Below are 115343 nucleotides of genomic sequence, written 5' to 3'. Positions count from 1 at the left end.
CCGATGGCCATCAGGGGCGCGTCCCGGTAGAGGCGTTCGAGGACGAACTCCTGCGAGTAGCCGTAGCCGCCGTGGATCCGCATCGCCTCCGTGGTGGCGCGCAGCGCGACCTCGGAGGCGAAGTACTTGGCCATCGCGGCCTCGGAGTTCACCGCGCCGCTCTCGGAGCGGACCGCCGCCCAGTAGGTCAGCAGCCGGGCCGCCTGGATGTCGGTGGCCATGTCGGCGAGCTTGAGCTGGATGGCCTGGAAGTCCGCGATGGGCCGCCCGAAGGCGTGGCGCTCGCGCGAGTAGCTCAGCGCGGCGTCGTAGGCGCACTGGGACAGGCCGACCGCGCGGGCGGCGATGTTGATCCGGCCGAGCTCCAGGGCCGACAGGGCCTGCTGCATGCCCCGCCCCTCGGTCCCGCCGAGCAGCGCCGACACCGGGACGCGCACGTCCTGCAGCACGATCTCACAGGTCTCGGGGCCCTTGTAACCGAGCTTGGGCAGGTCGCGGCTGACGGTGTACCCGGGGGTTCCTGCCTCGACCAGGAGCAGGGACATGCCGCGGTGCGCGGGGTCGGTGACGGAGGTCTTGACCAGGACGGGCATCGGGTCGGCGTGCCTGGCGTTGGTGATCCACGTCTTGGTGCCGTTGATCACGTAGTGGTCGCCGTCGCGGACGGCCCGCGTCTGGATGCCCTGCAGGTCGGTGCCCGCCGCGGGCTCGGTCAGCGCGATGCCGGTACGGCGGGCGCCGGTGGCCAGGTCCGGCAGGTAGGCGTCCTTCTGCTCCCCGGTGCCGTACCTGGCGATCATCCAGGCGGCCAGGGAGTGCGAGCCGAGCACCCCGGCCACGCCCATCCATCCGCGGGCGATCTCCTCGAAGACCAGGGCGAACGACACCCGGTCCAGGGCGAGCCCGCCGTACTCCTCGGGGATCGTGATCCCGAACAGCCCCATCTCCTTGAAGCCCTCGACGATCTCCGTGGGGTAGCGGCCGGCCCGCTCCCACTCGGAGGCGACCGGCACGATCTCCTTGTCGACGAACTCCCGCAGGGTCCGGCGGAACAGCTGCTGCTCCTCGTCGAGCTCGAAGTCCATCACGGGGTCCTTTCCGCGAAGCGGCCGTCAGGGGGTGAGCGGACCGGTCCTGGCCCGCGGGAAGTAGTTCTTGTCCTGCGGCGCGTCGCGGCGGTAGACCATCACCGCGCGGCGCCAGGACATGACCTCGTCGCCGTCCTGGTTGAGGCCGCGGGTCTTGCAGGTGACGATCCCGGCGTAGGGCCGCGACCGCGACTCCCGCTTGTCCAGCACGATCGACTCCGCGTACAGGGTGTCGCCCAGGAAGACCGGGTGGGTCAGCCTGATCTCGTCCCAGCCGAGGTTCATCAGGGCGGTCTGGCTGACGTCGATCACCGAGATGCCGAGCACGATCGCCACGGACAGACCGGAGTTGACGATGATCTTCCCGACCGGGGCGCGCTCGGCGAAGTGGGCGTTGAAGTGATTCTGGTTGGTGTTCATCGTCAGCAGGGTGAACCAGGTGTTGTCGGCCTCGCTGATCGTGCGGCCGAGCGGGTGCTGGTAGACGTCGCCGACGACGAAGTCCTCGTAGTACCGGCCGAGGCCGGGTTCGTGCACGGTCACGGTCTCTCCCCTGGACGCCGGGACCTCGACGCTAATCGTCCGGTGTTTCGGCGGTCAATGACCTGCTCCGTGCCGGTTTCCGGGTAGGCCGATACGGCCGGTCGGCGAGGCCGCCCCGGTCACCCGGCGATCGCGGGGGAACGCCGCCGTCAGGGCAGGCGCCCGCGGAGGAACGCCGAGGCGACCTCCACCACCCGCCGGGCCTGGAAGTCCATCGCCTCCAGCTGCACGTCGCCGGGCGGGATGGTGCCGTTGTCGGAGGTGTGGCTGGTGCCGTAGGGGTTGCCGGCCCGGAACTGGACGGGGTCCGCGTAGCCGGGCGGCACGATGATCGCCCCCCAGTGGTAGAAGGTGTTGTTCATCGCGAGGATCGTGCTCTCCTGCCCGCCGTGGGCCGTCGAGCTCGCGGTGAACGACGAGACGATCTTGTTGACCAGCAGGCCCTGGGCCCACAGCCGGCCGGTGGTGTCGATGAACTGCCTCATCTGGGCGGTGGGGTTGCCGTAGCGGGTGGGCGTGCCGAACAGGAGCACGTCGGCCCACTCCAGGTCCTCCAGCGAGGCCTCCACGACGTACTGGGTGGCCGCGGCGTGGGCGGCCCAGCCCTCGCTGGACGCGATGGCCTCGGCCGGCGCGAGCTCCCTGACCTTGCGCAGGCGGACCTCGGCACCGGCCTTCTCCGCCGCGACGGCGGCCGCCTTGGCCAGCGCGAAGACCGTACCCGTGGCCGAGTAGTAGATGACGGCGGCGTTGACGACCGGTTCGGTCAGGACCTCTTCGATCGCCGCGTCCCCGGTCAGGGCCTCTTCGGTCACGGCCTCACATCCCTCCGGGTGCCCTTTCGGGATCGTCCTGCCGGAACGTGCCCGACCATCCCCTGAAGAACCCGTCCTGCCCTGCAAAGACTCCTTGACCTGGGTGATCGCGGAATGCGCGGGACCGCCGCGCGCCGGGCCCCGCGGGGCTAGCATTCACGCTGATCGAGATGCCGAGATCGCGAGAAGAGGCCCCGTGGAGCAGATCCCCTACGACGAGTGGCGCGCGAGTGCCGTCGATCCCGCCTTCAGCGAGTGGATGCGCTCGCTGAGCGAGCCGGAGTGGACGGCGGTGGTGAGCCACCCGTTCGCCGCCGCGATCACCCGGGGTGACGTCCCCGACGACGACATGCGCCGCTACCTGGTCCAGGACTTCCAGTTCGTCGACTCCTTCACCGCCCTGCTCGGGGCGGCCGTGGCCTGCGCGGACAGCTTCGAGTCGCGGGTGCCGTTCGGCCAGTTCCTGGGCGAGATCGCCACCACCGAGGAGCTGACGTACTTCCACCGGGCCCTCGCCGCCCTCGGCGCCACCCCCGCCGAGATGACCTCCCCGGAGCTGGAGCCGGTCACGGTGGACTTCCGCGCCCTGATGGACGAGGCCAGGACCAGCCTGGACTACCCGCTCGTCCTGGCGGTGCTGTGCGTGGCCGAATGGTCCTATCTCGGCTGGGCCTCCCGCGCCGAGGAGCCGCTTCCTGACAACTTCGTGCACCGCGAGTGGATCGAGCTGCACGAGGGCCCGGCCTTCCGCGCCTGGGTGCACTTCCTGCGCGACGAGCTGGACCGGCTGGGCCCCGGGCTGGACGAGGAGGGACGGCTGCGCGTGCTCGACTTCTTCCGCCGCGCCGTACGGCTGGAGCTGCGCTTCTTCGACATGGCCGCCGGTTCCTGACCCCTCGCCCCCGGACCGGGCACGTCGGACGGCCGCCCGCTTCCACCTCCGGGACGGGACCTCTCAGTCCCGGTCCCCCTCGGGGGCGGGAGCGGGGGCCTGGCCCTGATAGACGCCTCCGGCGCCCACCTGGGCGGCGTGGACCTCCTCGTCCGGGGCGTACAGGCGGATCTGGACGCCGTCGGGGTCGGCGAAGCCCATCGCGTGGCCCGCGGAGGCCCGGAAGACCGGGCTGTGCGGGACGCCGAGACCGTCGAGACGGGCGACCCAGTCGTCGAGCCCCTCGCGGGTGACCTGGAGCGCGAAGGGGTCGGCGTCGAAGAGCACCCTGGCCAGGTCGGGGTTCTCACGCAGCGCGATCTGGAAGGCCGCGCCGGGGACCGTGAAGCTCATGCCCCTGATCACGCCGTCCTCGTCCTGGAAGCTGGTGTGGTGCTCCAGCCCCAGGACCCGTTCGTACCAGGAACGGCTCCGCTCCAGGTCGCTCACCCAGATCTTGAGGTGGTGCACACCGGTCAGTACGGCGTTCAACTCGTCTCCTCAGGGTGCCTGCGTCGTCGTGACGGTCGTGGTGAAACGGTGCTCGCAGAATCTCTCCCGCGCCTGCGCCCGGCTGAAACCGCGCTCGGACTCCTCCCTGTCGAGTCCTTCGAAGCTGTCGAAGCCGAGCCTGGCCGCGGCCTTGGCCTCGGTGCCGGGCGCGAGGCGGGTCGTGAAGACGATCCGCCCCCGGTGCGGGACGTGGCTTCCGGCGGCACACCAGACGCCGTCGGAGCGCTCGCGGCAGCGCAGGACGGAGCTCCGCCCGCCGGCGCCGTCGAGCAGCACCGCCCGGACGCCTCCCCGCGCGCCCTCGGGGAAGCGGCCCCCCACCCAGAAGGCGCCCCAGTAGGGGGCGAAGGAGGGGGTCCAGGTCATGGAGTAGTCGAGGGTGTAGGAGACCCGGCCCTGCGAATCGGGGCGCGGTGCGGCCCCGGCCGTCAGCTCGATGCCGATCAGCGGCTCGCCCTGGCACTTCCTGGCGGCGGTGACGCAGCTGGCCTGGGCCTGCGGCAGCGGGGACAGGGCGGCCGCGATGAGGGCGAGGCCCGCGGCGACCCCGAGAGCACGGCGCATGAGATCTCCTGTGTCCTGCCCCGAGAATCGTGTCCTGCCCCGAGAACATCGTGTCCTGCCCGAGAACGCTACATGCGCACGCCTCCGCGCGCGTCCGAGATCAGCATAGTTCGCCCTTCCGGGCCGCAAACGGGTACCCGGCGGGGACATCGGTCACGGGAAGGTCCGGGTGGGCGGAGAGGAGGGGGTCCGCCGCCCACCCGGAAACGGTCAGATTACCCCGACAGACATGAGTTTGGCTCGCTTGCACGCACAGGCATCGGCCGGATCTCCGGTGACCTCCCCGTTCCACCGGCACCCGGTCAGCCTTCGCCGGGACCGGGAAGGGGGCCGTCCTCCTCCTCCGCCTCGTCCCTGGGCTCGGCGTACGGCTCGCTCTCGGGCGGATGGCCTCCGGCGATCTGGCGTTCCCGCATGAGTTCGGCGTCGAACTCGGCGCCCAGCAGGATCGCCATGTTGGACAGCCACAGCCAGATCAGGAACACCGCGACGGCGCCGAGCGTGCCGTAGGTCTTGTCGTAGGAGCCGAAGTTGGCGACGTAGGCCGCGAACCCGGCGGAGACGACGACCCAGAGCAGCACCGCCAGCAGCCCGCCGGGGCTGATCCAGCGGAATCCCGGCTGGCGGACGTTGGGCGCCGCCCAGTAGAGCAGCATCACCAGGCCCGCGGCGATCAGCACCAGGACCGGCCACTTGGCGTACCCCCAGACGGTGACCGCGGTCTGCCCGACTCCCAGGGCCTCGCCCGCCAGCTCGGCGAGCCTTCCCGTGAAGGTGACGGCCACCGCCGCGGCGGCCATCAGGACGACGACCACCAGCGTCAGCCCGACCCTGAGCGGGGTCAGCTTCCACAGGGGGCGTCCCTCCCGGATGTCGTAAATCGCGTTTCCGGCCCTGATGAAGGCGGCGATGTAGCCGGAGGCCGACCAGAGGGCGACCAGCAGGCCGACGATCGCCAGGAGGCCCCTCGTGCCGCCACTGCCCCGCACCTGTTCGACCTGGTCCCTCACCAGTTGCGTGACGTCGCCGGGGGCGAGCGCCGCGACCTGGGCCAGGATCGTGGAGATCACGTCCTGGCCGACCAGGCCGAGCACGGACACCAGCACGATCAGGCCGGGGAAGATCGACAGCACCGCGTAGTAGGTGAGGGCCGCGGCCCAGTCGGGCAGGCCGTCCCGCTGGAACTCCAGGACGGTCCGTTTGAGGACCCCCCACCATGCCCCCCGGGGCAGTTCCGAGGGAGTCTCGGGGACAAGGGCGAGCCGCCCCCGCGAATCGCCGGGGGCGGCCCTGCCGGTGCTGCCGGTCATCTACTTCTTCTTGCCTCGCCGCAGCACGCGGAAGACGACCAGGACGAGCGCGGCGACCGCCGCGATCGTCACCACCGGGCGCTTGCCCGCCTCGGTCGTGACCCTGTTCGCCGCGTCCTTGATCTCGACGGGAGTCACTTCCTTGACCCGGCCGACGACCTCGGGGGCCGCCTCCCTCACCCGCCCGACCATCTCGGGAGCCGCCACCTTGACCCGCTCCACCATCTCGGTGGCCGTGGTGGCGGTCGCCGCCCCCGCCTTGCGCAGGTCGTCGCCCACCTGAGCGGCGGTCTCCTGGAAACGGCCCTTGACGTCGGTCTTGTGCACCAGTGCCTCCACTGTTTCGCCCAGTTCGCGGCGGGCGTCCTCGATGTCCCGCCGCACGCTCTCCGTGTCGTTCCCGTCGTCTCCGACGGTCTTGCCGTCCCCCCTCACGCCGCCGGTGGCACCGGTGTCGGCGTACGGGGTGGTCGTCGCCGCAGTGTCCGGGGCGGCGGCGAGCGCCGCGCCCTCCGGGAGCCGGGGCGTGCCGTCACGCTCGGACCCGGTGACGCCGAGGTCCTCGCGGGGCGTGCCGTCCGGCTGGTTCGGCGGGATGTTCAGCGATCCGCTCTCGTCCGGCGTTATCGGCTCGTCGACGCCCTTCCTGCGGGATCCGGTGGTTCCGGCCACGGCCTGGGGCCGCTCGGGTCCGCCCGGGTCTGTCTCAGTCATCGGTGCGCCCTCTCTTTCACCGCGTCGATGTCGTCCTTGACGCTCTCGATGGTCCGTTCGGGGGTCGGCGGGGCGGCCTCGGCGACCTGGCGCTTGCCGAAGAACCCGAGCGCGCCGGCCATGACCAGCAGCACCCCGCCCACGAGCGCGGCCGCCGCCCACGGGGGCATGACCTGCGCGAGAAGCAGGATCACCGCGGCGACCAGGGCACCGGCCCCGAACAGGGCCACCACTCCCGCCCCGCCGAACAACCCCGCGCCGATTCCCGCGTGCTTGCCCTTCTCCGTCAGCTCGGCCTTGGCCAGGCGCAGCTCGTCCCTGACGAGACGCGAGACCTGCTCCGACATCTGCCGGATCAGCTCGGACGTCGGCAGTGATTCCTTGGTGTTGGTCATGGGCTGCCTCCTCCCCTACAGGAAAGGACGTCTACCCTCTCCTCCCCCGGCAAACATGGGCCTCGCTGCGATGATCACAGGGGGATGCGGGGACGACACCGTGCCGTGTCGCGCGGCGAACCACTCCCCGGCCCGCGTTTCGCACACCTTCGGGCCCGGGGGCTCACGACCGGCCGCCGGCCGTGCCGCGGCCCCCGTTACCGTTTCACCGACCGTTCGCGAGACGACCATGACGAACAGCGTGCTCACCGGCGGCACCCGGGGCATCGGCCTCGGCACGGCACGGCAGGGGCGTTCCTGGAGCGTGGGACACGTCGATCACGCCTCGCGGCCGGGACTACGCCATGATCATAGGGAGGCCCGCGTGTCCCAGTGGTGGAAAAGTAGAGGTACGGGCGAAGATGAGCCTCTTGGGATGGTGCGTGGCACGATGAGCGCGATCAGAAAGGCGGCACGCTAGAGATGGCACAGATCGTCGGCGGCGGAAGCCCGGTCAACGACGCCGAGCGACGGGTCATCGCGCATCTGCGAGACAACGCCCCGGACGACTGGCTGCTGCTGCACAACATCGAGGTGCCCCGCGGGGACGACACCTTCGAGGTGGACGTGATCGTCCTGACCGGTCACTCGCTCTGCGTCATCGACGTCAAGGGCACCCGCGGCCGGATCGAGGTCGCGGGAACCCGCTGGTTCCCGCAGCGGCGGGAGGCGTTCGGCTCTCCCGTCGCCAAGCTGCGCGGCAACGGGCGCGCGCTCAAGGGCCTGCTCACCCAGGAGCGCCGCGAGCTGGACCGGGTCTACGTCGACAGCCTCGTGGTGCTCACCGGGACCGACGCGGAGCTGGTCGACCCCGCCGGCCGCGACTCGCGGCACGTCACCGACCTCGCCGGGCTGATCGGCACGCTGGGCGACGCCTCCCGCGTCAGGCGCGGCCACACCACGGACACCGCGCCGTACGGCACCGCGATCATCGAGGCGCTCAACGGGAGCGTGCGGCGCTCCACGGCGCCGCCGCGCTTCGGCAGCTGGGTGGTGGAGGAGCAGCTGGGCGGCGACAACCGGGTCACCGAGTACCGCGCGATCAACGCGACGGTCCCGGGCAGCGAGACGGTCCTGCTGCGCGTCTACCGGGCCGACCCGCTGGCCGAGGAGGAACCGAGGGCGGCCGAGCGACGGCTGATCACCAACGCCTACCAGGCCCTCACCAGGATTCCCCCGCACCCGTGCGTGGTGCGGGCCCGTGACTTCTTCGCCATCGACGACGAGAGCCGGTTCGTGCTGGTCCTCGACGACGTGCACGGACAGGCGCTGCACCTTCACCTCACCGCCTCCCCGTCCACCCTCTCCACCGCCGCCCGGCTGGACGTGGTGGAGGACATGCTGCTGGGCCTGGCCCACGTGCACGCCAACAACGTGATCCACCGGGCGCTCAGCCCCGCGTGCGTGCTGGTGACCGAGGAGGGCCGGGCCATGCTCACCGGGTTCGACTACGCCAAGCCGGGCCCCCGCGCGCACACCGTGGCCAGCGAGCTGCCCAACGTCCTCGACACCCATTACGCGGCTCCCGAGTGCCAGGCCATGCCGGAGCGGATGACGGCCGCCTCCGACGTGTACGCGGCCGGGGTGATCGCCTTCCGGCTGCTGACCGGGAGGCTTCCCCCGATCACCCCCGACGCCGAGCCCGCCTCCGGCGAGGCGCCCGTGGAGGTCCCCGTGGAGGTCATGGACCTGCTGCGGCGGATGCGCGACCACGCGACGAACAAGCGTCCCGGCGCGGCCGAGGCCCTGGCCGACCTGCGGCGGATACGGCGGCCCCGCCCGCCGGAGCCCGCCGTGCCGGACCTTCGTCCCCAGGACCTCCGGCCGCGGCACCTCGGCCACCCGCAGGTTCCGGCCATTCGGGAGGTCGTCCCCGAGTTCCCCGGCGTCCCCGAGATCCCTGAGATCCCTGAGATCCCCGCCACGGAGGGCGCCGGCGTGGCGGACACCGGGCGGCCGGAGGATCGCGGGCCGGAACACCACCCGCGGGACGCCGGCCCGCGGGCACCCGCGCGGCACGAGGACGAGCACCACGAGGGCCTGCCGGCGCCGGAGCCGCTGCTCGACAGGCTCCGGACGAGATTCCGGCGTATCACTGGAAAACAGCCGTAAAGATTTACCAGAAAGTAGACGCGAACCGGCCGCCCGCCCGGCCGACGGCCGTGCGGGGGCCGGGCCCGGGCTCTCGGCCGGGGCCCTGGCGCGCCGCCGGGCGGCGGGGTCAGTGGCGGGTGTGGCCGCCCCGGAAGCGGGCAAGGAGCCCGCGCAGCTTCTGCTGGTTGCGCGGGTCGCGGGCCATCGTCTTGGCCTTCTCCATGTGCCGCTGTCCCTGCGGGGTGCGCAGATAGTTTCGAATCCGATCCATCAGCGATGCCATGGTGTCCTCCATCTGTCGGAAACCTCCGACTACCCGCTGAGACCGGTTCCAATCACCGCCGCACCCGGCTCCCCGGGGCCGCACCGGGCTCAGGAGTCGACGAAATCGTCCGGGACCATCACCCGCAGGCCGTTGGGAACGGTGCGGATCATGATGGGGGTCATCAGGCGGACCTCACCGTCGACGTCGGCGGCCATCGGCGGGTCGGTCTCCAGGTACATCTCGCGCCCCACCACGAAGGGGCCTCCCGCCAGGCTGCGCCAGCGGCCGCTGCCGGCGCGGACCATGGTCTCCAGCAGCAGGCGCAGGCGCTTGCCCGAGCCGAGCTGGTACGCGACCAGGCGGCCGTTGTCGATGCTGATGTCCCTGGCGACCTGCCAGCCGCCGTGGAAGCGGCCGTTGGCGATGTTGAGCTGGTGGGTGAGCAGCTCGTGGCGGCGTCCGTCCACGGTGAGGAAGGCCCGGAACGGCTGGTGGCGCGGGAGGATCGTCAGGGCCGTGAGCGGGTAGGCCGCGCGGCCGAGCAGACGCTTCACCCCGTGCCGCACCTTGCCCGCCACCTCCACGGAGACCCCGAAACTGGCCAGGTTGGCGAACTCGCGGTCTCCGGCGACGCCCAGGTCGATGTCGGCGACCTTCCCGGTGCGCAGGACCCGGATGGCTCCGGCGAGGTCGAGGGGGACGCCGAGGCTGCGGACGAAGTTGTTGGTGGTGCCCAGGGGCAGCACGCCCAGGGCGACGTCGCGGTGGGCGACGTGCTTGACGGCGGCGCTGAGCGTGCCGTCGCCGCCGCCCACGACGAGCAGGTCGGGCTCGTCGGCCAGGGCCTCCTCCAGGGTGGCGCGCAGGCGCTTGGTGTCGACCACCGGCAGGAAGCGGATCGAGCCGAACCCCTCGGCCCGCAGCGCGCGGACCACGGCGGAATAGTGGCGCCGGCCGCGGCGCGAGCGCGTGTTGACGACCACGCAGACCCTGCCCTTGGTCCGGATGGCCTCGGTGTGCTCGGCCTTGCTTCGAAGCTCTCCCACGCTGCCCCTATCCGATCGGGTGGTTGCCCGTTCAAATGGTAGGGCCCCGCCGTCGGTGACGGCGGGGCCCCGGGGCCCGTGGGCCCTCATCCGCCCGCTGGGCGGGGTGATCTACTCCTTGGGCGGGGTGACCTGCACGATCGCGCCGAGATCGCCCGGGAACGGGGTGACCAGCTTGAGCTTCACGCCCAGCGCCTTGCCCTCGTCACCGGGGTTGCCGGAGCCGAGGACGTGGCCGTTGCCCATGTCGGTCCCGTACAGCTCGGTGGCCGGGGTGCCGTCGGCGTTGACGACCCGGGTGCTGTAGGGCTGGTCGCCCTTGGAGGGGACGACCGTGGAGGCGTCGAAGTCGCGGTAGAACAGGCTGGTGCCGCGCGCCTCGAACCCGGGGTACCAGGTCTTGGCGTCGGTGAACTCGGAGACGCCCTTCTGCGCGGCCACCTTGGTGCAGTACTCGCTGAAGGGCTCGCCCGGCCCCTCGAAGCACTCGGTGAAGGGGTAGGTCTTGGAGAAGGAGAAGGCGGCGTTCGAGGTCTGCACGCGGCCGTTCATGTTCTTGAGCGTGGTGGGGTCCTTCTCGGCCGCCGCGCCGGTCCGCCGCAGCGGGTCGAAGTGGGAGTCGACGAGGAGCAGGCTGCCCTTGGAACCGATGCTCGGCGCCAGTTCGAGGTTGTTGGCCAGCGAGTTGTTGGTGTAGTTCGAGTCGCGGAACCACACGAGCAGGCCGGGGGCGTTGTACTTGACCTTCTCCACCTTCCACGCGCCCTCACGCGAGTAGTTGGTGGTGTAGGTGTACTGCAGGCCCTTGTCGAACCCGTCGAAGTTGCGCCACTCGGCCAGGTAGAACCGGGAGACCTCGCGCTTGCCGTCGTTGACGACCCAGCCCGCGCCGGTGGTGCCGTTGAAGGTGCCGCGGCCGGCCGTCCAGCCGGTGGCGCCGCTCTCCAGGTCGTCGCTCCAGACGGTCTCGGCGCCGTTGGTGAGCGCGAAGTCGTCGACGTGCCAGCCGCGCGGGGTGAAGGCGGCGTCGGTGTTGTAGGTCAGGCGCAGCTTGACGGTCGTGCCGGCGAACGGGGCCAGGTCGACGTAGTCGTGCCGCCAGCCGTCGGTGTTGCCGGTGAGGCCGTACTTCTTGCCGCCGAACGCCGCGAGGTTCTTGTTGGGGTCGGTGTAGCCGTCGTCGGTGGAGACCAGGGCGCCGCCCTCGGTGTAGACCTTCTGCTGGGCCCAGGTGGTGCCGCCGTCAGTGGAGATCTCGACGAAGCCGTAGTCCCAGTCCTCCTCGATCTCGTAGTTGTTCCACATCCAGAACTTCAGGTCGGTCCCGGCGGGCACCTGGACGTCACGGCCGATCTTGACGTTGGCCCACTCCTGGTCGAAGTTCGACCAGAACGTCTTGGTGCCGCTGTGCGGCTCGACCATCGTGACCGGGGCACTGGTCAGGTTCACCCTGACGCCGTCCTGGGTGAGCTTGGGCGTGCGCGAGGCCTGGCCGATCGTCACGAGGCCGGCGCGGTCGCCGGGGTTGAAGACCTTGGGGTTGGCCCAGCCGAGGATCCACTTGCTCCAGATGCTCATGTGGGAGGGCATCGACTGGAAGATCGGGCCGCTGTGCGAGCCGCTGGACATGAGGTCCCAGAAGTCGACGGCCGAGGAGGCCTGGCCGCTGGTGTCGTAGAGGTCCGGCAGGCCCAGGTCGTGGCCGTACTCGTGCGCGAAGACGCCGACGCCGGAGTCCTCGGGCTGCACGATGTAGTTGGAGATCTTCACGTTCTTACCGGGCACCTGGTAGCCGCCGGCCACCGCGCTGGAGTGCGCCCAGATCGCGTAGGTGCCCTCGGCGCCGCCGTCGGAGGACTTGTCCTTGCCCGCGTGGACCAGGACCAGGTGGTCGACCACGCCGTCGGGCTCGGCGAAGTTGCCGTCGCCGTCGGCGTCACCGACGTCCTCGATGTCGTAGTCGGCCCAGGGGAAGTCCGGGTCGGTGGCGACCAGGGTGTTGACCGCGTCGATGGCGAGCTGGCCGGCCCCGAGCGGGTTGTCCGGGTGGCCGCTCATGTCCTGCACCGGCTGGCCGCAGGCGCGCGCGCCGTAGTAGGCCTCGGAGTGCGGGACCTTGATCCACGGGCTGGCCTGCCCGGTGACCGTGTAGGCGCCCTTGGACATCTCCTCGTACATGTTCTTCATGGTGTGGCCGGAGATGTCGATGCCCTTGCGGCCGTCCCGGGGGTCGGTCAGGTCGGTGCGGACGCGCTGGGTGATGCCCTGCTTGGTGTAGAGCATCTTGTTGAAGTGGTCGGGGCTGAAGTCGGGCACCCAGAAGCTGTTGTTGTCCTTGTGGGACAGCGTGGCCGGGTTGGGGATCTTGTTGTGCAGCGGGCCGTTGAGCAGCGTGCCCGCCGGCTCGGTGACGCACTCGGCCGGGTCCTCGCTGTTCACGTCGGCCGGGCGGGAGAAGCCGGAGAAGTCGTCGTCGGCCTTGTCGTTGAACTCCACCAGCAGCGTGAGGAGCTTGGCCGTCTTGACGGTCTTCGACTTCTTGAAGAGGAAGTCCGCCGGGTTGGTCCCCGTCCTGATCGCCTGGGCCTCACGGGCCGCCAGCACCCGCGCGGCGACGGGGTTGCCCGCGGAGTACTTCTCGGCGATCTTCTTGGACGGGCTGACCTTGCGCGCCTTCGCCGACGGCACGGCCGGGTCGTCGACCTCCGGCTCGTCCCTGGGGGGCGCGTAGTTGATGTAGTAGTCGGCCGCGGTCGGCTGGTACCGCGCGACCGAGGTGTCGCTCTCGGCCGACGCACCGCCCACGGCCAGTCCCGTGACGGCCAGGCCGAGCACGGGGACTATCGCGAGGAAACGCCTGCCGGCGCCTCCTCTGCTGACTCTGCCGGACAACGTGTCCCCTTCCCTGCGCCCGGGTTGGCCGGACGCGTCCCACTCACCGGCCCGCCGTATGAGCGCGCCGAACCGGGAGATTAGACGAGAAGGTAAAGTTAGAGTCAAGAGCCCAAATGATGTTGTGAAACTGCAATAAAGCATGTTTTGTCCGGAGAAGGCATGTTGGGACAGGCCGTACAGTCCAACGTGTGACCGCTATCTCCGAACTCGTCGCAGCGCTCGCACCGGAGAAGGTGCTGACCGATCCCGACGTCACCGACTCCTACGCGCGGGACCGCACCTTCCTGGAGCCGGGGAGACCCCTCGCCGTGGTGCTGGCGCACACCAGGGACGACGTCGTCGCCGTGATGAGGTGGGCCACCGAGCACCGGGTGCCGGTGGTGCCCAGGGGTGCCGGGACCGGCCTGGCGGGCGGGGCGACCGCCGTCGAGGGATGCGTCGTGCTGGCGCTGCACAAGATGGCGGCCATCAGGGAGCTGTCCCCCGCCGACGAGACGGCCGTGGTCGAGCCGGGCGTCATCACCGCCGACCTGGACCGGGCCGCCCGCGAGCACGGGCTGATGTACGCCCCCGACCCCTCCTCGTACGAGATCTCCACCATCGGCGGCAACCTGGCCACCAACGCGGGCGGGCTGCGGTGCGTGAAGTACGGCGTGACCCGTGACTCGGCGATGGGCCTGGAGGTCGTGCTCGCGGACGGGCGGGTGATCAACACCGGCCGGCGCACCGTGAAGGGCGTGACGGGGTACGACCTGACCGGGCTGTTCGTCGGCTCCGAGGGGACGCTCGGGGTCATCACCGCGGCGACGGTACGGCTGCGCAGGGCCCCGTCGGTCTACCCGGCGACGATCGCGGCCGAGTTCACCTCCCTCAGGGACGCCGCCGCCGCCGTCTCGGCGATCATCGCGGCCGGCTGCCAGCCGTCGCTGATGGAGATGCTCGACCGCAACACGCTCAAGGCCATCGACGACTGGCGCAACATCGGGCTGGAGGAGTCGACCCGGGCGATGCTGATCGCGCAGTCGGACGCGGTGGACGGCCCCGCGGTCTCCGAGCGCATGGCCGAGCTCTGCACCGCCAACGGCGCGGCCTTCGTGGCGGTGTCGTCGTCGGCGCAGGAGGCCGAGGAGCTGATCGGGGTCCGGCGGATGGCCTACCAGGCCAAGGAGCGGCTGGGAAAGTGCCTGGTGGAGGACGTGTGCGTGCCGCGTTCCCTGCTGCCGCAGATGATCGAGAAGATCGAGGCGATCGCGGTCAGGCACGACGTGCTGATCACCACGGTCGCCCACGCGGGCGACGGCAACCTGCACCCGGTCTTCATCTTCGACCACGCCCTGACCGAGCCGCCGCCGCAGGTGTGGGCTGCGGCCGACGAGCTCTTCAGGGAGACCCTGGAGATGGGCGGCACGCTCACCGGCGAGCACGGCGTCGGGCTGCTGAAACGGCGCTGGCTGGCGCTGGAGACCGGGCCGGTCACCGAGGAGATCCATCACGGGATCAAGAAGGTCTTCGACCCGCTCGGCATCCTCAACCCCGGCAAGGCCATCTGAGCGGGTTTCCGCGCCGCGGCAGATCTCTATCGGCACTCACGCTGGTAGCGTTCTGCCTCACATAAAACAATTTTTCGGGATTTGTTCGGGGTTCGTTTCGGGGGAACACATGACAGAGCCGCTCACCGGGGAGGATCCACCGCGGCTGGGCTCGTTCGAGCTGATCGGACGGCTCGGCGAGGGTGGCCAGGGGGTCGTCTACCTCGGGCGGGGGCCCGGGGGCGAGCAGGTCGCCGTCAAGCTCCTGCACCACGGGCTGACCGGCGATCCCGAGGCCAGGGCCCGCTTCCTGCGCGAGGTGTCGGTCGCGCAGCGGGTGGCCCGGTTCTGCACCGCGGCCGTGCTGCACGCCGACCTCGCCGGCAGCCGCCCGTACATCGTGAGCGAGTACGTCCCGGGACCGTCCCTGCGCCTGCTGGTCGACCGGGAGGGGCCCCGGCGCGGCGCCTCCCTGGAGCGCCTCGCCGTCAGTACGGCCACCGCGCTGTCGGCGATCCACCGCGCGGGCATCCTGCACCGCGACTTCAAGCCCGCCAACGTGCTGATGGGCCCCGAGGGCCCGGTGGTGATCGACTTCGGCATCGCCAGGGCGCTGGACTCGCCGGGGATGACGGCGACCGGGGTGGCGATGGGGACCCCGTCCTACCTCGCGCCCGAGCAGCTCGGCCCCGGCGAGGTGACGCCCGCGGCCGACGTGTTCGCCTGGGGCGTCACGATGGTCTTCGCCGCGACCGGCACGCCCGCGTTCGGCCAGGACTCCATCGCCGTCGTGATCAACCGGATCCTGAACGCGCAGCCCGAACTGGGCCCGCTGGAGGGGCCGCTGCGTGACCTGGTCGCGGCCTGCCTGTCCAAGGACCCGGCCCGGCGCCCCACCGCCGAGCAGCTCGTCAGCCACCTGATGGGCTCGGGTCCCACCACCCCGGTCCCGCGCCCGGCCGCCTTCCCCCTCCCCGCTACCGGTTCCGCGCCCGGCCCCGCTATCGGCCCCGGACCGGAGCAGAGCGGATCACGACGGAACAGCCGGGAGCCCGGCGGGAGGAAGGCGCCCCGGCCGGTGGGGCTCCTGCTCGCCGGGGTGGCGGTGGTGGCCGCGCTCGGCGTGGCCGCCGGGACCGTGGCGCTCCTCCAGGACGACGGTAAGGCCGCGGCGGCGCGACCGGTGGCGACCTCCGCCGTGTCGGAGGCCGCGGATCAGGAGCCGACGCTCATCCCCGACGTCGTGGAGGAATCTCCCCAGCCCTCGGAGCCGGCCCCGGAGGAGGAGACCGAGACGGTCGCCGCGATCACGCCCCATCCGTCCCGGCGCACCTCCCAGCCGGCCGGGGATCCGTACCCCGCCACGGGGAAGCCGACGCCGAAGCCGAGCGGATCCCCCTCGCCGACCCCCAGGCCGACGGCCACCACCGCCAAGCCGACCCCGTCCGCGAAGCCGACGACCACGCCGCGGCCGAGCGGCACCCCCAAGCCCTCGTCGTCTCCGAGTCCGACCTCCAAGCCCACCACCGCGAAACCGACGGTGCAGCCCACCGCCACCCCGAGCCAGAGGCCCAACCCCTACACGGCCACCGGCGTCTGCGGGAGCGGCTACAAGGTGGTCGCCTCCAGGGCCCTGGGCCGCGCGGCGACCGTCCATCTCCTCTACAACACCGCCCAGGGCAGGAACTGCGTCGTCACCATGTCCAGGTACGTGTTCCCCTCCAAGATCGCGATGAACGCGATCCTCCAGGTGAAGGGCGGCTCCACCGCGAGCAACTCCGGCAGGTTCACCGTCTACGCGGGCCCCGTACGGCTTCCCGCCGCCGGGAAGTGCGTCATCTGGGGCGGCTCGCACGGGTCACTGTCGTGGAAGAGCGGCTGGAGCCACTGCGGCTGAGCACGGGCGAGTGTCGCACGTTTCATCGCTTCTCATTGCCTGTCATGTCTTCCAGAGCATGTCGGAACAGATGCGGTGCTTGGCTGAGAAACGGATAGATCCTCAGGAATCCGAGCATGCGGCGGAATGCATCGCCTGCAGTTCGAGTAGGAGATCACTTCCGATGCCGGACCCTTCCCACAATGCTGTCAATGTCATGCGAGCCGTCTCCATATCGTCACCGGTAAGTCTTGTTCCGCGCCAGATCGCGTAGTCGTAGAGCGTGTACAGGTCCAGGTACCGCCGCTGTGGCGCGATGGCCTGATAGGAGGGAGCAGTCATAAGAGAGATCGACCGCTCGCGTGTACGCCCCCAGGGTCGACGGGGATCGGTATCGACAAAGGGCGGGTCCTCACGCCGGTCGATGTCGCCGTAGTAGTACATGAGGTAGCCACGGTTCCACGCGCGCCATTGGGCAGAGGCCCTCGACTCGGCCACGAACCGTTCGAGTCCCTGCCCGTCCCCCAGATGGCACAATCCCCAGAGCAGTGACTGTTGGAGAAACATGTCCTCCTCGCCGGCCACCAGGCGGCGAAGTGACGCTCGCGCGTCGGAGGCGACTCGAGACAACAGGTAGGCGATGAGATTGCCGACGGTCCGGGTCCGCGCCGACCTCCGACCGAACTGCTTGCTCTCTTGATAAGCACTTTCCAGCGCCCGACTGAGATCTGGAATATTCGCCAGGCGTAGCTCGTCGACCAAGAAGTGACGGATCTCAGGTGTGAGGTCGAAGCTGAGGCTTTGCGCGAGGTGCGTAGCCGAACCTTTCATGACCGACTGGGAAACCTCGTCCAGGTAGTGACAGGCGACGAGATACTCGAAGAATGAGTAGTGGACGAATCTTCCCCAAACCCGGCCAGCCACCCGCCATTCATCGCAGATGTGGCCGAGTGCCCGCGCGACGCAGCGAGGCTGGGCACCGAGTTCGGTGGCCACAAGGGCAGTAACCGCGCCCACGCTGAACCGCTCCTCGGACAGCAGTGCTTTGGAGAAGATTACCCAGGCGGCTTCGGTCCAGATCTCCTTCGGTTGCGATGACTGGCGACATCCTGCGGCGGCAAGCGCGATTTCGCTAGTCGTTCCAAGTTTGTCGATATATTCGGCGTAAAGCGTGGAGACGGTTGTGACCGTATCCATACCCGATTGCCCCAGGAACGTGAGCATTCTGGCAAATAGTGGGCGATTAACCATCTGAGTAAGAACGGGAGACTCTCTGATCTCGCCGAGTATCGCGTTCGAGTCGAGAAATCTGGCGATTACCAGCCGGTTGACAAAATCGGCGAACTGTCGATCCAATGTCCACGCGTCGATGGAGAAAATAGAGTCGAATGTGTCGCTCTCCATCGTCTTCGCCAGATTGTCCTCAAACTCTCTGCGCCGACACGTAATGACCAGCGTAAAAGCTTCTCTGAGCCGATTCAGCAGCATGAAGAAGTCGGCTGAAGAGTCGAACTCCGAAAGCGTCTCATCGAGTCCGTCTATGAGCAGAATTGGTCGACCTGTGTACTCGTCCAGAGCACCCCCCAGCGCGAGGGCGAGGTCCGTCCGTGCCGCTTTCCCATCAACGGCGTCGGGAAGCTCTGAGACCCTTATCGCGATTGCGGGGACCCGTTCCCGCAATCGTTGAAGAAGGGCGTACGCCGCGACGCTCTTGCCGCTGCCCGGCTCGCCGAGGATAAGGACCGATCGCTGCGCCGTGATCTCTCCCACTAAATGGTCGACCCCGACGCCGGCCAGATCGCGTGCCTGATCGGTGAACGATGCCGGGACGTAGACACCGCGACCATGCAACTGGGCGATGCTTAAGTCCAAAGGGTAGGCCGTGCGCCGAGCGCCCAAGCGACGAGCCGACCGTTCCGATGCTCGCCACAGCAGTTGCTCCGCCGATGCCTCAGGCGTTTGAAATGCAGACTGCGATCCGCTCTGCCCATGACTTGGCCTCGGTGGATCCGCGCGCTCTCTAATTACATGGTCGGCGAATATCTGCCCGTCGGGAACAACCGCGATGTCCGTCCTGAAATCCGCGTTATGTGGTGTCCAGCGCCTCGGCCATATCCGTAGCCCGATGCGCTGATCAGCACCGACGAATATTGAGCCGACGGAATACCCATAACTGTTCGTGCCTGCCCGGCCCGCGCTGTCGTACTCGTGTACGGCACCCGCCACGACGCGGATGAGTGCGCTGCCACCACCGCCGCTTCCCCGCTCGGAGTTGCCATCGTGAACGTGACCGTAAAGATGGATGTCGACCGACCGGCGAATACGTGCCGCGATCGGGTCACGGTCCCGCAACCAGTCGACAGGATGATGTGTCACGAGGATTAGCACGTCATGCTGGTCCGAAGCGCCTTTCAGGGTTCCGAACTGTGTCAGGCCGAGCTGTAGCCGCTGGAAGTCGTCGTCATCCTGGGAGAGCAGGGCACTGTTGGCGCCGGAAATGCGTACCCTCAGATCATCTCTCGCCTCGATCAGGGTGGTCCAGTAGCCCAGACCAACGGACTCTCCTGTGCCAACGCACTCGCCAAAGTTCTGTGCGAACGCCAAGTAGTTCGACATGCGAGCGCTGAAACGGAGGCGATCATGGCCGCGATCACTGGCGAGAGCATCATCTATCGGCCGATGTGGGGAGCGTAGTTCATCGAGCCAACGCCGGACGTCGTCGTCGCGCGCTATGCTGCGATTGATGTCGTGGTTTCCAGGAACCACTAGAATCGCATCGTTGGCTAGACCAAGTAGGGCTCCCAGCTTGGTGAGGAAGGCGGTCGCTTCATCATACTCTCCGGTGCTCAACGAGCCACCCGAGAATGCTATGTCTCCGCTGACTATTATTTGGTCAACGGGGGGAACTCTGTCGCGCATCCGTCGGATATCGTCCACCAGTGCGTCCAACACATCGTTGCGCTCGGCCGCCCCATGTCCGCCACCGGCCCCGAAATGAATGTCGGACAGATGTATCCAGGTGAGCTTGAACTCGTTGCGGGAAAGCTGAATGCTATTCACTATAGTCGAACTCTCGAAGGCGTCGGCGTACCTCGATACTAAAAAAGCATTGGGTAATGAGGTCGCGGTGTTTGATTCCGGTTTCGGTCAGTGTGACAAGATCATCATTGATGTGGCATAAACCCAGTGATGCCAGCGTTGAGAACTCTCTTTCGAACACAGACAAGGGATCGACACCGAAAAGATCGGCAAACCAGCGACGGTCCAGGGACTGAACATTGAGTGCCACCGCTTTCTGCATCCGCTCTTCGTCGGACATGAGGTAACCATCGGTTACAGGCCACCTGCCGGTGCTGACGGCATCCGCGTACAGATCGAGCGCCCCACGCCTGTCGCGTACCGAATATCCGTTCCGGAAGTCGAGTTCCCATAGATAGCTGCGTGCGCCCGCCCCGAATCCGAGGATGTTCTGCATACCCCAGTGATTGACCTTCTGCAAATATCCGCCGCCACCCTTGACCCACCTCACATGTGTTTCCCGGCGGTAGCCGGCATCTCGCAGAATCTGGTCGGCCATGTCGAAGCGCCGATGGAGGACCCGGCCGTCGATCTGATCGTAACCGCGTCGCTGATAGCCGGTAAACGGGCGCAGCGTAAGGGCGTACGCGCAGATCGTCGGTGGCCCCACACCGACGATCTGCCGGACGGAAGCACACCAGTTTTCATCGGTCTGGTGCTGTAGGCCGTAGATGAGGTCGACGCAGACATTAGAGAAGCCGACAGCGAGAGCTTCCTCAAGTAATCGAAGACCAGCCGCTTCGCCACGTCTGCGCCCGATGTGGATCACTTCTCGCTCAACCATCGACTGATAACCCAAATTAATCCTATTAATGCCCGCGGACTGTAATTCATGGAGCTTCCCGGCGTCAACAGTCGACGGATCAACCTCAAGTGCGGCTTCTGGGGGGATCTGGCCGGGCGTGCTGGAGAAGTGTTCAAGAAGCGTAGTGATGAGCTGCTCGATCTGTTTGGCTGTCAATATGGACGGCGTGCCACCCCCCAGATAGAGCGTCTGTATCCGCTTCTTGCCGGACAGAGGTATATACTTCTCCGCTTCCATCAGCACAGCGTCGACATACCCTTGGAGATCGCGCCGGAGGTCGTTGGTCGTGTAGAGATTGCAGAAGCTGCAGATCTGACGACAGAAAGGCACGTGAACGTACAGGTTCAGATCGTCGAATCGAGCCAGAGACGCCTCGACCAGTCCACTGAATGAGCCGATGGTATCTGACTCGAACGGACGGTAGGTCTGGCGCGGCGGATACATGTATAGGTAATCAGCGTGCGTCTCGGCGTTGATGAGCCGAGTCAGATCTTCGATGGTTGCCTGTTCCAAAAAGACTCGCACTATGCCGAACCTCCGCCCATCCGGTTAAAATACGGTATTAGATATATATCCGTCCCGATGTAACCTCCTCGAGAAAGTTGTGGGTGTTCGGCGAGAGCTCGTCGGCTATCTGGCTGAGTTGCGTCAAGCTCAGATACTCGCAGCGGTCGTGCGTGGCGGGTTCCTGCACCGCAGGGGTGCCGTCAATGATCTGGGCGAGAAACCATGTATAGACCATCATGTAGCCGTCTTCGTCAAAAGATCGGGTTCCGAGTTCCCTAAGAATCTCGACTTCGACGCCCATCTCTTCGCGAACCTCGCGTATAGCCGTCTTGACCGCGTCCTCATTTAGGTCCAGCTTTCCGCCCGGAATCTCCCACTGCTGTCGCTTAACGGTGTTTCGGTGCAGGAATAGGATCTCGCCGTCGGCGTTGGGGATCACGCATCCTGCGAGCTGCAGCTGGTCCATATGCTTCCTTTCAATTGGATATTTTCATTGCTCCGGGACCCCCGAACGGCCCCATCGCATATTGTCAGCGTTTCCCATGATGCGTGTCGCCGGGGAGGCGCTCCAACACGCTGGCCATTAGCGACCGGTGGAACGTGGAGATCCCCTGCCGTGCGGACTCGATCGTTGGCTCCGCAATCAGGTCCGAATTGTCAACGATAAGATCAAAAACTGATCGGTCGGACCGGATGTCCACCTCCAGCAGGGGCTGGAAACGCCGTGCGGTCGACGCATCTTTGTCATCGATCAGCCTTCGGCAGTCGTCCAGCGAGAGGAAAGGGCCGTACGGCTCTTGGGAGACGCGCGCCTTCATCGCGCGAGACTCTTGGCTTGACTCGATCCACACCCGCAGACAGGAAACGCTACCGGTCAGCCAGGGAAGCGACCATGAGTCGAACACCGTGTTGGTGCGTGTCCGAAATGCACTGACCAGCAACTTGTTGACATCGCTGTCGACGGGTTGGCGGTCGCGCCGGTCCTCGATCTCCTGCATTCGAGTCACCCACAGGCTGTTGTCGGGATCATGCTCGATCTCGAGTTGTGCCAGCATCAGCCGACTGGCGGAAACATAGTCGAAACTGAGCCGCCGCGCCAACAGTAAGGCGTGCGTCGTCTTGCCTGCCGCCGTCAAGCCTGAAACGACTATGTTCACCATGACTCAGCCTCCTGCGGCTACCTTGGCAGCCGGTCGGCGAATGAAGACGGGACGTCCCGTTGAGTTTCTGTCCCCTCAAGGTGGCCACAGGTCATCGCAACCTCGGGCCGCGTCCAAGATCCGACGGATGAGAAGACCATCTCGAGATAATCTCCTATTTAAGCAGAAATCGCATCTTTGCAATAGAAGCGTCATCCATTCCTGTTTGGATGCAGCTTTTCGGCGGACGACGAAGATCCCCAACCCATGAAGCGGCGTTGTTCGATCCCTTCGTCGTCTGCTCGATCAACACCGCGTCGGCCAGGCGGCAGGCCATGGGAGATACCAGCGAGACCAGCCCCTGTCAGATGAACAGCCCAGGGTTCGATGGAGACTCTGATGCACCCCGGCTTCTGTGGAGTTGATTTGATTGACTCACATGCACAAGATCCGTATGTCTCCACGCGGGACGTCGACGCGCCGCGCCTATGTCCTGCAGCACCCGGGTCGCTCTGACGGGGCGTTGATCACCGACGACACCCGAGCGATCAAACGGAGCGGCGAGGACCTGTTCGGCCTGACCCGATGACCACGTCCGCAAACGGATGCCCCGGCACCGGCGCGTGACCACAGCCATAATCGCCCTGGCCTTCCTGTGCTTCCATCCGAGCCGGCCTGCCCATCGACCTCGCAACCGCCCCTGCGCCTCTATAGCGCCTCAGAGCACTCTGATCATAACTTTTCAGACACCCCCGAAAACTCCGTCATAAAGACCAAAATCACCTTTAATCACATATATACAGATAGGTCCTAAAACGTCTTTATTGCATGCAAAATTCCACACTCTCAGACCGTGTTCGTCGAACACATTTCGAGAACGTTTTCGAATCCTTCGTGGAAGATTAACAGTTCGAAAATGTCGGAGGTTCATCTACCGTAAGCGGATACCCTTCGGCGAGTGGCGACTTGTGCTGATCACACAAGATGGGTAGGACATGGAGCTGGATGACGCGAAGGATTTTCCGGCGGAGGCACGAGCGCGACTGGACCTTTATCGGTATGCGACCGCCGACAAGCACGCCCATGAGTACGTGGCGCTGATGCGGCTCTTCACCAACACCTTGCTCACGGATTTGTCAGCCACGGAGGCCGCCACGCTGCTGGAGGAGGCCGGGATCACGCTGTCGGCGGACGACGTCGAAGACCGATGCCGGCGACTCGAGTCATGGGGAAATCTGGTCCGGTCGGTGCGCGACGCCCGGGTGGCGACCGTCTCGGAGTGGCTGCGCTCCCGTTCCCGATATCAGGTCTCGAAACTCGGCGGCAGGGCACACCGGCAGGTCGAGGAGCTGCTATCCGCGACCGACGGAGCGCGAGAAGTGGCCCGTGAGCTGCTCGGGAGCACAGCCGAGATCCTCGACCACATCCTGGCGCGACTCTCGGACGGCCGGCGGATGGACGCCGAAGCGCTGGCCGCCGATGTGACCACCGTCTTCAACAACCAGCGATTTTTCACCGAAAGCGTGCGAGATTTCTACGCTTATCTTCATCAAGTCATGTCCCGATATGACCTGGCGGGAGCCGAGTACGCGGCGTTCAAGACCCTGCTCCTCGAATACGTCGACCTCATATCAGCCGATGTCGCCCGGCACGCGCCCGCGGTCGCCGACCGGCTGGACAGAATACTTCCCGATCTTGACCGGCTTCTCGCGGTGCTCGCCGCGCTTCCTGGACTAACCGGTCCTGATGGTAGCCCGGCCGAGCGCTCGCCTGGCCGGACTGCCGCCGAGTGGACCGAGCTGGCCGCGTGGTACGGCAGGGACGGCCGCTCGGGGCCCGCCCAGCTGCGCGCGGCAGCGGAGCAGGCACTCGGCCAGCTCCTCGCGAACGCGAAGCGCATGCTGGCCGCCGCGGGCACCGGAGTGTCCAGACGTGCCGATCTCCTTCGTCTCGCGACATGGTTCGCCGAGGCCGACACCGAGGAGGCGCACCGTATCTTCGCGGCGGCGTTCGGCGCCTACCCCTCCCGGCACCTGCTCATGGGCCCTGACGAGGTCGGCGGCCGGGCCACGGCGAGCACCTCGTGGTGGGACGCCGACCCGGTCGACGTACCGGTATCGCTGCGGGAACGCGGCGACCGCACGGCACGGGGGCGCACGGCACGCGTTCCCGACCCGGGTCTCGACCGTGAGCGGCTGCTGGCGGAAGCGGACGAGGAGGTCGCCCGCAAGGCCGGGGCGGCGGCCGAGCTCATCGCCGTGGGAGACCTGAGCGAGGCCAGGATCACCCGTGCGGCCTGCGAGCTGTTGCTGGACAAGCTCTCCGATCTGCTGGCCGTCACACCGGATCTGACCGGTTCGGTCACGTCCGTGGACACAGACCTGGACCTGGCTCTGGTCGTCGTACCCCGCCCAGGAGGCGTAACCCGCGTGTACTCCGATGACGGCCGGCTCACCGTCCATGATCTGGGCCTGAGCGTCACCTCGCTCACCGACGTCGCCATGTCCGACGACGACCAGACGGGAACCGAGGGATGACGATCGCAGCCCATGACGCCGACGAGCGACGCGTCGCCGCCCGTGCTCTTCTCGCCGACCCCGTGCTCACCGCGCATCGGCACCCCGAACAGCTCGCCCTCGTACGCAAGCACTCCGGCGCGCTCAAGTCGACCTTCGCCAGGTTGCTGGGCTATGCCCTGGTGGTCGAGACCGGTTTCGCCCGGCTGGTCAAGGCGCCGCTGTCGCCCGACGCCCCGGTCCGCCCCGCTCGCCGCCACTCCGGCGGTGAGTTCACGCCACGGACCTACGCCTATCTCGCCCTGGTCTGTGCCGGTCTGCTGGCGTCGGATGTGGGGGAACAGGTCCTGGTGTCGCAGCTCGTGGAGCAGATCCGGGCGGACGCCGCCACCACGGGCATCACGATCGACGACACACTCGCCGAACGACGCGACCTCGTCGCCGCGATCGACTTCCTGCTCGCCTGGGGCGTGCTGACGGAGACGGACGGAAGCGTGGTGGCATGGGGTGAGCGCCGCGAGGAGGCGTTGCTGACCGTCAACCGGAGCCTGCTGCCACACCTGGTCGCGCGCCCCCTCTACCCGCTCGCGCGCCCCGAACTCCTGTGGGCCGACGATCCGAACGTGCCCGACCAGCCCCGTCGTTCCCTCCGTCGCAAGCTGGTGGAGAACCCGGTGGTGCATCGCGGGGATCTCAGTGAGGCGGAGCGCGACGTGCTGAGCAGGGAGCGCACCGAGCTCACCCGCGTTCTGGACGAGAGTTTCGGCCTGGGGCTCGAAGTCAGGGCGGAGGGCGCTCTCGCGTACGACGCGGACGAACGACTCACCGATGTCGCCTTCCCCGGTACCGGAACCGTGCGGCAGGCCGCGCTGCTCCTCCTCGACGCGCTCATCGAGGTTCTCGAACCGAAGGCCGCCGGGCAGGTGATCCTCGACGGCCGGACCATGACAGGCGTGCTCGCGCCGTGGCCGGTCGTCGACGACAGGCTGGGCGAGCTCGCGCTCCGCCACGCCAAAGCGTGGCGGAGCGACATCGTGAACGATCCGATCCGCTTCCGGGACGAGGTCGTTCACCTGCTGGCGTCCGTGGGCCTGGCCACCGTCGTGACCGAGGGAGTGGTCGTCCATCCGGCCGCCGCCCGTTACCGGCCCAGCGTACGAGACGTGTCGGCCACGACACGCGCCAGGCGGCGGCTCGGCGCCGACCCGCGGGAAATGCAGGACCCGTTGTTCACGGACGAGACCGGAGAGACGGCATGACCACCATGGATCGTACGAGTCCGATCTCCGTGATCGACAGGTCCGCAGGCCTTGAGCAGACCCCGCCACAACACCATCCGCATCGGTGGCGCCTGCATCGGGCAGGAATGATCAACGTCTGGCACTACTACGAGACCGAGTTTTCCTTCTCCGGCGGACGCCTGGTGCTGCGAGGCACCAACGGTTCGGGGAAGTCCAGGGCCCTGGAAATGCTCCTGCCCTTCCTCCTCGACGGTGACCGCCGCAGGATGGACGCGACCGGATCCGGCCGCGTGCGCCTCGAAGACCTGATGCGCGCCGGTGGGCAGGAGCAGCCCAACCGGCTCGGCTACCTCTGGCTGGAACTCGTCCGCCACGGAGAAGGCGGGAAAACCTCGGACGGGACGACAGAGCCGGAGTACATCACGCTGGGCTCACTTGTCCGGTTCGCGAGATCCACCGGTGAGGCGAAAGCGTGGTATTTCACCACACCATGTCGAGTCGGACACGATCTGATCCTGCTCGGCGACGACCGTACCCCGCTGTCGCGTGAGGGGCTGGCCGAGGCGATAGGCGCGGATCGCATCGCCGACTCACCGGATGTCCATCGTGAACGCGTCCGCGCCACGGTCTTCGGGCTGACGGGCGATTCGGGCAAGGAGCGTTTCGCCGGTCTGCTCCAGTTGCTGCGGACACTTCGGGCGCCGGATGTCGGTAATCGGATCGACGAGGGCAGGCTGCCGCAGATTCTGGCCGACGCGTTGCCGCCGCCCGGTGAGGCCGCGCTGTCGCGAGCGGGCGAGCAGCTCGACGGTCTTTCGGAGACGCGCGCCGCTCAGCAGAGGCTGGAGACGGCGTACCGGGCGGTCTCCGGATTCCTCGACATCTACCGGCGGTACGCCGTGGGTGTCCTGAGCGAGACCGCCGAGGCCGCCCAGGCAGCCGCCACCGCCGTCCGGAAGGTCGAACGGCGTGCTGAAAAGCTGCGCGGCGAGCATGTGCTGCTGACCGAGCAGCACACGCAGGCGGAGGCCAAGACAGCGGAGCTGGCGACCGACGAGGAGGAGTTGCGCAGGAGCGTCGAGGGCATCCGCGCCTCGAAGGCGTACGGCGCCGTCCGTGATCTCGACGAGCGGGAGCGCAGGGTCCAGGCGCTCGGGGGTACCGCCGAGTTGGCGATCCAGATGGCGATCGCCGCCCGGATCGACGAGGCGGGCAAGGTGGCGGGAGCCGACGAGCGTGCCCGCGAGGCCGTCGAGGCGGCCCGCATCGCCGCGGAGGCCATCGAGGAGACGCGGGATCCATTGCTGGGCGCCGGGGTACACGCCACCATGCCCGGTGTCGCCTGCGTCATGACCGACGGCGAAGCGGATGCCATGGAAATGGTCAGGCTCGGTCTGCACACCGAACCCGAGCCGCTCACCCGCCCGGTCCCGGCGCGCCTGGAGACGACCCCCTCGGACCTGGACGGCGCCGTTGACCAGGTGAACAAGGTCTCCCACACGGCGAAACAACGTGGCGCGCACGCGGGCACGCGCCTGGAGCAGGCGCGCCGTCTCGACAAACAGGCACGCGATGTTGAATTCGCTGACAGGAAAGCCTCCGAGGTCGAACAGCGGCTGGCCGACGCCGTGACGGAGGCGGAGGGGGAGGAAAGGGCCAGAGACGCCGCCGCGCTCGCCCTCGCGCGCGACTGGACGGCCTGGATAACCGGTGAGCCGACCCGGACGTTGCTGAGCGGCGTCGATTGGGCCGCGACCGCTCTCCGGCCGGTGCTCGACGACACCGGCGCGCTCGTCGGCGACGACACGATGGATCTGCTCACCGCGCTCGACCACGTGGTGAGGCCGGCTGCCGACGCGGTTCACGACCGGCTCTCCCGTGCTCTCGCCATGCTCGACTCCGAGGACCGGGCGGACAGGGAACGACGGCAGGCGCTGGAGGACGAGCGGAAGGGGTTGCTCGCCGCGCGCGATCCGGATCCGCCCCTGCCGCACTGGACGCGCCCGGTGTCCGGCGACGAGGTGCCGTTGTGGCGTGCCGTCGACTTCGCCGCCCAGCTGGACGAGGGGCAACGCGCGGGTCTTGAGGGCGCCCTGCTCGCCTCGGGACTGCTGACGGCCACGATCACGGACAGCGGTCTCGCGGCCCCGGACGGCCGGCTCCTGCTGCGCGCCACCGGCCCTCTGGCCGCGAATCCGCTGAGCGACGCGCTGGTCGTCGAGGCCGTGTCCGCGCTTCCGGCGGAACTGGTGCGCAATGTGCTCGACCGCGTCGCGCTGGGCGATCAGGGCCATCCCACCTGGGTGGACACCGAGGGTTCCTGGGGCAACGGTCCCCTCACCGGTCGCCACCGGACGGCGACGGCCCGGCACATCGGCGCAGCCGCCAGGGCTGCCGCCCGGGCCGCCCGGCTCACCGAGATCGACGCCTCGCTCGCCGCCCTGGCCGATGCCGCCGAGAATCGAGCCCTTCGGCGGCAGGCGCTGCACGACGAACGCGACGCGCTCGACTCTCACCTGCGCACCGCGCCGACAAGCGAGTCGGTCCGGTCGGCCCACACGCTGACGGTCGCCGCGCGGCAGCGGGTGAAGAAAGTCGAGCCGATGTGCCACGAAGCGCGCAAGGCCGCCGTCGACCTCCGCCGGGAGTGGACCGCCGCCCTCGCCGCGCACCGGGCGGCATGTGTCGAATTCGACCTGCCGACCGCCAGTGACGAGCTCTCCGCGGTGCGGGACGGGCTCCGGGACGCCGTACGCCTGTGCAGGACAGCCGGGCAGCGACTGGCAGAGCTGCGCGACCGTGTCGGCCTGCACGCGAATGCCGTGGCCGGAGCGCGGGAGGCTCGGCGGCCACGGCACGATGCCGAGGTGGCCGCCGCCGAGAAGTGGGGCACGTGGCACGGGGAGGCCGCGGAGCTGGCCGCGATCAGGGAGACCATGGGCGCCACGGCCGAGCGGGCACGAGCCGATCTGCACTCCGCCGAGGCGGGGCTGGCGGCGTGCCGTCGTGAACTGGAATCCACCCGCAAGTGCGCCGCCGAGCTTGCGGGGCGGAAGGGCAAGGCTGAAGCCGAGGCGCGGTTGGCTCGGGAGGACGCCCAGCGGGAGCATGCCCTGCTCAGCAAGGCGGCGGAGAGGCTTCTCACCCGGCTGGCGCTCCCCGGAGTGGCGGCGGCCGCGACCGGGCAACCTCGTTTCCATGTCCCGTCGACGCACATCGATCCCCCCAACGTCGAGGCGGCCGTCGGGGTCGTGATGGCCGCGCTGGACAGGCGCGGTCAGGTCGCCGATGAGAACGCGCTGATCCGTGCCCAGCAGATAGTGGAACGCGAACTCGCCGGCGGCTTCGACGTCATCCCCACGGTGCGGGACGGCGTCCGGTTGACGGCGATCGCCGACGCGGCCGGCCAGCGTTCGCTGCCGGAGGCCGCCGCCGATCTCCATCACCAGTGCGAAGCGGGGCGGTCGGCGCTGAGCGACCGCGAACGACGCGTCTTCACCGAGTTCATTCTCGGTGGCGTCGCCGAGGAACTCCGGCAGCGGCTCAAGCAGGCCAAGGAGTTGATCCAGGCCATGAACGTGAGCCTGGCCGGCATCAGCACCAGCCATGGCATCGGGGTCAAGTTGCGCTGGAACCTCTCCGAGGCCGCGGGCCCCACCGTCGCCCGGATCCGCGCGCTCGTCGCCACGGCCGGCGACGTACGCTCCCCCGAGCAAGAGAACGAGCTGACCGAGCTGCTCAACGCTCGCGTCAGCGAGGAGTTCGCCACGGATCCGACCGCGGGATACGCGACCCACCTGAAGGCGGCGCTGGACTACCGGTCGTGGCATGAGATGGAGGTCGTCATCACGGGCCCCGAGCAGGGGCGGGAGCGGAAGATCAGCCGACGGGCCAAACTGAGCCAGGGAGAGATCCGGTTCGTGTCGTACGTGACGTTGTTCGCCGCGGCCGACGCCTACCTGTCCGGCCTGCCGGACACGGCCCGTGCGCTCCGGCTCATCCTGCTCGACGACGCCTTCGCCAAGGTCGACAACCCCACGATCGGAGAGCTGATGGGTCTGCTCGTCCGGCTCGACCTGGACTTCGCGATGACCGGCCACGCGCTGTGGGGCTTCTATCCGCAGGTTCCCTCGCTGGACTGCTACGAGATCCGGCGCGGGGAGGGCACCGCCGCGGTGACCACCCACATCCACTGGGACGGCCACAATCGTCATCTGCGACCCGCCCGGTGAGCCCACCCGTCGAGCCCCGGCTGCCGGAACGCACCCGGCGCTACCTCGCCGATGCCTGCCTCGCTCCCCTGTGGACGGCCGTACGCGGCAAGCTGGAGCGCGGCAGGCTCGCCGTGGCGGGAACGGTCACCGTGACGCTCGACGAGAACGGCGCCGACCGGCTGTCCGGCCTGCTCGGCAGGCCCGTCGCCGCGGGCCGGATCCGCGTCTCCCTCACCGCGCTCGACGAGGCCCTCCGGTCCTCTGCGGCGGCCGCGGGTCTGGTCACGGTCGTCGCGCAGCTCACCGGGGACGGTCTTGTGGATCGAGCGGCGATCAGAGAGAGGGCACACGCCTCGTGGGCCGACGTATGGGCGCGACTGGACGCCGCGCTGGCGGCTGCCGGAGCCGTGCGGACACATTGGGCCCCGGCGTTCGTCGAAGGCATACGTCGCTCGGGACTGCTGACCCGGGCCGGTGTCGACACCGCAGCCGTGGCGGTCACCCAATTCGCGGCCGTGCTCGCCGAACTCTCGGCATCAGGTGATTTCGGCAGCCCGGCTACGCGAGGCACCGGATGGGAGATCGCGGAGCTGGCCGGCCGCTGTCTCGGCGACGCGCACGGCCTCGACGACGGCAGGCTCCCCGGCTCACTCGTGTTGCGTGCGGCCGCCGCCGCGTTCGGCGTCGCCGTACCGGAGACGGCCGAGGAACGGCGCGACCTGTGGGCGCGGCTGGGAGTCGCTACCGACCTGGTGTCGGGCACCGTCCTCGTCTGGTCCCTGCGGCCACCGGGGAGCGATCCCTGGTCGGCGATGATGCGGGACCGCGCCGACATGGAGCTGGTCACGCACCTGACCCTGCACGAACTCCGCGGCGCGGCGGCGGAAGCCCGGCTCGCCGCCCCCGGCACGCACGTGTTCGCGTGCGAGAATCCGCAGGTCCTGCAGGCGGCGGCGAGGGCGCGCATAGCCGCCCCCATTGTCTGCCCGGCGGGCAATCCGTCCGTCGCGGGCTGGGTGGCGTTGCGGCGGCTCGTGGACGCGGGTGTGATCGTTCGCTATCACGGTGACTTCGACTGGCCCGGGGTCGCGATCGCGGCCCGCATGTTCGCGGCCGGTCTGAAGCCGTGGCGGATGGGCGCCGACGACTACCGGGATGCCGTGGCCACGCTCCCGCCGGACGCGAGGCTCGCTCTGACCGGCTCGCCGAACCCGACGCCGTGGGATCCGGTCCTTGAGGACACGATGCGCCGCCGAAACTCCGCCGTCCATGAGGAGATGCTGCTGTCGACCTTGCTCACCGATTTGCGCGCGTACGAGGCGGCTCCATCGGCCCTCCCATCGTGAGCGACGGTTCCGGTGCGGGGATGCGTCACGGCCGGTCACGGTACGGCTCGTGATCGCCCGGTGGACACGACGGGTTGCACAACACGTCCACCCAGACGTCGGTGACCGGCGCAGTGATCCGCTCGACGACGTCGGCCGGGATCGCGTCGTCCACGAGGTCGACCCAGATCGCGCGTACGGCGGCGGCCAGAGTGACGATGCAGGTGCCGCAGCGTACGCAGACGCGCACGTCGTCCGGCATGTCCAGGACGGACAGCGGGCCGCTCACCGGGATCCCGGCTCCACGCAGACGAACCAGACGGTCTTGCCCTGCGGCGCGGACTCGACGCCCCACCGGTCGGCGTAGGCCGCGACGATCGCCAGTCCGCGCCCGTGTTCTGAGTCCGGTCCTGCCAGAAGCGGGCTCGGCCACACGATGCTGTGGTCGGTGACCTCCCCGCACACGATTCGCCCGTGCCGGTGCAGCGAGAGCGTGATCGGCGCCCTCCCGTGCACGACCGCGTTGCTCACCAGCTCGGACACGACCATGGTCACGTCCTCCGCCACGGCGGAGATGCCCCAGGCGACAAGGGCTTCACGCGCCAGCCGACGCACGGCGCCGACCACTTCAAGATCGGCGGGCAGATCCCAGTACGCCTCCCGGCTGTTCTTGTCGTCTCTTACAGGGGGTGGAGGGATGAAGCTAGGGTTCTTCATGGGTCAGAGGGCTCCGAGTTCCTGATCCAGTCCTCGGGCTGGTGGTTGCGTCACCATGCCCGAGGACGCCAACGCTCGTGTCGTCACTGCTACTTGCCGGCTAATCGTCAGGCGGGTGCAAGCATGTCAATTAGCGACACATGCAGCGAAAGCGAAGATTTGACGCTTTTTCTGGCTACTCGCCTACCAGATAAACCGGCTTAAAACTCCTCAAGCTGCCTATCGCATCAACCTTCAGCGCCGTAACACCCACTCTCCGTCACCGGAAAGGCTAGCCTCATGATGGCCTCGAATACCTCGGAACGGCAATACCCAAAATCAACAAAGCCCAGTAAGCGCTATGTACCAATTTCCGTAAAAAGCAGGGGAGAAGATGAAACATGGCATACAGCCCAACAGTTAGGCGAAGGCGTCTTTCCAATGCCTTGCGTCAGTTCCGCGAATCCGCCGGCCTCGACTCCAAGGAGGCCGCACGGCGGCTTGGGTGGCAACCCAGCAAAGTGACCCGGATAGAACGGGACGAGTGGCGGCGCCCGACCATCAACGATGTCATGGACCTGCTCGACGTCTACGGCGTGACGGACGAAGCCAGACGGCAGGCCATCATCACCCTGGCACGAGAGAGCCGCCGACGTGGATGGTGGGAGGAGGAGTTCAAGGACATCCTGGGTGGGGCACTCGTCGGCCTGGAATGGGAGGCCTCGGAGATCCAGACCTTCGAGGCGACACTGATTCCCGGCCTGCTTCAAACCGCCGACTATGCCATGGCGGTTTTCAGGGGCGGCCAGGTGATGGGAACCGGCGACAACGAACGTCTGACCGAGGCACGCCTGGCTCGTCAACGACTCCTGGACCGCGAGGACCCACCGACCTTCTGGGCGGTGATCGACGAGGCCGCACTCCGCAAGCAGGTCGGCGGCATCGCCGTCATGCGCGACCAACTCCACAATCTGTGCCGGGTAGCCGAACGCGGGAACGTCGGCATCCAGGTGCTCCCGGATGCGGTCGGTGCGCACACCTCCATGACCGGCGGGTTCACGATCCTCGACTACCAGACCTCTGAGGATCCGAGCATCGTCTATGTGGAGGTCGGCGCAGCCGGTGATCTCTTTCTGGAGAAGCCGGAGGATGTGGCTCACTATCGGAAAAGCTACGGCTACCTCCGCGCATCCGCGCTGAGCGCGGACGCGTCAGTGACGTACATTGAAAATCTGGCCAAAAACCTTAAGTGAGGGAGAAAGTCATGGATCATACCCAGTCCGATCTCACCTGGCGCAAAGCCTCCCTCAGCTCGGCAGAGGGACAGAACTGCGTCGAGGTCGCGGCACTCCCCGGCGGAGGCCAGGCCGTACGGGACTCCAAGAACCCCACCGGTCCCGTCCTGAAATTCACCCAGAGCCAATGGAATACCTTCATCAACGACGTCAAGGACGGCGAGTTCGACTAGCGAGACCGCTACACGGGCGCGACCACGAGGAGTCGCCGAGCCAGAGCTTCCACCTCGGCGAGCAGCCCGGCCGGTGGCTGGTCGAGTTCGAGTGCGTGCTGGTGAATGGTGATGCGGGCATTCCGGACGCGGTGAGACGCGTGCGGGGCATTCCCCTTGGCGTAGACGAGGTGACCTTCCGGTAGGCCAAGCGCCGTGCAATAGGCGAGCATCTGGTAGAGGTCCGCGTCCGGGAAACCCTCTGGCTTCTCCGCCTTGTACTTGGCATCGGCCACGGCGAGCGGCTTGTTGTCGTCGGCGTACCAGACGAAGTCGGGAATCATCCGGATCGCCTGATGTTCGTCGAGGTGATGGGTGGCCTGGAGCACGCAGTGGCCACCGCTGTCGGCAAGCGCTTCGCGGAGGGCGACGGTGACGAAGTCCTCGAAAACCCTGGGCATGTCGAAGAGGAAGCCGTTCACGGTGACATCACCGGGCCTGTGCTCGACGGAGGCCCCCCGCAGGACGAGCTCGGCCAACCGCAAGGCGTTCCGGTAGCGGGCGTTGAGCCGGGTAGGCCGCCACCTGGGCAGTTCCTGACCGCGTCCGAGCACGGTGACGTCGGCCAGCCGGACGCGGAGTCGCAACAGCCTGCCGCGCACGTCGGTGGGAATGCCGCCGGGCAGGCGACAGAGCCGTTCGCAGGCGGCACGGAGGAGCTGGTTCTCGGCGATGTCGGAGGTGTACTCGTCGTGGGCGATCTCCAGTGCGATGAGCCTGCCGTGATGTCTGCGGATCTGCTTCGCCTCGCGGATACGGCCACGTACGACGAGGGAAGTCTCTTCGATGTTGCGGTAGCCCTGGAGCAATCCCTGACGCAGGGCCGTCTGCGCCTGCCGCTCGAAGAGACGGGCGAGCGCGGGCAGCTCCGGCTCCTCCTCCAATTGCACCTCCTCGTTTCGCCACCCCTTGGCGCTGAGGCTGTAGCCGAGGAGGAACAGGAGCCTGGCGATGGGCACCTTGGGCGTGATCCGCACGGTGACCGCCTCACCGCCGGGCACGGCGACCGTGGCCACACCGACCTTGCCCCCGGCCCTCACCCGCCACCGCCCTTGGCCGTACGGGTCGGGAGCGGCCTCGCCCAGGCGCGAGGTCGCGAGTGCCCGGCCGGCCGCGTCGTCGAGCGGGACCGAGCTTGCTGCGCCGTACTCGGTGAGCTCGATGACCGTCATGACGGGCCGAGCCCACCGGTCCCCGTGGAGGGCGCGAGGGCTGGGCGCAGCGAGCTCAGTCCGTAGCGCTGCTCGATGTTCACACCTTCCCCGTAGTGGTGTTCCTCCAGGAGCGGCAGGATCTTGGTACGCCAGGTGCGTTCGAGCCCGCCCTCGCGGTAGACACTCTTCTTCATCAGGTAGGAGGGCCCCACCCTGAAGTCCGGGTCAGCGATGCGGAAGTTGAGCGCGTCGGGGAGGTCGGCGGGCTCGGTGTCCCGTTCCTCGCGCGCGAGCCATCGGCGGAGCAGACCGCTGGTCGGCTCGGTCCGGGGTGAGAGCTCGACGAAGGCGAAGCGGCGGCGCATGGCGGCGTCCACGAGTGCGATGGAGCGGTCGACGGTGTTCATCGTGCCGATGACGAACAGGTTCGGCGGCAATGCGAAGTCATCGCCGGAATAGGTGAGCCGTACCGACCGGTTGCGGTATTCCAGCAGGAAGTACAGCTCGCCGAAGACCTTCGCCAGGTTGGCCCGGTTAATCTCGTCGATGAGGAGGAAGTGCGGGATGTGCCGGTTGCCCTAAGCCGAACCTGGTCACCGTCATCCAGAGAGCACTGGCAAACGGGCCCATTGGGGCTGATGACCTGCTCGTCACGATCCATCAGGCCGGACTGCGGCGAATCGATTCCGGGGCACTCTGGGAGATCTGCGCCACCCACTGCCTCGCCGATCTTCGTGACGGCATGTGGGTGCCGCGAGGATGGACACCTGCACCTGCCGTGCAGACTCGCCCTCGGGAGTCCGTCGAGGAGCGGGCCGCCGCGGAGGCGACCCGCCTGGCCATGTCGCTCGGCCTGCCCGCGCACGAGCCTCTGCCGCCCGCCGGTCCCATGTCGCCCAAGTGGCCCGAATCGGCCAGAAAGGCGGCGGCCGCGCTTCGTCACGAATTGACGGCCGTCTCCAACCGCCGGGTCCAGACCGATGTCCCGCTGATCGCAGTCGCGGGCGCGGCAGTGCCAGGAGGCAGTCTGAGGCGTTTCGAGGCGCAGGGCGAGATCGGCGCCTCCGAGGGCGCATCAGCCACGCTGATCATCGAGAATCAGCAGTTTCAGGTGGAGGTCGTGTCGGTGTTCGGCAGCGTGGTCACGCTGTCGACGCCACCCGGGGAGCTCCCCTGGCCCGGCGCCGCGTCGAGGAAGGCCGTCGACTGCGTGAATGTCGCAAAGACCTCAACGCTTTCAAGCAGCGGGAGCTGAACCGAACCGAGGAGACCGAGCGGCTGCGGTTGGAGACACAGATCGCCGAGTTGCAGGCGCTCCTGCGTGAGCTGGACGGCAGGCTCAGGCAGGTCCGGCGCCAGGTCTGCCGGGAGGCCACCGTGGTGGCCGCCACCGCTCACCAGCTCGCGCTGGAGACCCTCAAAAACCTCAGCTTCGACGTGGTTGTCCTCGACGAGGCGAGCATGACCACGGCCGCGCTCTCCATGCTCGTCGCCGGAGCAGGTAGCGGGCACAGGCCCGTTTGCTGGAGTCGCTTCTACCAGAGGATCACCTGGAGGACTGGGCGGCCTCCACGGTCCACCGCTTCCAGGGCGGCGAAAGAGACATCGTCATCTACGACACCGTCGACACCGGCCGTGGCGTCTCACCGCTCAACCGCTGGTTCACCGAGAGCCACGCCGGCAGCGAGGGCGCCCGCCTGCTCAACGTGGCGGCCAGCCGGGCACGTGACCACCTCGTGGTGATCGGCGCGCTGGACGCCCTGCACCACCGGTCCGCCGCCTCTCGTGACCCGGTGTGGACGTTCTTCGCCCACCTCGTCGACACCGCGGCACAGATGCCGTGGCAGGTGGCGGCCTCTACCGGGATGACCGAGCTCATTGATGAGGACCTCGTGGAACGGCTGCGGGCCGACATCAAACGAGCCGCGACGGTCGACATGTGGCTGCCACACGGTTCCCATCACGCTCTGCCGTTGCTCCTTCCCGAGCTCACCTCCGTCCACGGTGACGGCTCGGAAGCGGTGACGATCTGGATGGAGCCGGAGCGGGACGGCTACCTGTCCGTCGAAGCCCTCCAGGCCCGGCGAGAGGGGGTCAACATCCGGCCCTGTCTGCCCATCCTCGAATCCAGTGCCATCATCGGCGACGTCGTCCGGTCCTCATCGGCATCTCTCCTCGGGAAGGAACCGGGGCTCGTGCTCCGCACCGAGCACCGTGCCTTCGCCGGCGCCGCGCGCCGGGCCCAGCGGCGGCGCCCCGGCGCGGGAGCCCCGGGAAGCGGGCAACTCGGTGACGACTGCGGCCGGTGCCGCCGGATGCTGATCCGCTACGAGCAGGACCGTCGCGGCAGGACCGGTCTCCGTTACGAGTGTGCGGCCTGTGGGGCATAGCACCGAATTCGCAATTCGCGTCGACGGTGCGTCAGATCCGGCGCAGGCGGCGGATCGGCGGGATGAGCAGGAGCGCGGCGCAGACGGCGGCGGTGACGCCGGTCGAGACGAACAGCAGGTCCCGGGGTTCGACGATCGAGGAGACCGGGCCGACGAGGGCCTGGCCCACGGCGACGCCCGAGACCGAGCCGGCGACCTCGTAGGCGGTCACCCGGTTGAGGACGTCCGGGGCCACCTGCGTCTGGACGCTCGTCGACCACATCACCGACCAGAACGCCCAGGCGGCGCCGCCGAGCAGATGTCCCGCCATCAGCGGGAGAAGCGGGAGCTCCAGGGCGACCGACAGCGGGATGCAGGTGAAGCCGGTCAGGGCGACCGCGCCCGCGGCCAGGGGGCGGGCGGGGCGGAAGCGGATCGCGACCAGGCCGCCGATCACGGTGCCGGTGCCGAGGGCGGCCATCGCCCAGCCGTAGGCGGCCTCGCCCAGGCGGTCGCCGATCAGCCGGGAGCCGAGCGGGATGTAGGGGCCGAAGACGAACATGCCGAAGAAGACCCAGACCAGGATCACCGACCACATCCAGCTGCGGGAGCGGAACTCCGTCCAGCCGCGCCGCAGGTCGAGCAGGACCGTCGAGGACTCCCCGGCCCCGGTGGCGGGGGCGAGCCTGATCAGGGCCAGGCAGAGGCCGCTGACCAGGAAGGTGGCCGCGTCGAGGGCGTAGACGGCGCCCGCGCCGGTCAGCGCCATCAGCAGTCCGGCCAGGACCGGGCCGCCGAGCTGGGTGGCCGCGTCAGCGATCTTGAGGGTGCCGTTGGCCCGCTGGGGGTCCTTCGCGACCAGCGGGACCATGCCGTTGACGCCGGGCTGGAACATCGCGGCGGCCGTACCGGACAGCGCGGAGGCGACTATCAGCAGCCACAGCGACGGGGTGCCGGTGAAGAACGCGACGGCGAGCGCGCCCTGGGTGACGATCCGCACCAGGTCCGCGCCGACCATCATGGCGCGTGCGCCGATCCGGTCGGAGAAGACCCCGCCGAACAGAACGAACAGCACGAAGGGCGCCGTCCAGACGGCGAGAACGTACCCCACGCCCGAGACCCCGTAGACGGCGCCGACCGCCAGTGCCGTCGCGACCGGCATCATGGCGTCGCCCAGCAGCGACACCACCCGGGCGGCGAAATAGAAGGAGAAATCCCTGGTCCAGAGCGCGGGCGGAACGCTCGGGGCATCCTCACGATCGAGAATCGCGGTCATGTGACGAACTCCATGACCACTCATTCTGGATATCAGCGCATATCCCCACAGACGTCCTGAATGACATTATTAGGTACATTCTTGCCATGAGGCATCGCGTGGTCGCCCTGGTCGGCCCCACACAGGAGATGTACCCGGTGACCTGCGCGTCCGCCGTGTTCGGCTACCACGGTCCCGACATCCCCCAGCACTACGACTTCCGGCTCTGCGCCGAGCGGCCCGGCCCGATCCCGACCACGCTGGGCGCCGACATCGTCGTCCACGACGGCCTGGAGGCCCTGACGGAGGCCGACACGATCCTCATCGCGGGCTGGTGCCCAGGGCCGGACGTCTCCGCCGACCTCGGCGCGACGGTCCTGGCCGCCCACGGCCGCGGCGCGCGGATCGTCGGGATCTGCGCGGGCGTCCACGTCCCGGCGAGCCTGGGCCTGCTGGACGGCCGCGGCGCCGCGGCCCACTGGGAGCTGACCCACGAGCTGGGACGGCTCTACCCGAGGGTCCGCGCCGACGCGACCGTCCTGTACCTCGACCACGGCGACGTCGCGACGGCGGGCGCCACGGCCACCACCGTCGACCTGTGCCTCAACCAGGTCAGGCGCGAGCACGGCGCGGCCCTCGCCATGCGGATCGGCCGGCAGCTGTCGGCGGCCCCGCATCGGGAGGGCCGCCAGCGTCAGTACCCCGCGCCGCCGACGACCGGGCCGGTCCCCGACTCCCTCGCCCCGCTCCTCGACTGGATAACCGCCAATCTCGACCGGCCGCTGACCCTGGAGGACATGGCGGCCCGGTCGGGGATGTCGGCGCGCACCCTCAGCCGCCACTTCACCGAGCAGCTCGGCATCTCCCCCGGTCGCTGGCTGCTCGACCGGCGCATCGCCGGCACCCGCGCCCTGCTTGAGGAGACCGACCTTCCGGTGGAGACGATCGCCCGGCGCGTCGGCCTGTCCTCGGCGGTCAACCTGCGCCGCCGTTTCCACAAGGCGCTGAGCACCACCCCGGCCGCCTACCGGCGTTCCTTCCGCTGACCGGCGCCCGGCGGCGCTGCCGCGCGCAGGGCCGCGAACCACGCCGCCACCGCTGTCAGACGCCGGAGGCTTGGAGGGGGGCGGTCTCCTCCCTGGCGGTCCAGAGCCGTGCGGACATCCACGCGATGCCCACGGCCGCGATCACCAGGCCGGCCAGATAGACCGGTACGGGCACCAGGTTCCTGAGCGAGCCCGGGATCATGCCGGCGGCGTAGAGCGCGATCGCGGCGGCCGGGAGGGCACCCGAGCGCAGGGCCGCGACGCTGAAGGTCAGGACTCCCGCGATCAGCACGACCGAGGTGACGAGGAACGCCCGTCCGGTGCCCCCGGCCAGCAGCCCGTCGATCGTGGGCCTGCCCAGCAGCGGAAAGACGAAGTGCAGCGTGTACTCGATCGCGAACGCCCCGGCCAGGCCGGCCGAGTTGAGCAGGTAGCCGATGAGGCCGAGCCTGCCGGCCGTACCGCGTATCAGTAAGTAGAGGCCGGTGATCGCGAAGAGGCCGGCGAGCGCGCCGAACGGTGCGATGGCATGGGTGAGCGCGGTCTCCGGCAGCGCGCCCGCGCGGCGCAGGATGTTGACCAGCAACAGCACGGCGCAGACGAGGCCGGCCGCCCCGGTGGCCCGGTAGAGAGCTGATTGACGCATGGGGATACTCCATTCCTGTCGGTCATGACGCTCGTCATCGTGCGCGTTGCCGGCCACAAAGTTGAGTGGGTGCGTGAAGACGTAAGCACCCCGAAAGAGGGACGTAAGCACCCTGAAAGAACCGGGCCGACCGCGCCGCGAAAGGAGACCGGCTGGAACAGATGCCCCATCGGCGGAGCACCGTCCGGCGTCCGACACTTCGCGTCGACGACGGCTTCGGGCCGTCCGTCGCGATGAACGAGGATGTCGGGCCCGAAGACCACTCGCCTCCGCTGAAGTGGGGCTCCGGAAAGGAATGGTTCAGCCGGGTCCGTGGCCACCGGGCTCCGGGCGGCCGTCGAATCGTGGAACGCGGGAGCCCCGGAAGGCTCACCCGGTGACGCCGGACCCGTCGCGCACGCGCCGTACGAGGTCGCCGGCGGCCTCCGGCCAGCGGGCGTGGTCGAAGGCGAAACCCGCTTCGAGCAGGCGGCCGGGGACGACCCGGCGGCTCTTCAGCAGGAGTTCGGTGTCCGAGCGCAGCGCGAACGCGCCGAGCTCGGCCATCCACCTCGTCGCGGGCAGGCCGATCCGAACACCCCACGCGGCGCGCAGCACGCGCATGAACGTACGCTGCGGCAGAGGATCGGGGGCGGCGAGGTTCACCGGCCCGGCGAGGTCGTCCCGGCCGGCCAGGAACTCGACGGCGCGGACGAAGTCGCGATCGTGGATCCAGGACACGTACTGCGCGCCGCCCGCGATCGGGCCGCCGAGGCCGAGCCGCGCCATCCGCAGCAGGACGTCGAAGACGCCGCCGCGATCGGGACTCATCACCATGGCGGCGCGCAGGGCGACCTTGCGCGTGTGCGGGATCTCGGCTCGCTCCTGCGCCCGCTCCCACTCCTTCGCGATCTCGACGCTGCGGGCCCAGTAGCCGGGGACGCCGGGTTCGGTGCCGCCGAGCACGCCGGTCGCCTCGTCGTTGGGCGCGTCGAAGCGGTGGGCGTAGACGGTGGCGGTGCTCATCTGCAACCAGACCCGGGGAGGCCGCGCGGCGGCCGCGATCGCCTCGCCCACGACCCGGGTGGAGCGCACGCGCGAGTCCATCATGGCCCTCAGGTTGGCGGCGGTGTAACGGCAGTTGACGCTGCGCCCGGCCAGGTTGACCACGATGTCGCTACCGTCGATCTCCCGTGCCCAGGGTCCCACGGTCTCCCCGTCCCAGCGGACCTCACGCTCACGCACCGGCCGCCTGGTCAGCACCACGACGTCATGCCTCGCGGCCGTCAGCGCACGATCCAGGATCGCGCCCACCTGACCGCTTCCTCCGGGTATCACTATCTTCATCGGACTCCCCAGAACGTGTGAGACCACCGTAGTACAGTGCGCTGAACGCGTTCAAAAGAGGGTCGCCCTCCACGCCGGGGAATGCTCGGCGCACCTCTGAGCCCGCGGAGGCGAACGGCCGGCGGCCTTCGCCGCCGGGCGCTGATTCGCTACGGGCAAAACCGGTCTCCGTTGTGAGAAATGTCGGCGATCACGGCTACGGTCCCGATCATGACCAATGCGGTGCAGGCGTACGCGTACGCCGGACCCTCCACGCTCACCGCCGGGCGGCTGGCCCTGTCCACCTCGGGCGGACGTACGGTACGCGGCCCGCTGAGCCGTCCCCGGTTCTTCAGCGGCCTGCTGACCGAGGCCGCCCCGGCCGCGGCCGGGCTGCTCGCCGTCGCGAACGTGGCGCAGGCCCGTTACGACCGCCCGGTCCCGACCTTCTCCCGCGACCCGGTGGTGACCTGCAACGGCGACCGGCTCCGCTTCGAGTCGTTCTCCGCCTGCGGCGGCGTCTACGCCCGCCTCGACGTGCTGGAACGCGCCCTCGACGGAGAGGTGGTCGACCTGGGCACCACCAACGTCGACGTCAACGGCCCGCTGCGCGAGGCGCTGGCCCGCGTCGGCGCCGACCTGGTCGGCGCGCTGCTCGCCTTCGAGCCGAGAGTGGAGCCCGACCTGCTCGCCGAGCGCTCCGGTCTCGACGCGTCCCGGGTGCGGGCCGCGCTGACCCAGCTCGGCGCGGCCGGCCGGGTGGGCTACGACACCGCCGAGGCCGGTTACTTCCACCGCGAGCTGCCCTACGACCGCGACAGGGTCGCCGCGATGAACCCGCGCGCCAGGGCCGCCCGCGAGCTGGCCGGCGGCGGGGCGGTACGGCTCGACGGGCCCGGCCGGGCCCTGGTGACCTCCGGCGACCAGGTACGCGAGGTACGCGGCACCGCCTGTACCTGCCCGTGGTGGGCCAGGCACCAAGGGCGACGAGGACCGTGCAAGCACGTGCTCGCCGTACAGATCATGAGGGGAGCCCGGACGTGAGCGCGTGGGACGACGTACGCGACCTGATCGACAAGAGCGACGCCGACGGCGTCGCGAAGCTGGTCGTGACCCTGGACGACGCCGCCAGGCGCGAGGTCGCCAAGCGGCTGCCGGGGCATCTCAAGGAGATCCGGCTCTATCTCGACCCCTGGCGCGGCGCCGGGGAGCGGGCCGAGGCGCTGCGCGCGGCGGGCGCCGGCACGATCGCCGCCGCGGCCTCCGTCGCGTCCTGGCTCACCCGGCGCGGCCTGGTCGGCTCCCGCGAGACGGTGGACGACACCGATCGGCTGCTCGGCCTGGTCGGCGCCCGCCCGCACGCGTGGCAGGCCGAGCTGGCGGCGCGGCTGGCGGAGAAGCTCCGCGGGAGCGACCCGAGTTACGAGCTGACCGCGTCCCTGATCCACCGGACGGGTATCGAGCCGCCGGCCGACGACGGCTTCGTCGTGGGCTGGGTGTCGGCGGCGCTCGGCCGCGGGCGGGTGGCCGAGGTGCTGGCCGCCGACCCGCTGCTGGACGCGCTCCTGCCGCGGATCTTTCACGCCCAGGGAGTCGGCGAGGCCCTGCAGTGGGACGGTGACCCCACCTCCGGCCACACCTGGCTGGGCGGGCTTCGCACGCTGGCCGCCGGCGGCCGGGTCGACCGCGCGATGCTGCTGGACGGGTGCGTCGGCCGGTTCCTGCGCGGCGGCACCGCGCTGGAGCTGCGCTTCTTCGTCCGCCTGCACCAGGCGCTCGAACCCACCCCCGCCGAGGTCGGGTCCCGGGCCCGCGACTACCTGCGGCTGCTGCCGTCCGCGCCCGGCACGGTCGCCGAGCTCGCCCTGGGTCACCTGCGCGAGCTGCCCGGCATACCGCCCGGTGACTTCGCCGAGGCCGTCGAGGCGCTGATGTACCGGCCGGAGAAGAAGCTCGTGCGCGCCGCCCTCTCCTGGATCGACCGGTCCGTGCGGCCGGCGCCCGAGTACGCCGAGGCGGCGGCCGCGGCCCTGGCGACGGCCTTCGCTCACGAGGCCTCCGACGTGCAGGAACGCGCCGTTCGGCTCGCCGTCAAGCACGCCGCGCACCTGGACCCGGCGCCGCTCCGCGACGCGGCCGGCGCCCTGCCCGCCGATCTGCGAGCGCTCCTCGGCGTCGGGGAGCGGCCCGGCGAGAAGGAGGAGGAGGGGCCCGCCCTCCTCGTCGTCCCGGGGCTCCCCCGAGTCGAGTTCCCGCCGCCCATCACCACGGCGGCCGAGCTCGGCGCGGAGTTCGCCCGGCTCGCGGCCGACCCCTACAGTCAGCTCGACCGGCTGGAGACCGAACGGCTGATGGCAGGGCTGGTCGAGCTCACCCACCGGGACCGCGAGGCCGTGCGGGCGGCCCTGACTCCGGTGCCGGTCCGCGAATGGGGATGGAGCGAGAACGACAACCCGCTGGCGTGGCTGTGGGCGGCCATGCAGGCCGTCGCCTCTCCGTCGGCGCCGTCATCCGCGCCCCGTTTTCCGGGGCTCGGCCATATCTCGGTGCCGCACGTGCTGACCCTGCGCCGGGTGGCCGAGCTCGTCACCGCGGCGCGGGCGGACGCCCTGCCGCCGGTGCTGCTGGCCACCCCGACGAGCGCCGACGGCCATGTGGACCCGGCCGAGCTCCTCGCCCGTCTCGAACGGCTGCAAGCCGTGGGTATGGACCCGCCGGACGCCGACCTGCAGCAGGCGTTGCTGCGGATCCCCCGGCGGGTCGACGCCGAGGTCGCCGCGAGGGCCGCCGGGCTCACCACTTCAGCCGGGCGGCTCGTGGCGCGATGGATGTCCGGGGAGGGGCTGGCCGATCCCGTGGTGACGGTCCGGTACAGCTACGTCGTGGGCGCCTCCCGCCGCTGGTTCGACGAGGGGGAGCAGCCGCTGTACTGCTCCAACCCGCGTGCGGCCTCGTTCGTCGCGGCCTCACCGGCCGGGCTCGACCTGGTCGACCCGCTGTGCCGCGATCCCGAGACCTACGTTCACAACCGCGGCGGGTACATGAGCTGGTGGGCCGGGGTCATGCCCTCCCATCGCGAGGTCATCGCGGCCCACGTGCTGCCGTTCTTCGACTGGGACTGGCCGGAGAACAGTCCCGGGCTGCCGATCCTCCACGATCTCGCGCGGGCGGACGGCCCCCTCGGCCCCGCCTTCGCGACCATGCTGGCCTTCCACCTGAACAACGCGGACCCCGCCGAGCGTACGGCGGCCCTGGACCTGCTCCTCGTCCTCGCCGCGGCCGGCGACCTGCCCGCCGCCGACCTGGGAGACCAGCTCGGCCGCCTGGTCGGAAACGACATGGCGACGCTGAGCCGCGTCATCCCGTCGCTGACCGAGGCGGAACGGGCGGGCGCGGGCGCGCAGGTGTGGCGGACCGTCGCGGCGGCCCTTCCGCACGTGCTGCCCGCCGACGGGGAACGGCCGCCCAGCGGCCTGGCCGACCTCATCGCGCTCGGTGTCAGGACCGCTCCCCCCGGCGACACCACGCGGATTCCCGGCCTGGCCGCGATCGCCGCGCGCGGCGGGTCGAGCCGGATGGTCCGCGAGGCGCTCCGCCTCACCCGGCTGCTCTCCCCCTGACGAGGTGAACCCTCCCCCGGGGGACGACGCCCCGGGGACGGCGTACCGGCCGCTCGGTCGCCGGGGGCTCACCACCCGCCGACCGGGACCGGGGGCGGGCCGCCGGGTGGCCGGTCGTTTTGTGAACGTCAAGCAGGTGTCAACCGGTTTGCGGAACTGTGGTGCTTTTCAACCAGAGGCGACCATGAGGAGACCGACACCGATGGACACGAACGAGGCGGCCGTGCCCCCCGCGCAGGGCGGACGACCGCCGATTCTGCCGCCCCGGCCTGGCAGGGGGCTGATCGCCGCTCTGGCGGTCTCCGGGATCTGTGTCCTGATCGCCATGGGCATCGTCCTGGCGAACGGGGGCACCGCCGGTTTCGGCGTCTCGTTCGCCCTGGGGCTGGCACCGCTGCCGATCCTGCTCGCCGCCGTGCTCGCGCTCGACCGGCTGGAGCCCGAACCCCGGCTGAACCTGCTCTTCGCGTTCGCCTGGGGAGCCGGTATCGCGGTGGTCCTCGGCGTCGTCCTGGGGCTGGGCGGCACGACGGTGCTGGTGCGGGCCTTCGAGGTGGGCGAGCAGGCGGCGGATGACATCACCACGGTGGTGGTGGCCCCCGTGGTCGAGGAGGCGCTCAAGGGCGCCGCGCTCCTGTGGCTGATCTGGCGGTGCAGGCGCGAGATCAACGGCCCGACCGACGGCATCATCTACGCGTCCATGGTCGGCCTGGGGTTCGCCACGGTGGAGAACATGATCTACTACTCCGCCGAGTTCACCGAGGCGGGCACGCAGGGGGCGGTGGACCTCTTCGTGCTGCGGGGGCTGGTCTCGCCGCTCGGGCATCCCCTCTTCACCTCGATGATCGGGCTCGGCGTCGCCTACGCGGTCACCGCGCGCCGCAGGGGCGCCTTCCTGGCCGTCCCGCTGGGCTACCTCGGCGCCGTACTCCTGCACGGCCTGTGGAACGGGTCCGCGACGCTGGGGGCGCTGCCCGCCCTCGGGGCCGTCTACCTCCTGGAGCTGGTCGTCATCTGCGCGCTCGTCGTCGTCACCGTACGGGAGCGGCGGCGGCTGGCGGCCATGATGGGCGTGTACCTGCCCGCCTACCTGCCGACCGGCCTGGTCACGCCGCACGACATCGGCATGCTCGGCTCGCTGGGCACCCGAAGGCAGGCCCGCCGGTGGGCCAGGAAGATCAGGGCGGGCCGCGCGATGTCCGACTACCAGCAGGCCGCGACCGAGCTGGTCATGCTGCATCAGCGCGCCGAGCGCGACGGCACCGACCCCGGGGAGCTCGCCGCCGAGCGCGACGCCCTGCTGGCGGTCATGGCGCGGTCGCGGGAGAGCTTCGCGCCGCGCTTCCCGTCACAGCCACAGCCCGCGTAGGACGGCGTACGAGCTCACCGGCCCACCTCCCCGGCCGCCGCGAGGTCACCGAACGCCTGGCGGAGAGAGGTACGCCCCTGGCGGGGGCGCCGGTTGTGGGCTACCGTACTTGACGTGATCGTCAAGTCTGAGACCCTCGGCAGCCGGGGGCGGCGCACCCGGGCGGCGCTCGTCCAGGCGGGGCGGGAGGCGTTCGAGGAGCGGGGCTACGACGCCGTGCGCGTCGACGACGTCTGCGCCCGCGCCGGGGTCTCGCACGGCACCTTCTACACCTACTTCGGCTCGCGCGAGGAGCTGTTCCGCGAGGTGGCGGCGACCGTGGTGGGCGAGATGTTCACCGCCAGCGTGGTCGGGCCGGCCGCCCCCGGCGACCCGTACGCCCGCATCGAGGCCGCCAACCTGCTCTACCTGCGCGCGTGGGCCGCCAACTCCCGGCTGGTACGGATGCTGGAGCAGGTCGCGGTCACCGACGAGAGCTTCCGCGGCCTCCTGCTCGAGCTGCGCGAGGTCTTCGTGCGGAGGGGCGCGGAGGGGCTGCGGCGCCTGCAGGAGCAGGGGCTGGCCGACCCGTCGCTGGATCCCCGGCTGACCGCCGTGATGCTGGGCGGGATGGTCGAGCACTTCGCCCACGTCTGGCTGGACCTCGGCGAACACGCCGACGAGCGGACCGCCGTCGCGACGCTCTCCACGCTCTGGGCCCGGGCCATCGGCCTGACACCGGCTCCGGCGGGGGGCCCCGCGCCGGTACGAACACCGTCGTCGCCGTCACAAGCACAAGCACCGACGCCGACGAGCCGGATCGTCGATGTGACGTCCGTGTCAACCAAGGGAGCGGGTTCATGAGCCGCCTGGACACCTCCGGTGACGACTACCTGGCGCGGCGCGAGGCGATGCTCGCCAAGCTGGCCGAGCTCGACGCCGAGCACGCCAGGGCCGTGGCGGGCGGCGGCGGGAAGTACGTCGACCGGCACCGAGCGCGGGGCAAGCTCCTGGCCAGAGAGCGGATCGAGCTGCTCGTCGATCCCGACTCGGCGTTCCTGGAGCTCTCGCCGCTGGCGGCCTGGGGCAGCGACTTCCCCGTCGGGGCGAGCGTGGTCACCGGGATCGGGGTGGTCGAGGGTGTCGAGTGCGTGCTCGTCGCCAACGACCCGACCGTGCGGGGCGGCTCGTCCAACCCGTGGACGATGCGCAAGACGCTCAGGGCGGCCGACATCGCCCTCGAGAACCGGCTGCCGCTGATCAACCTGGTGGAGTCGGGCGGGGCCGACCTGCCGACCCAGAAGGAGATCTTCATCCCCGGCGGCCGGATCTTCCGCGACCTGACCCGCCTGTCGGCGGCCGGGATCCCCACGATCGCCCTGGTCTTCGGCAACTCCACGGCCGGTGGGGCGTACGTGCCGGGGATGAGCGACCACGTGGTCATGGTCAAGGAGCGCGCGAAGGTCTTTCTCGGCGGGCCGCCGCTGGTCAAGATGGCCACCGGGGAGGAGGCCGACGACGAGTCGCTGGGTGGTGCCGAGATGCACGCGCGTGTCAGCGGCCTGGCCGACTACCTCGCCGCCGACGAGCACGACGCGCTGCGGATCGGGCGGCGGATCGTCAGGGGCCTGAACCGGCGCGGGTCCGGCGTCTCCCCCGGCGCCGTGCGCGAGCCGCTGTACGACGAGGACGAGCTGCTGGGCATCGTGCCGGAGGACCTGAAGATCCCGTTCGACCCGCGCGAGGTGATCGCGCGGGTGGTGGACGGCAGCGAGTTCGACGAGTTCAAGCCCCTGTACGGCGGGAGCCTGGTGACCGGGTGGGCCCGCCTGCACGGCCATCCGATCGGGATCCTGGCCAACGCCCGGGGCGTGCTGTTCAGCGAGGAGGCGCAGAAGGCGGCGCAGTTCATCCAGCTCGCCAACCAGGTCCGCGTCCCGCTGGTCTTCCTGCAGAACACCACCGGCTACATGGTCGGCAAGGACTACGAGCAGGGCGGCATCATCAAGCACGGCGCCATGATGATCAACGCGGTGTCCAACTCGTCCGTCCCGCACATCACGATCGTCATGGGCGCCTCGTACGGGGCGGGCAACTACGGGATGTGCGGCAGGGCCTACGACCCCCGATTCCTGTTCACCTGGCCCAGCGCCAAGTCGGCCGTGATGGGGCCAGCCCAGCTCGCCGGGGTGCTGTCCATCGTCGGCCGGGCCGCCGCCCAGGCGCGCGGCCAGGTCTACGACGAGGAGGGCGACGCGGCGATGCGGCAGCTGGTCGAGGCCCAGATCGAGGCCGAGTCGCTGCCGTTCTTCCTGTCCGGCCGCCTCTACGACGACGGCGTGATCGACCCCCGCGACACCCGGACGGTCCTGGGCCTGTGCCTGTCCGCCGTCGGCGACACCGTCGACAAAGCCGCCTTCGACAACGACACCGCCCCGCGGCCCTCGGGCTTCGGCGTCTTCCGGATGTGACCATGCCCATGCCCATGACCATGCCCGTCCCGCCGATCCGCCGCCTGCTCGTCGCCAACCGGGGTGAGATCGCCCGCCGCGTCTTCCGTACCTGCCGCGACCTCGGCATCGAGACCGTCGCGGTCTTCTCCGACGCCGACGCGGACGCGCCGCACGTGGCCGAGGCCGACCACGCCGTACGGCTGGGCGGGGTCAGGCCCGCCGACACCTACCTGTCGGTGGAGAAGGTCATCGAAGCGGCCCGCGCGTCGGGCGCCGACGCGGTCCATCCCGGGTACGGCTTCCTGTCGGAGAACGCCGCCTTCGCGCGGGCCGTACCGGAGGCCGGGCTGACCTGGGTCGGCCCTCCGGCCGGGGCCGTCGCCGCGATGGGCTCCAAGATCGAGGCCAAGGCGCTGATGGCCGGGGCCGGGGTCCCGGTGCTGCCGGGTTTCGTCGCGGGACCCGGCTACTCGGCGGACGACCTGGAAGGCGACCTGGACGCCGTGTTCACCCGGATGGGCGGGACGGCCTCCGGATGGGCCGTACCCCTGCTGGTGAAGGCGTCGGCCGGTGGCGGCGGGCGCGGGATGCGCGTCGTGCGGCTCACCGACGACCTGCCCGAGGCGGTCGAGTCGGCGCGCCGGGAGGCGGCGTCGGCGTTCGGGGACGGCACGGTGTTCGTCGAGCCCCTGCTGGAGGGCGCCCGGCACATCGAGGTGCAGATCCTGGCCGACGGGCACGGGACGGTGTGGGCGCTGGGCGAGCGGGAGTGCTCGATCCAGCGGCGGCACCAGAAGGTGGTCGAGGAGACCCCGTCCCCGGCGATCTCCCCCGCGATGCGGGCGCGGCTCCTCGACGCGGCGGTCACCGCCGCGCGGGCCATCGGCTACGTCGGCGCCGGGACCGTCGAGTTCCTCGTCAGGGACGAGACGGTCGCCTTCCTGGAGATGAACACCCGCCTGCAGGTGGAGCACCCGGTGACCGAGTGCGTCCACGGCGTCGACCTCGTCGAGTGGCAGCTGCGGATCGCCGAGGGCGCCCGGCTCCCCGCGTCGCCGCCCGAACCGTCCGGGCACGCCGTCGAGGTGCGCCTGTACGCCGAGGACCCGGCCCGCGACTGGCTTCCGCAGAGCGGCGTCCTGCACCGCTTCGAGGTTCCCGGGGTGGACGCCCGCTTCGCGCCCGTACCCGGCGGGCGCCACGGGCTGCGGCTGGACTCCGGCGTCGAGGACGGCTCGGAGATCGGCGTCCACTACGACCCGATGCTCGCCAAGGTCGTCTCGTACGGCGCGAGCCGCCCCGACGCCGTGCGCAGGCTGGCCGCCGCGCTGGCGGGCGCGAGGATCCACGGCCTCGTCACCAACCGGGACCTGCTGGTCGAGGTCCTGCGCCACCCGGCGTTCCTGGCCGGGGACACCCACACCGGTTTCCTGGAGGAGCACGGGCTCACCGGGTCCCCCGCGCCCGGCCGGGAACGGCCGGAGCTCGCGCGCCTGTCCGCCCTCGCCGCCGCGCTCGCGGGGGCGGCGGCCAACCGGGCGGCGGCGACCGTGCAGGCGGGACTGCCGAGCGGGTGGCGCAACGTGGTGTCGCAGCCGCAGCGCGCCGCCTTCGCGGAGGCCGAGATCTCGTACCGGATCACCAGGGACGGCCTGCGGGCGGAGGGGTTTCCCGATACGGTCCTGGTCGGTGCGACGCCCTCGCTCGTGGTGCTGGAGACCTCGGGCGTGCGGCACCGGTTCGCCGTCGCCCGCTACGACGACGTGACGCACGTGGACTCCCCCCTCGGTTCCGTACGGCTCACCCCGCTGCCCCGCCTGCCGGAACCGGTGGAACACGTGCTGCCCGGCTCCCTGGTGGCGCCCATGCCCGGTACGGTGCTGCGGGTCGACGTCAAGGCCGGCGAGACCGTCGGGGCGGGGCAGGTGGTCGTGGTGCTCGAGGCCATGAAGATGGAGCACCGGATCGCCGCGCCCGCGCCGGGCACGGTGGCGGCGGTGAACGTGACGCCGGGCCGCCAGGTCGAGGCGGGGGCCGTGCTGGCCGTGATCGAGGAGCAGACGTGACCGCCTCCCCCGGTTCCCGGGAGCCGGGAGGGGGTCTCGACGACGGAAGGACCGAGATGAAGAGCGACGGGGGCTGGCCGGTGGAACGCCTGGTGCGCAGGGAGGTGTCCGGCGGGGTGGCGACGATCACCCTCGACTCCCCCCGCAACCGCAACGCGCTGTCGGTGCGGCTGCTGGGCGACCTGGAGGACCGGCTCAACTGGGCGCTGGCCGAGGAGAGCGTCCGGGTGATCGTGCTCACCGGGACCGGGCCGGTGTTCTGCGCGGGCGCCGACCTGAAGGAGCAGCGGGTCGCGCCGGGCGGCGCGCACGAGGCGCCGGTGACCGCGTCGTTCCCGGAGATCATGAGCCTGATCTGGGAGAGCCCGAAGCCGGTCGTCTGCAGGCTGAACGGCACGGCGCGGGCCGGGGGGCTCGGCCTGGTGGCGGCGTGCGACTTCGCGATCGCCCCCGACTCCGCGTCGTTCGCGTTCAGCGAGGTGCGGCTCGGCGTGGTGCCCGCGATGATCTCGGTGACCGTGCTGCGGCGGCTCGACCCGCGCGCCGCCGCCGAGTACCTGCTCACCGGTGAGACGTTCGACGCCGCCCGCGCCGCGGAGATCGGGCTGCTCACCCGCGCCGTGCCCGAGGAGGAGCTGGACGCGACCGTCGCCCACTACACCGGCATGCTGCTGCGCGGCGGCCCCGAGGCTCTCGCCCTCACCAAGCAGCTGGTGCGGACCGTGCCCGGACTGAGCGTCGAGGAGGGCATGCGCCAGATGGCCGAGCTGTCCGCGCGGCGGTTCACCTCCGCCGAGGGGCAGGAGGGGATCGCCGCCTTCATGGAGAAGCGGCCCGCGTCGTGGATCCCCGCGCCGGAGGCGAGCTGATGCCGTACGGCGAAGCGGGGGCGCGCGGCGAAGCGTCCGTGGCGTCCGTGGCGTCCGTGGCGTCCGTGGCGTCCCGGCCCGAGGAGGGCTGATGCTGCGCGTCGCCAACTGCTCCGGCTTCTACGGTGACCGGCTGTCGGCCGCCAGGGAGATGGTGGAGGGCGGCCCCATCGACGTGCTCACCGGCGACTGGCTCGCCGAGCTGACCATGCTGATCCTGGCCGGGAACCGGATGAAGGGCCGCCCCGGCTACGCGCCGACCTTCCTCAAGCAGCTGGAGGAGGTCCTCGGGACGTGCCTGGAGCGGGGCGTCAGGATCGTCTCCAACGCGGGCGGGCTGGATCCTGCCGGGTGCGCCGAGGCCGTACGCGAGCTGGCCGGGCGCCTCGGGCTGCCGGTGAGGGTCGCCCACGTCGCCGGCGACGACCTGACCGGCCACGACCTGGGCGGCGCCCCCAACGCGGACACCGGCGAGCCGCTGCCCGCCCCCGCCCTGACCGCCAACGCCTACCTGGGAGGCCGCCCGATCGCCGCCGCCCTGTCGGCCGGGGCGGACGTGGTGGTGACCGGCCGCGTCACGGACGCCGCCCTGGTCACCGGGCCGGGAATCTGGCGGTACGGGTGGGGCCCTGACGACCTCGACGCGCTGGCCGGTTCGGTGGTCGCCGGGCACGTCATCGAGTGCGGCTGCCAGGCGACCGGCGGCAACTACGCGTTCTTCGGCGAGGTGCCCGACCCGGCGCGCTGCGGGTTCCCGCTGGTGGAGCTGGAGGCCGACGGATCCAGCGTGGTCACCAAGCACCCGGGGACCGGGGGGCTGGTCTCGGTGGGCACGGTCACCGCGCAGCTGCTGTACGAGATCGGGTCGCCCCGCTACCTCGGGCCCGACGTGGTCGCGCGCTTCGACACGATCCGGCTGGAGCAGGAGGGCCCCGACCGGGTCCGCGTCTCGGGGGTGCGCGGCGAGGCCCCTCCCGGCACGCTCAAGGTCGCCGTCAACTACCTGGCGGGCTACCGCAACACGATGACGCTCGTCCTGACCGGCCTGGACATCGAGGCCAAGGCCCGGCTGGCCGAGGAGGCCATCTGGTCGCGGGTGCCGAAGGAGTCGTTCGACGAGGTCCACGTGGAGCTCACACCGCTCGCCGGGACCGCCCTGCTGCGCGTCACCGTGATGGACGCCGACCGGCGGAGGGCGGGGCGCGCCTTCTCCTCGGCCGTGGTCGAGACCGGCCTGGCGAGCTATCCCGGCTTCTACGGCCTCACCCCGCCCGGAGACGCCTCGCCGTACGGGGTCTACTGGCCCACGCTCGTCCCGGCGGAGACGGTGCGGGCCCGCGTCTGGCTCGACGGCCGCGAGCTCGCCGCCGTACCCGGCACAGGCGGCGCACCCGGCGCACGTGACCTGTCCGAAGTGTCCGGCACACCGGATGTGACGACCGCGCGGGTGGCGAGCGGCGGCGAGACCGCGGGCCACGGGGGCGACACCGACACCGACACAGACGCCGACACCGCCCCGCACGACGAGCGCGGCGACGGTGAGACCGCGCGGGTCGCGCTGGGCGCGATCGTGGGCGCCCGCTCGGGGGACAAGGGCGGCAACGCCAACCTGGGGGTCTGGGTCCGTACGGCGGAGCAGTTCGGGTGGCTGGAGGGCTACCTGACGGTCGAACGCCTGGCGGGACTCCTGCCGTTCACCGCCGGCCTGAAGGTCGAGCGCTTCGAGCTGCCCAACCTGCTCGCCCTCAACTTCGTCGTGCACGGCCTTCTCGGCCGGGGCGTGGCCGCGAGTCCCCGTCTCGACGCCCAGGCCAAGGCCCTCGGGGAGGAACTCCGCGCCGGGCTCGCCGACATCCCGCGACGCCTCCTCTGAGCCGACATCCCGCGACGCCTCCTCTGAGCCGACATCCCGCGACGCCTCCTCTGACTCGCCGGCGCGACTCCGGTCCGCCGCCACGACGGCGCTCGCATCGATCCTCCGTCTCGCCGGGGAGGGGTCGCCTCATCCGCGCAGACCCGCCAGGGGCACCGAGAGCACGACGGGCGCCTACCTTGACGCGATGGACGCCATCCCGCTGGGCTCCCCCGCGCCGAGGACGCCCCCGCGACGCGTCCTCGCCGCGCTCGGGCCGCGGATGCTCGCCCTGGCCGCCGAGCGGACCCTCGGCGCCCACCCCTACTTCGTGCCGGTGGAGCACACCCACCGGGCGAGGGAGATCATGGGTCCCGGCGCCTTCCTCGCGGTCGAGCAGGCCGTCGTGCTGGACACCGACCTCACGAGGGCCCGCGAGGTCGCCAGAGGACACCTGGGTCCCTACATCGGCATGGCCGCCCACCAGATCGCCAGCCTGCGCAGGCTGGGCTTCGGCGACGACGACCTGGCGGACGGCGGGAGCGACCGCCTGGTCGACGCGATCGTCGCCTACGGGGACGCCGACGTCATCGCCGGGCGCGTCCGGGCCCACCTGGACGCGGGCGCGGACCACGTGTGCCTGCAGGTCCTGACCGCCACCCCCGCGGCGCTCCCCATGCGTGAGTGGCGCGAACTGTCCGCCCTGGCCACGGCCGGCTGACCACGGCCCGCCGGGCGGGTCATCACCCGGCCGGTGCGCCGCGAGCACGTGGGCGACGAGCCGGAAAAGCCCACCCGATGTCCGGAAACGGGTTCTCGCGGCGCGGGCGCCGCCTCCGCCGACGCGGACGCCGTTCCCGCCGGAGCGGGAGACTATTGACCGTCGCGAACGGGAATCATAGATTCGCCCCACCTAGAACATCATTCGGTCAAGGAGGGCGCATGACGTCCACGCACATCGACGTCACCGCGATCGACTTCGACGTGCTCGGTGCGTGGATGGACGCGCGGGGGCTGCCGGAAGGGCCGTTCGAGCGGGTCGCGCCGGTGACGGGCGGGACGCAGAACGTCATGGTGCGCTTCGAGCGGGGCGGGGCGTCGTACGTGCTGCGCAGGCCGCCGTTGCACCCGCGCGCCAGGAGCAACGAGGTGCTCCGCCGGGAGGCGAGGGTGCTCGCGGTCCTGCGCGACACGCCGGTGGCGGCGCCGCGCCTGGTCGCGGCCTGCACCGACGAGAGCGTCATGGGCGCGGTCTTCTACCTGATGGAGCCGGTCCGGGGGTTCAACGCCACCGTCGAGCTGCCCGAGCCGCACGCCGGCGACCCCGCGATCCGGCACCGGATGGGACTGGAGGCGGCCTCGGCGCTGGCCGACCTCGGGCGGGTGGACCACGGCGCGCTCGACGGGTTCGGCCGCCCCGAGGGGTTCCTGGAGCGGCAGGTGCCCCGCTGGATGGGCGAGCTGGACGGCTACGGAGCCCTGGAGGGATATCCGGGACCCGACATCCCGGGGCTGGCGGAGACCGCGGGCTGGCTGGAGCGCAACCGGCCGAAGGAGTTCACCCCGGGGATCATGCACGGCGACTACCACCTGGCCAACCTCATGTTCGCCTGCGACGGGCCCCGGGTGGCCGCGATCGTCGACTGGGAGATGTGCACGGTGGGCGACCCGCTGCTGGACCTGGGATGGCTGCTGGCCACCTGGCCGGCCCCCGACGGCGTGGGGGTGATCTCCGGCGGGGTCACCGGGCTGGCCACGGCCGCCGAGCTCGTCAACTGCTACGCGGCCCTGTCCGACCGGGATCTGTCGGCCGTCGACTGGTACGCGGTGATGGCCTGCTTCAAGCTCGGCATCGTCCTGGAGGGCACGCACGCCCGCGCCTGCGCGGGCAAGGCTCCCAAGGAGATCGGGGACCTGCTCCACGCCACCACGCTGAACCTGTTCGCCCGCGCCCGGACGTTCATGTGACATGCGATGGAATCGGCGTCGGCGCTCCCGGCCGGCGCCCGGCCGCGGCCCGGCGGGACGATGCCGTGGTCGACGGCCGAGGCGCGGGCGGTGCCCGCACGAGCGGGGAAAACTTGACTGCTCGTTCCAGATAAGGCTAGCTTGGACGACATGGCACGGGTGAGGGAGTTCGACACGGAGGCCGCGCTGGAAGCGGCGATGTTCGTCTTCCGGCACAAGGGCTACGAGGGCACCTCGGTGCAGGACCTGGTCGACGCCACCGGGGTGGGCCGCGGCTCCCTCTACGCGGCGTTCGGCAGCAAGGAGGGCGTGTATCAGGCGGTGCTGGACCGCTACCGGGAGCGGTACGCGCTCCCCCTGGTCGATCTGCTGCGCAGCGGCACCCCGGCACGGGAGCTGATCCGCGACATCCTGGTCGACCTGGTGGAGACCATCCTGCGGGACGGGCGTGAGCAGACCTGCCTGATCGTCAGCGCCGCGACCGAGCGGCTGTGCCACGACCCCGAGGTGTCCGCGCGGGTGGGGGCGACGACCTCGCTGCTGGAGGACGAGCTGACCGAGGCGATCAGAGCGGCCCAGAACCGCGGTGAGCCGGTCGGCGTCCGTGATCCCCGCGACTCGGCGAGGTTCCTCATGACCCTCATCCACGGGTTACGTGTCACGGGGGCGATCAACCCCGACCGCCGGTACCTGATGAGCGTCGTGGAGGCGGCCCTGGGCTGCCTCGACTGATGTTTTCACGGCCCGAATCTGTAACGATCATTCAAGATATTCGCCGTCGGTGGACAGGAAGAGACGACATCGGCACACCCCGTTCGCCACAGGCGGCCGGGCATCACCCTAGGAGCATCATGAACATCGGCGTCGGCATCATCGGGGCGAGCACCGGCGGCTGGGCCGCCATCAGCCACGTTCCCGCGCTCAAGGCCCTCCCGGGCTACGAGTTGCGCGCCATCAGCACGTCACGCCGCACGTCCGCCGACCTGGCCGCCAAGGAGTTCGACGTCCCGGCGGCCTTCGACGACCCCGCGGACCTGATCGCCCACCCCGGAGTGGATCTGGTGGTGGTGTCGGTCAAGGTGCCCCACCACCACGCGCTGATCTCCGCGGCGCTGGCGGCGGGGAAGATGGTCTACAGCGAGTGGCCCCTCGGCGTCGGCACCGACGAGGCGGCCGACCTGGCCACCCGGGCCGAGGCCGCGGGGGTCCGCACGGTGATCGGGCTGCAGGGCGGCTTCCTTCCGGCGATCCGCCACACCCGTGACCTGGTCGCGGACGGCTACGTCGGGAAGGTGCTCGGCACGACACTGGTCGGATCGGGCCTGGCCTGGGGCCCCGTGACCGACCGTGCGCACGCCTACCTCTACGACGCCGCCGCCGGCGCGACGCCCCTGACCGCGTCGGCGCTGCACGCCCTGGAGGCGGTGAACGCCGTGCTCGGCGAGCTCACGACCGTCTCGGCCAACCTGGTCACCAGCCTCACGCAAGCACAGGTGATCGACGACGGCTCCACCATCCCGGTGACGGTGGCCGACCAGGTGTCCGTCACGGGCACCTTCCGCGGCGGTGCCGCCCTCTCGCTGTTCTACCGGGGCGGCGTCTCCCGCGGCGACAACTTCCACTGGGAGATCAACGGCACCGACGGCGACCTCGTCCTGACCGCGCCCGGCGTCAACGGCAACCTCCAGGCGCTGGACCTGCGACTGCGGGGAGGCCGGGGCGACGCCCAGGCGCTCGCCGACATCGCCCTGCCCGACAGCCTCTTCCATCCGGTCCCGCGCGACCTGCCCGCGACGGCGCAGGGCGTGGCCCAGGTGTACGCGCGCTTCGCCCGGGATCTGCGCGAGGGCACGCACACCGTGCCCGGCTTCGACCACGCGCTGCGGCGGCACCGGCTCGTCGACACGATCGAGCGGGCCTCCCGCACGGGAACCGCCCAGACTCCGGCCCCGGCGTAGGGGCGCCGCCCGGGCGTCCTCCGTCGCGGGAACACCTCGCCCATCAGGTCCGCCGGGTTGTTCCCGGCCTGCGCCTCAGCACCCCCTGCCCCCTGCTCCGGCACCGGTCCGCCCCCTTGAAACCTTCATGCAACCTTTCGCGCCCCAGGATTGCTCGCAATTGCTTCAAGAATGTGGTTCGGGGAAGGATTCAGTCATGCGTCTCCGGTTTCTTGGCTCCACCTCCGAGGCGGGGGCCTGTCCCTCCCTCTACGAGACCGACCGCGGGACCATCGTGGTGCAGGGCCTCCGGGTGACCGACGCGGCGGCGCTGGCCGATCTGCGCCACGTCCTGGACGGCGAAACCGCCGTCGAGGTACCGCGCGAGCTTCTCGTGGACATCGCGCGCCGAGTACTTTCTGTAAATGTTGGTCACGATTAGGAGTGCTCTCTGGCTTGATCCACATTCTCGGGTCTAGCGTCGTGCGCACCATGCGGGAGGTGACGTGGGCACGCTGGGAGCACAGGCGGACGGCGGCCGCGCCATCCGGCTCGCGCGAACGGCCGAGGAGATCGTGTGACCGGGTTCCAGCAGGCCAGAACCGAACTCGGGGTGCGGCTACGGCACCTGCGTGAGGCCGCCCACCTGTCGGGCAAGGAGCTGGCCGAGCGGTTGAGATGGCAGGCGTCCAAGGTCTCCCGGATCGAGAACGCCCGCCAGACCGCGACCGAGGACGACGTCACCCGGTGGGCGCAGGCCGTGGACGCCTCCCCCGAGATCGCCGGGGAGCTGGTGGAGCAGGCCGCGAGCCTCCTGGGCCGCCAGGACTCCTGGCGGCAGCGGCACCGCAGCGGGCTGGCGGCGCTCCAGGAGGACATCCGCGACGTGGAGGCGCGGACTACCCAGCTACGGGTGTTCGAGCCCGGCGTGATCATCGGGCTGCTGCAGACCACCGAGTACGCCAGGAGCATCTTCACCCGGATCAAGCGCCTCTACCAGGCGCCCGACGAGATCGACGCGGCCATCCGGGTGCGCATGCAGCGCCAGGACATCCTCTACGACCAGAGCAAGCGGTTCAGGTTCGTCATGCCGGAGGCGGCGCTGCGCCACCGGCTCGCCCCGCTGGACGTGATGCGCGGGCAGCTCGACCGGTTGCTGGCGGTGACGGCGCTGCCGAACGTGGAGTTCGGCGTGATCCCCTTCGAGGCGTCCCTGCCCTCGGCGCTGCTCAACGGCTTCTGGATGTACGACGACGACCACGTGGCGGTGCCGACCAGGACGAGGGACCTGCTGCTGCGCGACCCGGAGGACGTCGCCTTCTACGCGCGCACCTTCGAGGAACTCTGCGAGGTCGCGGCCTTCAGGGAGGGCGCCAGATCGGTGATCGTCCGAGTACTCAGCGATTTCTCCGGACAATCAGCCGACCAAACACCGCAATTGCTTGATTAGCATCCCAAGATCGTGCAATTCTCTGTCGAGACGGAGGTGACGCACGATGCTGGACACGCTGTCTTGTCTCGAGAGACTCGTTGCCGCGATACGACTGCACGCCGACCTTTCCGTGCAACGGATCTCGTTCGGCGATCCCGCCTACGTCTACGTCCGCAACCGCTTCAGCAGCACCCTGGCCGAGACCGTGACCTGCTCCCCGGACGGCGGCTTCATCACGTCGTGGGGTTACCGGCTCGGCAGCAGCGAGAACATCGACGACGCCGCGGCCCGGCTGGCCTTCCTGCTCGCCGCCCTGCCCACCCCCCGGGCCTGACCGCCCGGACACGCCGCGACGGCCGGAAGCCGGACGAGGCTTCCCTCCTCTCAGGTCCGCGTGGTGTAACGGGCGGGTGTGGTGCCGACGTGCCGGGTGAAGTGCCGGGTCAGGTGCGCCTGGTCGTGGAAGCCCACGCTCGTGGCCACCTCGGCCGGCCGCCGGCCGCTCAGCAGGGCCCGGCGCGCGTGTTCGACGCGTCTGCCCGTGAGGTAGGCGTGCGGCGGCAGGCCGTAGGTCTGCTTGAAGCACCGGATCAGGTGGGTCGGGTGAGCGTGCAGGACGGCGGCGGCCTCCTGCAGTGACAGGCCCTCCCGGACGCGCGCGTCCAGCAGTTCACGCAGCCCGGCGGCCAGGCGGTGCGCCTCACGGCCGGGTGTGCGAGGCCGCGACGCCTCGAGATGGAACCGCAGCCGCTCCGCGACGAACGACAGGCGTGATCCGGCCTCGAACTCCTCCCCCGGCCGGCCGAGGGCGGCGTGCAGCCGGTGGATGCGGTGACGCAGGAGCGGATCGGCGACGATCGGAGCGTCCACCGCCCTGCCTGTCAGGTGTTCCGGAAGCACGCCGGTGTCCAGGTAGAGGACTTTCTTGCGGAAGCCGGCGGGGGTGACGGTCCTGCCGTCGTGCGGGACACCCGGCGGCAGGAGCACGACGGCGGCGGCGGGGTCGGCGGCGCCGTGCCGGTGACGATCCAGCCCGAAGTCGACCGCCCCGGCATCGAGGATCATGAGATCCCACGTGTCGTGCGTATGGGCCGGGTAGGCGTGGTCGGTGAAGTGCGCGTGGAAGACCTCGGCGATGCCGGCGACAGGCGGCCGCCACGCCCTGATCGTCGGCGGCGGTCGGCGGGCGGTCATGCCAGAAACGTACAAGACGGACGGCCTGCGCGTGGGCCACGCTCGTCACATCGGCCACCGCCCCGGCCGGGGCGGTCCTGTTCGAAAGGTGGCAGCGAGTTGTCCGTTTCCCTGGATCCCGTCAACATCGTCCGCGCGCTGGACCGGTTCGGCGAGTTGTGGACGCAGAAGAAGATCGCCGACCTCAACGACTACGAGATCAAGCTCGCCAAGCTCAAGGGGGAGTTCGTCTGGCACACCCACCCGGAGACCGACGAGCTGTTCCTGGTCATCAGCGGCCGGCTCACCATCCGGCTCGGAGAGGGGGACGTCGTCCTCGGGCCCGGCGAACTGTACGTGGTGCCCCGCGGTGTCGAGCACTGCCCGGTGGCCGAGGAGGAGACGGCCATCCTGCTCGTGGAGCCCGCCGGCACGCTCAACACCGGTGACGCGGGAGGTCCGATGTCCAAGGCAGCCGAATCCCTCGGCTAGGGCCGCGAGGCCACGGTCCTCGTCGCCGTGACCGGCCTCGACGCGGGTCCTAGGAGGACTCGGCCGGCGCGTCGGGGAAGTCGGAGAGGGCGAGGCCGACCTCTCGGGCGGCGGCGACCCGGGCGTGGTGGAGCATCCTGCTCCGCGACATGTTGCCGGTGTGCAGGGTGTACCGGACCACGAGACCGTCGAGCATGCCGTCGATCCGCTCGGCCGAGCCCAGGGGGTCGTCGCAGGTGAACTCGCCCGAGGCAACGCCGTCGGAGATCACCTGGCTGAGAATCTCGATCCAGGCGCCCTCCAGCTCCAGCAGGATGGTGCGGACGTGCTCCTCGCGCACCCCGACGGCCCAGGCGTCGACCCAGAGGATCCAGCTCTGGTCGGAGCGGGAGGCCGGGATGTAGAAGCGCAGGACCCGGTCGAGGAGCTGGACGGCGGTGCCGGGGCCCGCGACGATCTCCTTCAGCCGCTGGATCTCGGAGTCGCTGGTGCTGCGGAGCATCTCGGTGATGAGATCGTCCTTGGTGGCGAAATGGTAGTGGATCAGCCCACCGCTCACGTTCGTCGCCCTGGCGATGTCGGCGACGCGGGTGCTGGCCAGCCCGCGCTCCAGCACGACCCGCCTGGCGGCTTCAAGGAGCTCCGCTCGGCGCTGGTCGGCCTGGTCGGCGCGGCTGCTGCGCGCTCCTCCTCCGCTGTGCACGGCGCAAGACTACAGCAGCGTGGGGTCACCGCCCCACTACTCCTGATTGGCCAATCAGTCAATAGTTTCGCCCCGGTCTCACCGGCCGTATCCGGTCACCGTACGAGCGGCTCACGCGCCCGCGGCGGGGGACCGGGTGGGAGAGCCGGGCAGGCGGAGGCGGGCGAGGGTGCCACCCCCGGCGGCGTTCTCCAGGTTCACCTCTCCCCCGGCGTCGCGCACGGCCTTGGCCACGATGGCCAGCCCCAGTCCCGAGCCGGGCATGCTGCGGGCCGAGGACGACCGCCAGAACCGGTCGAACACGTACGGCAGCTCCTCCTCCGGGATGCCGGGGCCGTGGTCCCTGACAGTCAGCTCGCCGTCACGCAGCCGCACGCTCACCGGATCGGCCCGGTCCGCCGAGAACTTCACCGCGTTGTCCAGCAGGTTCACCACGGCCCGCTCCAGGGCGGCCTGGTCGCCGCGCAGGTACCAGGGACTCAGCTCCACCTCGACCGCGGTGTCGGGGGCGCGCAGCCGGGCCCTGCGCACGGCCGCCTCGACGGCGTCGTGGAAGGCGACCTCGACGTGCGGCTCGTGCTCGTCCTCCGAGCGCGAGAGCTGGAGCAGGTCCCCGACGAGCGTGGACATCTCCTCGAACTGGGCCTTGAGGTTGGCCAGCAGCCTGCGCTTGGGAGCGGCGTCGAGGGGGCGTCCGGCGTTCTCGCTGCGCAGCAGCAGGTCGATGTTGGTGCGCAGGCTGGTGAGCGGGGTGCGCAGCTCGTGCCCCGCGTCGGCGATCAGCCGTCGCTGGCGCTCGCGGGACCCGGCCAGCGCGGTGGTCATCGCGTTGAAGGAGACGCCGAGCCTGGCGATCTCGTCGGTGCCCTCGACCGGGATCCTGGTGTCGAGGTCCTCGGTCCTGGCGACGTACTCGACGGCCTCGGTCAGGCGGCCGACGGGACGCAGCGCCGTACGGGAGACGAGCAGCCCGGCGGAGGCGGCGCCGAGCACGCCGAGCGCGGTGACCCCCGCGAGGATCCAGGCGAGCGCGGCGAGGGTGGAGCGGACCTCCTCCAGGGACCGGGACTCCATGACCGCGAGACCCGGGCGGACGTTCCTCGTCATCACCCGGACCTCCTCGCCCCCGTCGGTCACGCCGTTCCTCAACGCCCGCCCGCCCAGGGGGCCGTGGGTCAGGGCCAGGTCCGCCGGGGTGACCCTGACGGGGGTGGAACCCGCCACGCACCTCCCGCCGTCGGCGTAGACCAGCTGGATGGGCGGCAGGCGGGACGGCAGCCTGCGACCGGCGATCTCTCCCCGGTCTCCCGGGACCCCCGGGACTCCCTGCCCTCGCGGCCCCCCCGGACAGTACGGCCCGATCCACTCCATGCCCTGCGGCCGTCCCTCCAGCGAACCGTCCACCTGCCGCAGCAGCTCGGCCCGCACGACGAACCAGCACAGCGCCGCGCACACCGCGATCGCCAGCGCCACGGCCGCCGCCACCAGCAGGGTCAGCCGGGAGCGCAGGGAGCGGCGACCGTTCACGCGGAGGCCCGCAGCACGTAGCCGACGCCCCGGACGGTGTGGATCAGCCGGGGGCGCCCGCCGATCTCGGTCTTGCGGCGCAGGTACATGACGTAGACGTCGAGGGAGTTGGAGGACGGCTCGAAGTCGAAGCCCCACACCTCGCCGAGGATCTGCTCGCGGGTGAGCACCTGGCGGGGGTGGACCATGAGCAGCTCCAGCAGCAGGTACTCGGTGCGGGTCAGCTCCAGCGGCTCGCCGGCCCGGGTGACCTCGCGGCCGGCGACGTCCATCCGCAGGTCGCCGAAAGTCAGGACCGCGTCGTCCTCGGCCGCGGGCGCGCTCAGGGCGCCGCGCCGCAGCAGCGCCCTGACGCGCGCCAGCAGCTCGTCCAGCTCGAACGGCTTGACCAGGTAGTCGTCGGCCCCCGCGTCCAGGCCCGACACCCGGTCGCCCACGGCGTCGCGGGCGGTGAGCATGAGCACCGGCAGGTGGTTGCCCGCCGCCCTGAGCCTGCGGCAGGCGGTCAGCCCGTCCAGCCGGGGCATCATGACGTCGAGCAGGACCAGCTCGTACGGCTCCCGGTCGATCGCCTCCAGCGCCGCCCGGCCGTCCGAGGCCAGGCCGACCCGGTAGCCCTCGAACTCCAGGCTGCTCTGCAACGCCTCCCTGAGCGCGGGCTCGTCGTCCACGACCAGCACCCGCGCCGCCTCACCCTCGGCCATGGCCTCCACGGTAGACGCCCATCATGAGAGCCGGATGAACGTCTCAGGCGAGCAGCGCCATGGCGGCGTTGTGGCCGGGGATGCCGCTGACGCCGCCGCCGCGCCGGGCGCCCGCGCCGCAGAGCAGGACGCGCTCGAAGGCGGTCTCCACCCCCCACCGCCCCGGCTCCCCGTACGGCCAGGACAGGTCGCGGTGGAAGATGTGCCCGCCGGGCAGGCCCGCCTCGGTCTCCAGGTCGACCGGGGTCTTCGCCTCCAGGCAGGGCCTGCCGTCGGGGGCGCGCAGCAGGCAGTCCTCGACGGGCTCGGCGAGCACCGCGTTCATCGAGGCGAGCGTGGCGCGCAGCGCGGCCTCGTGCGCCCCCGCCGGGTCCTCCCGGAACAGCCTGGCGGGCATGTGCAGGCCGAACAGCGTCATCGTGTGGGCTCCGGCCTCGCGCAGTTCCGGGCCGAGGATGGAGGGGTCGGTCAGCGAGTGGCAGTAGACCTCGGCCGGGGGCAGCGAGGGGATCCGCCCGGCCGACGCCTCCGCGTACGCGCGGGCGAGCTGGTCGCGGCCCTCGTTGATGTGGAACGTGCCGCTGAACGCCGCCGCGGGGTCCACGCCGGGGTCGCGCAGGCGCGGCAGCCTCGAGAGCACCATGTTGACCTTGAGCTGGGCCCCCTCCGGGACGGGCCCGGCCCCTCCGAGCAGCCGGGCGAGCACGGCGGGCGGCACGTTGGCCAGGATCCGCTCGCCCGTCACCGTGTGCTCCCCGTCCGCGTCGCGGAAGGCGACCTCGCCCGAGGGGTCGACCGCGAGGACCTCGGCGCCGGTCAGGATCTCCGCCCCTGCGGCGCGGGCGGCGCCGGCGAGCGCGCCGGACACCGCGCCCATGCCGCCGACGGGGACGTTCCAGTCGCCGGTCCCGTCGCCGATCACGTGGTAGAGGAGGCAGCGGTTGGCCAGCAGGCCGGGGTCCGAGGGGTCGGCGAAGGTGCCGATGAGGGCGTCGGTGAGGACCACGCCGCGCACGGTGTCGTCGGCGAACCGCTCGTCCACCACCTCGCCGACCGGCCGCTCGAACAGGTCGCGCCAGGCCTCCTCGCCGACGAGGTTCCGCATCGCCGCCCGGTCGGCGAGGGGTTCCAGCAGCGTCGGCGCGACCCGCTCGGCCACGTCGGCGGTCATCCCGTAGAAGCGCCGCCACGCCTCCAGCTCGCCGTCGCCCCCGGTGACCCCGGCGAAGGACGCCGCGGTCCGCGCGGCGTCGCCGTTGTCGACCAGCAGCCCGGTCTCCCCCACCGGCGTGTACGAGGCGTACCGGCGGCGGCGCAGTGCGATCTTGAGGCCCAGGTCGGCGACGACCTTCGAGGGCAGCAGGCTGACCAGGTACGAGTAGCGCGAGAGCCGGGCGTCGACCCCGGGGAACGCCCGCGCCGACACGGCGAGCCCGCCGACGTGACCGAGGCGTTCCAGGACGAGGACGCGCCGTCCGGCGCGGGCGAGGTAGGCGGCGGCGACCAGGCCGTTGTGGCCGCCTCCGACGATCACGGCTTCGTAGCGAGAGCGGAGCACGAGACTTCCCGGTGAGGTGAGGTCTTCCCGATGAGGGGAGGTGAGGGGACGCGGGGCCGGGACCGCGGCCGTCAGAGACCCGTCTGCCAGTGCGGCTCGGGACAGAGCACGCTCGGCGTCTCGACCATCACCATGTGCCTCACCATATCCCGAATTCCCGAAATATCGCCGTACTGGCGGCCATAAGCGCAGCCGCACGCGCTCCACCGCCCCCACCCGCCGGCAACCGCACACGCCCCGCCGCCCTACCCGCCGGCACACCCGCCGGCAGCCGCACGCGCCCCCGACCGCACCGCGCGACCGCCCGGATCACCGCCCCTCGCGGGCGGCGGAGAGGGTGATCGTGAGGAGGGTGGCGGCGGGGCCGGTGGGGGCACGGCCCTCGCGCCAGACCGCCCGCAGCCGGCGCGTGAGGTCGATGTCCCTCGTGGGCACCTCGACCAGGCGGCCGGTGGCCAGCTCGGCCTCCACCGCGTAACCGCTGAGCACGGCGGGGGCGGCGCCCTCACGGGCGGCGCCCTTGACCGCGGCGTTGGAACCGAGCTCCAGCTTCGGGGCGGCGACGTCGTGGCCGGTGAGCGCGAGGTCCAGCGTCTCGCGGGTGCCCGACCCCCGCTCGCGGACGACCAGCGGGGTGGCGGCCAGTTCGGCGGCGAGCAGCGGGGTGCGGCGGCGCGCCCACGGGTGCCCCGGCGCGACCACCACCACGAGCCTGTCGGTGGCCACCACCCGCGACACCAGCCCGGCCGGGACCGAGGGCCCCTCCACGAACCCCAGCTCGATCTTCCCGCCGATCAGCCTCGCCACCTCGGCCGAGTTCTGCACGTCCAGGCCGACCTGGACCTGGGGCTCGCGGTCCTGGAGCTCCCCCAGCCAGCGCGGCAGCAGGTACTCGGCCACCGTCATGCTGGCGGCGATGTGCAGGTGCGCGGCCCGGCCGTGCCGTACCGCCTCCGCCCCCCGCATGAGCTCCTCCGCCGCCGCCAGCACCTGCGCGGCCCAGGCCGAGACCATCACGCCCTGCGGGGTGAGGGTGGACCCGCGCGGGGTGCGTTCCAGCAGTGGCAGCCCGAGGCGGCGTTCCAGCAGCGAGATGCGCTTGCTCACCGACGGCTGCGCGACGCCCGCGGCCCGGGCCGCCTGGCCGAGGCTGCCCAGGCGTTCCACGTCGACGAGCAGGCGCAGGGATTCGAGGTCGGGCAGCTCGCTCATAGCGCCAGGCTATGACCTTCCAGGGAGGTGATGGCTACCGGCCTCCGCGCGCCGCGCCGACACTCGGGGGATGCCCGCCTCCCCCTCCCCGCTCACGCGTTCTCCCGGCTCCGCCGCGCGCACTCCTCAGGCACCCGTACGACCGGCGCCGGCACCGAGACCCGGAGTGCTCGCGGCACTCGGAGCGCTCGCGCCGGGGCTCGGGGCCGCGGCCGTCGCGGTGGTCCTGGCGACGGCCGCGACCAGGGTCGTTCCCGGGGTGAGCGCCGCCGTGGTCGCGGTGGTCCTCGGGGTCGCGCTCACCAACCTCGGCGGCCTGCACCGGTCGCTGGCCCCCGGGCTCGGGTTCGCCGCCCGCCGGGTGCTGCGCCTGGCGATCGTGCTGCTCGGCCTGCAGATCGCGCTGCCGGAACTGCTGGCGCTCGGCTGGCGGGCGCTGGCGGTGGTCGCCGTGGGGACCGGCGTCACGTTCGCCGCGACGCGGTGGATCGGAGGCCGCGTCGGGGTGAGCCCGCGCAGGTCCCTGCTGATCGCGACCGGCGTGTCCGTCTGCGGGGCCGCGGCCGTGGCCGCCATGCACGAGGTCGCGGAGAGCGACGACGACGACGTGGCGGCCGCGGTGAGCGTGGTCGTCCTGTACGGCAGCGTCTCGATCGTCACGCTGCCCCTGCTCGCGGGGGCGCTGGGGCTGACCCCGCACCAGCTGGGCCTGTGGGCCGGGGCCTCGGTCCACGAGGTCGCGCAGGTGGCGGCGATCGGCGCGGCGGCCGGGGCGGGGGTGCTGGTGAGCGCGGTGGCCGTCAAGCTGGCCCGGGTCGTCCTGCTCGCCCCGATCGTCGGGCTCACCTCCGTCTCCCTGCGCCGTGCCGCGGCCTTCCCGCGCCGTACCGCGGCGGAACGTCCCGAGGCCGGGCGGGCGGCGCGACGCCCGCCGGTGGTGCCGCTGTTCGTCGCCGGGTTCGTCGCGGCCGTGGCGGCGCGGAGCCTGGGCGTGGTGCCGGCCGGGATCACCCGGGTGGTCCCCGATCTGACGGCGGTGCTGCTCGCGGCGGCGCTCTTCGCCCTGGGCACCGGTGTCGACCTGCGGAGGCTCGTGCGGGGTGGGCGTTCGCTGCTCCTGGGCGGGATCGCCACGGTCATCATCGGCGGGATCTCACTGTTCGGAGTGCTGGTCATTGGCTGATCTTTAAGTGGACGTCTCCCCGCAACCGCCGTAACGTGCTCTTTTTGGGGAAGACGGTGTCGTTTACACCGTTCCAAAAGCAAGCAATGATTACGACCTCGGACAAGGAGACAGAACCAGCTCATGCGTACCACCCGACAGTCCCTCTCCGGCATGCTCCGCCCCTCCAGCGAGGTGGCCGAGGCGCTGGAGCAGGGCGCCCCGATCGTGGCGCTGGAGTCCACGATCATCTCCCACGGCCTGCCCCAGCCCCGCAACCTCGAGGTCGCGGTGGAGCTGGAGCAGATCGTCCGGGAGGCCGGGGCGGTGCCCGCGACGATCGCGGTGCTGGACGGCGTGGCGCGCATCGGCCTCGACAAGAGCGAGCTGGAGCGCGTCGCCGGTGAGCGGGGGCTGCGCAAGCTGGGCTTCCGCGACCTGCCCGCCGCCGCCGCGCTCGGGGCGAGCGGGGCGACCACGGTCTCCGCCACCTCGTTCCTGGCCGCCAGGGCGGGCATCCGGATCTTCGCCACCGGCGGTCTCGGCGGCGTGCACCGCGGGTGGACCGAGAGCCAGGACGAGTCGGCCGACCTCGACATGCTGAGCCGGACCCGCATCACCGTGGTCTGCGCGGGCGTGAAGTCGATCCTGGACGTCCCGGCCACCCTGCAGCGGCTGGAGACGCGCGGCGTCACGATCGCGGGGTTCCGCACCGACGAGTTCCCCGGCTTCTACCTGCACTCCTCGGGTGAGCCGGTCGACTGGCGGATCGAGACCCCGGACGAGGCCGCGGGCATCATGCGGGCCCAGGACGCGCTCGGCGGCCCGGAGACCGCGCTGATCGTCGCCAACCCGGTGCCGCTGCCCGAACAGCTCGACCCCGAGCTGCACGACCGGGTCCTCGCCGGGGCCCTCGCCGAGGCGGAGCGGCGGCAGATCACCGGTCAGGCCATCACCCCGTTCCTGCTGGGCTACCTGGTGCGCGGCACCGACGGCGCCTCGCTCGAGGCGAACCTGGCCGCGGTGCGGGGCAACGCCCGCGTCGCCGGGCAGATCGCGGCCTCCTGGAGCCGGGGAGACTGAGGACACCGTGGCCGGAACGGGTCTGCTGGTCATCGGCGACGTGGTGACCGACGTCGTCGCACTTCACGGTGGGTCCGCCAGGAGCGGCCTGGCCGTCGGGACGGACACCGTCGCCGACATCGTGCTGCGCCCCGGAGGGTCGGGGGCGAACACGGCCTCCTGGGCCGCCCGGCTGGGCGCCGACGTGCGGATCCTGACCCGGGCCGGCTTCGACACCGCCGACTGGCACGCCGCCGAGCTACGGCGATTCGGGGTACGGCCGCACCTGCGGGTCGACCCCGACCGGCCCACCGCGGTGGTGATCGCCATGGTCGACGTGACCGGGGAGCGATCCATGCTCACCAACAGGGGCGCGGGCGGGCACATCGGCACGGGCGACTGGGACGAGAGCCTGCTCGACGGGGTGGGTCATCTCCACCTGTCCGGGTACACGCTGTTCGCCGAGCCGGGGCTCCAGCTTTCCCGGCTCGCCATGGCCGAGGCGTCCCGGCGCGGCGTCTCGATCAGCGTGGACCCGGCCTCGACCGGTTTCCTGCGCTCGTTCGGCGTCGAGCGGTTCGTCCAGGAGACCCTGACCGCCCAGCTGATCATCCCCAACCTGGACGAGGCACTGCTGCTCACCGGCGAGGCCACCGCCGAGGGGGCGGCCGAGAGCCTGAGCCTCCGCTACGGCGCGGCGGCGGTGAAGCTCGGATCCCGCGGCGCGTTGATGGCCAGGGACGGAAAGTTGGCCGCTCGGGTTCCCGCGCTCACCACCGAAGTGGTTGACTCCATTGGGGCGGGGGACGCGTTCGCCGCCGGGCTGCTCACGGCCCTGCTGAGCGGGGCCGGGGACGAGGCCGCGCTGGACGCCGGACGCCGCGCCGGGGCGGAGGCCGTGACGGTCCTGGGCGGACGTCCACGTGTCCTTCCGTCTGATTTGGGTACCAAGGAGCTTTACCCTCTTAACACCAATTGATAGCTTGCGGCGTAAGCTGCACCATTAGCCACACGCGTCACTTTGGGGAGGTTACGGTCCGCCGATGGATGCCGAGTCATCGATCTGCCTGAGTGATCTGGTCCCGGCCCTGCGCTGGAGCCGCCCCCAGCAGGTCGCCGAAGCCCTGGCCGACCCCCGGCTGCCCGCCGGCTGGTGGTCGTCGGTCACCTTGCCCAAGGCCCTCGGCGCCGCGGGGCTCGACTGGGTCTGCGACCGGCTGGCCCGGCTATCGCTGTCACGCTGGGACCATCTGCCGTTGAGCGACGTGCTGCCCGCGCTGCACGTCCACACGGTCGACCCGACCCTGCCCGGCTGGCCGGAGCCCGCGCGCTCGGCCATCGCCGGCCTGGGCGGCTGGAACCGCCTGCGCCGCCTGACCGCGGGAGACCTGAGCGGGCCCGCGACGTCCTCCCCCGAGATCGTGGTCACCGCCGTGTTCCGCGAGGTGCTCAGCCGCATCCCGGGGATCGCCGAGCACGCCGCGCCGGCCCCCGTCCACGCGCAGGTCCCGCTCCAGGAGCGGGTCCAGAACCCGGCGCAGACACCCGCGCCGCAGATCCCCGCCCAGCCGTCGGCGCCACCGTCGGCGCCACCGTCACCGCAGGAGCAGCGGCAGGCGCCGGTCCCCGAACCGGCCGCACCGGAGCCGGTCGCTCCCGGCCCGCAGGCCCTTCTCAGCGACTACCCGCTGGTCCGCCTGGTCGACAACATGTTCAGGGACTGGAGCCCGCTGGAGCGCGCGGTCGCCGTCGAACGGCTCTTCGCGGTCGACCCGATCAGCCTGCGCGCGCTCGCGCACAAGCTGAACGCCGACCGCGACGCGCTCTCGGCGGCCCAGCGCGCCGCCGAGGAACGCATCCTGCTCTGGCTGCGCTCCTCGGAGTCCGCGCCGCTCACCGGGCACATGTTCGGGCTGACCGAGTGGCTGGGCTCCGCCGCCACCAAGGACCAGCTCATCGGCGCCGACCCCGCGCACCCGATCGAGGTCCCCACCCTGCGGACCCCGTTGTGGAGGGTGCTGGTCACGCTCATGCCCGACCGGCGGCTCCAGGACGACTGGCTCGTCGTGGGCGACCTGGGCGGCCTGCGCGAACGGACCCGTCAGCTCCTGGCGGGCAAACCGATCGACAGCGACGCGCTCAGGCTCATGGAGCACCAGCTCGGCATCCGGTCCCACTCGGTCCAGGCCTGGCTGGACGCCCTCGCCGCGAGCGCCACGCAGGAGGCGGCCCCCCAGGAGAGCGCCACCGAGGCGGTCAGGCAGCTGCCGCGCCGCACCCCGGGGGCGAACGGCCACCACCACCACCGTGGCGGGCAGCCGATCCCTCAGGTGAACACCGGTGCCATCGATCCCCGCGCCGCCCTGGCCACACTGTCGGCCCTGGCGAGCGGGAACTCCAGGCCGCATCTGATCACCAGCCAGCGGGTCCCGCTGCACCCGCCCGCGAGCCCGTCGTCCGACCCGACCCGCTGGCAGCGCATCGAGGTGACCAGCGACCACCTGCGGGGCGGCCCGGTGGCCGTGCCCGAGGGGTACGCCACCCAGCTGGGCATGCGTCCCGGCACGCTGCTGTCGGTCACCGGCCCCGGCGACAACGCGGTGGTCCTGGTCTGGCGGGACCATCCCGTCTTCGACTCCCTGCAGCCTGTCCTGATGCGCCTGAACGCCCGCCCGGGCGACCAGGTCTACGTCACCGTGGACGGCTACCGCCTGGACGCCCAGCTGCCCGCGTGATTCCGGCCCCTTTCCCTCAGGACCGTTTCCACGGTCCGGGGGAAGGGGACAGGTCCGCGCCGGAGGGCGAGCCGCGAGGATGTGGCCGGGAACGCCACGAGTGGTCCGGGCGCCGGGCGACCGGCCTGAATCGCTCCGACGCCGGGCGGCGGTGACCACCGGGGCGAGGTTTCCGGCGGCGACTTCCGAATGCCGCTTTCCAGACGCGGAAATGGCCGACCATTCCCGGCTGCTCTTTTTCGGCGCTATGCTCTTGGGACTCAAGTGACTTGGTAACACCAGTGTGACCTGTTTTGCCGGACAGGCTCGCACTGTTGCCGATTCCTGCGGCTTCTTGTCAAGAAATTGTCATCGTTCGCCTAACAACGGGAGTCTGTATAGCTCTCTCCCTGAATTGCCTTGTGAGGTGTTCCCTAGAACGCGGACGGGGACGGTGGGCGACCAGGTCGCACCAGGGCCCGGGATCAGAGAGCGACGTCGAGCTAGCCGATGATAAGAATCGCCCGCGTCTGGCTGGGGATGACGTTCTCGACCGTGGGGTCACGAGCCGTGAGCGTCGCCTATCCCCTCCTGGCATTGGCACTGACCGGTTCTCCGGTGCAGGCGGGCTGGACCAGTTTCGCCCTGACCTTCCCGATCCTGGTCTTCTACATTCCGGCGGGTGTCCTGGCGGACCGGGTGGATCCGCGTTCGCTCATGCTCCTCACCGAGACCCTGCGAGGACTGACCGTCCTCAGCGTCTTCCTCGCCCTCGTCCTCGGCCGTCCGTCGCTGCCCCACCTCCTGGTGGCGGCCTTCCTCGAAGGCACGCTGTGGGTGGTCTACTCACTGGCGGAGACCGCGCTGATCTCGTCCCTCGTCCCGAGGAACCAGGCCTCCATCGTGATGGCCAGGAGCGAGACGATCTCACACATCGCGGTGCTGGCCGGCAGGCCGCTCGGAGGATGGCTCTTCGGGGTCATGCACGCGATGTCCTTCGCGGTGAACGCGGCGCTGTTCTTCCTCGCCCTCCTCTCTCCCCTCAGCGTGGCGGCCGGGAAGGGGAAGGGCCGGCCGCTGTCGCACGCGCTCCGCGAGCTGGTGGCCGGGGTGCGGAGCCTGGCGGGACGGCACCTGCTGCGGGAGATAGCCGACGGCTTCAAGGAACTCTCCCGGCACCCGTTCCTGCGCAAGGCCATGGCCCTGACCATGGTCACCAACCTGATGATCAACGCACTCATCATGATCTTCATTGCCGGGTCGGCGAACCTGCCCTCGTACCAGGTCGGCCTGGTCCTGGCCGCCGGGGGCATGGGCGGTGTGGCGGGATCGGGCCTGGCCCCCTACCTCAGGCTCGAGCCGAGAAACTTCACGCTCTTCGCCCAGCTGTGGATATGGGTGCTGGCGCTCCTCATCGCGGCGTACGGGGAGGGCCCGCTCTTCTTCGGGCTCGCGATACTGCTGACCGGGTGCACCGGGGCGCTCAGCAACGTGGCCATCAGGACCTTCGAGGTCGACACCGTCGACCAGGGCAAGCTCGGGCGGGTGATGAGCGTACACCGGCTCGTCGCGCACGGCGCCGTGTGCGTCGCCGCCCCGCTCGGCGGGATCCTGGTCGCCGTGTTCGGTATCCGGGTGGCGGCCGTCATCCTGACCTTCGTGATGTTCGTCATCGCCACAGTGGTGACGTTCGCGTCACTGCTGCGTCTCCACGCGCGGCTGGGTCTCGCCGGGACGGCCAGGAGGGTCAGGGCGACCGGTGCCCAGGTGGGCGCGCGGATGCTCACGACCGGGCGAGCAGCCGATCCGCTTCCGCCGCGAGATGGGCAGGCAGGCCGGGCGCTCGCGCCGCCCTCGCCCTCCGGGCCAGATCTGCCGCCGACGTGGCGTCACCGGCCAGGGCGTGAACCCGGGCGGCGTACAGCAACGCCGGACCGTGATCTCCCGCCTCGGCCGGCACGGCCCTGATCTCCCGTTCCGCCTCGGGGAGACGCCCCAGGAGGGCGAGCGCGAGAGCGTGGGCGGCCCGGGTGGACGGCCACTGCAGCGGCCGGACCCGGTCGAGGTCACGCAGCGCCGCCTCCGCCCGGCCGAGGCCGGCGAGGATCTCGCCCCGCGCTCGCAACGCCTCGGTGATGTTCCCCTCCCTGCCCAGGACGTCGTTGAGAACGTCGCGCGCAGCGTCGGGATGGCCGTCGTACCAGAGCGCCCAGGCGAGCTCGGTCTCGATGTTCGGGTCGTCGGGCACCCGGCGTATCGCCGAGTACAGTTCCCGGACCGCGGCCGAGGGGCGTCCCTGGGCCAGCCGCAACCGGCCGACCCCGGCGAGAAGGCCGCCGACGGCCGAGGTCGCCCCCAGCGTCTCGAAGTGGACCGCGGCGGTGCGGTAGTGGAAGACGGCCTTCTCGAAGTCCTCCCGCCGGTGCGCGACGTTGCCGAGGAAGGACTCGATCTCCGCCCGCATCCTGGTGTTGTCCCCGCACCGCGCCAGCGCCTCCTCGGCCTGCTTCGCGGCCAGGGCGAACTCCCCGTCGCGGAAGGAGAGCTCGGCGGCCCGCAGGTAGTCGTCGGGAAGGGAGCGGCTCTCGGCCCGCGCGACGACGACGTGGTCGTTCTGCAGGATCGGCTGGATGAGGCGCTCGTGCGACAACTCGCACCATCGCGTGCCGGCCTTGATGTCCTCGCGCAGGATGTGGCGGTCGACCAGCGCCCTGACCACCGCGTTCGGCATGCCCGCGGTGACGGTCTCCCCCTGGTAGACGACCTCGCGGGTGCCGAGCTCGGTGATCAGGCAGCGGCGCAGCCAGCTCCTGAGCTCGGCGACGTCATCGCCGAAGTGGTCGCGGGCCACCTCGGCGATCATCCGTTCGAAGAAGTCGGTGAGCGACCGGTCGGCGTTGGCGAACCTGCGGACGTGGTCGGAGGAGATGACCCGCACGTCCTCGGGCAGCGAGCGCCACATGGCCGAGCACACGACCTGCAGTTGGACGGGCTCGACCGCCTTGGCGTCGGCGACGACCTCCTCGCCGAGCGCCCTGCCGACCCTGATCATGCGCAGGTCGTCCACCAGGCCCCGCGCCGCGCCGGGGGCGAACGAGCGTCCCGTCCCCTCCAGCGGCCCCTCGGTCGCCCGGACCGCGGCGGCCGTGTCGAGGGCGGTCAGCGAGAACCGGTTCCTGGCCATGCCCGCCAGTTTCGGCTCGTGGGGGAGGATCGAGGCGAGGTGGTCCTCCCTGATCGAGACGAGGAGGCGCAGGTTCGGATCGTCGTCCAGCGCCTCGACGAGCTGGCTGATGAACCACTCCCGGTACGGCTGGCGGTGGGCGAAGTCACCGAAGAGCTCCTCCGCCTGGTCGATCGCGGCCAGGGTGAGGACCGGGTCACCGTACGGGTCCTGGCGGGGCGGGCGCCGGCTCAGGAACTCGCGGATCGTCAGCCCGGCCAGCCGGGTGGGCGTCTCCGAGGGGGACCACGACGACAGCAGCGCGAACACGTGCGGGTTGTGCCGCGAGAGCGCGGCGGACGGGAAGGGCGAGCCGTGCGACACCCGGCCTATCGGCAGGATGTCGGTCCTGCCCGCGTCCAGCAGCGGGAGCACCCCGGCCTGGATCAGCGAGGTCTTGCCCACCCCGGACGGCCCGTACAGCACGGTCAGGCGCCCGGCCTGCCACAGGTCGGAGACCTCGCAGGCCTCCCTGTCGCGGCCGAAGAACTTGGAACCGTCCTCGCGGCGAAAGGCCCGCAGCCCGACGTACGGCTGGCCGTCCACGTCGATCCGGTCTCGGTCGGGGCTCGCGTCAGGGGTCACGGTACCGGTCCCATCCGCCGGCGCAGCTCACGGCAGAACTCCTCCGCCGTCCCCCAGAAGATGGAGATCCGCCAGTCTTCGTAGTATCTGGCCAGCTGGCGCTGGACTTCCAGCACGTCCGCCTTCGTGCTGGCGAGAGAAGGGGCGAGCTGGACGCTCACGTGCCTGCGGCGGTTGATCCCGGGAACGGCTTTCAACAGCCCGTGGAAGAGCACCCGGAACGTCCAGTCCTGCAGGCTGTAGCCGATGAACAGCAGGGGTCTCCTGGTCAGCGCCGCGAGGATGGAGGTGGGCAGCATCCGCTGGCCGCCCGCGACGCCGTCCACCGCGAGGTTGGTGAGGAACTCCAGGTAGTCGTCCTCGGCCAGCACGATCGACGCCGGATCCTGCAGATTTCCGTGCAGGTGGTAGATGAGCGGGGCATCGGGCCTGGGATTCCAGCCCGCCTCGCTGCTGAACAGCTCCTCCGCGTAGGCCAGCCCTTTGTTCCACGGGCAGACGGCCACGTTCGGCCTTTTTCCCACCGCTTCGAGCGAGCGCAGGATGAAGTCGTCGTAGTTCGTCGTCAGGTACACCGGGAGCGGAAAGCTCGCGAGCAGGCCGTGCGGCTCCAGGGGGTCCAGGAAGTCGGGCGCGCCCCCGGCATCGAGCTCGTCGCAGATGCGCCTCTTCACATATACGGAATCCCCGTATCTCATCACCGCGAACTGCGTCACCCGGGGGAGATCATGATCGTCCTCGAAGGGATAGTCCCATCGGCGTGCCATGTCGCGGCTCAGCGCCGTCCCCGTCGGCAGAGTCCCCACGCACGCCCCGGATCCCAGAAAGGGCGTGCAGTCTCCGCTGTTCAACTGGTCGAGCAGGCGCTCCCACTCGGCCTCCCCCATGTCGTGCACGCAGGGCACCGCCTCACGGACAAGAGGTCCAATCAGGTCATGGACTCGATGCCGTACGACTCTATTGGCATGGTCAATCCCCCCCGCGCGGGAAGGCACCCCTCGTATCGCCGACGCGACCGGAGTGGACGAATGATTCACGACCACCTTTCTGCCGCAACCCGCGTGAAACGGCAAGGTGATTCCTCAGATCGAACTCGTGAATCCCGCCGTCGGCTCCGCCGTCTCCAGCAGCAGCGGCTCCAGCATCCTCCGCAGCCAGGCCTCGTCGACCTCCGTGAGCCTCTCCAGGGAGAGGCCCTCAAGGTCGACGAGACCGTCCGACCTTGAATTGTCATCGCGCATGCGTGCTCCCATTCGTGTCGCGTCGCATCCGGTCTGGCCCGGACCGAGATTGCGGATGTCCCAAAAGCGTAATGCGACACCGCTTCCGAAAATCACCGGGCCGTGTTTTTCCTCAATGTGATTCTGTAATACCCCACTCTTCGAATCAACCTTTAGGATGACCGTACGATCCCTTTGGCTAGAAAAAGGCGGAGGCCCGAGGTGGTGGAGCTTTCACACGCGGCGAACACGGTGCCGGAACGACAGCCCGAGGTCTGGGAGAAGGTGCCCCCCCGCAACAGGAACTTCACCGGGCGAGACGACATGCTCGTCAAGCTCCGCCAGGGCATCAGCACCGTCACCGCCGTCGTGCCCCAGCCCCAGGCGCTGCAGGGGTGGGGCGGTGTCGGCAAGACCCACCTGGCCATCGAGTACGCCCACCGCTACCGGTCGCACTACGACCTCGTCTGGTGGATCCCCTCCGACCAGCGCGTGCTGGTGCCGTCCGCGCTGGCGGCGATGGCGCCCCACCTGGGCCTGCCGCCGGCCTCGGCCACCGGCGTCGAGGAGGCCGCCGAGGCGGTGCGCAGGACGCTGCAGAGCGGCACCCCCTACCGGCGCTGGCTGCTGATCTTCGACAACGCCGAGGAACCGGGGCAGGTCCAGGAGTTCATCCCGCGCGGGCCGGGCCACGTCCTGATCACCTCGCGCAACCCCAAGTGGGAGGACCACTTCGAGACCCTCCAGGTCGACGTCTTCACCCGCGAGGAGAGCGTGGCGTTCCTGAAGAAGCGCCTGCGCCGGGAGGTCCCCGACGGCGACGCCTCGCGGCTGGCCGAGCAGCTCGGCGACCTTCCCCTGGCCCTGGAGCAGGCCGGCGCGCTGCAGTACGAGACCGGCATGTCGGTCGACGAGTACCTGGAGCAGCTCGACGAGCAGGCGAGCAGGCTGCTGGGGGCGAACAGGGCGCCGGGATACCCGTTGTCGATGACGGCGGCCTGGAAGGTGTCGGTGTCGCTTCTGGAGGATCGCCTCCCCGAGGCCATCACACTCCTGCGGTGCTGCGCCTTCTTCGGCCCCGAGCCCATTCCCCGCGACGTCTTCCGCAGGGGAAACAAGGCCGTCGTCCCCCGGCTCGGCAAGATCCTGTCCGATCCGATCCTGCTCGCCACGGCGCTGAGCGAGCTGAGGCGCTTCGCGCTGGCCAGGATCGAGCCCGCCACCCGCACCATCCAGGTCCACCGCCTGATCCAGGCCCTCCTGCGCGACGACCTGCCGGAGGAGGACCAGGCGGAGATCCGGCACGAGGTGCACGTGCTGCTGGCCGGCAGCGCCCCGAACGATCCCGACGAGAGCGCCAGGTGGCGCCGTTTCGAGGAGCTGGTCGCCCACGTCACCCCCTCCGGCCTGGAGGAGTGCACCGATCCCACCGTCAGGCAGTTCGCCCTCAACGTCACCCGTTATCTCTACATATCGGGCAACTACCAGTCGGCCCGCGCCTTCCTTGAGAGCTTCGCCAAGAGGTGGACCGAGGTCAGCGGGGCGAGGCATCCGGACGTGCTCGTCGCGCACAAGCACCTGGGCAACGTGCTGCGAGGACTCGGCCAGTACTCCGCAGCGTACGAGACCGACCACCGGACCCTCGACGACATGCGCGAGGTCTTCGGCCCCGGCCACGACGAGACGCTCCTGACGACCAACGGCTACGGGGCGTCCCTGCGGGCGCGCGGCGACTTCATCGCCGCCAGGAGACTGGACGAGGAGTCCCGGGCGGCCCACGTCGCCAGCCGGGGCGCCGACCATCCGTCCACCCTGCGCGTGCTCAACAACCTGGCCCTCGACTACGCCCTCACCAGCGACTACACGCAGGCGCGACGCCTGCACCAGGAGACGTACCTGGAGATGAGCGACGCGGTGGGGGGCATCGGCAGGACCATTCTGCTGCTGTCGTGGAACGGCCTGGCCAGGGCCGTGCGGCTCTGCGGCGACTACACCGAGGCGTGCGACCTGGGCGAGGAGGCCTACGCCTACGGCGTCCAGGAGCTGACACTCGACCATCACGCCACGCTGCTGACGGCGAAGGACCTGTCCATCGCCAAGCGGCGCTCGGGAGAGGTGGCCGAGGCGCTGGACCTCGCGCGCGACACGCACACCCGCCTGCAGCGGCTCTTCGGGGACGAGCACCCCGACACGATGGCGGCCGCGATCAACCTCTCCAACGCCCTGCGAACCGTCGGTGACCTCGACGAGGCGTTCGCGACGGCCGACAGGACGGTCGCCCTCTACCCCCGGGTGTTCGGCGAGGAGCACCCCTACAGCCTCGCCTGCGGCGGCAACCTGGCGATCCTGCATCGCCTGCGAGGCGATGTCGCGACGGCCAGACGCCTGAACGAGCGGGCGGTGAAGGGCCTGGTCGCCAAGGTCGGCCAGGAGCACCACTACCCGCTGACGTGCGCCATCAGCCTCCAGGCGGATCTCGCGGCGATGGGAGAGGCCGCCCAGGCGTGCGCGCTCGGCGGGGAGACGCTCGCCCGGCTGCGGGCCCTCTTCGGCGAGAACCACTTCCTGAGCCTGTCCTGCGCCAGCAACCTCGTCCTCGACCTGAGGGCCGCCGGCGAGAAGCGGGAGGCCGAGATCCTGCACGAGGACACGATGCGGCGGTACGAACGCCCGCTGGAGGCCGGCCACCCCGACGCGCTCCTCGCGAGCGAGGGCCGCCGCATCGACTGCGACTTCGACCCCCCGCCGATCTGACCGCCGATCCGCCCACCGATCCGCCCCGTCTAGTCCGCCCGGAACCGGGGGTTGCGCCTCTTCCACGCGTCGAGGTGGTGCTCCGCCTCGCGGAAGGCCTGGCTCTCCGCGGCGGCGTCCACCGGTTCCGCGGCGCACTCCTCCAGCGTCTTCCTCATCCGGGCCACGAACTCCTCCCCGCGCTCGTTCAGGCCCCCACCGGCCAGCAGCGTGCCGGTGACCGCGTAGGCGGCCCGTCTCCAGCGGGCGAGCTCCACCCGCGCCCGGAAGGCCTCCTCGTCCCGCTCGAACCGGTGCTGCCTCCGCCAGAACTCCGCCACCCCGAGATAGGCGTACGACCCCTGCAGCAGGCCGTAGACGGGGCGCGGGTCGTCCCGCCAGGGCGCGTAGTAGCGCCTGCCGTCGTCCGGCAGGGTCAGCGGGATCACCTCGGTCAGCGCGGTGAGCTTGGCGTGCTGGATCTCGTGCGCGAACGTGGCGGCGAGTCCCACGCCGTGCCACGGGTCCGACATGGCGATGGTCCCGAACGTCTCGCGCGAGGAGGCGCTGTTCTGTCCCCTCTCCGGCGCCTTGACGGGGGTGAGCACCGACACCGCGGAGCTCACCTCCTCCGCCACGGTCCCGTGGTGGGCGGCCAGGACACGCCATGCCTCCTGCGTGTGCGTCTCCCACGCGCGAAGCCGCTCGCGCCCCAGTCGCGGCTCCATGACATCCTCCGCCGACCACCGGTACGGGTCGAGGTCGTCGACGACCAGGTCGAATCCCGTGGTCACCCGGAGCGTGTGCAGCGCCTGCCAGCCGGGCCGGTCGCCGGAGGGGTGGACACGGACCGTCAGGCCGCAGGCGTCGAGTTCGGCACCGTCCCCGTCCGGCCTCACCGTGACGTCGGCCGCGTCTCCCGCGCCGCCGGGCAGGACGAGGCGCCCCAGGGACGGCAGCATGATCGCGCCGTCGCGGACGGGCAGCCGGACGCGGCAGGCGGTCCGCGCCCGCACCGCGGCCACCGCGGCCAGCGCGCCCAGTTGCGCGGGGTCATCGCGCGTGCCGTTCCCGCTCCTCAGGGACCGGTAGGTCCGCCACGCCCACGCCCCCACCGCCGGGTAGCGCAGCACGCGCTCGACCTCCTCGCCCGCCTCCCCCTCCAGGTCCGCCAGGAGGTCGTAGGCACGCGCCGCCAGGGCGGCGCCGGGGTGCCCCGCCGATCGCGCCTCGGTCGCGACACCGCGTACCAGCAGCCTGTTCTTGACGCGCTGGACCGCGCTCAGCTCGGCCACGGCCTCGGCTCCCCCCTCACCGGCCGCCAGCGTGAGAACCGTCGTGCCGGACACTCCCTGCGAACCGAGCCTCATCGACTTCCCTTCAGCCGGGCGACATCTCTCGCGAAGCTTGTACGAATGTGGGTGATCAGCCGGTAGAGGTCCGGACAGTAGACCGAGGGCCCCTTGAAACCAGCGGCCTCGCTGTACCTGTGCGCGTACAACCCGCCGCCGCAGACCGAACGGATGTCGCAGGCCAGGCAGACGGGAGCCAGCGCGAGCTCGCCGATCTGCCGGGCGGCCATGGCGGGGTGCCTGAGCGCGGCGTCGAAAGAGTCGCGGAGCAGATGCAGGCGCGTCGCGGCCGCCCCGTGGTAGCTGGACTTCAGGATGTCCGACTGCTCGATGCTGCCGTCGGTCTCCACGACGGCCATCCGGGCGGGAGAGAGTCCCACCGTCTCGCTGCGCGAGGCGCCTCCCGCCAGCAGGCGCATGATCTCGCGGAACAGCCGGATCTCCGTCTGGTCGGCGGCCGAGCCGTACCACCGGTCGAAGATCGGTATCAGCCAGTCGGCGTACGGCGTCGCCTCCGCCCCCGGGAGGCGGTACGGCGGCGGGGTCGACCAGTTGCCGTGCGGGAGCAGGAAGTCGACGGCCGGCGGGTCGAAGTCGAGGAGCGCCTCGTAGGTCGCCAGCGGATCGTTGCGGACGTCGATGGTGCACAGCAGGCCGCTGAACAGGTGGTGGAAGGGGCCGGTGGTCAGCCTGCGGAGCGAGTCCGCGACGATCGCGTGGCTTCCCCTGCCGTCCGCGTAGCGCCTGTGCCGGTCGTGGCCTTCGGCGTAGCCGTCCATGCTCACCCCGACGCGGATCTCCAGGCTGTCGAAGAGCCGCAGATAGGTCTCGTCCAGGCGCAGCCCGTTGGTCTGCACACCGACGCGGACGCGGGTCCCGACGTCGGCGGCGGCCCCCCTGATGGCGCGCACGGCGTGGGAGATGAGATCGGGTCCGGCCAGCAGGGGCTCTCCTCCGTGCAGGATGACCTCGACCTCGGCCAGTTCGTGGGCGAGAGCGTGCTCGGCGATGCGCCTGGCCGTGCAGTCGACGATCGCCTCCGACATGCGCCGCGGCTGGGCCCTCCAGGACTGGTCCGCCATCTCGTAGATGTAGCAGTGGCGGCAGGCGAGGTCACATCTGCTGTGGATCTTCAGGATGAACTGCCGGAAAGCCGCTGGCCGCCACCCCGAGTCCAGCAATTCCCCGACATCGAGCGTCGCGGGGAAGACGCTCTGGGGTGAGGGGATTATGGGGTCAGGTTTCTCAGGCAAACGTGGCACACCTCTCTTGCGCCATTCCCTATCTGGCATGAGTTTGCCCCAATAGTCAAGTTTCAGCCTCGATAATACGTACCCTTCCCCGACATGATCACTGGTTTTCCCCTCAGCCTGGAACGGCGACCGGCCATCATCTATCGTGTAAACATCTTTCGGGCGTCACATAACGTGGTCTCAACAGGGGGCTGATCAGCGATGCACGAGTGGCCGTCGACTCTCGATGTCGGAGAGCTGATGGCAGGTGGCTGGCGGCCGACTCCGTTCAGGCAGTTCATCCTGAAGATCCACAGCAGGTGCGATCTTGCTTGCAAATATTGCTACATGTACGAAATGGCTGACTCCTCGTGGCAGAGCCGACCGAAACAAATGTCACGGGAAATCTTCGCCGCCACAGCCGCGAGAATCGCCCAGCACGCCCACCGCCACAACCTGGCCGACGTGGAGCTCATCCTGCACGGGGGAGAGCCCCTGCTCGCCGGTCACGACGCGATCCGCGAACTCGTCACGCTGGTCCGCTCGGCGGTCGGCCCCGGCACCAGGACCGCGGTCGGCCTGCAGACGAACGGCACCCTGCTCGACCTGCCCTACCTGCGGCTCTTCGACGAGCTGGGCGTCCGGGTCGGGGTGAGCCTCGACGGCGACGAGACGATGCACGACCGCGGCCGCCGCCGCGCCAACGGCCAGGGAAGCCACGCCGACGTCCTGCGCGCCCTCGGCCTGCTGGGCTCCCCCGCCTTCAGGCACCTCTTCAACGGCCTGCTGTGCACCGTCGACCTCAGAAACGACCCGATCGGGGCCTACGAGGCGCTCCTCGACTTCGACCCGCCGGCCGTCGACTTCCTGCTCCCGCACGGCAACTGGTCGGCGCCGCCTCCGGGCCGGGCCCCGGACACCGAGGCGACGCCGTACGCCGACTGGCTGATCCCGGTCTTCGACCGGTGGTACGCCGCGCCGCGGCGGCCCACCCTGGTCCGGATGTTCGGCGAGATCATCCACCTGCTGCTCGGCGGTTCGTCGTCGAGCGAGCAGATCGGCCTGTCTCCGGCGGCCATGGTGGTCGTGGAGACGGACGGCGGCATCGAGCAGTCCGACTTCCTGAAGTCGGCCTACCAGGGGGCCCCGGAAACCGGGCTGCACGTGACGCGCGACTCCTTCGACGACGCCCTGCTGCTTCCCTCGATCGCCGCCCGCCAGATCGGCGAGCTGGCCCTCTCCCCCACCTGCCGGGCGTGCCCGGTGTCCCGGATCTGCGGTGGGGGCCTCTACGCCCACCGCTACCGCTCCGGTCACGGTTTCGCCAACCCCTCCGTCTACTCCCCCGACCTCCTCCGTCTCATCGGGCACATCAAGAAAACGGTCGAAGCCGACCTTTCGGCCCGATCGAAACGGCAGGGGAAGGGCACGATGCACCTACGTGAGCACCGGATCGCGGCCGGGACGTTCTCGGAACTCGCCGGCGGCGGTGGAGGCACCACCGCGGTCGCCGAACTCTCCGCGGCACAGCACAGCAAGCACGTCCTCCTCGTACGCGGGGTGCTGGAGACCGCACGGGCGAGTGGCCATCCCGACGGCGCCGCCACCCGCCGCGCCTACGACCTGCTCGCCACCGTCCAGCGCCGCCACCCCGAGATCGTCAACGCCGTCCTCCGTCACCCGTCAGTGGGCGCCTGGGCGCGCCGGACGGTCAAGATGCTCGACGCCGGCGACGGCGCCGCGGCTCCGGGACAGCTCGCGGCACTCGCCGCCGCCGCGGCCATCCGTTCGGGCACCACCTGTGAGATCGACGTGCCGGCGGTGGAAGGAGTGGTCACACTGCCGTCACTGGGCCAGGCGATCCTGCCGCCGACCGTCTCGGCGGTCACGGTCGAGTGCGCCGCCGACGACACCGAGATCGCGGCGGCCGGGACCATCGTCCGGATTCCCCGCGACCCACGCCGGGACGCCCCGGGGTGGAGGGGGCTGCGGTCGCTGTCCAGCGAGACGGACGGCATGTCGCTCCACCTGGTCATCGACGACCTCGACCCCTACCGGATGCCGGAGACGACCAACATCGGCGGGCGTCTCACCGAGGCCGAGACGGAGCAATGGCAGTCGACGCTGCACCAGGCCTGGGATCTGCTGGTGCGCCACCACCGGATCGTGGCCGAGGAGGTGGCCACGGCGATCACGGTTCTCACGCCGCTGACCGCGCCCGCCAGGGGCCAGTCGAGCTCGTCCTCGCGGGAGACCTTCGGCTGCGTGGCCCTGTCGACGCCGCCGGACGCCTCCACCCTCGCGATCACGCTGACCCACGAGACGCAGCACGCGAAGCTCTCTGCCCTACTCGACATCGTCCCCCTGACCCTGCCCGACGACGGCTCCCGCCACTACGCCCCCTGGCGCGAGGATCCCCGCCCCGTTCCGGGACTGCTCCAGGGGGCGTACGCCTTCCTGGGGGTGACCGGCTTCTGGAGGCGTCACCGTCACCTGGTGACGGGAGAGGAGGCCGTGCGTGCGGGCGCGGAATTCTTCCGGTGGCGCGAGGCGACGCGCCTGGTCACCGGCACCCTCCTCGGCAGCGGCCGGCTGACCTCCGAAGGCGAGGCCTTCACGGCCGGGATGGCACGGCGGCTCGACGACTGGTCGCGGGAGGGCGTGCCGGCCCGTGCCGAGACCCTGGGCCGCGAACGGGCCGACGAGCACCGCGCGCGCTGGCACGAACGCAACGGCTAGCCGGCGGGGAAGCCCTCCGCCTCGGGGGGGCAGGCGAAGTCTCAGGGGGCAGGCGGAAGTCTCAGAGCGCGGGCGGGTCGAAGTCGAAGTCGAGCCGCTCCCCTCTCAACGCCACCTTCACGTCGGGGTGTTCGTTGCCGAGCACCTGCCCGTAACGCTTGAAGGTGTCCTCCTCCAGCACGTCCGCCTTCTCGGAGACGCCCTCGGCGCGCAGGTCCACGACCAGGTTCGCGGCACAGGCGAGGGTCAGCGGGTGCGCCACCCCCAGAAGCTGCCGCAGCTGGGTCAGGGTGTCCTCGCCCAGTCGTCTGGCCTCGGCGGCGTCACCCTGTGCGGCGAGGTCGCTGGCGAGGTTGATCACGCAGGTGAGGGAGTAGTGGTGCTCCCTGCCCAGCTTGCGGTCGAAGCCGTCCAGGGATGCGCGATCAAGGCGTTTCGCCTCCTCGATCTCACCGTTGACGCGCAGCAGCAGGGCCAGGTTCATGTCGCATCCGTACTTGAAAGGATGATCGTCGCCGTACATCCGCGGATAGCGGTCCGTGGTGTCCCGCAGCAGTTCCAGCGCCTCGGCGACCTCCCCCCTGGTGCGCTGCGCGTTGGCCAGGCACAGGGCCGCCGCGAGCGTGTCGGGGTGGTCTCGGCCGAAGATGCGCTCCTCGCGGTCGAAGGTCCGCTGGGCGATCTCGAAGGCCTCGTCGACCAGACCTGCCCGGCGTTTGGCGATGGAGAGGTCCTTCGCCGCGCGCAGGGTCCAGGGATGGTCCGCGCCCAGCTCCCGGACACCGAACTCGTAGGCGTCCTCGCCGAGATCGCACGCCTCGAAGTAGTCGCCCCTGAGCCGGACGATGCGGGCGAGGCCGTTCCACGACACGAGGACGTCCTGCTTGCTCGACCTCGACTCCGGGAGGCTGTGCACGATGTACGCCTTCTCCTGCAGGACGCGCGCCTGGGCGTAGTCGCCGAGCAGCAGGTAGTCGATGGAGAGGTTGTTCATGGCGCGCAGTGTCCGGCGGTGCCCCGGCCCGAAGACGCTCTCGTGCCGGCGCAGCGACTCCTCGTCATGCTCCAACGCGGCGGCGAAGTCGCCTCGCGTTCGAAGATCGCCGCCATGGCTGTTGGTCAGCAGGAGGGTCTCCTGGTGATCCTCGCCGAGCAGGGCGCGCATGCGCGCGAGGGTGACCTGGTTGAGCTCGTACGAGGCCTGGTAGTCGCCGAGTTCGCGCAGGACGACGCCGAGATGGCGCTGCGCCGAGAGTACGTGCTGATCATCGTCGCCGCTGTCGGCCCGCCATCTCTCGATGAAACGGCGGACGAGGTCGCTGGCCAGCTGGTATCCCCCCGACGAGTAGAGGTAACGCACGATGTCAAGGGCGAAACCGCGAATCCGGGGATCGTCGCTCGTCTCCACCCTGGCGGGGATCACGTGGTCCAGCAGCTCCGCGTAGCGCGGCCAGAAGACGTTGTTGTCGGGGGAGGGCGGTGCCGCCGCGGCCAGCAGGACGTGCACCTCGCGGCGGAAGGCGACGTGCCTCTCCGCGCTCAGCTCACCGCGCAGGAGTGCCTGAACCAGCCGGTGCACCTGCATGGTCCGGCTCTCGGAGTCGATGCGCGCCAGGGCGTAACGCCCCAGCTCCCTGATCGCCTTGCTCAGCAGGATCGGATTGGCGAGCAGCCCGTGGAGGTGTGATTCGGCCGCGAAATCCTCGGGAAGGGCTCCGAACACGTCGCGGGGGATGGGCTCCGGCCCGAAGAACGCGCAGCACCGCAGGAGTTCCACCGCCTCGGGCAGCTTCGCCTCGAGTTGCGACACGGAGAGCGACCACGCGGCCGTCATGGAGAGCGGATAGTCGGAGGCCTTGTTCGCGTCGAGCAGCTGGGTGGTCTGCTCCTCGAGGAGCCGGAGATATTCCTCCATGGACATGCCCGTCTCGGCCTGGAGTGCCCCGGCCTGCTCCAGTGCCAGCGGGAGATCGCCCAGTTCCTCGGCCAGCCGGTTGGCGTCTTCGGGGCTGACCGTTCCCGGCAACCGCTTGCGGAGGAACGCCACGCTCTCGGCGCGGCTGAAGACGTCGACGGGAACCGTGTCCACCACTCCCTGCCAGGAATGGTTGCGCGAGGTGATCAGCACGTGTCCCGGGCCGCGGGGGACGATCTCGTTGATGTCCTCCGGCTGCTCGGCGTTATCGAAGATCAACAGCCATTTCGCGTACGGCTCCCCTCGCCGCAACGCGTCGAGCACGGCCACGGACGCGTCCTCGATCCCCGTCACCGCGGAGGAGGGCAGGCCCAGATGCGGCGCCAGGGCCGCCAGCGAGGACCGCACCAGCATGGGCTGGTCCGCCGGGATCCACCAGACCAGTTCGTACTCGTGGCGAAACCGGTAGGCGTACTCGATCGCGACATGGGTCTTGCCGACGCCGCCGAATCCGTGCAGCGCGTGGGGCACGACGGCGGTCACATCGGCCGTGACCCCGCTGTGCAGTTTTTCGAGCAGGTCCTCGCGACCGGTGAAGTTCTTGTTCTGCTGGGGCACCTTGCCCCAGATCTGGGGCTGGCGCCCCGGCATCCGGGAAATTCCCGACTGAGAAATGGACATGTCACGGTCTCCGCTCGCCCGATTCGAGTTCAGACTAGACGTTCGACGCGGCAAAGCGGATAAACGAAGGGGGCAGAGTCTCATGACGGCCTGCCGAACCTCTCATATTTCCCAAAACCCCCAGACACCCTCTCCGGAACCGCCCGTTACCAAGGGTGCCCGCTTGGGCATGAACACGACGAGGTGAACGAGCGGCAGGCAGGGAGAATCAAGGAGGATTCCCTCCAAGAGCACGAAGGAGACCGCATGGGCGAGGAAGTCACCCCGGCGACCGCTGATTTCGGCAATGGCCTGATCGATGTGACCGGGTTGTGTTTGGCCGACCTCGATCGGATTGGCCAGTCAAGCCTCGACTTCGCATTACGTCGAATAGTCGATGAGCTGGACGCGGGACCGGTGGCCGGATTCAACGCGACTATATGACAGCCTTGGTTTTGGCGCTTTCGCGTGCGACATTGGAGTACAAGCCAGACACTCTTTGTCAACAGCGATGGTGGAAACGTGGACGATGTCGACTGGGAACGTTTGATCGACCAGCTCGGCAGGGGTGACTGCGCCCCTTTTCTCGGAGCGGGAGCCTGTGCCGGCACCCTTCCCACCGGCACCGTCCTCAGCAACCGGTACGCCCTCCACTACGGCTATCCGTTCACCGACGCGGGCGACCTGGCCCGCGTGATGCAGTACGGCGAGGCCGTGGTGCGCGATCCGGTCGACCTCAAGGAGACGGTCTGCGGTCACCTGCGCTCGCACGGGCGGCCTCCCACGGGTGATCCCGGGGAGCCGCACCGGCTGCTGGCCGGTTTCCCGGTGACGACGTTCCTCACGACGAACTACGACGACTTCCTGGCCGAGGCGTTGCGGGCGGAGGGCAAGGAGCCCCACGTGGCCGTCTCCCCCTGGTGGGACACCGACCCGGCCGCGGCCCCCTTTCTGCCGGAGCCGACGGTGGAACGGCCCGTCGTCTACCATCTGCACGGAAACTGGGCGGAGCCCGCGTCGCTGGTACTGACCGAGGCCGACTACCTGACGTACCTCGTCAACATGGTGGACGCCGTCGCCACCGACGGGCGGCACCCGCTGCCGACCCCGATCCTGCGGGCGATGACCACCAGGCCGCTGTTGTTCGTGGGCTACAGCCTGCAGGACTGGACGTTCCGGGTGCTGTTTCACGGCCTGGTGCGCAACACACCCCGCAGCAACAAGCGGCGGCATGTGAGCGTGCAGCTCATGCCCGAGGTCAACGGGTCGGCGGGCGGCGCCAAGGCCGCCGAGGCCGCCGAGGACAAGGCCAGACGCTACATCACCCACTATCTCGACCGCTGGAACATCTCGATCTTCCTGGGGACCGCCTCGGAGTTCTGCGCGGAACTCCAGCGGAGAATGGGACGGATGCCATGACGACCCCGACGCGCGGCGGTGACGGGACCATCCGGCCGTACGTGGGGCTGCGCCCCTACGACCGGAGCGAGCACGCGCTGTTCTTCGGGCGGGAGCGCGAGGCCCGCGACATCGCCACCATCTGGCAGGCCACGGGCCTCACCGTGCTGTTCGGGGCGTCGGGGGTCGGCAAGACGTCCCTTCTCCACGCGGGTGTCCTGCCGCGCGTGGAGCCCGAGCGCGCCGACGTCCTGCCCGTCGCCCGCGTGTCGCCCCGCGGCATCACCGCACTGCGCCCGAGGGTGACCGGCAACCCCTACGTGCTGGCGCTGCTGTCGGCCTGGGCGCCGGACCGCCCGCTGCCCGCGCTGGCCGGGATGACGGTCTCGGACCTCCTGGCGGAACGCCCGGAACGCGTCGACAGGTACGGCGACCCCGTCCCCGTCCTGGTCGCCGTCGACCAGGCGGAGGAGCTGTTCGGCGGCCCGCTCGACCTGGAGGAGGAACGCCACGGGCTCCTGCGCCAGCTGGCGAGTGCGGTGGAGGACCACGACGGCCTCCACCTGCTGCTGTCGCTGCGCGAGGAGTATCTGGCCTCCGTCCTGCCGCACGAGCGCCCGCTGGGCCGGGGCTCGCGGGCGCGGTTCCAGCTGCTGCCGCTCACCCGCGCAGCGGCGCTCGACGCCACCACGAGGCCGCTCGAGGGCACCGGCCGGCTCTTCGCCCCCGGTGCCGCGGAACGGCTCGTCGACGACCTGCGCACCGTCCCGATCTCCAACGACGAGGGACAGACCACCACGCTGACCCTGAACACCGTCGAACCGGTCCAGCTGCAGGTCGTCTGCTCCGCGCTGTGGGAGTCGCTGCCCTCCGGCCTGCGGGAGATCAGCGTGGAGCACGTGAACCTGCACGTGAACGTCGACCGGTTCCTGACCGGCTTCTGCGATCGGATGCTCGCGCGCGTCTCGGCCGAGTCCGGCGTCACCTCGAGCGAGATCCGCTCCTGGTTGCGCAGGACCTTCGTCACCGAGCACGGGACGCGCAACACCGTCTACGAGGGCCTGCACGAGACGGCCGGCATGCCGAACGCCGTCGCCAAGGCGCTGGAGGACTCCCACATCCTGCGGGGCGAGCACCGGCTGGGAATCCGCTGGTACGAGCTGCAGCACGACCGCCTCATCGGCTCGGTGCGCCAGTCGCGGCACCCGGCGGCCTACCTCGACGACGCGAGGCTGGCCCTGGCCAGACAGGGCTGGGAGACGGCCCGCGGCCTCGCGGAGGAGGCCGTCCGCGCCTCGGGGAGCGGCGAGACCTGGGTGCGCGCCGAAGCCCTGCTGATCCTGGGAGAGGTGGCGTCGGCGGAAGGTGAGGCGGAGAGCGCGCTGAGCCGGTTCGAGGAGGCGGCCGGCATGTTCGCGACGCTCCAGCGGTTCAACGGGGTGGCCTCCGCGCTGACCGGGGAGGGACGGCTCTGGCTGTCGCAGGGACACCACGACAGGGCTGTCGAGCGGCTGCGCGCCGCCCTGTCCTGGGTTCCCAACGACCTGCCCGCGCATCTGGCGCTCGGGCAGGCCCTGTGGCACCTGGGACAGCCGCGCGCCGCCCTCGCCCTGCTCAACGGGGCCGTGGCGCTCGCGGACGAGCCCCCCGCCGAGGCGCTCGCGCTGCGCGGCGAGATCCTGGCCGACCTGGGAAAGGCCGCGGAGGCCCTGCGCGACCTGGACCTCGTCCGCAGGCACCAGCGGCCGTCCACGATCGCCGCCAGGGCGCTGGCCCTCGCCCTGGAGCGGCGGTTCGACGCCGCCCAGCAGGAGATCCTCGACGCGCTCGCCGACGGGTCCGACAGCGGTCCCGTCCTGGTGCGGGCCGCGCGCGTCCACGCCCTGCTGGGAGGGGCCGCGACGGCGGAGAGACTGGCCTCGCGGGCACTCGGCACGGTCACTCCTGGACTTCCGCCGCATCTGCGCAAGCAGGCCGAGGAGCTCCTGCGGAGAACGGCGTGACGTCGTCGCGCCTCGCCGCCTCCCACATGTGGTCGAACTGGTTCAGCCAGTAGGCGAACCAGCGCTCGTCGCGACCTCGGGTCAGCTCCAGGTGCATGCGCGAGGAGGTCGACGCGTTGTGATAGCCGTGGATCTCCACGATGACGCGGCCCCTGGGGGTTTCCGGGTCGACGAGCACGAGGCTGAATCCCGGGTTGTAGGAAAGCAGCCGGTATTCGAACTCGCCCGCCGTTTTCCATCCGCTCATCAGCCGGAGGCGTTCCATCGTGCTGTCCAGCGCGGCGGGGAGCCGTTGCACGGGAAACTCGATCGAATCGTCCAGCTGCTTCGCGGCCTGCCGCACGGCCACCTTCTCCAGGGGGTCGAGAATGACGATCCTGACATTTCCCCGTTCCCGCGCGAGCACCGTGTTGCGCATGAGCTCGCAGGTCTGCGCCGACAGCAGGTTTACCGCGGACGGCGCGAAAACGCGCACGTCGCGCGCCTGGGCGAGCAACGACGACAGCGGCACCACGTCGTACACGGAACGGTCGTGCAGAAGGCCGGCCGGCGACTCGGCCGGCTCCGCAGGCAGGGTGATCCGGTAGAGGAGCAATCCGACTCCGGAGAACAGGACCGCCCATCTGAGGTCGACGTCCAGCTTTTCAGCGAAGATCGAGAGAAAGGCGAAAGCGAAGAGGACGACCGTGAGAGCGTACGCGTCGATGTGCTGCCGAGCCTTGAGATCCCTGCCGATTCTTTGGAGCGAACGCACGCCGACCCCCAGCTCTTCGGGCACTGTCGAAATAGCTATGCATAGCTATGCCCATTGTCCGGGGTGGGATCTCGTGATTTTCGATCTCGTGAATTCCGGTCGGCCGGGCCCTCCGGTTGTGGAAAGACCCGGCATCCGTAATCCCGGTCTCCGGCCGCACCCGCGCGGCCCGCGCCCGCCCTGGCCGGCTTGGTTCGTGACCGGCCGGATCGGCGACCGGCTAGACGGCGGCCAGCTGGCGGCGGCGCTGCCAGAGGGCGTCGACGGCGAGGGCCCCGCCGCCGCTGAAGGCGACGGCCAGGGTGCCGGCGGCAAGGGCGAGGACGAACTCGTAGCCGCCCTCCCCCACCGAGAAGCCGTTGGCGAGGTGGACGAAGACGAGGGCGCCGAGCATGTTGAGCGTGAGCAGGAGGCCGAACACGGGCAGGGCCGCGCCCAGGATGAGCGCGATGCCGCCGACGACCTCGAGGACGGCGACCGCCGGTGCGGCGACGGCCGCGAGCGGGATCCCCGCGGACTCGAAGAACCCGGCGGTCTTGTCCAGTCCTGTCAGGAACTTCTGGGCGCCGTGGACCAAGAAGATCACGCCGAGGGCGATCCGCGCCAGCAGAAGGGCGTAGGGCCGTACCTGGTCAAGCATGATGACTCCTCTTGTCATTCGAATTTGTACAAACCATAGCGGTTAGTTCAAATTTGAACAACCCGTACAATACTCCGGTGAGCGACACGAAATGGCTCAATGAGAGCGAGATGGCCGCATGGATGGCCTATGTGGCCGCGACGCACCTCCTGGAGCGCCGTGTCGAGGACCAGCTGAAAGCCGACTCGGATCTGACTCACGCCCAGTACGAGATCCTGGCGAAACTCTCCCAGCAGCCCGGCGGGCAGCTGCGGATGACCGAGCTGGCCAACCGGCTGATCGTTTCGAAAAGCGGCCTCACCTACCAGATCGGGCAGCTGGAGCGGAGGGGACTCGTCACGCGGGCGGCGTGCCCGTCGGACGAGCGGGGCGTGCTGGCCGTGCTCACCGAGGAGGGCGCGCGCTGCCTGGAGCGGACCGCGCCGGGGCACGTGGCCGTCGTGCGCGCCTTCCTGATCGACCGGCTCACCCCCGAGGAGGTCGAGACCATGCGGCAGATCATGACGAAGGCCACCGCGGCCATGAAGGCGGCACCGGCGGGCCCGCTGCGCACCCGTCGCCCGGGCAAAAGCCCAGGGTAACGCACGGAACGAACCCGAGGGAGCAGTTCTCCCTTTCGGCCACGGAACCGCGGCGAAGACGGAAGAATCCGGTACGGCTCGCGCGGGGGGCATACCGCGCGAGCCGTACCGGATCACGGCCGCACCACCGGGTCAGGCGGCGGTGCAGCTGACCGAGGAGGGCGCACCGTTGCTCCCCGACCAGTTACCGGTGAACCCGAAGGACGCCGAGGCGCCCGGGGAGAGGTTGCCGTTGTGCGACACGTTCCGCACCGAGACGCTCGCGCCGCTCTGGGTGTGCTGCCCGTTCCAGAGCTGGGTGATGCTCTGGCCGTTGGGGAAGGACCAGCTCACCGTCCAGCCCGTGATGGCCGCGGTGCCGCTGCTCCGCACGGTCACCTCGGCCTGGAAGCCGCCCTGCCAGGAGCCGGCCGGATTGTAGGCGGCCGTGCAGGCCCTGCCCACGCCCGGCGTCGGAGTCGGAGTCGGGGTCGGGGTCACGGTGGGCGTCGGGGTGGGATTCGGGGTGACGGGCGGGGCCGCCATGGCCAGGTCGTAGGCGCGCTGCGGGACGAACTGCCCGGCCCCGGCGATGCAGCCGTCGGCCTCGCCCGGCAGCTTGATCCACAGGAAGGCGTCGATCATCGAGTCGCCGGTGGCGTTGGTGCTCGGCGTGCCGATCGCCCGGCCGCCCGGGTCGCACCACTCGCTACCCTGCGGGCCGTTGCCGTTGCGGCTGGTGTCGATCACCGCGCGGAGCCGGGAGACCCCGGTGGCGGAGATGACGCTCTTGGCGTACGCGATCTCGGTGGAGCTCCACCGGTAGTTGGAGACGTTCAGGGAGATGCCGTCGGCGCTGTTCGCCACGTCCGCGGCCCTCAGGCGGGCGCCGGCCTCCGACGGTGACAGCCATCCCGAGTGCCCGATGTCGAAGTAGACCTTGGCCGAGGACGAGGCGGCCCTCAGCTTCTTGCCGGCGTACGCCATGGAGGCGTTGGTCTCCTGCTGCTGGGAGGAGCTCATGCAGTTGGTCATGATCGGGAGCACGTCGGGCTCCAGGATGATCGACGCCGGGCGTCCCTGGAGACCGGCGGCCACCTCGTCGACCCACTGCCGGTAGGCCGTGTGGTTGGGCGCGCCACCCGTGCTCGCGCCGCTGCAGTCACGGTTGGGGATGTTGTAGACGACGAGGATGGGGATCTTGCCCGCTCCCTGCGCCGCTCCGACGAACGCCGACACCTGCCCGCGCACGGTGGAGGTGTTGGTGGTGGTGAACCATCGTGCCTGCGGCACGGCGGCGATCCGGTCGCGGATGACCGGCGCCCTGAAGTCTCCGGGGTTGGCCGCGACCCACTTGGCGGCACCGGTCTCAGGATCGACGTAGAACGGGGAGTCGGCGGCGGACGCGCCGGAGGCGACGGCGACCGCGGCACCTGACATGATCACCAGAGCCGCGCAGAGCGTGGCCAGAATCGATCTTCTTGGCATGGAACGGCTCCTTCAAGGGAGGCATGGGAGCGCTCCCACCCTAGGTGTCACACCCCTCCCTGACGTAGGGGACACAGGCGCCGCCTCACACCGTTACACGCTGACCTGTGCGAACACCCTGGTGTGCATTGAAAGTTTCACTACCTCGGGCCCCCCGGCATCGGGCACGGCGGTCCCGTCGATCGGCGGGGAAGAATCCGCGGGGCGGCGGCGGCCCGGCCGAGGCCGCCCCGAAGCTCCGTGGTCCCAAACTCGCCGCCCCGAAAATCCATGATCCCGGGCCCGCCGTCCCGAAGACCCGTGGTCCCGGGCCCGCCGTCCCGGAGGCCATGGCCTGGAGGCCCGCGGTCTGGAACCCTGGTCTCCTATGGCCCGGGCATTTGACACCTTTTCTCCTCCTCGCGGCGCCCCCGACCGGCCGCGTGTCGGATTCGCTCCTCCCCTCGCGGGCCGCCCGGCTCGGTCGCGGGCCGGGCGACCGCGGCGGTGAGGGTTTCCAGGACGGCACGGACCGCACCCGGCAGGGCACGGGCGACGGTGGGGACGTGGTTCGCGGGCAGGCTCCCCGCGCCCGGGGGGAGATGGCCCGCGGCGAGGCGTTCGCGCGTCGCCGACGTGCTTCTCGCGCTGGGCGTGTGGGCGGTGTACGTCACTCTGGGCGTCCTCCAGGACAGGTTCGGCACGCGAGAGCTCCCCCTCCTGGCATTCGCGTTCTTCACCGTCTCGTCGGCGGCCCTGGTGTGGTGGCGGCGCCGGCCGATCACCGTGGTGGCCGTCACCGTGGTCTGCGACTGCGTGATCGTCGTGTCGACGGGCTGGCAGGGGTACGGCCTGCAGGCGATGCTGGCCCTGTACGCGGCGGGCAGGTACGGCGCGGCCCGGCACGCCTGGGTCGCGGCCGTGGCGGTGGGCCTGTTCTACCCGGCGGTGTCGACGGCCGTCCAGCTCGTCACCGGAGCCGGACGCCGGGACTCCGGCTCCCTCGGGGTGTTCGTCCCGCTGCTGCTCGTCGGGCTGGGCAGGCTGGTGTGGCTGCGCCGGGAGACCGTCCGCAGGAGGCAGGCCGAACTCGCCGAGGAGATCGTACGGGCCGAGCGCCGCCACATCTCCCGCGAGCTGCACGACGTGGTCGCCCACAACATCAGCACGATGCAGATCCTGATGGGAGCGGCGCGCACGACCATGGCCCGCGATCCCGCCGGGGCCGAGGCCGCCCTGCTCAGCGCCGAGCGCGCCGGGCGGGAGGCGATGGCGGAGATGCGGCAGTTGCTGCACGTGCTGCGCGCCGGCCCGGGGGCCACCCCCGTGGACGGCGACTCCCCCACCGGCGCGGTAACCGGCTTCCCCGGGAAGGCGGCTCCTCCCGGCGGACCGGGCTCTCCCGGTGGGACGGGTCCTCCCGGTGGGACGGGTCCTCCCGGTGGGACGGGCTCTCCCGCCCGCAGGGCCGCGGCCCTGCCCTCGCTGGTCAGCCGGGCCCGCGAGGCGGATCAGCCCGCCGTCCTGGAGGTGACCGGCACCCCCGGCAGGCTGCCCGCCGCGGTCGACCACGCCGTCTACCGCATCGTCCAGGAGTCGCTGACCAACGCGCGCAAGCACGCCGGAAACGTCCCGGTGAGGGTGCGGGTCGAGTACGAGCCCGCCGCGGTCGAGGTGGAGGTGGTCGACGACGGACCCGGGACGGCCGCTGCCGGGAAGAGGTACGAAGGCCACTCCGGTGGAGGTTTCGGGCTGGGCGGCATGGCCGAACGTGTGGCACTCTGCGGTGGGCGGCTGGAGACGGGTCCCCTGCCGGGCGGGGGCTTCCGGGTCCACGCGCGGTTGCCTCTCCCGGTCCTGGGAACGGACGGACGGCGAGACGCCGGCGAAGGGCCGGCCGAACGGGAAGCGGCCGAACGCCCCCCGGTCGCGGGCAGGCCGATCGAGCGGGAAGCGGCGGAACGGGAAACCACCGGACAGGAAGAACCCGGACGGAAACCCGCCGAGCGGGAGGGGGAGACATGATCAGGGTGCTGGTCGTCGACGACCACGCGCTGGTGCGCTCCGGCTTCCGGATGATCCTGAACGCCCAGGACGACCTCTCCGTGGTGGGAGAGGCGGGCGACGGCGAGGAGGCACTCGCCCTCGCCCGCGACCTGCTGCCCGACGTGGTGCTGATGGACCTGCACATGCCGGAGGCCGACGGTGTCACCGCCACCGGGCGGATCACCGCCGAACTGCCCGGCGTGCGCGTGCTCGCGCTGAGCACCTTCGACCTGGACGAGTACGTCGTCGATGCCCTGCGCGCCGGGGCCTCGGGCTTCCTGCCCAAGGACGTCTCCCCCGAGGAGCTGCTGGAGGGGGTGCGGGTGGTGCACCGCGGCGACTCGGTCGTCGCGCCGCGGCTGCTGACCCGGCTGATCGGCACCTTCGTCCGCGCCGTACGGCCCCGGCCCGCGACGATGCCGCCGGAGCTCGCCGGTCTGACCGACCGCGAGCGGGAGGTGCTGGTCCTCATCGCGCGCGGGCGGTCGAACCCGGAGATCGCCGAAACGCTCGACGTGGCGGCCTCCACCGTGAAGAACCACGTGACCAGCCTGTTCGCCAAACTCGGCGTCCGCGACCGCGCCCAGGCCGTGGTCATCGCCTACGAGGCGGGCTTCGTCACCCCGGGCGCCACCGGCTGACCCCTCCGGCCACCTCTCCCGGGCACCTCTCCCGGGCACCGCCCGGCTCCCGGCCGGGTCCTCGTACCCGTCTGGGACCGTACTCCCAGACGGGGGCGCGACCGGTGCCCGGCTCCCAGGCGGGAAACCGTTCCCGATGGTGAAAGACGGGGCCCGGTCGTGAACGAGCCTGGAAACATGAACGCGAACCAGCGATCCATCACACGCCGGGCCGCCACGGCGCTCGTCACGACGGGAACCTGCGGGACGCTTCTCCTCTCGCTCCTCACCGCCCCGGACGCCGCCGCCCGTGGCCACGGCACGTCCTCCGCCGCAGCACGGACCGCGACCGGAGAGTCGACCGGAGAGGCCGGAAGGAGCGCGGGCGGGTTCCGGCATCCGTGCGCCGCCGCGAGGACCCGCTGCGACGGGGAAATACGGGTTCCGCTCGACTGGGGCGACCCGGCCTCGGAGCGGATCACGGTGGCGTTCGCCTGGCTGCCCAGGAAGGACACCTCCCGCCCGGCGTCCGGGACCGTGCTGGCCAATCCGGGCGGGCCGCTGCCGGCGCTCCCCGCGGTGCCGTCCCTGGCCGAGGGCCTGGGACCGGTGCTCGACCGGCACAACCTGCTGGTGGTCGAGCCGCGCGGGCTGGGAAAGTCCGCCCCGCTGCTCTGCCCGGGGCTCGACCTGGTGGTCCGGGAGACCGTCAAGGCCTGCGCCGCCCGCCTCGGTCCTCGTACCCGGTTCTTCACCGCCGACCAGGCCGTCACCGACATGGACGCCGTCCGCGACGCCCTGGGCGTGCCGAAGGTGACGTTCTACGGCATCTCGTACGGCACCCTGTTCGCCCAGGCGTACGCCACCCGCCACCCGGGCAGCCTCTCCGGGGTGCTGCTCGACAGCATCGTGCCCACGGGCGAGGACGGCTACGTGGCCGAGCGCATCCGCAAGCGCGCCGACCTGCTCGACGTGGCCTGCGACCCCTCCCGCGCCTGCCGCCGCCTGCCGGGCGATCCCTCCGACGCCTTCTCGAAGCTGGTGCGGCGGCTGCGCGCCCACCCCGATCCGGAGATCCGGCTGTCGTCGCTCGCGCGCCTGCCGGACTTCCTCTTCATCCCGGTGGCCGGCCGCGAGGGAGGCGCGGCCGTCGCCGCCTACCTGGACGGCGACCCGCTCCCGCTGCGCCGCCTCGTGCGGATGGTCGACGGAGCGCCGAGCCAGCCGCTGCGCGCGGCGGAGCTGGCGGGCCTGCTCTCCTACGTGTGCGCCGACACCACCTTCCCGTTCGAGCGCGCCGCTCCGGCGGACGAGCGGCGACGCCGGCTGGACCGCCACTACGACGGTGAACGCCCGTTCAGGCCGTTCACCGTCGCCGAGCTGGGCGGGCCTCCCGCCGGCACGCAGGACTTCTGCGTCGACTGGCCGACGCCCCGCACCAGCCCGCCCGTGCCGCCGGGCGCCGGGCACCCCCGGGTGCCGGTCCTGGCCCTGGGAGGGGACTTCGACTCGACCACCCCGGCGGAGGCGGCCGCGGTGACCCGGCGCTTCCCGGACTCCACCTTCTCCCGGGTACGCTTCGCCGGCCACAACCTCACCACGGGCGCCCAGATGAACGAGTGCGTCCGCGGCGCGACGCGCGCCTTCCTCTCCGACCCGGCCGCCTTCGACGGCGAGCCCCGCTGCGACGAGGCGAACTACCGTGCCCTCGGCTCCTTTCCCCGGACCGTGGCGCAGGTGCCCCCGGCACGCGGCACCACCCTGGACGCCGAGGAGCGGCGGATCCTCGCGGCCGCCTTCGCCACCGCCACCGACGCGACCGCCAGGCGCAACCCTCTCAGGTCCCCGTTCTGGCTGCCGGCCACGCAGGAGGGCCTGCGCGGTGGCCGGCTGACGTTCGACGACAGGGCCGGCACCGTCCGGCTGCGGGACGTCCGCTTCGTCGGCGACCTCACGGTGAACGGCGAGGTCCGGCTGGGCAGCGGTGCCACGGCCCGGCTGACCGTCACCGGCGACGGCGGATCGCACGCGCTGGAGCTGTCGTGGAAGGCGTTCCTGGCCGAGGACGACACCGCCGTCTCCGGCACCTTCGCGGGCCGCGGCTTCACCGCGACGGTCCCCGCGCACTGACGCCCCGGCCCGGCCGGGCGGCCCGGCCCCTCGCGGGGGCCGGGCCGCTCTTCGGCACGACCGCGGTAGCCGGTATCGGCGGGACGGGAGGCGAGGGGAAGGCAGGCCACGAGCGGCCGTGCTCCCCCCGCACTCCCTCCTCGCCTCCGCTCACCGGCCGGCCGTCTCAGGCGGCCGGTTCACCCATCGGGATCGTCGCGGCCGCAGCGACCGCCGCCGCAGCACGCGCGGTCCGTGGTTTCCCGGCCGTCGGCGTCGGTGACCGTCTCGAAAACGAACTCCGGCGTCTCGTCCTCGCGAGTGATGTCATCGTTCACGATGTTTCTCCCTCCAGGAGCGCCTGCCGAGGCAGGGCAGGGTGACGACCCGATGCCGGGCCGGTTTCCCCGCGTACGGCACACCGGGTGCGCCGGGCGCGGAGGATCGGTGGCGACACCCGCGAGGGGTCGCGCCCCGGTCGCGGGGCGGGGGCCGGCGACGGCGGCCGGGGATCCGGGAATCCGGGCGGACATCTCGTCCGGCGCGGCCCGTCGCGGGAGGGTAGCGGCCTGCCGTGATACCGCGAAGGCGGGCGCGGACCCTCCCGGCGGGCGGCGCGTGCGGGTCAGGATCGCGGCCACACCAGACCGGCCAGTGCCAGCTCGGCGAGCGTCTCCGCGGCGCGGGCGCGGTCACCGCCCACCGCGGCGATCACCTGGTCGGCGTCGCGGGTACCGTCACAGCCGGCCAGCAGCATGGCGGTGCCCTCACCGATCCGGTAGGCCCGCACGACGGGCGCCCGCCAGCGGCGCTGCAACAGCACCCGCGTCCGCACGGCGGGCAGCTCGCCGATCGGCGGCCCCGCGGTGACGTCGTGGGTGTAGGTCTCGACCCGGGCGGCGGCCGACAGCCGGAGCGCCCCGGCAGGCGTCCGGCGGCCCGGGCCCGCCACGGCGGAGGCGCGGGCGGCCAGCGCGGCGTCCCGGTCGTGAACCAGCGCGGCGCGCGCCAGCTCGTAACGGGCGTAGGCGGTCAGCCGAGGTGTCGCGTGGACCGCCAGCCAGGCCGTCAGCCGTTCGGACTCCCCCATCCCGAACGGCCGCTCCACCGGCTGCGGGCGGCATACCGCACCGCGGGTGAACTCCTCCCACAGGGCACGGTGACCGCCGGTGAGCTCGGCGACCGTGTCCGGCAGGCAGGCGGTGACCGCCGACCGCAGCTTGCCCCGCACGCCGTCGTGCGTCACCCGGTAGCCGTCGGGCGCGGCACCGCTCAGCATGGCCAGCTCGGCGTCGCTCAGCTCGTACCGGCGCTGCAGCCTCACCGGGTCCTCGCGCAGCAGCGCGGACTCCGCCTCGCAGGTCAGCATCGCCGCGAGCGCGTCCTGCACGCCCATCACGCGCCTCCCGCCGTTCGCGCCGCCACTCGCCCGCCGTCCGGACCGCCCGCGCGGGAGCGCAGCACGGTTCGCGCGCGGTCGATCTCGGCCAGCAGGTCGCCGAAGTCGTCGGGGAAGTTCTGGTCGCGTTCGACCAGCGTGGCGTTGACGTGCGTGCGCGAGACCAGCTCCGCCAGCAGGTCCCACACCCGGGCCGGGATCGCGGCACCGTGGCTGTCGAGGGACAGCCGCCCACCGTCGCCGTCACCGTCACCGTCGACGCCGCCGGCCAGGTGCACCTGGACGACCCGCTCGACCGGGATGGTGTCGAGGAACCCCAGCGGGTCGAAGCCGTGGTTGCGCGCGTTGATGTCGAGATTGGCCAGATCCAGCAGCAGGCCGCACTCGCAGTGCTCCATCACCTCGGTGATGAACTGCGCCTCGGTCAGCGGGGTGGCCAGGTCCACGTAGTAGGTGATGTTCTCCAGCAGGAACGGCCGGCCCACCGCCTCCTGCACCCGCCGCGCCCTGCGCCCCAGCCGCCGGGCGACCTCCCGGGTCCGCGGCAGCGGCACCAGCAGCCCCACGTCGACCCTGTCGGTACGGGTGAAGCACAGGTGGTCGCTGAACCACGGCGCGCCGATGTCCGCCACCAGCGCGGCCAGCGCCTCCACGTACGCCCCGTCCGGCTCCCGCTCCGAGCCGATGGACAGTTCCACCCCGTGCGGCACGACCGGGAACCGGCGGACCAGCTCCCCCAGCCGCTCGCGCTCGTCGGCCGGGGCGAACAGGTAGCGCTCGGTGATCACTTCCAGCCAGTCGATCCGGCCGGCGTGCGCCTCGATCGCCTCGGCCAGCTCCACGCGATGTCCCAGGCCGGACCCCAGTGCGGGCAACCCTGTCAGCATGCGGTTCTCCCATCACTTCACAGTGATGTTCACGACAGTGATGTTCACGGGCACTGCGCAACGGCTGTACCCCGCAACGTGCCCGGCGGTATCGGAGCCACGCCGGGACGCCACGTCAAACTTCCACAAAGCGGCGGCCCGGCCGCACGGTCTTCGGTGGGGACGAGGTTCGTGTGGGCCGGAAAGCCCCGGCTCCCGCGCGATCGGTGTCCCGGTGCCCGTTGCCGGAAAACAGGGATATAAGCCAAGATCAATGGGTTGATCCGCCGCGGCACGCGCCGCGGCCCACCGTCGAAGGGTAGACAAGTGATCAGGTCGGTTCCGAAGATGGTCGCCGTGACGGCCCTGGCCGCCGGTGTTCTCGCGGCAAACCCGGCATACACGGCGTACGCGGCCTCCGCCCCCTACACTCCCGAGGGCGTCTGCGGGGCGGGGTTCACCCGGGTGAAGGACGGCGTCCGTCCCCTCAAGTCCGGACGTGACACCTTCGGCCACGTCTACCTCATGTACAACCGCAGCACCGGTTACAACTGCGTGGTCAGCATCAAGACCGCCTTCTACCGGACCGCCACCTACACCACCGCCACCCTGACGGTGCGGGGCAGCAGGCCGAAGACCGACGCGGGCAAGTTCAAGTACTACGCCGGGCCGGTCAAGGTGAAGGCCCGCGGCAAGTGCGTCTCGTACTGGGGCAGCACCCGGGACACCCGCCTGGACTACGCCGAGGCGACCGGCGGCCGCAAAGCCTTCGGCAACTGCGGATAGGAGACCCCGGGCGCCGGGCCGCCCTGCCCGTACCGGGGAAAGACCCTCGCCGGCGCAAGCGGTTCGCCACCCCACGGAAGGAGGGCCTTCATCCGAACCAGCCCTCCTCCGTCCCCGGTATCCGCAGGTCAGAGGCCGCTCAGGCCGAGCTCTCTGGCGATGAGCATCCGCTGGACCTCGCTGGTGCCCTCGCCGATCTCCAGGATCTTGGCGTCGCGGTAGAAGCGGCCGACCGGGTACTCGTTCATGAACCCGTACCCGCCGAAGATCTGGGTGGCGTCGCGGGCGTTGTCCATGGCGGCGTCGCCGGCGACGAGCTTGGCGATGGCGGCCTCCTTCTTGAACGGCTCGCCGGCGAGCATCTTCTCCGCCGCGTGGTGGTAGGCCAGGCGGGCGGTGTGGGTGCGGACCTCCATGTCGGCGATCTTGAACTGGATGGCCTGGTAGTGGCCGATGGGGTGGCCGAACGCCCGGCGCTCGCGGACGTAGCGCAGCGACTCGTCCACGCAGCCCTGGGCCAGGCCGGTGGACAGGGCGGCGATGGCGACGCGGCCCTCGTCGAGGGTCTGCAGGAACTGCGCGTAGCCGCGCCCGCGCTCGCCGAGCAGGTTCCCCGCCGGGACGCGGCAGTCGTCGAAGGAGAGCTCGCGGGTGTCGGAGCAGTTCCAGCCCACCTTGGAGTACTTCTTCGACACGGTGAGGCCGGGGGTGCCGGACGGCACCAGAATGGTGGAGATCTCCTTCTTCCCCCCGGCCGGTTCGCCGGTGATCGCGGCCACTCCGATGACGCCGGTGATGTCGGTGCCGGAGTTGGTGATGAACGCCTTCGTACCGTTGATCACCCACTCGTCTCCGTCCAGCACGGCGGTGGTCCGCATGCCGCCGGGCACGTCGGAGCCGCCGCCGGGCTCGGTGAGCCCGAAGGCGCCGAGCATCTCGCCCGACGTCAGCCTGGGCAGCCACTCGGCGCGCTGCTCGGGCGTGCCGAACCGGTAGATCGGCATCGCGCCCAGCGACACCGCGGCCTCGACGGTGATCGACACGCTGGAGTCGACCCTGGCCAGCTCCTCCAGGACCAGGCAGAGCGCGAAGTAGTCACCGCCCATGCCGCCGTGCTCCTCGGGGATCGGCAGCCCGAACAGGCCCATTGCCCCCATCTGCCGCACGATGTCGTAGGGGAACTGCTCGCGCTCGTAGAGGTCCCCGATCACCGGGGCCACCACGTCGCGGGCGAACGCCTCGACGGTCTTGCGAAGCTCCTCGTACTCCTCGGTCAGCTTGGGCATGATCACTCCTCGGCGTTCTCTGCGGTGGTGCGGGACGGGTTCTCGCCCAGGGCCTGGACGACCCGCGATGGGCTGGGGCGGCCGAGCCTCGCGGCCAGCCAGGTGCTGGTATCCACCAGCGAGGAGAGGTCCAGCCCGGTCTCGACGCCGAGGCCGTGCAGCATCCAGACCAGGTCCTCGGTGGCGAGGTTGCCGGTGGCGCTCTCGGCGTACGGGCAGCCGCCGATGCCGCCGGTGGAGGCGTCGACGACGGTCACCCCCTCGCGCAGGGCGGTGAGGGTGTTGGCCAGGGCCTGGCCATAAGTGTCGTGGAAGTGCACCGCGAGCCGGGAGGGGCCGCCGAAGGCCTCGATCAGCGCGGCGACGTGGCCGGGGGTGCCGACACCGATGGTGTCGCCGAGCGACAGCTCGAAGCAGCCCAGGTCGAGGAGCCTGCGCCCGACGGAGACGACCTGGGCGACGGGCGTCGGACCCTCCCACGGGTCGCCGAAGCACATCGAGACGTACGCCCTGACCTTCAGGCCGTGGGCCAGCGCCCGTGCGACGACCGGCTCGAACATCTCGAACTGTGACTCCAGCGTCCGGTTGAGGTTCCTGCCGGCGAAGGTCTCGGTGGCGCTGGCGAAGATCGCGATCTCGTCGACGCCGTGCTCGAGCGCGCGGTCGAGGCCGCGCTCGTTGGGGACGAGGACCGGGTAGCGCACGCCGGGAACCCGTTCCATGCCCGCCAGCAGCTCCGCGGCGTCGGCGAGCTGGGGCACCCACTTCGGGTGCACGAAGCTGGTGGCCTCGATCACGCGGTGTCCCGCGGCGGCCAGCCGGGCGATGAACTCGGCCTTGACCTCGACGGGAACCACCGCGGCCTCGTTCTGCAGCCCGTCGCGCGGCCCGACCTCGTAGATCGTGACCCGCTCGGGCAGCCCCGCCGCCCGGACCCGCTGTGGCTCGCGCATCATGCCCCCCTCACCGGTTCGCGCCGCACGGCCGGACGGGCCGCCGGTGTCGCGACCTCGGCGACCCATCCGGCCGTGACCTCTCCGTCGCCGTGCCTCACGGCCCATCTGACCGCCCGCGTCGCGATCTCCCCGCGTTCCCGTACGGCCTCCGCGACCGGCGCGGAGACCGTCACGGCTCCTCCTCGCGGACCACGGCCAGCACGGCGTCCATGGCGACCGCCTGGCCGGCCCGGACCCGCAGCTCGGCGACGATCCCGCCGATCGGCGCGGTCACGGTGTGCTCCATCTTCATCGCCTCCACGATGAGCAGCGGCTGCCCCTCGGCGACCCGCTCCCGGAGACCCGCCTTCACCACGAGGACGGTGCCCGGCATCGGGCTGCGGACCTGCCCGTCCCCCGGGCCGCCCGCGCCGGTCCGGTCGCCGGGGTCGCCCAGGTGGCGGCGGGTGAGCACCCAGGCGTCGCCGTCGCGGCCGAGCCAGATCGTGTCGCCGCCGTCGCCGTCCCTGGCGACGACATAGCGCCTCGCGGTCTCGCCGAGGGTGACGAGCAGGTCGTCGCCCTCCCCGGCCAGCCGCGCCCGCACGACGTCGGCTTCGGGCAGGCGGATCTCGGCTCCCGAGGCGGGCAGGCCGCGGACCCTGAGCTCGCGGACGCCGTCACGGGTCTCCAGCCGGTAGACGGTCCAGGCCGCCTCGCCCAGCCGCCAGCCGTCGGGGACGTCCCACGGGTCGGCGGGCATGCCGGCGGGCACGTGCTCGCGGTGCAGGACCAGGGCGGCGGCGGCCAGGACGTCGTCGGGGACGGAGGGAACGCCGTCGCGGGGGACCAGCTCGCCGAGGTGCCGCTCCACGAGGCCGGTGTCGAGGTCTCCGGCGACCACGGCGGGGTGACCGATCAGGGCCCGCAGGAAGGCGATGTTGGTGGGCACCCCGAGCACGGCCGTGGCCGCGAGCGCGCCGTCGAGCCGCCGCAGGGCGGCCGCCCTGTCGGGCCCCCAGGCGATGACCTTCGACAGCATCGGGTCGTAGTCGCTGCCGACCAGGCCGCCGGCCATCAGACCCGAGTCGACCCGCACCCCCGGCGGCTCGCGCAGCGCGAGGACCCGGCCGCCGGTCGGCAGGAAGCCCCGGGAGGGGTCCTCGGCGTAGACGCGGGCCTCGACGGCGTGGCCGTCGAGGCGCACTTCTTCCTGGGTGAGCGGGAGGGGCTCGCCGGCGGCGACCCTGAGCTGGAGCTCGACCAGGTCCAGGCCGGTGACCAGCTCGGTGACGGGGTGCTCGACCTGCAGGCGGGTGTTCATCTCCATGAAGTAGTAGTCGCCGGTCGCGCCCTGGACGATGAACTCGACCGTCCCGGCGCCGGTGTAGCCGACGGACCTGGCGGCCTCGACCGCCGCCGCGCCCATGGCGGCCCTGGTCGCGGCGTCGAGGAGCGGGGACGGCGCCTCCTCCACGATCTTCTGGTGCCGCCGCTGCAGGCTGCACTCGCGCTCGCCCAGGTGGATGACGCCGCCGTACGCGTCGGCCATCACCTGGATCTCGATGTGCCGGGGGTTCTCCACGAACCGCTCGATCAGCAGGGTCGCGTCACCGAACGCGGCGGCGGCCGTGCGCCGGGCGGAGGCGAGTGCCTCAGGCAGCTCCGCCGCGGAGCGCACGAGCACCATGCCCTTGCCCCCGCCGCCCGCCGAGGGCTTGATCAGCGCGGGGAAGCCGACCCGTACGGCCGCCTCAGCCAGGTCGTCGCCGGGCTCGGCGCCGCCGGGGACGACGGGGACGCCGGCCGCGGAGACGGTGGCCTTGGCCCGGATCTTGTCGCCCATCGCCTCCACGGCCTCCGGCGGCGGGCCGACGAAGACGAGCCCGGCCTGCGCGCAGCTCCGGGCGAAGGCCGCGTTCTCGGCGAGGAAGCCGTATCCGGGGTGCACCGCCTGGGCGCCGGTCGCCGCCGCGGCGGCGAGGATGCCGTCGATGTCGAGGTAACCGCCGGGAAGCCGCACCGCGACGTCGGCCTCGCGGACGTGCCGCGCCCCGGCGTCGGCGTCGCTGTGGACGGCGACGGAGCGGATGCCCAGCCTCCTGAGGGTGCGGGTGATCCGCAGGGCGATCTCGCCGCGGTTGGCGACGAGGACGGTGTCGAACATCCGGCCCCCGCGGGGTGGCGGCGCGTGGGTCGGGGAAACCGAGGAGGTGGAGTGGGTCATGGGTGCGGTCACATCCGGAAGACGCCGTAGCCGACGGGTTCGAGGGGGGCGTTGGCCGAGGCGGACAGGGCCAGGCCCAGGACGGTACGGGTGTCGAGGGGGTCGATGACCCCGTCGTCCCAGAGGCGGGCGGTGGAGTAGTAGGGGTTGCCCTGCTCCTCGTACTGCGCGCGGATGGCGTCGGGATCGGCGTCGCCCACCGTGGACAGGACGTTGGCGGCCTGCTCGCCGCCCATCACCGAGATGCGGGCTCCCGGCCACATCCACAGGAACCGGGGCGAGTAGGCGCGCCCGGCCATCGCGTAGTTGCCGGCCCCGAACGAGCCGCCGACGACCACGGTGAACTTGGGCACCCTGGCGCAGGCGACGGCGGTGACCATCTTCGCGCCGTGCTTGGCGATGCCGCCCGCCTCGTACGCCCTGCCGACCATGAACCCGCTGATGTTCTGCAGGAACACCAGCGGGATGTTGCGCCGGTCGCACAGCTCGATGAAGTGGGCGCCCTTGAGCGCCGACTCGCCGAACAGGATGCCGTTGTTGGCGACGATCCCGACGGGGTGGCCGTGGATGTGGGCGAACCCGGTGACGAGCGTGGCACCGTACTCGGCCTTGAACTCGCCGAACCTGCTGCCGTCGACGATCCGGGCGATGATCTCACGGACGTCGTACGGCGTGCGGGTGTCGGCGGGGACGATGCCGTACAGGTCGCGGGGGTCGTGCGCGGGCTCCTCGGAGAGCGCGCGCTCCCAGGGGGAGGGCGTGCGCGGCGCGAGGGTGGAGACGATGTCGCGGACGATCCGCAGCGCGTGACGGTCGTCGTCGGCGAGGTGGTCGGTGACGCCGCTGACGCGGGCGTGCAGGTCGCCGCCGCCCAGCTCCTCGGCGCTGACCTCCTCGCCGGTGGCGGCCTTCACCAGCGGCGGGCCGCCGAGGAAGATCGTGCCCTGGTTGCGGACGATCACCGCCTCGTCGCTCATCGCCGGGACGTACGCGCCGCCCGCCGTGCAGGAGCCGAGGACCGCGGCGATCTGCGGGATGCCGCGCGCCGACATGGTGGCCTGGTTGTAGAAGATCCGGCCGAAGTGCTCGCGGTCGGGGAAGACCTCGTCCTGCCTGGGCAGGAACGCGCCCCCCGAGTCGACGAGGTAGACGCACGGCAGGTTGTTGTGGAGGGCGACCTCCTGGGCCCGCAGGTGCTTCTTGACGGTGATCGGGTAGTAGGTGCCGCCCTTGACGGTGGCGTCGTTGGCGACGACGACGCACTCGCGCCCGGAGACGCGGCCCACCCCGGTGATGATCCCGGCGGCGGGGGCCGCGTCGCCGTACATCCCGTTGGCGGCCAGCTGGGAGAGCTCCAGGAAGCGCGAGCCCGGGTCGAGCAGGGAGTCGACGCGGTCGCGGGGCAGCAGCTTGCCCCGGGAGACGTGCCGGGCGCGCGACCTCTCCGGGCCGCCCAGGCCCGCCGCGGCGACGCGTTCCCTGAGGTCGGCGACGAGGCGCTCGTTGACCTCGGCGTTGCGCTTGAACCCCTCGCCACCCGGGTCGCAGGCGCTTCGCAGCACCGGCCAGCCACTCATCCGAGCCTCCCCGTCCGGCCTGCCCGGCCTGTCTGATCCGCCCGGCTTCGCCGCCGCTGGGTCACCGGTCATCAACTCCATCGCAGATGTTAGTCATCATTAACGTTACCGTCTACCATGCGAGGGGTGACGACTGCTCAGCCTTCCACCCGCAACCGCGGCTCACGACGCGCGGAGATCCTGGACGCCGCGGCGGAGCTGTTCGCCGCGCGCGGTTTCCACGGCGTCTCGATCGAGGACATCGGCGGCGCGGTCGGCACCTCGGGCCCGGCCCTCTACCGGCACTTCAGCGGCAAGGAGGCCCTGCTCGCGGAGATGCTGCTGGACGTCAGCGAGCGCCTGCACACCTCGGGCGCGCGCCGCGTGACCGAGGCCGCCGACGCGGAGCAGGCACTGGACGCCCTGCTCGGCTGCCAGATCGAGTTCGCGCTCAGCCATCCGGCGCTGATCACCGTGCACGACAGGGAGCTGGGCAACGTCCCCGAGCCCGCCCGGCGGCGAATCCGCCGGCTCCAGCGTCTGTACGTCGAGGAGTGGGTCACCGTGCTGAGCGAGCTCTACCCGGGACGCCCGCAGGCCGGGCTGCGCGCCGCGACCCACGCCGTCTTCGGGCTGCTCAACTCCACCCCGCACAGCGCGGGCGAGCTGCCGCCCGCGGCGATGGCCGAGCTGCTGCGCGGCATGGCCCGTGCGGCGCTGGCCGCCGCCCAGGGTTAGGAAGCACTAACTCCTGACGAGGCGTTCCCATCGCGGGGACGGGTGCCACGCCTGCGAGGGGGTCACCACGACCGTGCACGGCGCCTCGCGCAGCATCACCTGGCAGACCGGGCCGATGGCGGGATCCAGCGGGTCGTCCCGCTCCCGGTCGGCGACCACCAGCAGGTCCGAACGGTCGGCCGCGTGGCGGAGCACCTCGATGTGGGAGCGGGTCTCGATCAGGCTCTCCACCTCGACCGTGGGGTACTTCTCCTCCCACACCGCGACGTTGGTGTTGAAGCGGACGGCCGCCTGCCTGGTGTCGTGGGCGTTCTCGGGGCAGAGGCAGATGATCAGTAGCGCCGCCCTGCGCAGCCTCGCCTCGTCGAAGGCGATGCCCAGCTCCGGCGAGTCGAGACCGGGATCCTCCACCGCGATCGCCACGCGGCCGGCGCGCGGATGGCCGGACCGCCTGACGACGGCCACCGGGCAGTGGGCGTGCGCGGCGACCTCGACGGTCGAGCCGATCCGCAGCTCGTCGGGACCGCCGGCGCCACGCGGGCCGATCGCGATCAGTTCCGCGACGCCCGACAGGCCCACCAGGGCCGCGGCCGGTGTCCCCTCCACCAGCTGCCCGCGCACCCTCACCCTGGGCGCCAGCTCGCGCACCATCGTCAGCCCGCTGTCGAGGACGCGCATGCCCATACGGCGTACGACCTCGGTGGTCTCGGGGGCGAGGGAGAGCCTGGGGTAGGGCCACTGCCAGGCGTGACAGACGAGCAGCGGGAGAAATCTCAGGCGGGCCTCCTCGACGGCCCACCGCAGGGCCAGCCGGCTCTCCGCCGAGCCGTCGAATCCGGCGACCACCGGTCGCCCGTCGTCCTGTACCGGCATCACGGCTCCTCTCCCCCGTCACTCCTTTCCATCCTTCTCCGATCTGTCTGCCGGGAAGGGTGTGCTTTTCCAAGACTCTTCGTGTTTTGCGGCCCGTATCGGCAAAGACGCCTTCTCCCGCCCGAGGGGCGGCGGGAGGGCGCCCATAAGCGGGAGGGCGCTCATAACCGGTCAGGGCCGGAACACGGGCCGCCCGGGCCCGCAGGAGCGGTACGGCGGCCGGTCACCTGCACGGCCGCCGGTCTGTCACCGGCATGTCACCGGCACAGGGCGGTCACGGGCCTGAACATCGGATCACCGGCACGAACCGGTCACAGGCAGGACCCCGCCGCCACGACGGCGGTCGGCGTGCAGAGCACGCTCGCCCAGGCGGCGACGGCCGACGTGACCGCGAGCGGGGTGCCCGGCGCGGCGAATATCACCGGAGCCGGCGCGACCGGGACCGGCGGGACGGCCACGGGCGGCACGACGTCGACCGGCGGGGTGCCTTCGACCGGCGGGACCGCACCGGGCGGAACGGCGTCGACCGGCGGAGTGGTGCCGGGCGGGACGCCGTCGACCGGCGGGGCGGCGTCGGGCGGGGCGGTGTCGACCGGCGGGGTGGCGCCGGGCGGGGCGGTGTCGACCGGCGGGGTGGCGCCGGGCGGCAGCTGCTCGTCCGGCGGCGGCGGGGTCCCGGGCACCCCGGTCGTGGGCGCCGGGGCGGTCCCCGACACCGGGGCGGGCGGGGGCGGTGTCTCGGCCGAGGATGACAGCGCGGACATCGACGCGGCCCCCGGCACCGGTGCGCTTCCGGGCGCCGGTGCGCTCCAGGCGGCCGGTGCGGCCGGTGCGGGCGGGGCCGGTATCCCGGGCACCGGCGTGTCGCCGGAAAGCGCCGGGACGGGCGACGCCGTATCCAAAAACGGCACGGCGGCGTGGGCGGCGGCCGGCAGCATGACGGCCGCCCCCACCGCCCCGGTGAGAATCAGTTTTCCAAGCATGTGCGCCTCCACTGATGTGACCGATGTGACTGGTGTGATGGACGTGAACTCCGAAGATGCTGGCAGCCGCTGTGTCCGCGGATGGCAAAGACACCCCCCTGGGGAAGTCCGCAGGGGGAACGGCTTGTGGCAACAGGGACGCGAGATGCCCGGAGATCGCAACACAGGACCCGGAAACGAATGTGCTCCCACCGTTCGGGGCTTCCGCCCCTTGTGCTGGTCAGACCCGGCATGAGGGTTCCGGTTCATTCATCGGGCGGATCGGTGAAAACAGCCCTGACAAGCCGTCATGAATAATAGTTAAATATGATCGGCCCGCGAGTCCGTACGCATCAAAGATGTCAAGGTTGAGGACGGCATCCATCCATGGGGGACATAATCGGGCTGTGGCGCGCGACACTGTTGAGACCCATTTCACCGAGGCCGTGACCGCCCTTTCCCCCGGGGCGCCGCGCGATCCCGGCCTGCCCGTGCGGGAGGGCACGACCCTGACGGGCGCCCGCTGCCGCGAGCTGTTCGAGTTCCAGCTCGGCAGCAGGCTGCTGGACGTCACCGCCCGCTGGCTGCGCGAGCAGGGCCAGGGCTTCTACACCATCGGCTCGGCCGGCCACGAGGGCAACGCCGCGGTCGCCGCCGCGCTGCGCGCCACCGACCCCGCCCTCCTGCACTACCGGTCCGGCGCCTTCTACCTGACCCGGTCGGCGATGGCGGGCCGGCTGCCCGAGGAGGGGCTGCGCGACGTGCTGCTCGGCCTGACCGCCTCGGTCGAGGAGCCGATGGCGGGCGGGCGGCACAAGGTCTTCGGCCACCCCGACCTGGCGGTGATCCCGCAGACCTCCACGATCTCCAGCCACCTGCCCCGCGCGGTGGGCGTGGCCTTCGCCATCGAGCGCGCCCGCCAGCTCGGCCTGCCGGGGCCGTGGCCCGCCGACGCGATCGCGACGTGCAGTTTCGGTGACGCCTCGATGAACCACGCCAGCGCCCTGTCGGGCCTCAACACGGCCGCCTACGGCTCGTACCAGAAGCTGGCGCTGCCGATCCTGTTCGTCTGCGAGGACAACGGCCTGGGCATCAGCGTGCGCACGCCCGACGGCTGGGTCAGGGCCGCCCACCACCCGCTGATGAGGTATTTCGAGGCCGACGGCTGCGATCTCGCCGACGTCCACGACGTTGCGCTGGCCGCCGCCGACCATGTCCGCGCGCACCGCGCCCCCGCCCTGCTGCGCGTCGGCACCGTCCGGCTGATGGGCCACGCGGGCTCGGACGTGGAGCTGTCCTACCGGACCAAGCGGGAGATCGACGCCGACCTGGAGCGCGACCCGCTCGTGGCGACCGCCAGGCTGCTCGTCGAGGCCGGCCTGACCACCCCCGACGAGCTGCTGCTCCGGTACGAGACGACGCGCGAGCACCTGTTCAAGATGGCGATGGAGAGCTCCCGGCGACCCCGGCTGGTCTCCGCCTTCGACATCGTGGAGCCGCTGGCCCCGCGCACTCCCGCGGCCGTCGCCGCGGCCAGCACCGGGGCGGCGGCCCCGGAGTCCAGGGCGAGGGCCTTCGCCGGCAGGCTCCCGGAGCAGGAGGGCCCGCTCACCTTCTCCCAGTCCGTCAACCGCACCCTCGCCGACTCCCTGGCCGCCCACCCCGACGTGCTGGTCTTCGGTGAGGACGTGGCACGCAAGGGCGGCGTCTACGGTGTCACGCGCGGCCTGCAGAAGCGCTTCGGCCCCGGCCGGGTGTTCGACACCCACCTGGACGAGCAGGCCGTGCTCGGCCTCGCGCTCGGCTCCGGGGTCTCCGGCCTGTTGCCGGTGCCCGAGATCCAGTATCTGGCGTACCTGCACAACGCCCTGGACCAGATCCGGGGCGAGGCCGCGACGCTGCAGTTCTTCTCCCAGGGGGCCTTCCGCAACCCGATGGTGGTGCGCGTCGCCTCCTACGCCTACCAGAAGGGCTTCGGCGGCCACTTCCACAACGACAACTCCGTCGCCGCGCTGCGCGACATCCCGGGCCTGGTCGTGGCCTCCCCCGCCCGGCCCGACGACGCCGCCTCGATGCTGCGCACCTGCCTGGCCGCCGCCCGCGTCGACGGCAGCGTCTGCGTCTTCCTCGAGCCCATCGCCCTGTACAACACCCGCGACATGTTCGAGGAGGGCGACAGCGGCTGGCTCGCCCCGTACGCTCCCCCGGCCCGATGGGCGGAGACGCACATCCCGATCGGGCGGGCCCGCAGCTACGGCGACGGCCGCGACCTGACCATCGTGACCTTCGGCAACGGCCTGCGGATGAGCCTGCGCGCCGCGGTGAGGCTCACCGCCGAGGGGCACGGCTGCCGGGTCCTGGACCTGCGCTGGCTCTCCCCCCTTCCGGTGGAGGATCTGATGCGGGCCGCCGAGCTGACCGGCAAGGTGCTGATCGCCGACGAGACCCGCCGCACCGGGGGCGTCTCGGAGAGCATCGTCGCCGAGCTGCTCGACGCGGGTTTCACCGGCAGGATCGCCCGGGTGACCTCCTCGGACAGCTTCATCCCGCTGGGCGAGGCGGCCAGGCACGTGCTGCTGTCGGAGGCCGAGATCGAGGCGGCCGCCCGCAAGTTGCTCGGCTGACCCACCCCTCGGTCCGGAATCCCGGAATCAACCCCGCCTCCTCAGCGGAACGTGTTCAATTGGTCGCATGCCGTCACGGACCATGGCCCCGGCCCGTCGGCAGGCCGACCCTCCGTTTCCCCCCCGAGTAGGAGGTAGCATGCCCGACGTGGCGACCCGGAGCACCGTTCAGCGCGTGACGGATCTGGAGGCCTGGGCCTTCAGGACCGGCAAGGACCTGGCGGACATCAAGGAGACACTGCACGATCTTCCCAAGATCATCCGCGAGGAGGTCATGACCTACACCGCGCCGATGTTCGAAGAGATCATGAACCGGATGGCCACCAAGGAGGATCTCCTCGCGCTCTCCACCAAGGTGGACGGCCTGGAGACCAAGGTCGACGGCCTGGAGACCAAGGTCGACGGCCTTGACGCCAAGGTCGACGGCCTTGAGGTGAAGATGGACACCCGGATGGCGTCCTTCGAAGGCCGGATGAAGTCCCTCGAAGGCCGCATGGAGTCCTTCGAAAGCCGGATGGAGTCCTTCGAAGGCCGGATGGGCTCTGTGGAAGGCCGGATGGACTCCATGGAGGGCAAGCTGGACCTGATCCTGGCCAAGCTCAGCTGATCTTCGCCGTGAGCCCCGGGCCGGCGGTCCGGGGCTCACGGCGGTGTCAGAGCCAGTCGCGGCGTTTGAACACCAGATAGAGCGTGAGGCAGACGCCCGCCATGAGCAGGACCGCGAAGGGATAGCCCCACTTCCAGTGGATCTCGGGCATCACGTCGAAGTTCATGCCGTAGATGGTGCCGACGAGAGTGGGGGCGAACAGGATCGCGGCCCAGGCGGAGATCCGCTTGACCTCCTCGTTCTGGGCGTTGCTCGCCTCGGTGAGGTTGGTCATGTGCTCGTTCTGGGCCTGGGCGACCATGGTCGAGTTGACCACGAGGATGTCGTGGAGCATCTGGCGGAAGCCGCTGACCCGCTCGGCGACGGTGATCGCGTGGTCGGCCACGTCCCGCAGGTATCTCTGCAGCTCCTGGTCCACCCCGTACTTGGCGGCCCCCGCGATGAAACCCTCGATCATGCCGAGGAGCGGCTGGGTGGCCCGCTGGAACTCGATCACCTCGCGCGACAGCTCGTAGATGCGGCGGGAGACCCCGGGCTCGTTGCCGAAGACCTGGACCTCGATCTCGTCGATGTCGTTCTGCAGGCCGGCGACCACGGGGGCGTAGCCGTCCACGACCGCGTCGAGGATGGCGTAGAGCACCGCCTGCGGGCCCTGGCCGAGCAGCTCGGGGTCGTGCTGCATGCGGCGGCGGACCTGCGACAGGTCGGGCGCCTCGCTGTGCCGTACGGTGATCACGAAGTTCGGGCCGACGAAGACGTGCAGCTCGCCGAAGTCGACCTCCTCGGCCTCGTCGAGGTAGCGGGCCGGGCGGAGCACCACGAACAGGGTGTCGCCGTAGCGGTCGGCCTTGGGCCGCTGGTGGGCGACGATGGCGTCCTCGACCGCCAGCTCGTGCAGGTCGAACTCCTCGGCGACGTTGAGGATGACACCGTCCTCCGGCCGGTAGAAGCCGATCCAGGCCATGCTGTCGGGAGTGTTCTTCAGTCGTTCGAAGGCCTCGGGCAGCGACTCGGGAGTGGCGGTGCGACGGCCGTTGACGTAGATCGCGTTGTCGATGACGCGCGAGCGGGGCGGGACCGGCCGCCCGTCGCCGACGGACCTGGGGTCCATCGACCGCTCGGGAGACTCCCGGCCGGTGCCGGGACGCCCGCGCATCAGGCTCCGCAGGCCCCGCATTCGCCGGTCGGTCACGCGTCTCTCCTCATCGGGCGCTCATGAACTCCTGCAGCGACCGCATCGCGGTGGTGCGGATCTTCGCCCTGAGCATCGGGGTCCAGCCGAGGACGATACCGACCGGCCGGCCCATCGCCATCTTGGACCAGCGCTTGAGGTCGAAGTCGTCGTGGTGCCGGACGATCAGGCCGTCCTCGAAGCGGAAGAGGGCGTCGACCTCGTTGACGACCTTCCTGCCCGTCTTGCCGAAGGTGTAACGGCCGGTCCAGTGTGCCGTTCCCTCGTGCGGGCGGGCGGTGATGTCGCGGACGGTCACGTCGAGGTCGGCGCTGCGGCCGAGCAGCATCCGCCACATGCCCATCACCCTGTCGCGTCCTTCGAGCTCCTGGAAGACGGGGTCACCGAAGGTGACGTCGGGGTGGTAGCAGAGCTCCATCGCGTCGGCGTCGCGGCGCGCGAAGGCTTCGTAGAACGTCTTGATGAGCTCGGCGTTCCGATCGTTCACGAGTTTCTCCCGGTCATCAACATCCTGCCGACCGAGTGTAGTGCGCGGAAAGGTCGAGGAGATTGTCCGCGTTGTCCCAGCACACCGCGCGGAGCCAGCCGTCGCCGAGCCCGAGCCGGTCGAGCGCGTGGAGCTGGTGGGCGTACGGGTGGGGGATGTTCGGGAAGTCGCTGCCGAGCAGGATCTTGCCGGCCAGGCCGAGGTCGCGCAGGCGCGGCAGGAGGCGTTCGGGAAACGGCATGCCGCGCTCGGCGAAGTCGGTGAAGGTCATCGTGGT

Annotated in this window: 95 protein-coding genes and 3 pseudogenes (2 of these 98 running past the window's edge); 48 read left to right on the top strand and 50 right to left on the bottom strand. The window is 70.8% G+C overall.

What is annotated here, in order from left to right:
• From ACVCAG_RS06110 to wrbA, 3 genes are all read right to left on the bottom strand, one after another.
• On the bottom strand, positions 1–1085 hold the 5' portion of the coding sequence (locus ACVCAG_RS06110) for an acyl-CoA dehydrogenase family protein (protein WP_440082389.1). It extends 76 nt beyond the left edge of the window; only the first 1085 of its 1161 coding nucleotides appear in the window; the start codon lies at positions 1083–1085; its stop codon lies beyond the left edge, outside the window.
• A 27-nt stretch (positions 1086–1112) separates the two neighbouring features.
• Positions 1113–1631: a MaoC family dehydratase gene (locus tag ACVCAG_RS06105; RefSeq protein ID WP_362693245.1), complete on the bottom strand. Its 519-nt coding sequence runs from the start codon at positions 1629–1631 to the stop codon at positions 1113–1115.
• Positions 1632–1780: 149 nt separating this feature from the next.
• Positions 1781–2446, bottom strand: a complete 666-nt coding sequence (gene wrbA / locus ACVCAG_RS06100; protein WP_440082388.1) for an NAD(P)H:quinone oxidoreductase — start codon at positions 2444–2446, stop codon at positions 1781–1783.
• 196 nt (positions 2447–2642) lie between these two features.
• Between wrbA and ACVCAG_RS06095 the strand changes: the two genes are divergently transcribed.
• Positions 2643–3338 carry a TenA family protein gene (locus ACVCAG_RS06095; protein WP_440082387.1) on the top strand — a complete coding sequence of 232 codons (696 nt, stop codon included), beginning with the start codon at positions 2643–2645 and terminating at the stop codon, positions 3336–3338.
• A 63-nt stretch (positions 3339–3401) separates the two neighbouring features.
• On the opposite strand, the gene ACVCAG_RS06090 is transcribed toward ACVCAG_RS06095, so the two are convergent.
• The 5 genes from ACVCAG_RS06090 to ACVCAG_RS06070 form a co-directional block, all read right to left on the bottom strand.
• Positions 3402–3869 (bottom strand): VOC family protein, encoded by a 468-nt coding sequence (locus ACVCAG_RS06090; RefSeq protein WP_440082386.1) that lies wholly within the window; start codon positions 3867–3869, stop codon positions 3402–3404.
• A 9-nt stretch (positions 3870–3878) separates the two neighbouring features.
• Entirely contained in the window at positions 3879–4454 is a 576-nt protein-coding gene (locus tag ACVCAG_RS06085) for a hypothetical protein (RefSeq protein ID WP_440082385.1), read from the bottom strand.
• A 302-nt stretch (positions 4455–4756) separates the two neighbouring features.
• Positions 4757–5764: a YhjD/YihY/BrkB family envelope integrity protein gene (locus ACVCAG_RS06080; RefSeq protein WP_440082384.1), complete on the bottom strand. Its 1008-nt coding sequence runs from the start codon at positions 5762–5764 to the stop codon at positions 4757–4759.
• Positions 5765–6478, bottom strand: a complete 714-nt coding sequence (locus ACVCAG_RS06075) for a DUF3618 domain-containing protein (protein ID WP_440082383.1) — start codon at positions 6476–6478, stop codon at positions 5765–5767.
• A complete protein-coding gene (locus ACVCAG_RS06070) occupies positions 6475–6873 on the bottom strand; it encodes a phage holin family protein (RefSeq protein WP_440082382.1) in 399 nt (132 codons plus the stop codon). The genes ACVCAG_RS06075 and ACVCAG_RS06070 overlap by 4 nt, the downstream gene beginning before the upstream one ends.
• A gap of 462 nt (positions 6874–7335) precedes the next feature.
• On the opposite strand from ACVCAG_RS06070, the gene mads6 reads away from it, so the two are divergent.
• The gene (mads6, locus tag ACVCAG_RS06065; RefSeq protein ID WP_440082381.1) at positions 7336–9024 is read left to right on the top strand and encodes a methylation-associated defense system protein kinase MAD6; all 1689 of its coding nucleotides are present in this window, start codon (positions 7336–7338) and stop codon (positions 9022–9024) included.
• Between the two features lie 109 nt (positions 9025–9133).
• On the opposite strand, the gene ACVCAG_RS06060 is transcribed toward mads6, so the two are convergent.
• The 3 genes from ACVCAG_RS06060 to ACVCAG_RS06050 form a co-directional block, all read right to left on the bottom strand.
• The gene (locus ACVCAG_RS06060) at positions 9134–9277 is read right to left on the bottom strand and encodes a hypothetical protein (RefSeq protein ID WP_440082380.1); all 144 of its coding nucleotides are present in this window, start codon (positions 9275–9277) and stop codon (positions 9134–9136) included.
• Positions 9278–9378: 101 nt separating this feature from the next.
• Entirely contained in the window at positions 9379–10317 is a 939-nt protein-coding gene (locus ACVCAG_RS06055) for a YegS/Rv2252/BmrU family lipid kinase (protein WP_440082379.1), read from the bottom strand.
• Positions 10318–10428: 111 nt separating this feature from the next.
• Positions 10429–13209, bottom strand: coding sequence for an immune inhibitor A domain-containing protein (locus ACVCAG_RS06050; RefSeq protein WP_440082378.1), 2781 nt, complete (start codon positions 13207–13209; stop codon positions 10429–10431).
• 191 nt (positions 13210–13400) lie between these two features.
• Between ACVCAG_RS06050 and ACVCAG_RS06045 the strand changes: the two genes are divergently transcribed.
• Entirely contained in the window at positions 13401–14762 is a 1362-nt protein-coding gene (locus ACVCAG_RS06045) for an FAD-linked oxidase C-terminal domain-containing protein (protein WP_440082377.1), read from the top strand.
• Between the two features lie 109 nt (positions 14763–14871).
• Positions 14872–16638, top strand: a complete 1767-nt coding sequence (locus tag ACVCAG_RS06040) for a protein kinase domain-containing protein (RefSeq protein ID WP_440082376.1) — start codon at positions 14872–14874, stop codon at positions 16636–16638.
• 102 nt (positions 16639–16740) lie between these two features.
• Here ACVCAG_RS06040 and ACVCAG_RS06035 read toward each other — a convergent pair whose 3' ends face one another.
• From ACVCAG_RS06035 to ACVCAG_RS06020, 4 genes are all read right to left on the bottom strand, one after another.
• Positions 16741–19677: a metallophosphoesterase gene (locus ACVCAG_RS06035; RefSeq protein WP_440082375.1), complete on the bottom strand. Its 2937-nt coding sequence runs from the start codon at positions 19675–19677 to the stop codon at positions 16741–16743.
• A complete protein-coding gene (locus tag ACVCAG_RS06030) occupies positions 19670–21025 on the bottom strand; it encodes a radical SAM protein (RefSeq protein ID WP_440082374.1) in 1356 nt (451 codons plus the stop codon). The genes ACVCAG_RS06035 and ACVCAG_RS06030 overlap by 8 nt, the downstream gene beginning before the upstream one ends.
• A 37-nt stretch (positions 21026–21062) precedes the next feature.
• Positions 21063–21473: an NUDIX domain-containing protein gene (locus tag ACVCAG_RS06025; RefSeq protein ID WP_440082373.1), complete on the bottom strand. Its 411-nt coding sequence runs from the start codon at positions 21471–21473 to the stop codon at positions 21063–21065.
• 64 nt (positions 21474–21537) lie between these two features.
• Positions 21538–22167, bottom strand: a complete 630-nt coding sequence (locus ACVCAG_RS06020) for a cytidylate kinase family protein (RefSeq protein WP_440082372.1) — start codon at positions 22165–22167, stop codon at positions 21538–21540.
• 974 nt (positions 22168–23141) lie between these two features.
• Here ACVCAG_RS06020 and ACVCAG_RS06015 point away from each other — a divergent pair.
• The 4 genes from ACVCAG_RS06015 to ACVCAG_RS06000 are packed head-to-tail and all read left to right on the top strand — an operon-like array spanning position 23142 to position 31463.
• Positions 23142–24683 (top strand): DUF2397 domain-containing protein, encoded by a 1542-nt coding sequence (locus tag ACVCAG_RS06015; RefSeq protein WP_440082371.1) that lies wholly within the window; start codon positions 23142–23144, stop codon positions 24681–24683.
• The gene (locus ACVCAG_RS06010; RefSeq protein ID WP_440082370.1) at positions 24680–25921 is read left to right on the top strand and encodes a TIGR02678 family protein; all 1242 of its coding nucleotides are present in this window, start codon (positions 24680–24682) and stop codon (positions 25919–25921) included. The genes ACVCAG_RS06015 and ACVCAG_RS06010 overlap by 4 nt, the downstream gene beginning before the upstream one ends.
• The gene (locus tag ACVCAG_RS06005) at positions 25918–30135 is read left to right on the top strand and encodes a TIGR02680 family protein (RefSeq protein WP_440082369.1); all 4218 of its coding nucleotides are present in this window, start codon (positions 25918–25920) and stop codon (positions 30133–30135) included. Before ACVCAG_RS06010 ends, ACVCAG_RS06005 begins: the two co-directional genes overlap by 4 nt.
• Positions 30132–31463: a TIGR02679 family protein gene (locus tag ACVCAG_RS06000; RefSeq protein ID WP_440082368.1), complete on the top strand. Its 1332-nt coding sequence runs from the start codon at positions 30132–30134 to the stop codon at positions 31461–31463. Before ACVCAG_RS06005 ends, ACVCAG_RS06000 begins: the two co-directional genes overlap by 4 nt.
• Positions 31464–31488: 25 nt before the next feature.
• Here the strand turns inward: ACVCAG_RS06000 and ACVCAG_RS05995 are convergent, their stop codons facing one another.
• Positions 31489–31731 (bottom strand): hypothetical protein, encoded by a 243-nt coding sequence (locus tag ACVCAG_RS05995; protein ID WP_440082367.1) that lies wholly within the window; start codon positions 31729–31731, stop codon positions 31489–31491.
• Positions 31728–32159, bottom strand: a complete 432-nt coding sequence (locus ACVCAG_RS05990) for an ATP-binding protein (RefSeq protein WP_440082366.1) — start codon at positions 32157–32159, stop codon at positions 31728–31730. Before ACVCAG_RS05990 ends, ACVCAG_RS05995 begins: the two co-directional genes overlap by 4 nt.
• A gap of 380 nt (positions 32160–32539) precedes the next feature.
• On the opposite strand from ACVCAG_RS05990, the gene ACVCAG_RS05985 reads away from it, so the two are divergent.
• Both ACVCAG_RS05985 and ACVCAG_RS05980 read left to right on the top strand, forming a co-directional pair.
• A complete protein-coding gene (locus tag ACVCAG_RS05985) occupies positions 32540–33391 on the top strand; it encodes a Scr1 family TA system antitoxin-like transcriptional regulator (protein ID WP_440082365.1) in 852 nt (283 codons plus the stop codon).
• Between the two features lie 11 nt (positions 33392–33402).
• Positions 33403–33606 carry a DUF397 domain-containing protein gene (locus ACVCAG_RS05980; RefSeq protein ID WP_440082364.1) on the top strand — a complete coding sequence of 68 codons (204 nt, stop codon included), beginning with the start codon at positions 33403–33405 and terminating at the stop codon, positions 33604–33606.
• A gap of 8 nt (positions 33607–33614) precedes the next feature.
• On the opposite strand, the gene ACVCAG_RS05975 is transcribed toward ACVCAG_RS05980, so the two are convergent.
• Together ACVCAG_RS05975 and ACVCAG_RS05970 are read right to left on the bottom strand one after the other, a co-directional pair.
• Positions 33615–34817 carry an McrC family protein gene (locus tag ACVCAG_RS05975; protein ID WP_440082363.1) on the bottom strand — a complete coding sequence of 401 codons (1203 nt, stop codon included), beginning with the start codon at positions 34815–34817 and terminating at the stop codon, positions 33615–33617.
• Positions 34814–35347, bottom strand: a complete 534-nt coding sequence (locus ACVCAG_RS05970) for an AAA family ATPase (RefSeq protein WP_440082566.1) — start codon at positions 35345–35347, stop codon at positions 34814–34816. The genes ACVCAG_RS05975 and ACVCAG_RS05970 overlap by 4 nt, the downstream gene beginning before the upstream one ends.
• Before the next feature lie 293 nt (positions 35348–35640).
• Between ACVCAG_RS05970 and ACVCAG_RS05965 the strand changes: the two genes are divergently transcribed.
• From ACVCAG_RS05965 to ACVCAG_RS05955, 3 genes and pseudogenes are all read left to right on the top strand, one after another.
• Entirely contained in the window at positions 35641–36054 is a 414-nt protein-coding gene (locus tag ACVCAG_RS05965) for a hypothetical protein (protein WP_440082571.1), read from the top strand.
• Positions 35973–36215, top strand: a pseudogene (locus ACVCAG_RS05960) (hypothetical protein); the annotation flags it as partial. The gene ACVCAG_RS05965 and the pseudogene ACVCAG_RS05960, both read left to right, overlap by 82 nt.
• A 101-nt stretch (positions 36216–36316) precedes the next feature.
• Positions 36317–37189: pseudogene (locus ACVCAG_RS05955) on the top strand (AAA domain-containing protein); the annotation flags it as partial.
• Between the two features lie 31 nt (positions 37190–37220).
• Here ACVCAG_RS05955 and ACVCAG_RS05950 read toward each other — a convergent pair.
• A complete protein-coding gene (locus tag ACVCAG_RS05950; RefSeq protein WP_440082362.1) occupies positions 37221–38444 on the bottom strand; it encodes an MFS transporter in 1224 nt (407 codons plus the stop codon).
• A gap of 86 nt (positions 38445–38530) precedes the next feature.
• On the opposite strand from ACVCAG_RS05950, the gene ACVCAG_RS05945 reads away from it, so the two are divergent.
• Complete coding sequence (locus tag ACVCAG_RS05945; protein WP_440082361.1) at positions 38531–39469, top strand: helix-turn-helix domain-containing protein; 939 nt, start codon at positions 38531–38533, stop codon at positions 39467–39469.
• Between the two features lie 55 nt (positions 39470–39524).
• Here ACVCAG_RS05945 and ACVCAG_RS05940 read toward each other — a convergent pair whose 3' ends face one another.
• Complete coding sequence (locus tag ACVCAG_RS05940) at positions 39525–40115, bottom strand: hypothetical protein (protein ID WP_440082360.1); 591 nt, start codon at positions 40113–40115, stop codon at positions 39525–39527.
• Positions 40116–40484: 369 nt separating this feature from the next.
• Positions 40485–41441: a DUF1731 domain-containing protein gene (locus ACVCAG_RS05935; RefSeq protein WP_440082359.1), complete on the bottom strand. Its 957-nt coding sequence runs from the start codon at positions 41439–41441 to the stop codon at positions 40485–40487.
• Between the two features lie 210 nt (positions 41442–41651).
• On the opposite strand from ACVCAG_RS05935, the gene ACVCAG_RS05930 reads away from it, so the two are divergent.
• The 15 genes from ACVCAG_RS05930 to ACVCAG_RS05860 all read left to right on the top strand — a co-directional run bounded on the left by ACVCAG_RS05930 (position 41652) and on the right by ACVCAG_RS05860 (position 59299).
• On the top strand, positions 41652–42464 hold the full coding sequence (locus tag ACVCAG_RS05930) for an SWIM zinc finger family protein (RefSeq protein ID WP_440082358.1): 813 nt from the start codon (positions 41652–41654) through the stop codon (positions 42462–42464).
• Positions 42461–45040 carry a DUF7824 domain-containing protein gene (locus ACVCAG_RS05925; protein ID WP_440082357.1) on the top strand — a complete coding sequence of 860 codons (2580 nt, stop codon included), beginning with the start codon at positions 42461–42463 and terminating at the stop codon, positions 45038–45040. The genes ACVCAG_RS05930 and ACVCAG_RS05925 overlap by 4 nt, the downstream gene beginning before the upstream one ends.
• Before the next feature lie 202 nt (positions 45041–45242).
• Complete coding sequence (locus tag ACVCAG_RS05920) at positions 45243–46409, top strand: PrsW family glutamic-type intramembrane protease (protein ID WP_440082356.1); 1167 nt, start codon at positions 45243–45245, stop codon at positions 46407–46409.
• 114 nt (positions 46410–46523) lie between these two features.
• Complete coding sequence (locus ACVCAG_RS05915) at positions 46524–47252, top strand: TetR family transcriptional regulator (RefSeq protein WP_440082355.1); 729 nt, start codon at positions 46524–46526, stop codon at positions 47250–47252.
• On the top strand, positions 47249–48859 hold the full coding sequence (locus tag ACVCAG_RS05910; RefSeq protein WP_440082354.1) for a carboxyl transferase domain-containing protein: 1611 nt from the start codon (positions 47249–47251) through the stop codon (positions 48857–48859). Before ACVCAG_RS05915 ends, ACVCAG_RS05910 begins: the two co-directional genes overlap by 4 nt.
• 2 nt (positions 48860–48861) lie before the next feature.
• A complete protein-coding gene (locus tag ACVCAG_RS05905) occupies positions 48862–50907 on the top strand; it encodes an acetyl/propionyl/methylcrotonyl-CoA carboxylase subunit alpha (RefSeq protein ID WP_447189568.1) in 2046 nt (681 codons plus the stop codon).
• Between the two features lie 56 nt (positions 50908–50963).
• Positions 50964–51776, top strand: a complete 813-nt coding sequence (locus ACVCAG_RS05900; RefSeq protein ID WP_440082564.1) for an enoyl-CoA hydratase-related protein — start codon at positions 50964–50966, stop codon at positions 51774–51776.
• Positions 51777–51867: 91 nt separating this feature from the next.
• A complete protein-coding gene (locus ACVCAG_RS05895) occupies positions 51868–53649 on the top strand; it encodes an acyclic terpene utilization AtuA family protein (protein ID WP_440082353.1) in 1782 nt (593 codons plus the stop codon).
• 187 nt (positions 53650–53836) lie between these two features.
• Entirely contained in the window at positions 53837–54349 is a 513-nt protein-coding gene (locus tag ACVCAG_RS05890; RefSeq protein WP_440082352.1) for a hypothetical protein, read from the top strand.
• 221 nt (positions 54350–54570) lie between these two features.
• Positions 54571–55596: a phosphotransferase gene (locus ACVCAG_RS05885; RefSeq protein ID WP_440082351.1), complete on the top strand. Its 1026-nt coding sequence runs from the start codon at positions 54571–54573 to the stop codon at positions 55594–55596.
• Between the two features lie 150 nt (positions 55597–55746).
• The gene (locus tag ACVCAG_RS05880; protein ID WP_440082350.1) at positions 55747–56328 is read left to right on the top strand and encodes a TetR family transcriptional regulator; all 582 of its coding nucleotides are present in this window, start codon (positions 55747–55749) and stop codon (positions 56326–56328) included.
• Between the two features lie 119 nt (positions 56329–56447).
• Positions 56448–57554: a Gfo/Idh/MocA family oxidoreductase gene (locus tag ACVCAG_RS05875; RefSeq protein WP_440082349.1), complete on the top strand. Its 1107-nt coding sequence runs from the start codon at positions 56448–56450 to the stop codon at positions 57552–57554.
• Positions 57555–57750: 196 nt separating this feature from the next.
• Entirely contained in the window at positions 57751–57975 is a 225-nt protein-coding gene (locus tag ACVCAG_RS05870) for a hypothetical protein (RefSeq protein ID WP_440082348.1), read from the top strand.
• 135 nt (positions 57976–58110) lie between these two features.
• On the top strand, positions 58111–58983 hold the full coding sequence (locus ACVCAG_RS05865; protein WP_440082347.1) for a Scr1 family TA system antitoxin-like transcriptional regulator: 873 nt from the start codon (positions 58111–58113) through the stop codon (positions 58981–58983).
• Positions 58984–59029: 46 nt separating this feature from the next.
• Positions 59030–59299, top strand: coding sequence for a hypothetical protein (locus ACVCAG_RS05860; protein WP_440082346.1), 270 nt, complete (start codon positions 59030–59032; stop codon positions 59297–59299).
• Positions 59300–59349: 50 nt separating this feature from the next.
• Here the strand turns inward: ACVCAG_RS05860 and ACVCAG_RS05855 are convergent, their stop codons facing one another.
• The gene (locus ACVCAG_RS05855) at positions 59350–60159 is read right to left on the bottom strand and encodes a helix-turn-helix domain-containing protein (RefSeq protein WP_440082344.1); all 810 of its coding nucleotides are present in this window, start codon (positions 60157–60159) and stop codon (positions 59350–59352) included.
• Between the two features lie 99 nt (positions 60160–60258).
• On the opposite strand from ACVCAG_RS05855, the gene ACVCAG_RS05850 reads away from it, so the two are divergent.
• Positions 60259–60630 (top strand): cupin domain-containing protein, encoded by a 372-nt coding sequence (locus tag ACVCAG_RS05850; RefSeq protein WP_440082343.1) that lies wholly within the window; start codon positions 60259–60261, stop codon positions 60628–60630.
• Between the two features lie 49 nt (positions 60631–60679).
• On the opposite strand, the gene ACVCAG_RS05845 is transcribed toward ACVCAG_RS05850, so the two are convergent.
• The 5 genes from ACVCAG_RS05845 to ACVCAG_RS05825 all read right to left on the bottom strand — a co-directional run bounded on the left by ACVCAG_RS05845 (position 60680) and on the right by ACVCAG_RS05825 (position 66334).
• Positions 60680–61333: a TetR family transcriptional regulator C-terminal domain-containing protein gene (locus ACVCAG_RS05845; protein WP_440082342.1), complete on the bottom strand. Its 654-nt coding sequence runs from the start codon at positions 61331–61333 to the stop codon at positions 60680–60682.
• A gap of 111 nt (positions 61334–61444) precedes the next feature.
• Entirely contained in the window at positions 61445–62860 is a 1416-nt protein-coding gene (locus tag ACVCAG_RS05840; protein ID WP_440082340.1) for an ATP-binding protein, read from the bottom strand.
• Positions 62857–63564 (bottom strand): response regulator, encoded by a 708-nt coding sequence (locus ACVCAG_RS05835; RefSeq protein WP_440082338.1) that lies wholly within the window; start codon positions 63562–63564, stop codon positions 62857–62859. The genes ACVCAG_RS05840 and ACVCAG_RS05835 overlap by 4 nt, the downstream gene beginning before the upstream one ends.
• A gap of 43 nt (positions 63565–63607) precedes the next feature.
• Positions 63608–65122 (bottom strand): NAD(P)-binding protein, encoded by a 1515-nt coding sequence (locus ACVCAG_RS05830; RefSeq protein ID WP_440082337.1) that lies wholly within the window; start codon positions 65120–65122, stop codon positions 63608–63610.
• Between the two features lie 309 nt (positions 65123–65431).
• Positions 65432–66334 carry a LysR substrate-binding domain-containing protein gene (locus tag ACVCAG_RS05825; RefSeq protein ID WP_440082335.1) on the bottom strand — a complete coding sequence of 301 codons (903 nt, stop codon included), beginning with the start codon at positions 66332–66334 and terminating at the stop codon, positions 65432–65434.
• Between the two features lie 166 nt (positions 66335–66500).
• Between ACVCAG_RS05825 and ACVCAG_RS05820 the strand changes: the two genes are divergently transcribed.
• The 5 genes and pseudogenes from ACVCAG_RS05820 to ACVCAG_RS05800 all read left to right on the top strand — a co-directional run.
• Positions 66501–67517 carry a YeiH family protein gene (locus tag ACVCAG_RS05820; protein WP_447189567.1) on the top strand — a complete coding sequence of 339 codons (1017 nt, stop codon included), beginning with the start codon at positions 66501–66503 and terminating at the stop codon, positions 67515–67517.
• 123 nt (positions 67518–67640) lie between these two features.
• Positions 67641–68579: a pseudouridine-5'-phosphate glycosidase gene (locus ACVCAG_RS05815; RefSeq protein WP_440063699.1), complete on the top strand. Its 939-nt coding sequence runs from the start codon at positions 67641–67643 to the stop codon at positions 68577–68579.
• Between the two features lie 7 nt (positions 68580–68586).
• Complete coding sequence (locus ACVCAG_RS05810) at positions 68587–69537, top strand: PfkB family carbohydrate kinase (protein ID WP_440082333.1); 951 nt, start codon at positions 68587–68589, stop codon at positions 69535–69537.
• Positions 69538–69601: 64 nt separating this feature from the next.
• Positions 69602–71293 carry a hypothetical protein gene (locus ACVCAG_RS05805; RefSeq protein WP_447189566.1) on the top strand — a complete coding sequence of 564 codons (1692 nt, stop codon included), beginning with the start codon at positions 69602–69604 and terminating at the stop codon, positions 71291–71293.
• A 489-nt stretch (positions 71294–71782) separates the two neighbouring features.
• Positions 71783–72961: pseudogene (locus ACVCAG_RS05800) on the top strand (MFS transporter); the annotation flags it as partial.
• Positions 72962–73055: 94 nt separating this feature from the next.
• Here ACVCAG_RS05800 and ACVCAG_RS05795 read toward each other — a convergent pair.
• The 3 genes from ACVCAG_RS05795 to ACVCAG_RS05785 form a co-directional block, all read right to left on the bottom strand.
• Positions 73056–75080 (bottom strand): nSTAND1 domain-containing NTPase, encoded by a 2025-nt coding sequence (locus ACVCAG_RS05795; RefSeq protein ID WP_440082331.1) that lies wholly within the window; start codon positions 75078–75080, stop codon positions 73056–73058.
• Entirely contained in the window at positions 75077–75967 is an 891-nt protein-coding gene (locus ACVCAG_RS05790; protein ID WP_440082563.1) for an SIR2 family protein, read from the bottom strand. Before ACVCAG_RS05790 ends, ACVCAG_RS05795 begins: the two co-directional genes overlap by 4 nt.
• Positions 75968–76162: 195 nt before the next feature.
• Positions 76163–76321: a hypothetical protein gene (locus ACVCAG_RS05785; RefSeq protein WP_362693074.1), complete on the bottom strand. Its 159-nt coding sequence runs from the start codon at positions 76319–76321 to the stop codon at positions 76163–76165.
• 201 nt (positions 76322–76522) lie between these two features.
• Between ACVCAG_RS05785 and fxsT (ACVCAG_RS05780) the strand changes: the two genes are divergently transcribed.
• Positions 76523–79054, top strand: coding sequence for an FxSxx-COOH system tetratricopeptide repeat protein (gene fxsT, locus ACVCAG_RS05780; RefSeq protein ID WP_440082329.1), 2532 nt, complete (start codon positions 76523–76525; stop codon positions 79052–79054).
• Positions 79055–79083: 29 nt separating this feature from the next.
• On the opposite strand, the gene ACVCAG_RS05775 is transcribed toward fxsT (ACVCAG_RS05780), so the two are convergent.
• Positions 79084–80403, bottom strand: a complete 1320-nt coding sequence (locus ACVCAG_RS05775) for an HEXXH motif domain-containing protein (RefSeq protein ID WP_440082328.1) — start codon at positions 80401–80403, stop codon at positions 79084–79086.
• Positions 80400–81638 (bottom strand): FxsB family cyclophane-forming radical SAM/SPASM peptide maturase, encoded by a 1239-nt coding sequence (locus ACVCAG_RS05770; RefSeq protein ID WP_440082327.1) that lies wholly within the window; start codon positions 81636–81638, stop codon positions 80400–80402. The genes ACVCAG_RS05775 and ACVCAG_RS05770 overlap by 4 nt, the downstream gene beginning before the upstream one ends.
• A 201-nt stretch (positions 81639–81839) precedes the next feature.
• On the opposite strand from ACVCAG_RS05770, the gene ACVCAG_RS05765 reads away from it, so the two are divergent.
• Positions 81840–84356: an FxsB family cyclophane-forming radical SAM/SPASM peptide maturase gene (locus ACVCAG_RS05765; protein WP_440082326.1), complete on the top strand. Its 2517-nt coding sequence runs from the start codon at positions 81840–81842 to the stop codon at positions 84354–84356.
• A 61-nt stretch (positions 84357–84417) separates the two neighbouring features.
• Here the strand turns inward: ACVCAG_RS05765 and fxsT (ACVCAG_RS05760) are convergent, their stop codons facing one another.
• Positions 84418–86952: an FxSxx-COOH system tetratricopeptide repeat protein gene (gene fxsT, locus ACVCAG_RS05760; RefSeq protein ID WP_440082324.1), complete on the bottom strand. Its 2535-nt coding sequence runs from the start codon at positions 86950–86952 to the stop codon at positions 84418–84420.
• Between the two features lie 246 nt (positions 86953–87198).
• Between fxsT (ACVCAG_RS05760) and ACVCAG_RS05755 the strand changes: the two genes are divergently transcribed.
• The 3 genes from ACVCAG_RS05755 (at position 87199) to ACVCAG_RS05745 (ending at position 90332) form a co-directional block, all read left to right on the top strand.
• Complete coding sequence (locus ACVCAG_RS05755; RefSeq protein ID WP_440082323.1) at positions 87199–87375, top strand: hypothetical protein; 177 nt, start codon at positions 87199–87201, stop codon at positions 87373–87375.
• 78 nt (positions 87376–87453) lie between these two features.
• The gene (locus ACVCAG_RS05750; RefSeq protein WP_440082322.1) at positions 87454–88350 is read left to right on the top strand and encodes an SIR2 family protein; all 897 of its coding nucleotides are present in this window, start codon (positions 87454–87456) and stop codon (positions 88348–88350) included.
• Positions 88347–90332, top strand: coding sequence for an nSTAND1 domain-containing NTPase (locus ACVCAG_RS05745; RefSeq protein WP_440082320.1), 1986 nt, complete (start codon positions 88347–88349; stop codon positions 90330–90332). The genes ACVCAG_RS05750 and ACVCAG_RS05745 overlap by 4 nt, the downstream gene beginning before the upstream one ends.
• On the opposite strand, the gene ACVCAG_RS05740 is transcribed toward ACVCAG_RS05745, so the two are convergent.
• Both ACVCAG_RS05740 and ACVCAG_RS05735 read right to left on the bottom strand, forming a co-directional pair.
• The gene (locus tag ACVCAG_RS05740; RefSeq protein ID WP_440082319.1) at positions 90268–91110 is read right to left on the bottom strand and encodes a hypothetical protein; all 843 of its coding nucleotides are present in this window, start codon (positions 91108–91110) and stop codon (positions 90268–90270) included. The genes ACVCAG_RS05745 and ACVCAG_RS05740 overlap by 65 nt on opposite strands.
• A 196-nt stretch (positions 91111–91306) precedes the next feature.
• Entirely contained in the window at positions 91307–91726 is a 420-nt protein-coding gene (locus tag ACVCAG_RS05735; protein WP_440082318.1) for a DoxX family membrane protein, read from the bottom strand.
• Between the two features lie 77 nt (positions 91727–91803).
• On the opposite strand from ACVCAG_RS05735, the gene ACVCAG_RS05730 reads away from it, so the two are divergent.
• Positions 91804–92307, top strand: coding sequence for a MarR family transcriptional regulator (locus ACVCAG_RS05730; protein ID WP_440082317.1), 504 nt, complete (start codon positions 91804–91806; stop codon positions 92305–92307).
• Positions 92308–92439: 132 nt separating this feature from the next.
• Here the strand turns inward: ACVCAG_RS05730 and ACVCAG_RS05725 are convergent, their stop codons facing one another.
• Positions 92440–93774 carry a glycoside hydrolase family 6 protein gene (locus ACVCAG_RS05725; RefSeq protein ID WP_447189565.1) on the bottom strand — a complete coding sequence of 445 codons (1335 nt, stop codon included), beginning with the start codon at positions 93772–93774 and terminating at the stop codon, positions 92440–92442.
• A 615-nt stretch (positions 93775–94389) separates the two neighbouring features.
• Here ACVCAG_RS05725 and ACVCAG_RS05720 point away from each other — a divergent pair.
• The 3 genes from ACVCAG_RS05720 (at position 94390) to ACVCAG_RS05710 (ending at position 98549) form a co-directional block, all read left to right on the top strand.
• Positions 94390–95778, top strand: a complete 1389-nt coding sequence (locus tag ACVCAG_RS05720) for a sensor histidine kinase (RefSeq protein ID WP_447189564.1) — start codon at positions 94390–94392, stop codon at positions 95776–95778.
• Positions 95775–96440 (top strand): response regulator, encoded by a 666-nt coding sequence (locus tag ACVCAG_RS05715; RefSeq protein ID WP_447189563.1) that lies wholly within the window; start codon positions 95775–95777, stop codon positions 96438–96440. The genes ACVCAG_RS05720 and ACVCAG_RS05715 overlap by 4 nt, the downstream gene beginning before the upstream one ends.
• A 177-nt stretch (positions 96441–96617) precedes the next feature.
• Positions 96618–98549: an alpha/beta fold hydrolase gene (locus ACVCAG_RS05710; protein WP_447189562.1), complete on the top strand. Its 1932-nt coding sequence runs from the start codon at positions 96618–96620 to the stop codon at positions 98547–98549.
• A gap of 179 nt (positions 98550–98728) precedes the next feature.
• Here the strand turns inward: ACVCAG_RS05710 and ACVCAG_RS05705 are convergent, their stop codons facing one another.
• From ACVCAG_RS05705 to ACVCAG_RS05695, 3 genes are all read right to left on the bottom strand, one after another.
• Entirely contained in the window at positions 98729–98866 is a 138-nt protein-coding gene (locus ACVCAG_RS05705) for a hypothetical protein (protein ID WP_440082312.1), read from the bottom strand.
• 287 nt (positions 98867–99153) lie between these two features.
• A complete protein-coding gene (locus ACVCAG_RS05700) occupies positions 99154–99924 on the bottom strand; it encodes a hypothetical protein (RefSeq protein ID WP_440082311.1) in 771 nt (256 codons plus the stop codon).
• Entirely contained in the window at positions 99924–100814 is an 891-nt protein-coding gene (locus ACVCAG_RS05695; RefSeq protein ID WP_440082310.1) for a DUF692 domain-containing protein, read from the bottom strand. Before ACVCAG_RS05695 ends, ACVCAG_RS05700 begins: the two co-directional genes overlap by 1 nt.
• Positions 100815–101120: 306 nt before the next feature.
• Between ACVCAG_RS05695 and ACVCAG_RS05690 the strand changes: the two genes are divergently transcribed.
• Positions 101121–101579, top strand: coding sequence for a hypothetical protein (locus ACVCAG_RS05690; RefSeq protein WP_440082309.1), 459 nt, complete (start codon positions 101121–101123; stop codon positions 101577–101579).
• Positions 101580–101707: 128 nt separating this feature from the next.
• On the opposite strand, the gene ACVCAG_RS05685 is transcribed toward ACVCAG_RS05690, so the two are convergent.
• The 5 genes from ACVCAG_RS05685 to ACVCAG_RS05665 all read right to left on the bottom strand — a co-directional run bounded on the left by ACVCAG_RS05685 (position 101708) and on the right by ACVCAG_RS05665 (position 107604).
• Positions 101708–102865: an acyl-CoA dehydrogenase family protein gene (locus ACVCAG_RS05685; protein WP_440082308.1), complete on the bottom strand. Its 1158-nt coding sequence runs from the start codon at positions 102863–102865 to the stop codon at positions 101708–101710.
• Positions 102866–102867: 2 nt separating this feature from the next.
• On the bottom strand, positions 102868–103821 hold the full coding sequence (locus ACVCAG_RS05680; RefSeq protein WP_440082307.1) for a hydroxymethylglutaryl-CoA lyase: 954 nt from the start codon (positions 103819–103821) through the stop codon (positions 102868–102870).
• Complete coding sequence (locus ACVCAG_RS05675; protein WP_440082305.1) at positions 103818–103994, bottom strand: hypothetical protein; 177 nt, start codon at positions 103992–103994, stop codon at positions 103818–103820. The genes ACVCAG_RS05680 and ACVCAG_RS05675 overlap by 4 nt, the downstream gene beginning before the upstream one ends.
• Positions 103991–105967, bottom strand: coding sequence for an acetyl/propionyl/methylcrotonyl-CoA carboxylase subunit alpha (locus ACVCAG_RS05670; RefSeq protein ID WP_447189561.1), 1977 nt, complete (start codon positions 105965–105967; stop codon positions 103991–103993). The genes ACVCAG_RS05675 and ACVCAG_RS05670 overlap by 4 nt, the downstream gene beginning before the upstream one ends.
• 68 nt (positions 105968–106035) lie before the next feature.
• The gene (locus tag ACVCAG_RS05665) at positions 106036–107604 is read right to left on the bottom strand and encodes a carboxyl transferase domain-containing protein (protein ID WP_440082303.1); all 1569 of its coding nucleotides are present in this window, start codon (positions 107602–107604) and stop codon (positions 106036–106038) included.
• A gap of 117 nt (positions 107605–107721) precedes the next feature.
• Between ACVCAG_RS05665 and ACVCAG_RS05660 the strand changes: the two genes are divergently transcribed.
• Complete coding sequence (locus tag ACVCAG_RS05660) at positions 107722–108321, top strand: SACE_7040 family transcriptional regulator (RefSeq protein ID WP_440082302.1); 600 nt, start codon at positions 107722–107724, stop codon at positions 108319–108321.
• Positions 108322–108327: 6 nt separating this feature from the next.
• Here ACVCAG_RS05660 and ACVCAG_RS05655 read toward each other — a convergent pair whose 3' ends face one another.
• Together ACVCAG_RS05655 and ACVCAG_RS05650 are read right to left on the bottom strand one after the other, a co-directional pair.
• Positions 108328–109194, bottom strand: coding sequence for a universal stress protein (locus tag ACVCAG_RS05655; protein WP_440082301.1), 867 nt, complete (start codon positions 109192–109194; stop codon positions 108328–108330).
• A gap of 311 nt (positions 109195–109505) precedes the next feature.
• Positions 109506–110177: a hypothetical protein gene (locus ACVCAG_RS05650; RefSeq protein ID WP_447189560.1), complete on the bottom strand. Its 672-nt coding sequence runs from the start codon at positions 110175–110177 to the stop codon at positions 109506–109508.
• A gap of 386 nt (positions 110178–110563) precedes the next feature.
• On the opposite strand from ACVCAG_RS05650, the gene ACVCAG_RS05645 reads away from it, so the two are divergent.
• Together ACVCAG_RS05645 and ACVCAG_RS05640 are read left to right on the top strand one after the other, a co-directional pair.
• Positions 110564–112780, top strand: coding sequence for a thiamine pyrophosphate-dependent enzyme (locus ACVCAG_RS05645; RefSeq protein ID WP_440082299.1), 2217 nt, complete (start codon positions 110564–110566; stop codon positions 112778–112780).
• A gap of 139 nt (positions 112781–112919) precedes the next feature.
• On the top strand, positions 112920–113387 hold the full coding sequence (locus ACVCAG_RS05640) for a hypothetical protein (RefSeq protein ID WP_447189559.1): 468 nt from the start codon (positions 112920–112922) through the stop codon (positions 113385–113387).
• A gap of 46 nt (positions 113388–113433) precedes the next feature.
• On the opposite strand, the gene ACVCAG_RS05635 is transcribed toward ACVCAG_RS05640, so the two are convergent.
• The 3 genes in view from ACVCAG_RS05635 to ACVCAG_RS05625 are tightly spaced (at most 16 nt apart) and all read right to left on the bottom strand, a layout consistent with a single transcriptional unit that may run on beyond the window.
• Positions 113434–114579: a magnesium and cobalt transport protein CorA gene (locus ACVCAG_RS05635; protein WP_440082297.1), complete on the bottom strand. Its 1146-nt coding sequence runs from the start codon at positions 114577–114579 to the stop codon at positions 113434–113436.
• A gap of 10 nt (positions 114580–114589) precedes the next feature.
• The gene (locus tag ACVCAG_RS05630) at positions 114590–115066 is read right to left on the bottom strand and encodes a nuclear transport factor 2 family protein (protein ID WP_440082296.1); all 477 of its coding nucleotides are present in this window, start codon (positions 115064–115066) and stop codon (positions 114590–114592) included.
• A 16-nt stretch (positions 115067–115082) separates the two neighbouring features.
• Positions 115083–115343 carry the 3' end of an amidohydrolase family protein gene (locus tag ACVCAG_RS05625; protein ID WP_440082562.1) on the bottom strand. The gene runs 657 nt beyond the window's last position, so only the last 261 of its 918 coding nucleotides appear in the window; the start codon falls outside the window, past its right edge; its stop codon occupies positions 115083–115085.

The organism is Streptosporangium sp. G12, assembly GCF_052983175.1.
Note: the sequence above shows the minus strand (reverse complement) of the source record. Positions and strands in the feature narration are given on the sequence as shown.

Bases quoted from the DNA above. Each gene is read 5' to 3' on its own strand.
- ACVCAG_RS06085 (WP_440082385.1), bottom strand. From the start codon at position 4,454: ATGCGCCGTGCTCTCGGGGTCGCCGCGGGCCTCGCCCTCATCGCGGCC.
- ACVCAG_RS06080 (WP_440082384.1), bottom strand. From the start codon at position 5,764: ATGACCGGCAGCACCGGCAGGGCCGCCCCCGGCGATTCGCGGGGGCGG.
- ACVCAG_RS06075 (WP_440082383.1), bottom strand. From the start codon at position 6,478: ATGACTGAGACAGACCCGGGCGGACCCGAGCGGCCCCAGGCCGTGGCC.
- ACVCAG_RS06070 (WP_440082382.1), bottom strand. From the start codon at position 6,873: ATGACCAACACCAAGGAATCACTGCCGACGTCCGAGCTGATCCGGCAG.
- mads6 (WP_440082381.1), top strand. From the start codon at position 7,336: ATGGCACAGATCGTCGGCGGCGGAAGCCCGGTCAACGACGCCGAGCGA.
- ACVCAG_RS06060 (WP_440082380.1), bottom strand. From the start codon at position 9,277: ATGGATCGGATTCGAAACTATCTGCGCACCCCGCAGGGACAGCGGCAC.
- ACVCAG_RS06040 (WP_440082376.1), top strand. From the start codon at position 14,872: ATGACAGAGCCGCTCACCGGGGAGGATCCACCGCGGCTGGGCTCGTTC.
- ACVCAG_RS06025 (WP_440082373.1), bottom strand. From the start codon at position 21,473: ATGGACCAGCTGCAGCTCGCAGGATGCGTGATCCCCAACGCCGACGGC.
- ACVCAG_RS06020 (WP_440082372.1), bottom strand. From the start codon at position 22,167: ATGGTGAACATAGTCGTTTCAGGCTTGACGGCGGCAGGCAAGACGACG.
- ACVCAG_RS06015 (WP_440082371.1), top strand. From the start codon at position 23,142: ATGGAGCTGGATGACGCGAAGGATTTTCCGGCGGAGGCACGAGCGCGA.
- ACVCAG_RS06010 (WP_440082370.1), top strand. From the start codon at position 24,680: ATGACGATCGCAGCCCATGACGCCGACGAGCGACGCGTCGCCGCCCGT.
- ACVCAG_RS06005 (WP_440082369.1), top strand. From the start codon at position 25,918: ATGACCACCATGGATCGTACGAGTCCGATCTCCGTGATCGACAGGTCC.
- ACVCAG_RS05990 (WP_440082366.1), bottom strand. From the start codon at position 32,159: ATGAAGAACCCTAGCTTCATCCCTCCACCCCCTGTAAGAGACGACAAG.
- ACVCAG_RS05985 (WP_440082365.1), top strand. From the start codon at position 32,540: ATGGCATACAGCCCAACAGTTAGGCGAAGGCGTCTTTCCAATGCCTTG.
- ACVCAG_RS05980 (WP_440082364.1), top strand. From the start codon at position 33,403: ATGGATCATACCCAGTCCGATCTCACCTGGCGCAAAGCCTCCCTCAGC.
- ACVCAG_RS05975 (WP_440082363.1), bottom strand. From the start codon at position 34,817: ATGACGGTCATCGAGCTCACCGAGTACGGCGCAGCAAGCTCGGTCCCG.
- ACVCAG_RS05965 (WP_440082571.1), top strand. From the start codon at position 35,641: ATGTCGCTCGGCCTGCCCGCGCACGAGCCTCTGCCGCCCGCCGGTCCC.
- ACVCAG_RS05950 (WP_440082362.1), bottom strand. From the start codon at position 38,444: ATGACCGCGATTCTCGATCGTGAGGATGCCCCGAGCGTTCCGCCCGCG.
- ACVCAG_RS05945 (WP_440082361.1), top strand. From the start codon at position 38,531: ATGAGGCATCGCGTGGTCGCCCTGGTCGGCCCCACACAGGAGATGTAC.
- ACVCAG_RS05940 (WP_440082360.1), bottom strand. From the start codon at position 40,115: ATGCGTCAATCAGCTCTCTACCGGGCCACCGGGGCGGCCGGCCTCGTC.
- ACVCAG_RS05935 (WP_440082359.1), bottom strand. From the start codon at position 41,441: ATGAAGATAGTGATACCCGGAGGAAGCGGTCAGGTGGGCGCGATCCTG.
- ACVCAG_RS05930 (WP_440082358.1), top strand. From the start codon at position 41,652: ATGACCAATGCGGTGCAGGCGTACGCGTACGCCGGACCCTCCACGCTC.
- ACVCAG_RS05920 (WP_440082356.1), top strand. From the start codon at position 45,243: ATGGACACGAACGAGGCGGCCGTGCCCCCCGCGCAGGGCGGACGACCG.
- ACVCAG_RS05910 (WP_440082354.1), top strand. From the start codon at position 47,249: ATGAGCCGCCTGGACACCTCCGGTGACGACTACCTGGCGCGGCGCGAG.
- ACVCAG_RS05905 (WP_447189568.1), top strand. From the start codon at position 48,862: ATGCCCATGCCCATGACCATGCCCGTCCCGCCGATCCGCCGCCTGCTC.
- ACVCAG_RS05900 (WP_440082564.1), top strand. From the start codon at position 50,964: ATGAAGAGCGACGGGGGCTGGCCGGTGGAACGCCTGGTGCGCAGGGAG.
- ACVCAG_RS05895 (WP_440082353.1), top strand. From the start codon at position 51,868: ATGCTGCGCGTCGCCAACTGCTCCGGCTTCTACGGTGACCGGCTGTCG.
- ACVCAG_RS05890 (WP_440082352.1), top strand. From the start codon at position 53,837: ATGGACGCCATCCCGCTGGGCTCCCCCGCGCCGAGGACGCCCCCGCGA.
- ACVCAG_RS05885 (WP_440082351.1), top strand. From the start codon at position 54,571: ATGACGTCCACGCACATCGACGTCACCGCGATCGACTTCGACGTGCTC.
- ACVCAG_RS05880 (WP_440082350.1), top strand. From the start codon at position 55,747: ATGGCACGGGTGAGGGAGTTCGACACGGAGGCCGCGCTGGAAGCGGCG.
- ACVCAG_RS05875 (WP_440082349.1), top strand. From the start codon at position 56,448: ATGAACATCGGCGTCGGCATCATCGGGGCGAGCACCGGCGGCTGGGCC.
- ACVCAG_RS05870 (WP_440082348.1), top strand. From the start codon at position 57,751: ATGCGTCTCCGGTTTCTTGGCTCCACCTCCGAGGCGGGGGCCTGTCCC.
- ACVCAG_RS05860 (WP_440082346.1), top strand. From the start codon at position 59,030: ATGCTGGACACGCTGTCTTGTCTCGAGAGACTCGTTGCCGCGATACGA.
- ACVCAG_RS05855 (WP_440082344.1), bottom strand. From the start codon at position 60,159: ATGACCGCCCGCCGACCGCCGCCGACGATCAGGGCGTGGCGGCCGCCT.
- ACVCAG_RS05835 (WP_440082338.1), bottom strand. From the start codon at position 63,564: ATGGCCGAGGGTGAGGCGGCGCGGGTGCTGGTCGTGGACGACGAGCCC.
- ACVCAG_RS05825 (WP_440082335.1), bottom strand. From the start codon at position 66,334: ATGAGCGAGCTGCCCGACCTCGAATCCCTGCGCCTGCTCGTCGACGTG.
- ACVCAG_RS05815 (WP_440063699.1), top strand. From the start codon at position 67,641: ATGCGTACCACCCGACAGTCCCTCTCCGGCATGCTCCGCCCCTCCAGC.
- ACVCAG_RS05805 (WP_447189566.1), top strand. From the start codon at position 69,602: ATGGATGCCGAGTCATCGATCTGCCTGAGTGATCTGGTCCCGGCCCTG.
- ACVCAG_RS05790 (WP_440082563.1), bottom strand. From the start codon at position 75,967: ATGGGGGAGGCCGAGTGGGAGCGCCTGCTCGACCAGTTGAACAGCGGA.
- ACVCAG_RS05785 (WP_362693074.1), bottom strand. From the start codon at position 76,321: ATGCGCGATGACAATTCAAGGTCGGACGGTCTCGTCGACCTTGAGGGC.
- ACVCAG_RS05775 (WP_440082328.1), bottom strand. From the start codon at position 80,403: ATGAGGCTCGGTTCGCAGGGAGTGTCCGGCACGACGGTTCTCACGCTG.
- ACVCAG_RS05765 (WP_440082326.1), top strand. From the start codon at position 81,840: ATGCACGAGTGGCCGTCGACTCTCGATGTCGGAGAGCTGATGGCAGGT.
- fxsT (WP_440082324.1), bottom strand. From the start codon at position 86,952: ATGTCCATTTCTCAGTCGGGAATTTCCCGGATGCCGGGGCGCCAGCCC.
- ACVCAG_RS05755 (WP_440082323.1), top strand. From the start codon at position 87,199: ATGGGCGAGGAAGTCACCCCGGCGACCGCTGATTTCGGCAATGGCCTG.
- ACVCAG_RS05745 (WP_440082320.1), top strand. From the start codon at position 88,347: ATGACGACCCCGACGCGCGGCGGTGACGGGACCATCCGGCCGTACGTG.
- ACVCAG_RS05735 (WP_440082318.1), bottom strand. From the start codon at position 91,726: ATGCTTGACCAGGTACGGCCCTACGCCCTTCTGCTGGCGCGGATCGCC.
- ACVCAG_RS05725 (WP_447189565.1), bottom strand. From the start codon at position 93,774: ATGCCAAGAAGATCGATTCTGGCCACGCTCTGCGCGGCTCTGGTGATC.
- ACVCAG_RS05715 (WP_447189563.1), top strand. From the start codon at position 95,775: ATGATCAGGGTGCTGGTCGTCGACGACCACGCGCTGGTGCGCTCCGGC.
- ACVCAG_RS05710 (WP_447189562.1), top strand. From the start codon at position 96,618: ATGAACGCGAACCAGCGATCCATCACACGCCGGGCCGCCACGGCGCTC.
- ACVCAG_RS05700 (WP_440082311.1), bottom strand. From the start codon at position 99,924: ATGGGCGTGCAGGACGCGCTCGCGGCGATGCTGACCTGCGAGGCGGAG.
- ACVCAG_RS05695 (WP_440082310.1), bottom strand. From the start codon at position 100,814: ATGCTGACAGGGTTGCCCGCACTGGGGTCCGGCCTGGGACATCGCGTG.
- ACVCAG_RS05685 (WP_440082308.1), bottom strand. From the start codon at position 102,865: ATGCCCAAGCTGACCGAGGAGTACGAGGAGCTTCGCAAGACCGTCGAG.
- ACVCAG_RS05680 (WP_440082307.1), bottom strand. From the start codon at position 103,821: ATGATGCGCGAGCCACAGCGGGTCCGGGCGGCGGGGCTGCCCGAGCGG.
- ACVCAG_RS05670 (WP_447189561.1), bottom strand. From the start codon at position 105,967: ATGTTCGACACCGTCCTCGTCGCCAACCGCGGCGAGATCGCCCTGCGG.
- ACVCAG_RS05665 (WP_440082303.1), bottom strand. From the start codon at position 107,604: ATGAGTGGCTGGCCGGTGCTGCGAAGCGCCTGCGACCCGGGTGGCGAG.
- ACVCAG_RS05660 (WP_440082302.1), top strand. From the start codon at position 107,722: ATGCGAGGGGTGACGACTGCTCAGCCTTCCACCCGCAACCGCGGCTCA.
- ACVCAG_RS05655 (WP_440082301.1), bottom strand. From the start codon at position 109,194: ATGCCGGTACAGGACGACGGGCGACCGGTGGTCGCCGGATTCGACGGC.
- ACVCAG_RS05650 (WP_447189560.1), bottom strand. From the start codon at position 110,177: ATGCTTGGAAAACTGATTCTCACCGGGGCGGTGGGGGCGGCCGTCATG.
- ACVCAG_RS05640 (WP_447189559.1), top strand. From the start codon at position 112,920: ATGCCCGACGTGGCGACCCGGAGCACCGTTCAGCGCGTGACGGATCTG.